107 protein-coding genes and 1 tRNA gene are annotated in these 108,235 nt (G+C 62.9%); 59 read left to right on the forward strand and 49 right to left on the reverse strand.

The window, feature by feature from the left end:
- Window positions 1–126: 126 nt before the first annotated feature.
- From V2I08_RS08665 to V2I08_RS08675, 3 genes are all read right to left on the reverse strand, one after another.
- Complete coding sequence (locus V2I08_RS08665; RefSeq protein WP_349634730.1) at window positions 127–1,935, reverse strand: DUF885 family protein; 1,809 nt, start codon at window positions 1,933–1,935, stop codon at window positions 127–129.
- A gap of 128 nt (window positions 1,936–2,063) precedes the next feature.
- On the reverse strand, window positions 2,064–2,921 hold the full coding sequence (gene yghU / locus V2I08_RS08670) for a glutathione-dependent disulfide-bond oxidoreductase (protein WP_349634731.1): 858 nt from the start codon (window positions 2,919–2,921) through the stop codon (window positions 2,064–2,066).
- 90 nt (window positions 2,922–3,011) lie between these two features.
- Window positions 3,012–3,446: a universal stress protein gene (locus V2I08_RS08675; protein WP_349634732.1), complete on the reverse strand. Its 435-nt coding sequence runs from the start codon at window positions 3,444–3,446 to the stop codon at window positions 3,012–3,014.
- A 386-nt stretch (window positions 3,447–3,832) separates the two neighbouring features.
- Here V2I08_RS08675 and groES point away from each other — a divergent pair, with 386 nt between their 5' ends.
- The 4 genes from groES to V2I08_RS08695 all read left to right on the forward strand — a co-directional run bounded on the left by groES (window position 3,833) and on the right by V2I08_RS08695 (window position 9,427).
- Window positions 3,833–4,120, forward strand: a complete 288-nt coding sequence (gene groES / locus V2I08_RS08680; protein WP_007704439.1) for a co-chaperone GroES — start codon at window positions 3,833–3,835, stop codon at window positions 4,118–4,120.
- An 80-nt stretch (window positions 4,121–4,200) separates the two neighbouring features.
- A complete protein-coding gene (gene groL / locus V2I08_RS08685) occupies window positions 4,201–5,850 on the forward strand; it encodes a chaperonin GroEL (RefSeq protein ID WP_037476035.1) in 1,650 nt (549 codons plus the stop codon).
- 204 nt (window positions 5,851–6,054) lie between these two features.
- Window positions 6,055–7,857 carry an SLC13 family permease gene (locus V2I08_RS08690; protein ID WP_349634811.1) on the forward strand — a complete coding sequence of 601 codons (1,803 nt, stop codon included), beginning with the start codon at window positions 6,055–6,057 and terminating at the stop codon, window positions 7,855–7,857.
- A 16-nt stretch (window positions 7,858–7,873) separates the two neighbouring features.
- Entirely contained in the window at window positions 7,874–9,427 is a 1,554-nt protein-coding gene (locus tag V2I08_RS08695) for a DUF389 domain-containing protein (protein WP_349634733.1), read from the forward strand.
- Window positions 9,428–9,431: 4 nt separating this feature from the next.
- On the opposite strand, the gene V2I08_RS08700 is transcribed toward V2I08_RS08695, so the two are convergent.
- The 10 genes from V2I08_RS08700 to purL all read right to left on the reverse strand — a co-directional run bounded on the left by V2I08_RS08700 (window position 9,432) and on the right by purL (window position 24,532).
- On the reverse strand, window positions 9,432–10,874 hold the full coding sequence (locus V2I08_RS08700; RefSeq protein ID WP_349634734.1) for a TolC family protein: 1,443 nt from the start codon (window positions 10,872–10,874) through the stop codon (window positions 9,432–9,434).
- The gene (locus tag V2I08_RS08705; protein WP_349634735.1) at window positions 10,864–11,928 is read right to left on the reverse strand and encodes an HlyD family efflux transporter periplasmic adaptor subunit; all 1,065 of its coding nucleotides are present in this window, start codon (window positions 11,926–11,928) and stop codon (window positions 10,864–10,866) included. Before V2I08_RS08705 ends, V2I08_RS08700 begins: the two co-directional genes overlap by 11 nt.
- Window positions 11,912–13,648 (reverse strand): ABC transporter ATP-binding protein, encoded by a 1,737-nt coding sequence (locus V2I08_RS08710; protein WP_349634736.1) that lies wholly within the window; start codon window positions 13,646–13,648, stop codon window positions 11,912–11,914. The genes V2I08_RS08705 and V2I08_RS08710 overlap by 17 nt, the downstream gene beginning before the upstream one ends.
- Before the next feature lie 269 nt (window positions 13,649–13,917).
- Entirely contained in the window at window positions 13,918–14,793 is an 876-nt protein-coding gene (locus V2I08_RS08715; protein WP_349634737.1) for a hydrogen peroxide-inducible genes activator, read from the reverse strand.
- 146 nt (window positions 14,794–14,939) lie between these two features.
- Window positions 14,940–16,355, reverse strand: a complete 1,416-nt coding sequence (locus V2I08_RS08720; RefSeq protein WP_349634738.1) for an efflux transporter outer membrane subunit — start codon at window positions 16,353–16,355, stop codon at window positions 14,940–14,942.
- A gap of 11 nt (window positions 16,356–16,366) precedes the next feature.
- Window positions 16,367–19,555 carry a multidrug efflux RND transporter permease subunit gene (locus tag V2I08_RS08725; RefSeq protein ID WP_349634739.1) on the reverse strand — a complete coding sequence of 1,063 codons (3,189 nt, stop codon included), beginning with the start codon at window positions 19,553–19,555 and terminating at the stop codon, window positions 16,367–16,369.
- Between the two features lie 24 nt (window positions 19,556–19,579).
- On the reverse strand, window positions 19,580–20,851 hold the full coding sequence (locus V2I08_RS08730) for an efflux RND transporter periplasmic adaptor subunit (RefSeq protein ID WP_349634740.1): 1,272 nt from the start codon (window positions 20,849–20,851) through the stop codon (window positions 19,580–19,582).
- The gene (locus tag V2I08_RS08735; RefSeq protein ID WP_349634741.1) at window positions 20,848–21,126 is read right to left on the reverse strand and encodes a hypothetical protein; all 279 of its coding nucleotides are present in this window, start codon (window positions 21,124–21,126) and stop codon (window positions 20,848–20,850) included. The genes V2I08_RS08730 and V2I08_RS08735 overlap by 4 nt, the downstream gene beginning before the upstream one ends.
- 483 nt (window positions 21,127–21,609) lie before the next feature.
- Window positions 21,610–22,218 (reverse strand): TetR/AcrR family transcriptional regulator, encoded by a 609-nt coding sequence (locus tag V2I08_RS08740; protein ID WP_349634742.1) that lies wholly within the window; start codon window positions 22,216–22,218, stop codon window positions 21,610–21,612.
- Between the two features lie 115 nt (window positions 22,219–22,333).
- Window positions 22,334–24,532, reverse strand: coding sequence for a phosphoribosylformylglycinamidine synthase subunit PurL (gene purL, locus V2I08_RS08745; protein ID WP_349634743.1), 2,199 nt, complete (start codon window positions 24,530–24,532; stop codon window positions 22,334–22,336).
- Window positions 24,533–24,769: 237 nt separating this feature from the next.
- On the opposite strand from purL, the gene V2I08_RS08750 reads away from it, so the two are divergent.
- Window positions 24,770–25,366 (forward strand): hypothetical protein, encoded by a 597-nt coding sequence (locus tag V2I08_RS08750; protein WP_349634744.1) that lies wholly within the window; start codon window positions 24,770–24,772, stop codon window positions 25,364–25,366.
- 24 nt (window positions 25,367–25,390) lie between these two features.
- On the opposite strand, the gene V2I08_RS08755 is transcribed toward V2I08_RS08750, so the two are convergent.
- Together V2I08_RS08755 and V2I08_RS08760 are read right to left on the reverse strand one after the other, a co-directional pair.
- Window positions 25,391–25,582, reverse strand: coding sequence for a hypothetical protein (locus V2I08_RS08755; RefSeq protein WP_349634745.1), 192 nt, complete (start codon window positions 25,580–25,582; stop codon window positions 25,391–25,393).
- 138 nt (window positions 25,583–25,720) lie between these two features.
- Window positions 25,721–26,104, reverse strand: coding sequence for a hypothetical protein (locus V2I08_RS08760; RefSeq protein ID WP_349634746.1), 384 nt, complete (start codon window positions 26,102–26,104; stop codon window positions 25,721–25,723).
- Between the two features lie 181 nt (window positions 26,105–26,285).
- On the opposite strand from V2I08_RS08760, the gene V2I08_RS08765 reads away from it, so the two are divergent.
- The 5 genes from V2I08_RS08765 to queA all read left to right on the forward strand — a co-directional run bounded on the left by V2I08_RS08765 (window position 26,286) and on the right by queA (window position 29,956).
- A complete protein-coding gene (locus V2I08_RS08765) occupies window positions 26,286–26,546 on the forward strand; it encodes an exodeoxyribonuclease VII small subunit (RefSeq protein WP_349634747.1) in 261 nt (86 codons plus the stop codon).
- 5 nt (window positions 26,547–26,551) lie between these two features.
- Window positions 26,552–27,460, forward strand: coding sequence for a farnesyl diphosphate synthase (locus V2I08_RS08770; RefSeq protein WP_349634748.1), 909 nt, complete (start codon window positions 26,552–26,554; stop codon window positions 27,458–27,460).
- 5 nt (window positions 27,461–27,465) lie between these two features.
- Window positions 27,466–27,978: a pantetheine-phosphate adenylyltransferase gene (gene coaD, locus V2I08_RS08775; RefSeq protein WP_349634749.1), complete on the forward strand. Its 513-nt coding sequence runs from the start codon at window positions 27,466–27,468 to the stop codon at window positions 27,976–27,978.
- Between the two features lie 92 nt (window positions 27,979–28,070).
- The gene (locus tag V2I08_RS08780; protein ID WP_349634750.1) at window positions 28,071–28,808 is read left to right on the forward strand and encodes a peptidylprolyl isomerase; all 738 of its coding nucleotides are present in this window, start codon (window positions 28,071–28,073) and stop codon (window positions 28,806–28,808) included.
- Window positions 28,809–28,927: 119 nt separating this feature from the next.
- Window positions 28,928–29,956 (forward strand): tRNA preQ1(34) S-adenosylmethionine ribosyltransferase-isomerase QueA, encoded by a 1,029-nt coding sequence (gene queA / locus V2I08_RS08785; RefSeq protein ID WP_349634751.1) that lies wholly within the window; start codon window positions 28,928–28,930, stop codon window positions 29,954–29,956.
- A 6-nt stretch (window positions 29,957–29,962) separates the two neighbouring features.
- On the opposite strand, the gene V2I08_RS08790 is transcribed toward queA, so the two are convergent.
- Window positions 29,963–30,298 carry a DMT family protein gene (locus tag V2I08_RS08790; protein ID WP_037476486.1) on the reverse strand — a complete coding sequence of 112 codons (336 nt, stop codon included), beginning with the start codon at window positions 30,296–30,298 and terminating at the stop codon, window positions 29,963–29,965.
- Window positions 30,299–30,415: 117 nt separating this feature from the next.
- Between V2I08_RS08790 and V2I08_RS08795 the strand changes: the two genes are divergently transcribed.
- From V2I08_RS08795 to V2I08_RS08805, 3 genes are all read left to right on the forward strand, one after another.
- A tRNA-Ala gene (locus V2I08_RS08795) sits at window positions 30,416–30,491 on the forward strand.
- A 65-nt stretch (window positions 30,492–30,556) separates the two neighbouring features.
- A complete protein-coding gene (locus V2I08_RS08800) occupies window positions 30,557–31,327 on the forward strand; it encodes an NUDIX domain-containing protein (RefSeq protein WP_349634752.1) in 771 nt (256 codons plus the stop codon).
- Window positions 31,328–31,330: 3 nt separating this feature from the next.
- Window positions 31,331–32,056 (forward strand): extensin family protein, encoded by a 726-nt coding sequence (locus V2I08_RS08805; RefSeq protein WP_349634753.1) that lies wholly within the window; start codon window positions 31,331–31,333, stop codon window positions 32,054–32,056.
- Window positions 32,057–32,069: 13 nt separating this feature from the next.
- On the opposite strand, the gene trpE is transcribed toward V2I08_RS08805, so the two are convergent.
- Together trpE and V2I08_RS08815 are read right to left on the reverse strand one after the other, a co-directional pair.
- Window positions 32,070–33,581 (reverse strand): anthranilate synthase component I, encoded by a 1,512-nt coding sequence (gene trpE / locus V2I08_RS08810; RefSeq protein WP_349634754.1) that lies wholly within the window; start codon window positions 33,579–33,581, stop codon window positions 32,070–32,072.
- 1 nt (window position 33,582) lies between these two features.
- Window positions 33,583–35,532 carry a SurA N-terminal domain-containing protein gene (locus V2I08_RS08815; RefSeq protein WP_349634755.1) on the reverse strand — a complete coding sequence of 650 codons (1,950 nt, stop codon included), beginning with the start codon at window positions 35,530–35,532 and terminating at the stop codon, window positions 33,583–33,585.
- A gap of 209 nt (window positions 35,533–35,741) precedes the next feature.
- Between V2I08_RS08815 and tpiA the strand changes: the two genes are divergently transcribed.
- The 3 genes from tpiA to V2I08_RS08830 all read left to right on the forward strand — a co-directional run bounded on the left by tpiA (window position 35,742) and on the right by V2I08_RS08830 (window position 38,959).
- The gene (gene tpiA / locus V2I08_RS08820; protein WP_349634756.1) at window positions 35,742–36,494 is read left to right on the forward strand and encodes a triose-phosphate isomerase; all 753 of its coding nucleotides are present in this window, start codon (window positions 35,742–35,744) and stop codon (window positions 36,492–36,494) included.
- 365 nt (window positions 36,495–36,859) lie between these two features.
- A complete protein-coding gene (gene secG / locus V2I08_RS08825; protein ID WP_349634757.1) occupies window positions 36,860–37,234 on the forward strand; it encodes a preprotein translocase subunit SecG in 375 nt (124 codons plus the stop codon).
- A gap of 90 nt (window positions 37,235–37,324) precedes the next feature.
- A complete protein-coding gene (locus V2I08_RS08830) occupies window positions 37,325–38,959 on the forward strand; it encodes a CTP synthase (RefSeq protein ID WP_349634758.1) in 1,635 nt (544 codons plus the stop codon).
- Window positions 38,960–39,010: 51 nt separating this feature from the next.
- Here V2I08_RS08830 and V2I08_RS08835 read toward each other — a convergent pair whose 3' ends face one another.
- Complete coding sequence (locus V2I08_RS08835; RefSeq protein WP_349634759.1) at window positions 39,011–40,147, reverse strand: PQQ-dependent sugar dehydrogenase; 1,137 nt, start codon at window positions 40,145–40,147, stop codon at window positions 39,011–39,013.
- Between the two features lie 189 nt (window positions 40,148–40,336).
- Here V2I08_RS08835 and rimP point away from each other — a divergent pair, with 189 nt between their 5' ends.
- From rimP to recN, 14 genes are all read left to right on the forward strand, one after another.
- The gene (rimP, locus tag V2I08_RS08840) at window positions 40,337–40,861 is read left to right on the forward strand and encodes a ribosome maturation protein RimP (RefSeq protein ID WP_349634760.1); all 525 of its coding nucleotides are present in this window, start codon (window positions 40,337–40,339) and stop codon (window positions 40,859–40,861) included.
- Window positions 40,862–40,874: 13 nt separating this feature from the next.
- Complete coding sequence (gene nusA, locus V2I08_RS08845) at window positions 40,875–42,446, forward strand: transcription termination factor NusA (RefSeq protein ID WP_349634761.1); 1,572 nt, start codon at window positions 40,875–40,877, stop codon at window positions 42,444–42,446.
- Between the two features lie 6 nt (window positions 42,447–42,452).
- Entirely contained in the window at window positions 42,453–42,692 is a 240-nt protein-coding gene (locus V2I08_RS08850) for a 4-oxalocrotonate tautomerase family protein (RefSeq protein WP_037473771.1), read from the forward strand.
- 63 nt (window positions 42,693–42,755) lie between these two features.
- Window positions 42,756–43,424, forward strand: a complete 669-nt coding sequence (locus V2I08_RS08855) for a DUF448 domain-containing protein (RefSeq protein WP_349634762.1) — start codon at window positions 42,756–42,758, stop codon at window positions 43,422–43,424.
- Window positions 43,425–43,482: 58 nt separating this feature from the next.
- Entirely contained in the window at window positions 43,483–46,089 is a 2,607-nt protein-coding gene (gene infB, locus V2I08_RS08860) for a translation initiation factor IF-2 (protein ID WP_349634763.1), read from the forward strand.
- 47 nt (window positions 46,090–46,136) lie between these two features.
- Entirely contained in the window at window positions 46,137–46,538 is a 402-nt protein-coding gene (gene rbfA / locus V2I08_RS08865) for a 30S ribosome-binding factor RbfA (protein WP_310222650.1), read from the forward strand.
- Between the two features lie 114 nt (window positions 46,539–46,652).
- Window positions 46,653–47,516: an alpha/beta hydrolase family protein gene (locus V2I08_RS08870; RefSeq protein ID WP_405053632.1), complete on the forward strand. Its 864-nt coding sequence runs from the start codon at window positions 46,653–46,655 to the stop codon at window positions 47,514–47,516.
- Between the two features lie 6 nt (window positions 47,517–47,522).
- Window positions 47,523–48,101 carry a thymidine kinase gene (locus V2I08_RS08875; protein ID WP_349634765.1) on the forward strand — a complete coding sequence of 193 codons (579 nt, stop codon included), beginning with the start codon at window positions 47,523–47,525 and terminating at the stop codon, window positions 48,099–48,101.
- 31 nt (window positions 48,102–48,132) lie between these two features.
- Complete coding sequence (truB, locus tag V2I08_RS08880; RefSeq protein ID WP_349634766.1) at window positions 48,133–49,170, forward strand: tRNA pseudouridine(55) synthase TruB; 1,038 nt, start codon at window positions 48,133–48,135, stop codon at window positions 49,168–49,170.
- Entirely contained in the window at window positions 49,171–49,440 is a 270-nt protein-coding gene (gene rpsO, locus V2I08_RS08885) for a 30S ribosomal protein S15 (protein ID WP_037473756.1), read from the forward strand.
- Window positions 49,441–49,692: 252 nt separating this feature from the next.
- Window positions 49,693–52,032: a polyribonucleotide nucleotidyltransferase gene (gene pnp, locus V2I08_RS08890; protein ID WP_349634767.1), complete on the forward strand. Its 2,340-nt coding sequence runs from the start codon at window positions 49,693–49,695 to the stop codon at window positions 52,030–52,032.
- Between the two features lie 144 nt (window positions 52,033–52,176).
- Entirely contained in the window at window positions 52,177–53,196 is a 1,020-nt protein-coding gene (locus tag V2I08_RS08895) for a histidine kinase dimerization/phosphoacceptor domain -containing protein (protein WP_349634768.1), read from the forward strand.
- A 56-nt stretch (window positions 53,197–53,252) separates the two neighbouring features.
- On the forward strand, window positions 53,253–54,041 hold the full coding sequence (locus tag V2I08_RS08900) for an outer membrane protein assembly factor BamD (RefSeq protein WP_349634769.1): 789 nt from the start codon (window positions 53,253–53,255) through the stop codon (window positions 54,039–54,041).
- A 146-nt stretch (window positions 54,042–54,187) separates the two neighbouring features.
- Window positions 54,188–55,852: a DNA repair protein RecN gene (gene recN / locus V2I08_RS08905; RefSeq protein WP_349634770.1), complete on the forward strand. Its 1,665-nt coding sequence runs from the start codon at window positions 54,188–54,190 to the stop codon at window positions 55,850–55,852.
- Window positions 55,853–55,859: 7 nt separating this feature from the next.
- Here recN and V2I08_RS08910 read toward each other — a convergent pair whose 3' ends face one another.
- The 3 genes from V2I08_RS08910 to V2I08_RS08920 form a co-directional block, all read right to left on the reverse strand.
- Entirely contained in the window at window positions 55,860–56,537 is a 678-nt protein-coding gene (locus tag V2I08_RS08910; protein WP_349634771.1) for an alpha/beta fold hydrolase, read from the reverse strand.
- Window positions 56,538–56,620: 83 nt separating this feature from the next.
- Window positions 56,621–58,939: an ATP-dependent Clp protease ATP-binding subunit ClpA gene (gene clpA / locus V2I08_RS08915; RefSeq protein ID WP_349634772.1), complete on the reverse strand. Its 2,319-nt coding sequence runs from the start codon at window positions 58,937–58,939 to the stop codon at window positions 56,621–56,623.
- 156 nt (window positions 58,940–59,095) lie between these two features.
- Window positions 59,096–59,293, reverse strand: a complete 198-nt coding sequence (locus tag V2I08_RS08920; RefSeq protein ID WP_310222638.1) for a DUF1192 domain-containing protein — start codon at window positions 59,291–59,293, stop codon at window positions 59,096–59,098.
- A gap of 102 nt (window positions 59,294–59,395) precedes the next feature.
- Here V2I08_RS08920 and V2I08_RS08925 point away from each other — a divergent pair, with 102 nt between their 5' ends.
- The 7 genes from V2I08_RS08925 to V2I08_RS08955 all read left to right on the forward strand — a co-directional run bounded on the left by V2I08_RS08925 (window position 59,396) and on the right by V2I08_RS08955 (window position 66,310).
- On the forward strand, window positions 59,396–60,400 hold the full coding sequence (locus tag V2I08_RS08925) for an NAD(P)H-quinone oxidoreductase (RefSeq protein WP_349634773.1): 1,005 nt from the start codon (window positions 59,396–59,398) through the stop codon (window positions 60,398–60,400).
- A 414-nt stretch (window positions 60,401–60,814) separates the two neighbouring features.
- The gene (locus tag V2I08_RS08930) at window positions 60,815–61,690 is read left to right on the forward strand and encodes a UDP-2,3-diacylglucosamine diphosphatase (RefSeq protein ID WP_349634774.1); all 876 of its coding nucleotides are present in this window, start codon (window positions 60,815–60,817) and stop codon (window positions 61,688–61,690) included.
- 13 nt (window positions 61,691–61,703) lie between these two features.
- Window positions 61,704–62,732 carry a glycosyltransferase family 1 protein gene (locus tag V2I08_RS08935; protein ID WP_349634775.1) on the forward strand — a complete coding sequence of 343 codons (1,029 nt, stop codon included), beginning with the start codon at window positions 61,704–61,706 and terminating at the stop codon, window positions 62,730–62,732.
- 115 nt (window positions 62,733–62,847) lie between these two features.
- Window positions 62,848–63,531, forward strand: a complete 684-nt coding sequence (locus V2I08_RS08940; RefSeq protein ID WP_069064843.1) for a DUF1013 domain-containing protein — start codon at window positions 62,848–62,850, stop codon at window positions 63,529–63,531.
- A gap of 138 nt (window positions 63,532–63,669) precedes the next feature.
- Window positions 63,670–65,370, forward strand: a complete 1,701-nt coding sequence (locus V2I08_RS08945; protein ID WP_349634776.1) for a long-chain fatty acid--CoA ligase — start codon at window positions 63,670–63,672, stop codon at window positions 65,368–65,370.
- A 42-nt stretch (window positions 65,371–65,412) separates the two neighbouring features.
- Window positions 65,413–65,946: a peptide-methionine (S)-S-oxide reductase MsrA gene (gene msrA / locus V2I08_RS08950; RefSeq protein ID WP_349634777.1), complete on the forward strand. Its 534-nt coding sequence runs from the start codon at window positions 65,413–65,415 to the stop codon at window positions 65,944–65,946.
- Between the two features lie 97 nt (window positions 65,947–66,043).
- Entirely contained in the window at window positions 66,044–66,310 is a 267-nt protein-coding gene (locus V2I08_RS08955; protein WP_349634778.1) for a hypothetical protein, read from the forward strand.
- Between the two features lie 222 nt (window positions 66,311–66,532).
- Here V2I08_RS08955 and V2I08_RS08960 read toward each other — a convergent pair whose 3' ends face one another.
- Window positions 66,533–67,489 carry an L-threonylcarbamoyladenylate synthase gene (locus tag V2I08_RS08960; protein WP_349634779.1) on the reverse strand — a complete coding sequence of 319 codons (957 nt, stop codon included), beginning with the start codon at window positions 67,487–67,489 and terminating at the stop codon, window positions 66,533–66,535.
- A 112-nt stretch (window positions 67,490–67,601) separates the two neighbouring features.
- Between V2I08_RS08960 and V2I08_RS08965 the strand changes: the two genes are divergently transcribed.
- Window positions 67,602–68,417: an ATP-binding protein gene (locus tag V2I08_RS08965; protein ID WP_349634780.1), complete on the forward strand. Its 816-nt coding sequence runs from the start codon at window positions 67,602–67,604 to the stop codon at window positions 68,415–68,417.
- A 193-nt stretch (window positions 68,418–68,610) separates the two neighbouring features.
- Here V2I08_RS08965 and V2I08_RS08970 read toward each other — a convergent pair whose 3' ends face one another.
- The gene (locus V2I08_RS08970; RefSeq protein ID WP_349634781.1) at window positions 68,611–69,936 is read right to left on the reverse strand and encodes a sorbosone dehydrogenase family protein; all 1,326 of its coding nucleotides are present in this window, start codon (window positions 69,934–69,936) and stop codon (window positions 68,611–68,613) included.
- Between the two features lie 51 nt (window positions 69,937–69,987).
- A complete protein-coding gene (locus tag V2I08_RS08975) occupies window positions 69,988–70,161 on the reverse strand; it encodes a hypothetical protein (protein WP_171899197.1) in 174 nt (57 codons plus the stop codon).
- Window positions 70,162–70,392: 231 nt separating this feature from the next.
- On the opposite strand from V2I08_RS08975, the gene V2I08_RS08980 reads away from it, so the two are divergent.
- Complete coding sequence (locus V2I08_RS08980; RefSeq protein WP_310223553.1) at window positions 70,393–70,602, forward strand: hypothetical protein; 210 nt, start codon at window positions 70,393–70,395, stop codon at window positions 70,600–70,602.
- Between the two features lie 9 nt (window positions 70,603–70,611).
- On the opposite strand, the gene argC is transcribed toward V2I08_RS08980, so the two are convergent.
- From argC to V2I08_RS09000, 4 genes are read right to left on the reverse strand one after another with little or no spacing between them, the layout of a single operon-like run.
- A complete protein-coding gene (argC, locus tag V2I08_RS08985; RefSeq protein ID WP_349634782.1) occupies window positions 70,612–71,556 on the reverse strand; it encodes an N-acetyl-gamma-glutamyl-phosphate reductase in 945 nt (314 codons plus the stop codon).
- Window positions 71,553–72,461 carry a C40 family peptidase gene (locus tag V2I08_RS08990; protein ID WP_349634783.1) on the reverse strand — a complete coding sequence of 303 codons (909 nt, stop codon included), beginning with the start codon at window positions 72,459–72,461 and terminating at the stop codon, window positions 71,553–71,555. The genes argC and V2I08_RS08990 overlap by 4 nt, the downstream gene beginning before the upstream one ends.
- A complete protein-coding gene (locus V2I08_RS08995; RefSeq protein WP_069064834.1) occupies window positions 72,421–72,828 on the reverse strand; it encodes a MarR family transcriptional regulator in 408 nt (135 codons plus the stop codon). The genes V2I08_RS08990 and V2I08_RS08995 overlap by 41 nt, the downstream gene beginning before the upstream one ends.
- A 59-nt stretch (window positions 72,829–72,887) precedes the next feature.
- Window positions 72,888–74,285 (reverse strand): leucyl aminopeptidase family protein, encoded by a 1,398-nt coding sequence (locus V2I08_RS09000; RefSeq protein WP_349634785.1) that lies wholly within the window; start codon window positions 74,283–74,285, stop codon window positions 72,888–72,890.
- Window positions 74,286–74,430: 145 nt separating this feature from the next.
- Here V2I08_RS09000 and V2I08_RS09005 point away from each other — a divergent pair, with 145 nt between their 5' ends.
- Window positions 74,431–74,631, forward strand: coding sequence for a hypothetical protein (locus tag V2I08_RS09005; RefSeq protein WP_069064833.1), 201 nt, complete (start codon window positions 74,431–74,433; stop codon window positions 74,629–74,631).
- Entirely contained in the window at window positions 74,631–75,458 is an 828-nt protein-coding gene (locus V2I08_RS09010) for a DUF4163 domain-containing protein (protein ID WP_349634786.1), read from the forward strand. Before V2I08_RS09005 ends, V2I08_RS09010 begins: the two co-directional genes overlap by 1 nt.
- 155 nt (window positions 75,459–75,613) lie before the next feature.
- Here the strand turns inward: V2I08_RS09010 and rimO are convergent, their stop codons facing one another.
- From rimO to serS, 5 genes are all read right to left on the reverse strand, one after another.
- Window positions 75,614–76,996, reverse strand: a complete 1,383-nt coding sequence (rimO, locus tag V2I08_RS09015) for a 30S ribosomal protein S12 methylthiotransferase RimO (RefSeq protein ID WP_349634787.1) — start codon at window positions 76,994–76,996, stop codon at window positions 75,614–75,616.
- Between the two features lie 46 nt (window positions 76,997–77,042).
- Entirely contained in the window at window positions 77,043–78,020 is a 978-nt protein-coding gene (locus V2I08_RS09020; RefSeq protein ID WP_405053633.1) for a potassium channel family protein, read from the reverse strand.
- 65 nt (window positions 78,021–78,085) lie between these two features.
- Window positions 78,086–79,117: a M23 family metallopeptidase gene (locus V2I08_RS09025; RefSeq protein WP_349634789.1), complete on the reverse strand. Its 1,032-nt coding sequence runs from the start codon at window positions 79,115–79,117 to the stop codon at window positions 78,086–78,088.
- A 59-nt stretch (window positions 79,118–79,176) separates the two neighbouring features.
- Window positions 79,177–79,941, reverse strand: a complete 765-nt coding sequence (surE, locus tag V2I08_RS09030) for a 5'/3'-nucleotidase SurE (protein ID WP_349634790.1) — start codon at window positions 79,939–79,941, stop codon at window positions 79,177–79,179.
- Window positions 79,942–80,035: 94 nt separating this feature from the next.
- On the reverse strand, window positions 80,036–81,439 hold the full coding sequence (gene serS, locus V2I08_RS09035) for a serine--tRNA ligase (RefSeq protein WP_349634791.1): 1,404 nt from the start codon (window positions 81,437–81,439) through the stop codon (window positions 80,036–80,038).
- A gap of 96 nt (window positions 81,440–81,535) precedes the next feature.
- Between serS and V2I08_RS09040 the strand changes: the two genes are divergently transcribed.
- The 6 genes from V2I08_RS09040 to V2I08_RS09065 all read left to right on the forward strand — a co-directional run bounded on the left by V2I08_RS09040 (window position 81,536) and on the right by V2I08_RS09065 (window position 84,381).
- Window positions 81,536–81,976, forward strand: a complete 441-nt coding sequence (locus V2I08_RS09040; protein ID WP_037479872.1) for a host attachment family protein — start codon at window positions 81,536–81,538, stop codon at window positions 81,974–81,976.
- A 101-nt stretch (window positions 81,977–82,077) separates the two neighbouring features.
- The gene (locus V2I08_RS09045) at window positions 82,078–82,356 is read left to right on the forward strand and encodes a hypothetical protein (protein ID WP_349634792.1); all 279 of its coding nucleotides are present in this window, start codon (window positions 82,078–82,080) and stop codon (window positions 82,354–82,356) included.
- 6 nt (window positions 82,357–82,362) lie between these two features.
- Window positions 82,363–82,929 carry a hypothetical protein gene (locus V2I08_RS09050; RefSeq protein WP_349634793.1) on the forward strand — a complete coding sequence of 189 codons (567 nt, stop codon included), beginning with the start codon at window positions 82,363–82,365 and terminating at the stop codon, window positions 82,927–82,929.
- Between the two features lie 21 nt (window positions 82,930–82,950).
- Window positions 82,951–83,361 carry a hypothetical protein gene (locus tag V2I08_RS09055; RefSeq protein ID WP_349634794.1) on the forward strand — a complete coding sequence of 137 codons (411 nt, stop codon included), beginning with the start codon at window positions 82,951–82,953 and terminating at the stop codon, window positions 83,359–83,361.
- 120 nt (window positions 83,362–83,481) lie between these two features.
- A complete protein-coding gene (dksA, locus tag V2I08_RS09060) occupies window positions 83,482–83,946 on the forward strand; it encodes an RNA polymerase-binding protein DksA (RefSeq protein ID WP_349634795.1) in 465 nt (154 codons plus the stop codon).
- Between the two features lie 66 nt (window positions 83,947–84,012).
- Window positions 84,013–84,381, forward strand: a complete 369-nt coding sequence (locus tag V2I08_RS09065) for a PilZ domain-containing protein (protein WP_349634812.1) — start codon at window positions 84,013–84,015, stop codon at window positions 84,379–84,381.
- A 162-nt stretch (window positions 84,382–84,543) separates the two neighbouring features.
- On the opposite strand, the gene V2I08_RS09070 is transcribed toward V2I08_RS09065, so the two are convergent.
- Complete coding sequence (locus tag V2I08_RS09070) at window positions 84,544–84,702, reverse strand: YdcH family protein (protein WP_069064823.1); 159 nt, start codon at window positions 84,700–84,702, stop codon at window positions 84,544–84,546.
- Between the two features lie 188 nt (window positions 84,703–84,890).
- On the opposite strand from V2I08_RS09070, the gene V2I08_RS09075 reads away from it, so the two are divergent.
- The 6 genes from V2I08_RS09075 (at window position 84,891) to V2I08_RS09100 (ending at window position 94,232) form a co-directional block, all read left to right on the forward strand.
- Complete coding sequence (locus tag V2I08_RS09075) at window positions 84,891–85,070, forward strand: YdcH family protein (protein WP_043151224.1); 180 nt, start codon at window positions 84,891–84,893, stop codon at window positions 85,068–85,070.
- A 110-nt stretch (window positions 85,071–85,180) separates the two neighbouring features.
- On the forward strand, window positions 85,181–85,660 hold the full coding sequence (locus V2I08_RS09080; protein ID WP_349634796.1) for a DUF1465 family protein: 480 nt from the start codon (window positions 85,181–85,183) through the stop codon (window positions 85,658–85,660).
- 182 nt (window positions 85,661–85,842) lie between these two features.
- Window positions 85,843–87,834 carry an autotransporter assembly complex family protein gene (locus V2I08_RS09085; RefSeq protein WP_405053634.1) on the forward strand — a complete coding sequence of 664 codons (1,992 nt, stop codon included), beginning with the start codon at window positions 85,843–85,845 and terminating at the stop codon, window positions 87,832–87,834.
- The gene (locus V2I08_RS09090; RefSeq protein ID WP_349634798.1) at window positions 87,834–92,012 is read left to right on the forward strand and encodes a translocation/assembly module TamB domain-containing protein; all 4,179 of its coding nucleotides are present in this window, start codon (window positions 87,834–87,836) and stop codon (window positions 92,010–92,012) included. The genes V2I08_RS09085 and V2I08_RS09090 overlap by 1 nt, the downstream gene beginning before the upstream one ends.
- Window positions 92,013–92,015: 3 nt before the next feature.
- Window positions 92,016–93,407, forward strand: a complete 1,392-nt coding sequence (locus V2I08_RS09095) for an L-serine ammonia-lyase (protein WP_349634799.1) — start codon at window positions 92,016–92,018, stop codon at window positions 93,405–93,407.
- A gap of 171 nt (window positions 93,408–93,578) precedes the next feature.
- The gene (locus V2I08_RS09100) at window positions 93,579–94,232 is read left to right on the forward strand and encodes an outer membrane beta-barrel protein (protein WP_349634800.1); all 654 of its coding nucleotides are present in this window, start codon (window positions 93,579–93,581) and stop codon (window positions 94,230–94,232) included.
- Between the two features lie 68 nt (window positions 94,233–94,300).
- On the opposite strand, the gene V2I08_RS09105 is transcribed toward V2I08_RS09100, so the two are convergent.
- Window positions 94,301–94,459, reverse strand: a complete 159-nt coding sequence (locus V2I08_RS09105; protein ID WP_171899195.1) for a hypothetical protein — start codon at window positions 94,457–94,459, stop codon at window positions 94,301–94,303.
- 184 nt (window positions 94,460–94,643) lie between these two features.
- Between V2I08_RS09105 and V2I08_RS09110 the strand changes: the two genes are divergently transcribed.
- Window positions 94,644–95,060: a thioesterase family protein gene (locus tag V2I08_RS09110; protein ID WP_349634801.1), complete on the forward strand. Its 417-nt coding sequence runs from the start codon at window positions 94,644–94,646 to the stop codon at window positions 95,058–95,060.
- Between the two features lie 4 nt (window positions 95,061–95,064).
- On the opposite strand, the gene V2I08_RS09115 is transcribed toward V2I08_RS09110, so the two are convergent.
- Genes V2I08_RS09115 through V2I08_RS09130 form a run of 4 tightly spaced genes read right to left on the reverse strand, consistent with a single transcriptional unit; the run spans window position 95,065 to window position 99,227 of the window.
- Entirely contained in the window at window positions 95,065–95,829 is a 765-nt protein-coding gene (locus V2I08_RS09115) for a TIGR02186 family protein (protein WP_349634802.1), read from the reverse strand.
- Window positions 95,829–96,743, reverse strand: coding sequence for a sulfite exporter TauE/SafE family protein (locus tag V2I08_RS09120; protein ID WP_349634803.1), 915 nt, complete (start codon window positions 96,741–96,743; stop codon window positions 95,829–95,831). Before V2I08_RS09120 ends, V2I08_RS09115 begins: the two co-directional genes overlap by 1 nt.
- Window positions 96,744–96,801: 58 nt before the next feature.
- Entirely contained in the window at window positions 96,802–97,842 is a 1,041-nt protein-coding gene (locus V2I08_RS09125; RefSeq protein WP_349634804.1) for a hypothetical protein, read from the reverse strand.
- Window positions 97,839–99,227, reverse strand: a complete 1,389-nt coding sequence (locus V2I08_RS09130; protein ID WP_349634805.1) for a glycosyl transferase family protein — start codon at window positions 99,225–99,227, stop codon at window positions 97,839–97,841. Before V2I08_RS09130 ends, V2I08_RS09125 begins: the two co-directional genes overlap by 4 nt.
- Window positions 99,228–99,537: 310 nt before the next feature.
- Between V2I08_RS09130 and V2I08_RS09135 the strand changes: the two genes are divergently transcribed.
- Window positions 99,538–99,717 carry a hypothetical protein gene (locus V2I08_RS09135; protein ID WP_310223607.1) on the forward strand — a complete coding sequence of 60 codons (180 nt, stop codon included), beginning with the start codon at window positions 99,538–99,540 and terminating at the stop codon, window positions 99,715–99,717.
- Window positions 99,718–99,720: 3 nt separating this feature from the next.
- Here the strand turns inward: V2I08_RS09135 and V2I08_RS09140 are convergent, their stop codons facing one another.
- Complete coding sequence (locus V2I08_RS09140) at window positions 99,721–100,119, reverse strand: low affinity iron permease family protein (protein WP_349634806.1); 399 nt, start codon at window positions 100,117–100,119, stop codon at window positions 99,721–99,723.
- A gap of 68 nt (window positions 100,120–100,187) precedes the next feature.
- Here V2I08_RS09140 and V2I08_RS09145 point away from each other — a divergent pair, with 68 nt between their 5' ends.
- The 4 genes from V2I08_RS09145 to V2I08_RS09160 all read left to right on the forward strand — a co-directional run bounded on the left by V2I08_RS09145 (window position 100,188) and on the right by V2I08_RS09160 (window position 103,625).
- Complete coding sequence (locus tag V2I08_RS09145; protein WP_349634813.1) at window positions 100,188–100,508, forward strand: hypothetical protein; 321 nt, start codon at window positions 100,188–100,190, stop codon at window positions 100,506–100,508.
- Between the two features lie 145 nt (window positions 100,509–100,653).
- A complete protein-coding gene (gene sucC, locus V2I08_RS09150; RefSeq protein ID WP_349634807.1) occupies window positions 100,654–101,853 on the forward strand; it encodes an ADP-forming succinate--CoA ligase subunit beta in 1,200 nt (399 codons plus the stop codon).
- A 96-nt stretch (window positions 101,854–101,949) separates the two neighbouring features.
- The gene (locus tag V2I08_RS09155) at window positions 101,950–102,699 is read left to right on the forward strand and encodes an electron transfer flavoprotein subunit beta/FixA family protein (RefSeq protein ID WP_043154170.1); all 750 of its coding nucleotides are present in this window, start codon (window positions 101,950–101,952) and stop codon (window positions 102,697–102,699) included.
- Complete coding sequence (locus V2I08_RS09160; RefSeq protein ID WP_349634808.1) at window positions 102,696–103,625, forward strand: FAD-binding protein; 930 nt, start codon at window positions 102,696–102,698, stop codon at window positions 103,623–103,625. The genes V2I08_RS09155 and V2I08_RS09160 overlap by 4 nt, the downstream gene beginning before the upstream one ends.
- A 57-nt stretch (window positions 103,626–103,682) precedes the next feature.
- Here V2I08_RS09160 and V2I08_RS09165 read toward each other — a convergent pair whose 3' ends face one another.
- From V2I08_RS09165 to V2I08_RS09200, 8 genes are all read right to left on the reverse strand, one after another.
- Window positions 103,683–104,039 carry a glycine zipper 2TM domain-containing protein gene (locus V2I08_RS09165; protein WP_310223617.1) on the reverse strand — a complete coding sequence of 119 codons (357 nt, stop codon included), beginning with the start codon at window positions 104,037–104,039 and terminating at the stop codon, window positions 103,683–103,685.
- A gap of 134 nt (window positions 104,040–104,173) precedes the next feature.
- Complete coding sequence (locus V2I08_RS09170) at window positions 104,174–104,383, reverse strand: hypothetical protein (RefSeq protein WP_037479446.1); 210 nt, start codon at window positions 104,381–104,383, stop codon at window positions 104,174–104,176.
- 75 nt (window positions 104,384–104,458) lie between these two features.
- Window positions 104,459–104,653, reverse strand: a complete 195-nt coding sequence (locus tag V2I08_RS09175) for a hypothetical protein (protein ID WP_069064935.1) — start codon at window positions 104,651–104,653, stop codon at window positions 104,459–104,461.
- A gap of 86 nt (window positions 104,654–104,739) precedes the next feature.
- Complete coding sequence (locus V2I08_RS09180; protein WP_037479442.1) at window positions 104,740–104,955, reverse strand: cold-shock protein; 216 nt, start codon at window positions 104,953–104,955, stop codon at window positions 104,740–104,742.
- Between the two features lie 191 nt (window positions 104,956–105,146).
- The gene (locus V2I08_RS09185) at window positions 105,147–106,175 is read right to left on the reverse strand and encodes a hypothetical protein (RefSeq protein WP_349634809.1); all 1,029 of its coding nucleotides are present in this window, start codon (window positions 106,173–106,175) and stop codon (window positions 105,147–105,149) included.
- A gap of 140 nt (window positions 106,176–106,315) precedes the next feature.
- On the reverse strand, window positions 106,316–106,591 hold the full coding sequence (locus V2I08_RS09190; RefSeq protein WP_349634810.1) for a type II toxin-antitoxin system RelE/ParE family toxin: 276 nt from the start codon (window positions 106,589–106,591) through the stop codon (window positions 106,316–106,318).
- Window positions 106,591–106,821, reverse strand: a complete 231-nt coding sequence (locus V2I08_RS09195; RefSeq protein WP_405053631.1) for a stability determinant — start codon at window positions 106,819–106,821, stop codon at window positions 106,591–106,593. Before V2I08_RS09195 ends, V2I08_RS09190 begins: the two co-directional genes overlap by 1 nt.
- A 75-nt stretch (window positions 106,822–106,896) precedes the next feature.
- A complete protein-coding gene (locus V2I08_RS09200; RefSeq protein ID WP_349634815.1) occupies window positions 106,897–108,051 on the reverse strand; it encodes an AAA family ATPase in 1,155 nt (384 codons plus the stop codon).
- Window positions 108,052–108,235 lie beyond the last annotated feature (184 nt).

Raw genomic sequence — 108,235 nt, forward strand, 5'->3', positions numbered from 1 at the left:
CCATTGTGATGCCAGTGGATTGCTTCGCTGCGCTCGCAATGACGAAGAGAAGGAATCTTAAGCTATCGCACTCTAGCTTAAATCCACTGCCATCCCCGCCGTCGCGGGGATGACGATAAAAACGGATTAGACACCGCCCATCTTCGCCCGTGCGGCGACGCGCTTCTCCAGCATCGACAGCGGCATCGCGCCTTCCTCAAGAATGGCGTGGAACTGCTTGATATCAAAGCGCTCGCCCATCGCCGCCTGCGCCGCCGCGCGCGCCTTGGTCCATACGCCATGGCCGACCTTATAGCTGGTCGCCTGTCCCGGCTGGGTGCAATAACGCTCCACCTCGCGCTGGCAGCGGGCAGGGGTAAAGCCCGTCTTTTCCACCATATAGGCGGTCGCCTGCTCGCGGCTCCACCGCTTGGCATGGATGCCCGTATCGACCACCAGTCGCGCCGCGCGGAACAGGAAGGATTGCAGATACCCCGCCCGGTCGAGCGGCGTGGCATAGCCCTTCAACTCGTCGGACAGTTGCTCGGCATAGAGCGCCCAGCCTTCGCTATAGGCGCTCATGAACGCCGTCTTGCGCAGCATCGGAATGTCGCCTGCGGTCTGTGCGGTCGAAATCTGCAGATGATGCCCCGGCACGCCCTCATGATAGTTGAGCGCAGGCAGCGTATATTTGGGCCAATCACCAATCGCCTTCAGGTTGATGAAGAAGATGGCAGGCCGCGACCCGTCGAGCGCCGCGCGATTATAATAGCCGTTCGATGCGCCATCCTGAATCTCGACCGGCACCGCGCGGATTTCCAGCGGCGTGTCGGGAATGGTGGCGAACGCCTGCGGCAATTTCGCCTGCATCAGCTTGGCTTCGGCGTTGAGCGCGGCGATCAGGTCGCTGCGGCCTTGCGCCGTATCGGGATAGAGCTGCGACGGCTCGGCATTGAGCGCGGCCAGCCGTTCGCCGATCGTGCCCTTGCTATAGCCTGCCGCTTTGAGAATCGTATCGAGTTGCCCGCTGATTTCCGCGACCTGCTCCACGCCCATCGCATGGATTTCGTCGGCGCTCATATCGGTCGTGGTCGCGCTCTTGAGCGCGGCGGCATAGATTTCGTCGCCGCGCGGCGCGCGCCATATGCCATCGCCCGCTACCGTGCCGCCCTTGAGCGCCTCGATCGCTGCGATCTGCTCATCGAGCGCGGGATAGATGGCCTTCTCGACAACGGCTGTCGCCTGCCCCTGCCAATCGCCCGCCACATTTTTGGCCGCAGCGCGCTTGACCAGCGATTCCACGATCGAACTGGCCGCGGCGGGCTGATCGCGCAGCTTGCGCATCTGCGCCAGCGTCAGGTCGAGCGACCAGCCGGGCGCAAGATAGCCGCGCGCCGCCTCGTCCCGCTGGACCGCCGTGTCAGTTCGCAGGTTGCGGGCGAAAGCATTGAGCCGGGCGATATAGGCATCCGCATCGGCTACATTGTTGATGGTATGCGCCGTATTCAGAAAATCCGGGGTGGAGAAGTAACTGCCGCCCTGCTGGAAGATGCGATAGGGGCGCACCGCGCTATTGAGGCCAAAGGTCGCAGGCGCGACCGTCTGCTGCCCCAACGAATAGAGAACCACCTCCAGATTGAGCCGCTGCGGGTCCGACAGGCTGGCCGACTGGAAGCCCTCCAGCTCCTTGATCGCCGCCTGCGTCATCGTCAGCCGCTTCATCATCGCCGACTTGCTATTGTCGTCCAACTGGCTCTTCGCCCCGGCGCGCGCGCCCTTGTCCAGGCCAAGGCTCGTGACCATGCCGGGCGACATATCGAGCTGCTTCTCGAAAATGGCGGCGAAGGCGGCCGATAGCCGCGCATCGTCATTGCCCGCCATCTGCGCCAGCGCGCGCGGGGCGGAGGCGGCGAGGGCAATGGCCCCGGCGGAGGAGAGAAAGAGGCGGCGATCCATGGCGATGACTCCCTTATGTCTTGCCCGCCTGTCTTACCCCGCTCCGCCGCCTCGTCCAGCCCCTTGTAACAATGTTGCGCGCGCGCAACATCTTCGGTCGTGCCGCGCGACGCCGCTCAGCCTTCGCTCTACAGCTTGTCCTGCGTCCGGGTCGCAAAGTCGCTCGCGTCGTGGCGTTCGTGCAATTGCTCTTCCAACGGGCCATTTGCCTTGTTGACCATCCGCCCGCGCTTCACCGCCGGGCGCGCGTCAATCTGCTGCGCCCAACGCACGACATGCTTATAGCTCGCAACGTCCAGAAATTCCGCCGCCTCATAGGCGCGGCCCAGCACCAACCCACCATACCAGGGCCAGATGGCGATGTCGGCGATGCTATACTCGTCGCCCGCCATATAGGCACTGTCCGCCAGATGCCGGTCCAGCACGTCCAACTGCCGCTTCACTTCCATCGTGTAGCGGTTGATCGGATATTCGTATTTTTCCGGCGCATAGGCATAGAAATGCCCAAAGCCGCCACCGAGCAGCGGCCCGGCCCCCATCTGCCAGAACAACCAGCTCAGCGCCGCGGTGCGTTTGGCCGGATCGGTCGGCAGGAAAGCACCGAATTTCTCGGCGAGGTACAGCAGGATCGCACCCGATTCGAATACCCGCTGCGGCGGCGACACGCTATGGTCCATCAGCGCGGGGATCTTGCTATTGGGATTGACCGCCACAAAGCCGCTCGAAAACTGGTCGCCATCGCCGATCTTGATCAGCCAGGCATCATAATCGGCATCCCTGAAACCCGCCTCCAGCAACTCTTCCAGAAGAATCGTCACCTTCTGCCCATTGGGCGTGGCGAGCGAATAGAGCTGGAGCTTATGCTGGCCCACCGGCAACGCCTTGTCGTGGGTCGCGCCAGCGATCGGCCGGTTGATATTGGCGAACGCCCCGCCATTGTCCTTGTCCCAGGTCCAGACGCGGGGCGGGGTATAGCTGTCGGTCATGCGGGGCTGGCTCCAGGATCGTGAAAGGATGGGCCGAACGTAAGTGGCGACCCCACCCCCTGCAACCGACAGCCGCCGGGCTTGTCGGGATTATTCCGCTGATGCCCGCACCACGAGAACGCTGACCGGGCTTTGATGCACGATCGCGCTGGCATTGGACCCCAGCAGTTTCGAGGAGAAAGACGGCTCATGCGACCCGATCACGATCAGCGTCGCGCCCGTCCGCTCGGCCGCGCTGATCACTTCGTCGCGCACCCGGCCGCGCCGCGTATCGAAATGGACCTGCCCCTCGGCAAGGCCACCCTCGGTCGCCCATTGCCGCATCAGCGCCAGCGCCTCGGCCTCTTCCTTGATGTCGAGATCGCGCCCTAAAAGCTCGGAATAGCGCGTGGGCATATGATAGCGGACATAGAGCATATGGACGGTCGTTTCGGGACCGCAAACAGCCGCCGCCGCATCGATCGCGGCGCGCGCGTGCAGGACATCGTTGATATCAACGGCAACGACAATCTTCGAATAGGCCATGGTGCATCCTCTTATTATGGTTCTTCTCGACCAACGGCCGGGCGAGGCAGGGGATGCAGCGTTCATGAAAAATTACGGTCGCGACATGAAACAGCCGACCATGGCAATAGTTAGTCCGTTCGCCGCATGCGCGTGGCGCTCAGGTCGCTGACAGCCATAACCAAGAAGCCGGTGCAAGGTTGCCCGCCCTCATCAAATTTTTCTGCAAAAGCGTCTTGACGGAAAAAAGCACCATTCCATATTCACGGCGCTAGCACTCTCCTTCAACGAGTGCTAACAGCGACGCAGTTCAAGGGGAGACGGACAAGGCGATTGCGGTTTTGCGGGGAAATCATCCCCGGATCGCGCGCCGGACCCATCCCAAATAGAAGGGAAAGGCAATCAACATGGCATTTCGTCCATTGCACGACCGTGTTCTCGTCCGCCGCATCGAAGCGGAAGCGAAGACCGCCGGTGGGATCATCATCCCCGACACCGCCAAGGAAAAGCCGCAGGAAGGCGAGATCGTCTCCGTCGGCACCGGCTCCAAGGCTGAAGATGGCAAGGTCACCCCGCTCGACGTCAAGGCTGGCGACCGCGTGCTGTTCGGCAAATGGTCGGGCACCGAGGTCAAGGTCGACGGCGAAGACCTGCTGATCATGAAGGAATCGGACATTCTGGGCGTCGTCGCCTGATTGTCGGTTCGCGATTTTCATGCCCAGCAACGGTGTGAACTTCGCCATTTTGCAATTTCTCGATAGAAGGTATTAAGACCATGGCAGCGAAAGACGTAAAGTTTTCCCGCGACGCTCGTGAGCGCATTCTGCGCGGTGTCGACATCCTGGCCGACGCGGTCAAGGTGACGTTGGGCCCCAAGGGCCGTAACGTCGTGATCGACAAGAGCTTCGGCGCCCCCCGTATCACCAAGGACGGCGTCAGCGTCGCCAAGGAAATCGAACTCAAGGACAAGTTCGAAAATATGGGCGCGCAGATGGTGCGCGAAGTCGCATCGAAGACCAACGACATTGCTGGCGACGGCACGACCACTGCGACCGTCCTGGCGCAGGCGATCGTCCGTGAAGGCATGAAGTCGGTTGCCGCCGGCATGAACCCGATGGACCTCAAGCGCGGCATTGACCTCGCGGTCATCAAGGTTGTCGAAGACCTCAAGGCCCGTTCCAAGCCCGTCGCCGGGACCAAGGAAATTGCCCAGGTCGGCATCATCTCGGCCAATGGCGACACCGTGGTTGGCGAAAAGATCGCCGAAGCCATGGAGCGCGTCGGCAAGGAAGGCGTGATCACGGTTGAAGAAGCCAAGGGTCTCGAATTCGAGCTGGACGTTGTCGAAGGCATGCAGTTCGACCGTGGCTATCTGTCGCCCTATTTCGTGACGAACCCGGAAAAGATGGCTGTAGAGCTGGCTGATCCGTACATTCTGATCCACGAAAAGAAGCTCAGCAACCTGCAGTCGATCCTGCCGATCCTTGAAGCGGTCGTTCAGTCGGGTCGTCCCCTGCTGATCATCGCCGAAGACATCGAAGGCGAAGCGCTGGCGACCCTGGTCGTCAACAAGCTGCGTGGCGGCCTCAAGGTCGCGGCCGTCAAGGCTCCTGGCTTTGGCGATCGTCGCAAGGCGATGCTGGAAGATATCGCTGTCCTGACCAAGGGCGAAGTGATTTCGGAAGACCTGGGCATCAAGCTTGAGAACGTCACGCTGGCGATGCTCGGCACCGCCAAGCGCGTCACCATCGACAAGGACAACACCGTCATCGTCGATGGCGCTGGCGACCATGACTCGATCAAGGGCCGTACCGAGCAGATCCGTCAGCAGATCGAGAACACCACCTCGGACTATGACAAGGAAAAGCTGCAGGAACGTCTGGCCAAGCTCGCTGGCGGCGTTGCCGTCATCAAGGTTGGCGGCGCTTCGGAAGTCGAAGTCAAGGAACGCAAGGACCGCGTCGACGACGCCCTGCACGCCACCCGTGCAGCCGTTGAAGAAGGCATCGTCCCCGGCGGCGGCACCGCACTCCTCTATGCCACCAAGGCTTTGGCCGGCATGAAGGGCGCGAACGACGACCAGACCCGTGGTATCGACATCATCCGCAAGGCGATCGAAGCGCCGCTGCGCCAGATCGCCCAGAATGCGGGCGTTGATGGTGCCGTGGTTGCCGGCAACCTGCTGCGCGAAAATGACGAAACCCGTGGCTTCAACGCTTCGACCGACGTCTACGAAAACCTCGTCGACGCTGGCGTCATTGATCCGACCAAGGTCGTTCGTGCGGCTCTGCAGGACGCAGCTTCGGTTGCTGGCCTGCTGATCACCACCGAAGCGGCGATCTCGGAAATGCCTGCTGACGACAAGTCGCCCATGGGCGGCATGCCCGGCGGCGGCATGGGCGGCATGGGTGGCATGGACTTCTAAGTCCATCCTTCTCAACGACAAAGAAGAGGCCGGTGGAGCGATCCACCGGCCTTTTTCTGTCGGCCACCTGCACCAAATTCATCCGGCGCTGGTTCCTTAATGACTTGAAGTCGTTATGCTGCCGACACAGGCATTTGGGTTAGATCGACAGGGGCATTATGAACGACCGGATGGTAAGGCTTTGATGCGCGGTTTCCTGTGCTGATGGAGGGAGGAACGCTCTTTGCCCGCTGGCCCGAAGCGGGGCCGGTGGCAGGCCTCATTCTGGTCGTACTGCTGTTCCTGGCCTTTGCGATGGAGCGGTTTCCGCCTGTCGTGATCGCCGTCATCGGGGCCATCCTCATGCTGGTGACCGGCATGTTGACCCCGGCTGACCTGCTGACGGTCTTCGCCAATCCCGCGCCCATCACGATCGCGGCCTTCTTCATTCTCTCCGGTGCCCTCATCCGCACTGGCGCGATCGAGGCCCTGGCCAGCCTGATGATCATGCGGGCCAAGGAACGGCCAAAGCGCACGGTGGCGGAATTGCTCGGCACCGCCATGCTGGCGCCCGCCTTCGTCAACAATACGCCCGTGGTGATGGTGCTGATCCCGCTGGTAAAGCGACTGGCGCGCACGGTCGGAATCGCGGCGACGCGCCTGCTCATTCCGCTCTCCTACCTTGCCATTCTCAGCGGCACTTTGACCCTGGTCGGCACGTCCACGAACCTGCTGGTCGATGGCGTCGCGCAGGAAAATGGGCAGGCGGCTTTCGGCATATTCGAAATTACCTCGGTCGGGCTGGTGGCGCTGCTCACTGGCGGCGCGACTCTGCTCATTCTAGGGCCTCTGCTGCTACCCAACCGGCCGGATAACGAACTCGACGTCGATAGCGATCGGCTCTACATTACCGAACTCTGCCCCAAGATAAAGGACGATGGTGCCCGACTGGGCGACATCAAGGCGTTGCGTCGTGGTTCCGTGCGCATATTGGGCATTGCCCGCGGGTCGCAGATACTGCGCAACATCAGCAATGACGATATCATCCTGCCATCTGACCGGGTCATTGTCGCAACGAGCGCGCATGAATTGGATGCGTTGGCCCGGTCGCATGACTTCGTCGTCGGTCTTCAGAATGTCGGCAGGCCGATCCGGCTGGCGGCGGACGAACGCGACAGTACGGTCGGGCTGATCGGTATTACCCTCGCCCCCACCCATCCCGCTATCGGCCGGAAATTGAGGGAAATTCCCTTTCTGTCCAACCTGGGCGTCCGCATATTGGGGCTTAGTCGTCCCCGCCATGTCGCCGGGCCGGACCTCCCCAATGTGCGACTGCGCGCAGGCGACAGCTTGTTGGTCGCCGCCGACGATCAGGCGGCCATCGCATTGCGGGAGAATATGAATTTCTTCGCGGAGGATACCAGCAGCGTCAGGCCCTATCGCCGTCGCCGCGCGCCGATCGCTGCACTGACACTGGCGATGGTCATTCTCGGCGCGGCCTTCAACATCATGCCGGTGTTCGCGCTGGCGCTGATCGGCGTTGCGATCGTGCTGGCGACCCGCTGCATGGACGCGGAGGAAGCCTGGTCGGCGATAGATGGCAATGTCATCGTGTTGATCTTCGCCATGCTTGCCATCGGCCTGGCCCTCGAAAAATCCGGCAGTGTGGCATTGATCGTCTCCACTCTGTCGCCATGGATGGCGGCGCTCCCGCCGCTGGCGTTGATCATCGCCATCTATGCCGCGACATCGGTGCTGACCGAAACCGTCACCAACAATGCCGTCGCCGTCATCATGACGCCGATCGCCATCGGCATAGCGGGGCAGAATGGCGTCGATCCACGACCACTTATCGTGGCCGTAATGTTCGCCGCATCAGCCAGTTTTGCCACGCCGATCGGGTATCAGACCAACACGATGGTTTATGCAGCGGCGGATTATCGGTTCAGTGATTTTGTGAAGATCGGCCTGCCCATGAACATCATCGTCGGCCTGGTGACCTGTTTTGCCATCTATTGGATGATGTGAAGGGACTATCCATAGCATGACCCCGCCTTCTGCTGATCATCCCTATCCCGCCCGCTGGGACCATATTCCCTTTTATCGCTGGTGGCGCAAATCCGTGGTCGGATCTGTCGATCAGGAAAAGGTCGTCGCCCGCATCGTGGAGGAAAGCGGCTGTACGCCACGCTATCTGTTCATGACGATGATGTCGGCGGGCATTGCGGTGCTGGGGCTGCTGCTGTCATCACCTGCCGTCGTGATCGGCGCGATGCTGATATCGCCGCTGATGAACCCGATTCTGGGCTTGGGCTTCAGTCTTGCGCTATTCGACTTTGCCGAACTGCGCCGCTCGCTCTCGGCGCTGGCGATCGGGGCAGCCGCCGCGCTGCTATTCACCGCCTTCATCGTCTTGGTGTCGCCGCTAAAAGCACCCACGGCCGAGATATTGGCGCGCACCCGGCCCAATCTGTTCGATCTGCTGGTTGCTCTCTTCGCCGCGCTGGCTGGCACCTTCGCCATCATTCGCGGGCGCGGCGAAACGATCGTGGGCGTCGCCATCGCTACGGCCTTGATGCCGCCGCTGGCCGTCGTCGGCTTTGGCCTTGCAACCTGGAATATGCCGATTCTGGGCGGCGCGCTCGCCCTGTTCGTCACCAACTTTGTGACCATCGCCTTGTCGGCGATGGTGATGGCGCGCTATTATGGTTTCGGCCATTATCTGTCGAGCCAGCAAAGCTGGACCCAGACCGTGCTGCTTACGCTAGTCTTCGTCGTGATGGCCGTGCCGCTGGCAATATCCTTGAGCCGGATCGCGGGCGAGGCGGTCGCCGTCAACCAAATCCGTTCCTTCCTGTCCGATCGCTATGGCGCAGAGTCGCGGATTACCCAGCTTGATGTGAATTTCGACCGGACACCGCTGACGGTACGCACCGTCGTCATCGCACCGCGATCCCGCGCGGAGAGCAACGCCATGCTTCAAACCGACCTTAGTGACCGGCTGGGCCGTCCCGTGGCGTTGCGGGTGGATCAGGTCCTGCTCGATCCGGGCGCAGGATCGGTCGAGGCGCAACGGGCGGAATTGCAGCAGGCTAATGAGGCGCTAGCCAATGATCGCGGCCGAGCGAACCGGGTTGCAGGGCTGGTCGCGCTGGCGGCCGGGGTCGCGCCAGATGCTGTGACGATCGACCGCGATCATCAGCGGGTGACGGCAACCGCCGCCGTCTTGCCGGGCGCTGACCTCACAACCTATGGCGCGTTGGAACAACGCGCTGCCCAGTCCGTGGAGGACTGGGAAGTGGCGATCATCCCTCCGCTTACGCCACTGCCGGTCATCGCCTTTGCCGACAATGTGGATGCTCTGGACGCGCAAGCGCAGCAGGCGGTGCTGCTGTCCGCCTGGGCGGCGAAACGCTGGAACAGTCCGCAACTGTCCGTGCCCGGCTTGCCCACCGAGGCTCTCGAACGGCCATCCTTGCCCCAGCGCCGGGCGCTAGCGATCGCCGCGCTGCTCAAGGAACAAGGCATCACCGCCATCGCCGCACCGGCGTCAGGTCAGACTTTCCGATTGCAGATAGCAGCGACGATGGGCCGCTGACCGTTCACAGCCCCAAGGCGTCGGTGTCGGCGCTGGCCGCAGCCAGGTCGGCATGGGCGATCAACTGGCGATAGGCGGCATCCAGCTTCCGCAACGCCGCATCGGCCGCCGACTCCTCGCGAATATTGACCAGAAAAAAATCGCTCGCGCCCATTTCGAACCGGCGGCGTTCGGCCTGTGCCATGTCCTGCGCCCGCGCTTGCTCGTCGCCCGCCAGCGTCAGCAACCGCTGCGTTGCATCGACCGCGACGCCGATCGTGTCGATTTCCGCGACAATCTGTTCCCGCAGGCCTTGGCCACGCAGCATCGCCGCCTCGATCTCCGCCTGGGTTTGCATTATGCGGCCCTGCGCTGCGCGACGCTGCAGCGGCAGGGTAAAGGTCAGCCCGATGCGCGTCTCGGTGCCCTCGCGCGACCGGCCGCCTTCGCCGATCGGCCCGATGTCGCGTGACGCTTCGGCGTTGAGGTCGAGGCGCGGCAACAGCGCATTCTGGTCCAGCGCGAGCCGGTCGCGCGCCACCTGCATCCGCACGTCGATGGTACGCAGGTCCGGTCGCATCGACAGCGCGGATTTGGGATCGATCGGCAGGGGGAGGGGGGCGGGCAAGTCCGATGGCAATTGCGCGGGCGAAGGGATGACCGGCCGCCCATCGGCGTCACGCCAATATAGCGAGAGTGTGTTGGCGGCACTGGCGAGCGCCTGTTCCGCCTCCACCACCAATGTCTGTCGACGCAGGATATTCTGCTGATTTTCCGTCAGAATGATGCGCGGGCGCAGTCCCAGCGTGACCTGTCGTTCCAGGCCCTTTTGCCGGTCCTGCGCCAAGTTCAGCAGGTTGCGGACAATCTCCAGCCGTTCTCCCGCAACCACCCATTGATTATAGGCATCGAGTGCCCGGCGCTGCACGCCAATGGCAATGAACAGACGATCGGCATCGGCCAGCGCAATGTCAGCTTCGGCCTGGGTGCGGTTAAATCGACGGTCGTCGATGGCGCGGTCCCGCAGCAGCGCCAGCACGACGCCCGCCTTTATCTCGCCAAACTGGTTGGTATAATTTTTGTCCTCATAAATGGGGAAGCGCCCATCGGATAGGCGATAGCCGCCATAGACATTGCCGCCCCATTGTTCGAGCGGGCGCGTCAGCTTCGTTTCCGCATAGCGATTGTCATAATAGCCGGTTAGCCGGGTGTCGGCTGCAGCGGAAAAAACCGTGTCGAATGCGCCTTCGGCCGACAGGCGCTTGCCTTCCGCGCCGCGCACCCGTGCAAGCGCTTCGAGCACCTGGGGGGCATGCTGCCTGGAAGAGGCCAGCACATCGGCCAGTTGCAACGGGCCGGATAGGGGCGCGACAGGTGCGCGCGTCGGCAAGGGGGCGATGTCCTGCGCGAGCGCAGGGCCGACCGTCGCCATGAGCGCGACAAGGATGAGCAGGCGCTTACTTGGCATCGGCATTGCTATCGGTCGGATTTGTCGCCGATGCGTCGGGGACATTGCCGGGTCGCTGGAATTGCAACGGGAAGTCGTTGAGTTGCCGCCACAGTTCAAAGCCGACGCTGACCGTATCCATCAATACCCAACCGCGTACCTTGGCACCCAGCCGGACATAGGGTTCCTGCGGCCATGGCGGGCGATCCGCAGCTGGTTCGACCAATATGCGGAACAGGCCATTGGCCGATGCCGATACGTCGATGGCGCGTACCTTGCCGTCGAACATGCCCTGCGCGACGGAGGGCCAGCCACTGAACTGGATGGCGGGCCAACCTTCAAATTCCAGCCTGACGCGCCGACCTGGATGGATCAGCGGAACGTCGCGGCCATCGACATACAACTCGACAACACGCTGCGATTCTTCCGGCGCAAAGGTCGCGACAATGTCGCCGGGGCGGACCATGGTCGCATTGTCGCCGCCCTGAATCCGCAGCACGCGACCATCGCGGGGCGCGCGGATCATCTGGACCGATTGGCGATTGAGGCTGACATCGACGCGCGTGCGCTCCGCCTTGGCCTGCGCGACCTTCGCGGCATAATCACTGACCTTGATCTGCGCCAGTTCATAGTCACGGCGTGGTGCCAGACCTTCGCGATACAATGTTTCCATGCGTGACACGTCGAGCTGCGCAACGCGCATGGCTTGCTGTGCTGCGACGATTTCGACATCGGCTTGCGCCCTTTCGGCGCGCAGGCGGTCGAGCAGATTGGGATCATTGTCGCTGATCCGCGCGATCGGATCGCCGCGCTTCACCAGGCTGCCGTCGGTGACATACCATTGTTCGATCCGGCCGGGGACGAGCGCGGTAATATTCTGCACCCGGTCGCGCGGATCGAGCGCAATGACGGCACCCGTGCCCGGTGCGGTCTGCACCCATGGCACGAAGATCATGAACAGGATGCAGCCAATAATGGTGGCCGTCAGCATCCAGGCTAGCACGCGGGTCAGCCGGGGCGGGCGAATGCTCGCCAGGGTCTTGAAATGCGAGAGGTGATTAGCGCGGAAGGGCATCGCCAGCCTCCTTGCCAGCACCAGCGCGCAGGGCATCCAGGCTTTCCCTGTCGGGCACCAGACGTTGCTCCTTGCGCCCCAGCCACAGCCAGCCATCCAAGGTGATGTCATGCGGTCGGCTGGAAAAATAGAGGATGGTCACGGGTTTGCCCTTCAACATTTCGAAGGCAGCCTGAAGATGTTCGACCGGCACCATGTCGTACAGCGCCGACAGGACCAGGATGCGCGGCTGGGCAAGCAGGGCGCTCGCCAGTTTCAACTGCATGATTTCGACCAGCGCCAGGGGCCAGCCGGTAGAAGACAGGCGCGTGTCCATGCCATCGGGCAACGCGGCAATTCGTGCGTCGAGCCCCACCACCTGCAGGACATCCATCATCGTCGCGGAATCATCCTCGGCGCGCGACAGGGACAGATAATCGCGTATCGAACTTTCCACGATGGTCGATCGGTTGAGAACGATAACGTCGCTGCGTAGCTGGTACATATCAAGCGAGGTGATATCCGTGCCGCCCAGCGTGATGATGCCACTTGTCGGCCTGATATGCCGTTTCAGAAGCGTAGCAAGCACGCGGTCCATATCCGGTTCGGCGGCACCCATCAGGCGACTGCCCCCAGGAATGACGATGTCGATCTCGGCTTCGTCCCGACCGATCGGCGCGCGGACGGAATGGAGCACAAGGGCGCCATGGGCTGGCCTGGACGCGCCCGGCTTGAGTTCGGGGACTTGCTCCTGTGGAATGGAGAGAAGCAGGGAAAGTTCTTCCGCCCCGGCGACCAGATCATAAAAGCTGTCGAGATAGGGGCCTAGCTGAGCCGCACCATAGAAGATGCTCGACAGGATAAGTTCGGCCGCGACCAACTGGCCGATCGACAATTGTCCCTGAATGACCAGCCAGCCACCAAGCGCCAGCAGGCCGGCGCTGGCGACGGCATAGAGGATCAGCAGCGAGATGCTCTGTGGAAAAGCATAACGGAAATGCGACCTGTGCGCCTCTACATAAGCGGCCGTTGCCTCCTCCGATCGGTCCATGGCGAAATGGAGATGGCGGCTCGATTTATAATAGCCGTTCGAACCGCCGACGCTTTCCAGCCAGTGCGCGGCTTCATATTTGCGATAGCTCAGTGCCACCGCCGTCCGCATCGCGCCCCGATACCATAAGCGCCAAATCAGCCAGACGACGAAGATGAAGCCGACGTTGAACGCCAGAAAGAAGGGGTGATAGAAAGCGGTCACAACAAAGCCCACGCTGGCTTGGAGGATGATGGAAAATCCTCCGATCAGCAGGGAAGGGATCGCTTTCTGGACGGTCATCAACTCGAAAAAACGGTTGAACAGGTCGCCGCGTCGTTCGTCCTGAAAGAAAGGGTTTTGCGCATAAACAGCGCGCAGAGTGATGTCCGCGACCAGCCGGGCGAAAAACCGGCGGCGGAACATTTCCATCAAATGCATGCGGAAGGCGCCCAGCAGCGCCGATATCAGCAACAACCCCATCAGGATTGCCGCCAGCGTAAAGAGCGGGGCGGGCAGCGCCGTGTTCGCAACCGAGTTAATCAGCATCTGCACGGAGATCGGGGTAGCCAGCGACAGAAGGCCGATCCCGATCCCATAAACAAGCGTAAGCCGGATGAACGCCTTGTCAGGCCCTATGATCGGCCCCGCCCAGGCAAAGAAGTCGCGCAATCGCACATCGACCGGAGCCGCCATATTCGAATGTCCCACCGCGTAACATTATTACCCAAAAAGCCGGATGACATTTAATGGCGCGTCTCGCAAGCATGGCGCAGCAAGCTATCCCTGGTAATCCACCATGGATGGCTTTGCTCCGCTCCTAGGGACGTCCGATTTTATGTTATCCTGCTCTGGCACCATTATTTGGCGTCACCAAATCATCATGCCAGATGCTTAAACGCGCAATAGCGGCCACTGCTCATTGGATCAAATCGCTAATGACGAAAATAACGATAGGAATATCCTATTGAAATATCGGTTCATGATCCAGCAACACTTATCACCATGTCCGCCAGTCTTTGGTAAATAGCGGCCCGCCCGGCACTGCGCCGCCACACCAGGCCAACTTCCCGCTCAATAATCTGTGATGCCATTGGCCGGATCGTGACATCATCATGATCGCGTATCTCTGAGCGTATATAGAGGGCAGGCAGCAACGCGATACCCATGCCCATACCGGCCATTTGCCGGACAGCGTCCAGACTGGTTCCCTCATAGTCGCGCAGCACCGGCGCACCGACCGCCTTGCCCAGCGCCTGTATCTGGTCGCTTAGCCGATAATGCGGCGACAATGTCAGCAGTCCCCTCCCGGCAAGCATCTCAGGCTGTACGCATCGCTGTCCGGCAAGCGGATCATCCTGCGCCATGACCAGCAGCAACGGCTCGCGAAACAACGACATGACGAAATATTGATCGCCAATCACGGGCAATTGGGTGAGCACCACATCGTGCAGGCCCGAAGCAAGGTCACGCAGCAGATCGTGCGGTAACCCCTCCCTTATGTGCAGGCGCAGTTCGGGATGGTCGCGATGCAGGCGCGCGACCACCTGCGGCAAAAGATAGGGGCCAAGCGTGGGAGAGGCACCGAGCCTGATGGTGCCGATCATGGCATCTCCGTCGGATCGGGCAAGATCGCTCAGCGCGCTCACGTCGGCCAATATGGCATGGGCGTGGCGGAGTATCTCCCGCCCCATGGGTGTCAGCATAGTAGCACCGGCTCCGCGCTCCACCAGCGACTGCCCCAATTGCGCTTCGAGCAACTGAATCTGCGCCGATAGAGAGGGCTGCGATACGCCCGCCCGTTCCGCCGCCCGTCGAAAATTGCCGGCGGCAGCCAACTCACTGAAATAGTGCAACTGGCGAAGGGTGATGGCCGGTATCGGAATCAGGCTGACTTTCTGGAGGCTGAGATACAGACGCTGAAATTAACGCCGTCATGGATATAATCCACACTCCTTTTTAATTAGCCGACCGTGTTCCTACCCCTGCGCCCTGCAAATGACTAGCTGCCGCCACCGTGCTGCCAGCCGCCACCCAATGCGCGGAACAGATCGACCTGCGCAAAGGCCACTGCGCGACTGGCAGAGGCGCTGTCGGCCTCTGCCGCTGCCAATGTGCGTTGCGCATCCAGCACAGTCAGGAAATCAATCTGGCCCTCCCGCTGGCGCGCAAGGCTGATGCGCGCGGCACGATCGGCGGCATCGCGGGCCGCTTGCAACGTATCGCGGCGTTCCATCGCATGGGCATAGATGGACAGGGCCGTTTCGGTCTCCTCCAGCGCGCGCAGCACCGTGCCGTCGAAGGTCGCCAGCGTCGCGGCGCTGTCGGCGCGGGCGGCGCCGATGCGGGCGCGGATCGCTTCCTGATTGGGGAAGGCCCAGTTGATGAGCGGCCCCAGCACCCAGCGGAGCGGACCGCCGCCCAATATGTCGCCGCCGCCGATCGCGGTCGTGCCGATCGCGCCGCCCAGCGAAATGCGCGGATAGAGGTCCGCCGTCGCCACGCCGATCCGTGCCGTGTCGGCAGCGAGGCGGCGTTCGGCGGCGCGGACATCGGGCCGCCGGGCGAGGAGCGCGCGCCCGTCGCCCACCGGGATAGGCCGCGTCAGGGTCGGCGTAGTGACGCTGGCGCGGATATCGGCGGGCAAGTCTTGCGGTGTGCGCCCCGTCAGCGTTGCGAGTCGGAACAGGGCGGCATCCCGGTCGGCGGCGAGGCTTGGCACCAGCGCCTTTTGCTGGTCGCGCAAGGCGGTCACGCGGATTACGTCGAGCCGATCCGATCGACCCGCATCGAAGCGCGCGCCGGTGATGCGGATCGATCGATCGAGCAGGTCGACGGTACGCTGCGCCACGGCCAGCCGCTCGGCCGAAGAGGTGGCGTCGACATAGGCGCGGACCGTATCGGCGACCACCGCCACGCGGACGGCATCGGTATCGGCCTCGGCCGCGCCGAGATCGCCGCGTGCCGCCTCGACAGAACGCTTCACCCGGCCGAACAGATCGACCTCATAGCCGACGCTGAACCCCGCATCGACGGTGCGATTCTCCCGATCGAGGCCGGGCAAGCTTTGCGCCGCTGCCGTGCGGCCATAGGTGACCGTGCCGTCGAGGCCAGTCGAGGGCAGCCGATCCGATCGCGCGCCGCGCAGGGTGGCGCGCGCCCGCTCCAGCCGCGCCACCGCGACGCGGATGTCGGTGTTGGCGCGCAGCGCGTCGCCCACCAGCCGGTCGAGCAGCGGGTCGTCATAGAGCCGCCACCAATCGCCCTGCGCCTCCGCCGCGCTGACGGCGGGGGTTGCCGTGCCGATGAAGGGCGCGGCGGCGGTGGGGGGCGTGACTGGCGGCCGATAGTCGGGGCCAGCGGCGCAGGCCGTGAGGGCAGTAGCTGCCAACAGGGCAGCGAACAGGGATTTGGTCATGGCGTGGGTTCCTATTCGGCCGGTTGCAGCGCGGGGGCCTGGCCGCTCCGCCCGCGACGGGTGAAGCGGTCGCCAAGCGCGCGGCAGACGACATAGAAAGTGGGGGTGAAGAGCAAACCGAAGGCCGTGACCCCGGCCATGCCGAAGAAGACCGCCGTGCCCAAGGCCTGGCGCAGCTCGGCACCGGCCCCTTGCGCGATCACCAAAGGCACCGCGCCCAGGATGAAGGCGAAGCTGGTCATCAGGATCGGCCGCAGCCGAGTGCGTGCGGCCTGCACCGCCGCCTCGACGGGCGAGAGGCCCTGCTGTTCCTCGGCCTGCTTGGCGAACTCGACCACCAGAATGGCGTTCTTGGCCGCCAGCGCGATCAGCACGACCAGGCCGATTTGGGTCAGGATATTATTGTCCATCCCCCGCAGGTTGACGCCCAGCATCGCGGCCAACAGGCACATCGGCACGATCAGGATGATCGCCAGCGGTAGCGTCAGGCTTTCATATTGCGCCGCAAGCACCAGGAAGACGAAGAAGACCGCCATCCCGAACACCAGGCCCGCCGTATTGCCCGCCGTCGCCTGCTGATAGGCGATGCCGGTCCATTCCTGCGCGTATCCAGCAGGCAGCGCCGTTTCACCCAGCTTTTCGATCGTGCTGAGCGACTGGCCGGACGAATAGCCCGGTGCCGTGTCGCCATCGACCTCCACCGCAGGCAGCAGATTATAGCGGACGACGCGATAGGGGCCAGTCTTGTCCTGGAAGGTCGACAGGGAACCGAGGGGCACCATCGCGCCCGAATTGGACCGGGTCTTGAGGTTGGCGATGTCCGCCGTCGATCCGCGAAACGCCTGATCCGCCTGTGCCGTGACGCGATAGGTGCGGCCCAGCAGGTTGAAGTCGTTGACGAAAGCCGAACCCAGATAGACCTGCATCGCTTCGAACACGCGCTCCGGTGGGACGCCCAGCAGGTCGGCCTTGCGCCGGTCCACATCGGCGAAGATGCGTGGGGTGGCGACGTCGAACAGGGTATAGACTTGGGCGAGGCCGGGGGTCGTATTGGCCTTGCCGATATAATCGGTGGCGACCTTGTTCAGCGCGTCATAGCCGCGCCCTTCGCGATCCTCGATCATCGTGCGATAGCCACCGGCTGACCCGATGCCCTGGATGACGGGTGGTGGCACGAGAATGATGCGCGCCTCGTCATAACCGTCGATGGCCTTGCCCGCCTGTTCCATAATCCCGGCATAGGTTGCCCCAACCGCCTTGCGTTCAGCAAAGCTGGTGAAGGGGAAGTAGATCGCCGCCGAATTGGGCGCGGCCGTCTGCGAAGGACCATGGAAGCCAGCGAACATCACCGCGCCACGCAGGCCCTTGATCGGCAGGATCTTCTCTGCGACCTCGCGCGTCACCTTGTCGGTGCGTTCGAGCGATGCGCCGGGCGGAAGCTGGACCACGGCCAGAAAATAGCCCTGATCCTGCGCTGGAATGAAGCCGCCGGGGGTGACCCAGAACAGCGCGATGGTTGCGGCGATCAGGCCCGCATAGGTGAGCAGCATCTTCTTGGGCCGGGCGACCAGGAAACGGGTAAGGCTGGCATAGCGATCGCTCATCCGTTCAAAGCCGCGATTGAAGGCATCGGCAGCCTTTTGCAGCCATCGCTTCCAGCGCGGGGCGTCCGCTGCTGGCGCGTCATGCCCATGTTTGGGCTTCAACAGCAAGGCGGCGGCGGCGGGAGAGAGGGTGAGCGAGAGCAGCAGCGAGATCACCGTCGCGGTCGAGATGGTGACGGCGAATTGCTGATAGAAAGCGCCCGAAATGCCGGTGATGAACAGCGTCGGCACGAACACCGCGCACAGCACCATAACGATCGCCACGAGTGCGCCCGCCACTTCGTCCATCGAGAAGCGCGCCGCCTCCAGCGGAGACATGCCTTCCTCGATATTGCGTTCGACATTTTCGACCACGACGATGGCGTCATCGACGACGATGCCGATCGCCAGCACCAGGCCGAAGAGCGAGAGATTGTTGAGCGAATAGCCGACCGCCGCCAGCATCGTCGCGGTGCCGATCAGCGAGACCGGGATGGCGATGATCGGGATGACCGCCGCGCGCCAGTTCTGGAGGAAGATGAGGATGACGAGGACGACCAGGATCACCGCCTCGAACAGCGTGTCATAGACAGCATCGATCGACTGGCTGATGAATTCGGTCGGGTTGTAGATGACGCTATATTCCAGCCCCTTGGGAAAGCGCTGGGACAGGCTGTCCATTTCCGCTTTCACCTTCTCTGCCGCGTCGAGCGCGTTGGAGCCGGGGCGCTGCATGACCGCGATGACGACCGTGGGCTTGCCGGACAGATAGGTGTTGATGCCATAATCCTGCGCGCCCAGTTCGACACGGGCGACGTCAGCGACGCGGACCTGATGGCCATCGGCGTCCGTGCGGATGACGATATTGGCAAATTGCTGGGGTTCGTTCAGGCGGCCCTGCATCTCGACGCCAAGCTGGAAGGCTTCACCGCTATCATAGGGCGGCTGGCCGATTGCCCCCGCCGACACCTGCACATTTTGCGCGCGCAGGGCGGCGACGATCTCGCCGGCCGTCAGGTTGAGCGCGGCGGCGCGACCGGGGTCGATCCACACCCGCATCGCATAGTCGCGTGCGCCGAACAGTTGCACGTCGCCCACGCCGTCGAGCCGCGCGAGGCGATCACGCACTTGCGTCAGAGCATAGTTGGAGAGGTAATTGCGGTCGAGCGACCCGTCGGGCGACTGGAGATTAACGACCATCAGGAAATCGGGCGATGTCTTGCGGGTCACGACGCCCAGGCGCTGTACCTCTTCGGGCAGGCGCGGGACGGCGACCGCGACGCGGTTCTGCACCAGCACCTGCGCGGCATCCAGGTCGGTGCCGATCTTGAAGGTGACGGTGATCGTCACTCTGCCATCGCCGGTCGACTGGCTGCTGACATAAAGCATGTCGTCGACGCCGTTGATTTCCTGTTCGATCGGCGCGGCGATGGTCTGGGCCACCGTCTCGGCCGATGCGCCGGGATATTGCGCGCTGACCGTCACGGTCGGCGGCACGATGTCGGGATATTGCGCGACGGGCAGCCCGATGAAGGCGAGCGCGCCGACCACCGTGATGATCACGGCGATCACGGCCGCAAAGATCGGCCGGTCGATGAAGAAGCGGGAGAAACGCATGGGCGTTATCCTTGGGAAATGGGTTTAGCGCGCAAAGGTCGCCTGGGCGGCGGCGGGTGCGGCGGCCGGATCGACGGGCGTCACCGGCGTCGGCTGCGGCTTGATGGGTGCGGCGCGCACCGCGACCTTGGTGCCGGGCATCGCCGCCTGGACATTGCCGACGATGACGCGGTCCTGCGGCGTCAGGCCGGACCGGATGATCCGCAGGCCATCCACGACGGGGCCGAGTTCGACCGGCTTGGCGGAGACGCTGTCGTCCTTGCCTACGACCAGCACCGTCTTGCGCGCCTGGTCGGACTGGATCGCGGCGTCGGGCACCAGCAAGGCGCGGGCCGTGCCACCGCTGGCGAGGCGCATATTGCCGAACAGGCCGGGGGCGAGGAACATGCCCGGATTGGCAAAGGTCGCGCGCACCCGGATCGTGCCCGAACGCGGGTCGAGGCCGTTGTCGGTGAAGTCCAGCTTGCCCTTCCACTTATAGTCGGTTTCATCCTGCAAGCGGACTTCGACGGCGGTTGCGCCCTCGCCATCCGCCCGGTCACGCTGCGCCTTAAGGAACAAAGCCTCGGACGCATCGAAGGTGAAATAGATCGGATCGAGCGCATTGATCGTGGTCAGCAATGTCGCGCTGGCGCCGTCGCCGCCTGCCACCAGATTGCCGATATCGATGCGGCGGTCGGACACGCGGCCGCCGATCGGGGCGCGGACCTGCGTAAATTCCATGTCGAGCGACCGCTGGCGCGCGCGCGCCTCGGCAGCGGCCAGCGCAGCCTTGGCGGATTGCAGCCGGGCGCGCAGGGCATCGACTTCGCTTGCGGAAATGGCTTCGTCGCCGGTCAGCCGCTGGACGCGGGCATAATCCGAACGGGCAAGCGCCAAGGTGCTGCGGGCGGCGACGACATTGGCTTGTGCTTCGGCCAGCGCGGCGCGGAACGGGCGTTGATCGATCGTGAAGAGCAATTGGCCCTTGCGCACAATGTCGCCGTCGCGGAAGTGCAGCGCGGTGACTGCGCCCGATACGCGCGGACGAATTTCGACCGTCTGGCTGGGGGCGAAGCGACCGACATATTCGTCCCACTGCGTCACTTCGCGCGCGAGCGGCGTGGAGATGCCGACGGTGGCGATCGGCGTGGCCGCGGCCTGCGCATTAGGCTGGTCCAGCCATTTCCAGGCGGCACCGGCGACGAGGACCAGCGCAATGGCAGCCATTGCACCGCCGCGCCGGGACAGGCCTCGACGCTTGGATGGCGGAACTGCATGAGCTGTGTCGGCATGGATGGGGGCAAGCATGTTCATGGGCGAACCTTTCGTCCACGGGCGCTGCGGCCCGCGCTGATGGTGGCGAGCAGCAGTTCGAGCTGGTCGGAAGTAAAACCCGCCTCTTTCGCGTCGGCAAGGGCGGACGGGGTGACGGCGTAGCCGCGATGCCACGCTTCGACCGACAGGCGGCGCAACGCTTCGAGCCGCTCATTGGCCAGGACCGGGCTTGGACTAGGGCCGAAAATAATGGCGCGCCACCGATCCCAGCGACCGGGGTGGCGCAAGGTGGAGAGCCGATCGGATTGGGCCATGGTCACCACTTGCCATTCCAAGGAGGTGAGCGCGGCAAATAGGCCCGCCGTGTCAATCGACGACGGACATGCGGATAGGGGCGCCCCAGCCAAAGGCTGGGCGAAATCTACGAAAGCCATTTTTTAGGTCCTCCCTGGACGGCTCTAGTGAAAAAAGAGCGCAACCAATCGTCCCGGCCGGGCACGCATTTGTCCGGCGGATACGTATGGGGGCAAAGCCCTGCATATCAGTGCAGCGCTGTGAAACAGGAATGTCGATGGGGGAATGCAGCGCCCTATTGGGCTACCGCACTATGACGGTCAGGGACCGCCTCTAATTATGGGACAGCGCATATTCACCTCTCTGAAGCCAGTCGGCTCAGTGGTTCATTTCATACTTATCGGTATATAATGAAATGTTGCGCTGCGTCAATCGGAATTACATACCGATTGGTAATTATTTATAGCCGGTGAACGAACCTTGCTCTCGCGATGCGGACCGCTTTAGCGGCCTGGCCACATAGCAAGGGTGGTTTGCACCAGCTTTTCGAGTGTGTCGCGCGATGCGCCGCCTGACGCCTGAACCGCCATGCCTTGCATTACCGTCGACAGATAACAGGCCAAGGCATCTGGCTCGATGCCATCGGGCAGATCGCCTTCTTCCTGTGCCTGACAGAACCGCGCCAGCAGTGCCGCATTGGAGGAGGCGCGCCGCTTCAACACTTCATCGCGGATGCAGTCGGCTTCCGTCACCCCTGCGATGGTGCTCATGACGCCCAGGCAACCCTGTGGTTCGCTATCGCTACATTGTATGGCGAGGGAGCCACGCAATAATCGTTCGGCCACGCCGCGCGCCGTCGGCGCTTCCAGCGCGGTCTTAACGTAGCACAGCTTCTCGGTTTCGTAGAGGTCGAGCGCCTGCCGGAACAGGGCTTCCTTATTGCCGAAACAAGCATAAAGGCTGGGTCGGGTGATCCCCATCGCCTCGGTCAATTCAGAGATCGATGCCCCTTCATAGCCGCGCCGCCAGAAGACCTGCAGCGCAGCGGCCAAAGCCTGCGCCGGGTCAAACTCGCGCGGGCGACCGCGAGAAGTGGTTGCAACTTGTTCCATACCGATCGGTATATAGTAGGACGATCCGCAAAGGTCCATAGCGGCAGGGAGTGATCTGGAAGCAGGCGCGCTCTTCCTCCTTATGTCGGAAGGCCAGCCTCGATATTCGATTCGGTTAAAGTTCGCTGTCCATCAGCTTGGGGAAGAAGCCTTCATGCGCGGCGCGCAGGTCGGTGAGTGACACGTTGATGCCAACGTCGCGCGTTTCCTCGATGCCGTGGCCGCCAACAGACCCGATGCGAACAGCGCCCGGAACATCGGCGTCCGACCGTGTGGTTACGACATAGCGCGCCTGATCTTCACCAAAAGCGGATGCAGTCGACTCGATCGGGTCGATGATAGCGCCGATTTTGCCCGCCAACGCCATTTCCGCGATCGTGACCAACAGGCCGCCGTCGGACACATCATGAACCGCGTTAGCGGTGCCGGATGCGACGAGGGCGCGGATGGTGTCGGCATTGGCGCGCTCAGCAGCCAAGTCGACCTTGGGCGCTTCGCCCGCTTCCAGACCGGCGATTTCGCGCAGCCAGATCGACTGGCCGAGATGCGTGCCTTCTCCGCCGATCAGCCAGATGGCGTCGCCTTCATTCTTGAACGCCACCGTCGCCATGACATCCACATCGGCCAGCAAGCCAATCCCGCCAATCGCAGGCGTCGGCAAAATGGCGCTGCCGCCACCCGTCGCCTTGCTTTCGTTATAGAGCGACACATTGCCGCTCACGATCGGGAAGTCGAGAGCGCGGCAGGCGTCGCCCATGCCGTCGAGGCAACCCGTCAGCTGCGCCATGATTTCGGGGCGCTGGGGGTTGGCGAAGTTCAGGCAGTTGGTCACCGCCAGCGGTGTCGCGCCGACCGCGGACAGGTTGCGATAGCATTCGGCGATGGCCTGCTTGCCGCCTTCATAGGGGTCTGCATAGCAGTAGCGCGGGGTGCAATCGGTGCTGATCGCGATGCCCTTGTTGGAGCCATGGACGCGCACGACGGCTGCGTCGCCACCGGGGCGCTGGACGGTGTCGGCACCGACCATATGGTCATATTGTTCCCAGATCCAGCGGCGGCTGGCGATGTCGGGGCTGCCCATCAGTTTGAGCAGGTCCGCGCCGATGTCGGTGGATTCGGGAATATCGCCGAGCGGCTTCACGCCCGACCAGGCCTTGTAATCCGCGATCGGCATCGACGGGCGATCATAGAGCGGCGCATCATCCGCCAGCGGGGCCAGCGGAATGTCGCACACGGTTTCGCCATGATGGACCAGCACCATGCGGCCGCTGTCGGTGACTTCGCCGATGATCGCGAAGTCCAGTTCCCATTTGTGGAAGATCGCTTCGGCAAAGGCTTCGCGGCCCGGCTTCAACACCATCAACATGCGCTCCTGCGATTCGGAGAGCATCATTTCATAGGCGGTCATGCCGGTTTCGCGCTGCGGCACGGCATCCATGTTGAGCAGGAGGCCGACGCCGCCCTTCGACGCCATTTCGACGCTGGAGGAGGTTAGGCCCGCCGCACCCATATCCTGAATCGCGACGATCGCGTCCGATGCCATGAGTTCAAGACAGGCTTCGATCAGCAGCTTTTCGGTGAAGGGATCGCCGACCTGCACGGTGGGGCGCTTGGCATCGGCATCGTCGCCGAAATCGGCGCTGGCCATGGTTGCGCCATGGATGCCGTCGCGGCCGGTCTTGGAGCCGACATAGACGATGCTATTGCCCACGCCGGATGCGGCGCTGTAAAAAATCTTGTCGGTGTCGGCGATGCCCACGGTCATGGCGTTGACCAGGATATTGCCGTCATAAGCGGGGTGGAAATTCACCTCGCCGCCGACAGTCGGCACGCCTACGCAATTGCCATAGCCGCCAATGCCGCGCACCACGCCGCTGATGAGGTGGCGCATCTTGGGATGATCGGGCCGCCCGAAACGCAGCGCATTCATGTTGGCGATCGGCCGCGCGCCCATGGTGAACACGTCGCGCAAAATGCCGCCAACCCCGGTTGCCGCGCCCTGATAGGGTTCGATATAGCTGGGGTGGTTGTGGCTCTCCATCTTGAAGATCGCCGCCTGCCCATCGCCAATGTCCACGACGCCGGCATTTTCGCCGGGACCGCAAATCACCTGCGGGCCGGTGGTCGGCAGCTTCATCAGGTGGATCTTGGAGGATTTATACGAGCAATGCTCCGACCACATGACCGAGAAGATGCCGAGTTCCGTCAGGTTCGGCTCGCGGCCGATCGCCTTCAATACGCGGTCATATTCTTCCGGGCTGAGGCCATGTTCGGCGACGATTTCCGGGGTGATCTGGGTGGCGGTGCTGGACATGCCGCGCCTTTAGCGGGGGCGTGGGCGGAGAGCAATGGCGGCGTGCATGCTTTGGTGACATGCGTCGATCGGGCGGGAGAAACGGGATAAGAGGTGGGCGCGCCTCTCCCGCGCTTGCCTGCTGCCATTGCGCGCAGAGGGGCTGCGAAATAGGGGGGCGTGTCGGCTTTGTCTGGTTGGTGAGAAATGGTGGAGAGCGGTCATTGCGTGCCGCCGATATTTGTCTAAGTTGTCCGCATGTTTGGCAACGCTCACTTTGATCGCCTGCGGCAAACTTTCGCTGATCAGTTTTCGGTCGGTGAACAGGGATTATTCTATCGTAAGTATCAGAGGGGTGCGCCAATTCGCGTGAGCCACTCGGAAAGAGACGAGTTTGTAGCGGCTTTCAACAAGCGCATTCGCTACGCCACGTGGTCCATCTTTCCTGCCTCCGTTGGCCTGATACTGCTTCTAGTCTGGCGAACCCCGGATGCCGATAGCGCCATCGCGCAGATTGCGATGTGGGGCGGGATAGCAGCTATCTTGCTGTCTTTCATGGCGATGTATTACTGGGCTTGGAATGCTCCATCACGCGAGTTAGAGCGCCGAACGCCAGAAGGCCCAGCATTGACCAGGGAGGGGGCGCGTGCGCTTGCCTTCTCCAAAATCACCTATGGTCAACTTCTGATAGCGGCACTCATGGGCGCAGGGCTAATTTGGAAGAAGTCGACGGAGATAGATGTCTTTCATGGATGGGGAGTAGCCTGGCTCGCGTTTGGGGTTGGGCTGGTGGTCCTTGCTGGCGTTCAGGCGATCCGAAAGTGGTGCTTCAATCAGAAACGAGCGCCAGAGTAAACGTCCGCTCTGGGGCGTTAGCCGTCACGATCCGGCGACGGGCAGATCGATCTTCACTGCGTGGGTTTTGATCGACGTCAGCAGAAACACCGCTGCGCTCAGCAGACCCACGATCCCCCACATATACCCGCGCGTGCGCAGGTCGATCACAGCCTTAGCTATGCAATAGATGGCTGCAGCAAGCGCCGCGAAGTTCCACAGTGTGAAGCTCCACATATGGGGGAAGATATATATATAACCAGAACGGCAGGCAATGCCCGAAAATGAGGCGAAACCCGCCAATGCGCGGACAAGAAAAAGGCCGGACCGTTAGGGGCGGTCCGGCCTGGGAATGGATGGAAGGATCAGGCCGCCTTAAACGTGGCAGGCCTGTGCGCTCTTGCCAGGGACGGTGATGGTGACCTTGTCGCCCGCACCGTCGATGGTGTAACCGCCCTCGGCGGTGAAGGGCTGACCGGCTTCGGCTGCCTTCAGCGTGGTGGCTGCGCCGCCCTTTTCGGTGCGCAGCAGCGCGGTCTTGTCGTCGCTCATATAATCGACGAACAGCAAGCTGTTGTCCTTGCAGCGGAACTGCTTGTTGGCCTTGACCGACGGCGGCAGCTCGACGGGTGCGGCATTGGCGAGCTCGGCAGCCATCGGGTCACGCGGACCGCCCACGACTTCGGGTTCGTCATTCTGGTTGCAGGCGGAAAGCAAGCCAAGGCTCGCGGCGGCGATAAGGGGGATATAAGATTTCATAGCGATCCTTTTATGTGCGCGTGCAGCATAATGCGTCAACGCAAATCTGCGTCTTTCCCGCCATGCCCCTGATATGACGTCATGACGCTTTCATGACAGGGGTGGGGCCAAAAGATCGGGCGAGTGCCCGATTGTATGCTGCGGGCTTGACCGGGCGGGCGGTGGCGGTCAATGCAAGGGCATGGCCACCGACAGCAGCACGCAAGCCCCGGACCCCAACCAGCTTTCCTTCGAGGATGCGCTACGCGCCCTTGAAACCATTGTGCGCAGGCTCGAAAGCGGCGATGTGCCGCTTGACGAGTCGATCTCGCTCTATGCGCAGGGGGAAGCGTTGCGCAAACGCTGTGCCGACCGGCTGCAGGCCGCCGAGGCGCGGATCGCCAAGCTGACGGTCGACGCCAATGGCGCAGTTACCGGCGCGCAGCCGTTCGGCGCGGACTGAGCGGCATGGGGGGGGATGTTTCGTCGTCGGCGTTGCTGACCAGCCGTTCGCGTGATGTTGCGGCGCGGATCGATCATGGCTTCGACCTGCTCTTGCCCGTGCCCGACGATGCGCGCGCGCGCCTCTATGAAGCGATGCGCCACGCCGCGATCGGCGGCGGCAAGCGGCTGCGGCCCCTGCTGGTCGAAGCGACCTGCGACCTGTTCAACATCGCGCGCGAATCGGCGCTGCGGGTCGGCCTGGCGGTCGAGTGCATCCATGTCTATTCGCTGATCCATGACGATCTGCCCGCGATGGACGATGACGACATGCGCCGGGGCAAGCCCACCGTCCACAAGGCCTTCGACGAAGCCAGCGCGATATTGGCCGGCGATTGCCTGCACGATGTCGCCTTCGAAGTCCTGGCCGACGAGCAGACTCATGCCGACCCGTTCGTGCGGATCGACCTGGTCAGGGCGCTTGCGCTGGCGAGCGGCCCGGCGGGCATGGCGGGCGGGCAGATGATGGACCTGGAGGCGGAAAAATCGCGCTTCGACCTCGCCACCGTCACCCGGCTGCAAAATCTCAAGACCGGCGCCTTGATCGCCTTCTGCGTCGAGGCGGCCGCGATCATGGCGCGCATCCCGGTTGAGGCGCGCACCAGCCTGCATGGCTATGCCCGCGACATTGGCCTCGCTTTCCAGATTGCCGACGATCTGCTGGATGTCGAAGGCGACGCGGACTTGGCGGGCAAGGCGCTGGGCAAGGATGCCGCGGCGGGCAAGGAAACCTTCGTATCGCTGTTGGGTGTCGATCGCGCACGGGCGCAGGCGCATATGCTGGTCGATCAGGCCAAGGCGCATCTGCACGGCTATGGCGCGGAGGCCGACCTGTTGCGCGCCATCGCCGACTATATCATCGAAAGGGATCGCTAAGCCCCATGAGCAAGCAGCGTATCGGCGTCTATCCCGGCACCTTCGATCCCATCACCCTGGGCCATATGGACATCATCCGGCGCGGCGCGAAGCTGGTCGACAAGCTGGTGATCGGGGTCACGACCAATATCGCCAAGTCGCCCATGTTCTCCGACGAAGAGCGGTTGGACATGGTGCGGCGCGAATGTGCGGGCATCGACGCTGACATTGTCGTCATCGGCTTCAATTCGCTGCTGATGGACTTTGCCGAATCGCAGGGGGCGAGCGTCATCGTGCGCGGGCTGCGCGCCGTCGCCGACTTCGAATATGAATATCAAATGGCGGGCATGAACCAGCAGATCAATGCGCGCGTCGAGACCGTTTTCCTGATGGCGGACGTCTGCCTGCAACCGATCGCCTCGCGGCTGGTCAAGGAAATCGCCCTCTATGGCGGGCCGATCCATAAATTCGTCAGTCCCGCCGTGCGCGACGACGTTGTGGCGCGAGTGGAAAAGATGGGCCGCAAAGGCAACGCATAACGCTGCTCAGCCTGCGTTCAGTTGCCAATCGCGATCAGCGCGCTATCAGGGCGGCTTGGCCCTACGCCCATAAGATCAAGGAAGTCTGCTTCATGCGTTTCACCTGCGCGCTCAAGACCATGGCGATCGGTGTCGCCCTTGCCACGTCCGGCTTTGCCTACGCTCAAGGTGGAGGCGGCGGTGCGGATCAGGTCAAGCGCGCCGAAGCGGCCGCACGGGCGCAGAGCAACGCCAAGTCGCTGGAAACCGACCTGACGCCGAAGCTGCCGCCTGCAACCATACCGGCTGATCCAGAAAATATCTGGGATCTGGACCTGTCGACCGGCGGCCGTGTTCGTATCCAGTTGCGTCCCGACATTGCGCCTGGCCATGTCGAGCGGATCAAGGAACTGACGCGGCAGGGTTTCTATAACGGCCTGAAATTCCACCGCGTCATCCCCGGCTTCATGGCGCAGGGTGGAGACCCCAAGGGCGACGGCACCGGCGGATCGCAGCTCCCCGACCTCAAGGCCGAGTTCAACCCGATGCCTCATCTGCGCGGCACCGTGTCGATGGCGCGCGCGCAGAGCGAGGACAGCGCCAACAGCCAGTTCTTCATCGTTCTGCTGCCCCGGATGCAGCTCGACAAGAAATATACCGTCTTCGGCCGGGTGATCGAGGGCATGCAATATGTCGATGCCATTGCCCAGGGCGAGCCGCCTGCCAATCCCAGCGTGATCTGGCAGGCTTCGATTGAAAGCGATGGCAAGCCGCCGGTAAGGATGCCGATGCCCGGCATGGCCGCACCCGCCGCACCGTCGATCCTGCCTTCGCCAGCGCCCGGACAATAATCGACCGCTCCCCGTTCGCTTCGAGCGAAGTCGAGAAGCCGCTGGCGCAGGGGCGAGCCTGTCTCGACTGCGCTCGACACGAACGGTTGCTGGCCTGATCAAACGAAACAGATAGACCGATGCGCGTAGACCTGTTCGACTTCGACCTCCCGCCGGAAAATATCGCGCTGCGCCCCGCCAGCCCGCGCGATGCCGCGCGGCTGTTGCTGGTGCCGGGGGCAGGGGACTTTGCCGACCTCACGGTACGCGACCTGCCGGGCTTGCTGCGCGCGGGCGACGTCCTGGTATTCAACGACACGCGCGTCATTCCCGCCCAGTTGGAAGGCACGCGCGGCGAAGCGCGGATCGGCGCAACGCTGCACAAGCGCCTGGGTCTACGCCAATGGCAGGCCTTCCTGCGCAATGCGAAGCGGGTGCGCGATGGCGACCGGATCGACTTTGGCGCAGGCGTCACCGCGATCGCCGGGCCGCGCGACGAAGATGGCGGCGTGACGCTGGACTTCGAGGGCACCGAGCCAGTGGAAGTGCTGCTGGAACGGGCCGGTCGTATGCCCTTGCCCCCCTATATCGCCAGCAAGCGCCCGACCGACGAACGCGACGTCAGCGATTATCAGACCATGTTCGCGCGTGAGGATGGCGCGGTCGCTGCCCCCACCGCCGCGCTGCATTTCACGCCGGACCTGATGGCGGCGCTGGCCAAGGCCGGGGTGCTGACGGAAACGCTGACCCTCCATGTCGGCGCGGGCACCTTCCTGCCGGTCAAGGCCGACGACACCGACGACCACCGCATGCACGCCGAATGGGGTCGGATCGAACCCGCCACCGCCGACCGGCTGAACGCCGCGCGCGCGGCGGGCGGTCGCCTGATCGCGGTCGGCACGACGTCCCTACGGCTGCTGGAAAGCGCGGCGAGCGAAGATGGCATCATCCACCCCTTCGCCGACGAAACCCGCATCTTTATAACCCCCGGCTACCGCTTCCGCGCCATCGACGGGCTGATGACCAATTTCCATCTGCCCAAATCGACCCTCTTCATGCTGGTCAGCGCCCTGATAGGACGCGACCGGATGCAAGCTGCCTACGCCCACGCGATCGGCCACGGCTACCGTTTCTACAGCTATGGCGACAGTTCACTTCTGCTTCCCTGACTGGACTCACTTCCCCACGAACAGAAACCCCACCGCGCCCATGATGCAGGCGAAGGCGGCGAGGTGGCGCCAGTGGAGGGGTTCGCCCAGCACTGTGACCATGAAGCCGCCGAAGATGACCAGCGCGATCGCTTCCTGCGCGACCTTGAGCTGCCCCGCGCTCCAGCCATGGGCATAGCCGATCCGGTTGGCGGGAACGGCAAAGCAATATTCGACCAGCGCGATGCCCCAACTGATCAGGATGACCAGCAGGATCGGCTTTTCCATGCCGCCCTTGAGGTGCCAATACCAGGCGATGGTCATGAAGACATTGGAGATGATCAGCAGGGCGATGGTCGGCATAGGGGCCTCTTTTGGAACGGGGGAACGCTTTGGCACCGCGCATGGTGGCCGCGCAAGCAATCGTGCAAAAAGACCGTTGCAAGCGCCAAATCCCTCGCCTATAGGCAGCGCTCCTTTGGGGCCTTAGCTCAGCTGGGAGAGCGCGTCGTTCGCAATGACGAGGTCAGCGGTTCGATCCCGCTAGGCTCCACCAACCCCTCCCTTTGGGGTTGCTTGAAGGACTTTACCGCCAGCGCCTCGTGCGCCTAAGGCGGTCTCATGACAGAATTGGAACAGCGCAGCCGCCCGGCTGCAACGGTCGTGATCGTGCGCGACCGGGCCGATGGGCCGCCGGATATATTGATGATGGAACGGGCCAGCACCATGGTCTTTGCCGCCGGCGCGCTGGTCTTTCCCGGCGGCGCGGTCGATGCGGAGGATCATGATCTGGCCGCGCGGATCGATCACGGACTGGAGCAGGACGAGGCGGCCGCGCGCATCGCCGCGATTCGCGAGACGATCGAGGAAGCGGGGTTGGGGGTTGGCTTGCATGGCGTGGTGGACGCGGCAACCGTGCTGCGTCTGCGCGACGGGCTGCAGGATGGCGTGCCCTTGCGCACTCTGCTCGACCGACATGACCTAAGCGTCGCGTTCGATGCGCTGACGCCCTTTGCCCGCTGGCATCCCGCGCCCTTCGATCAGGCAACGCGGATCTTCGACACGCGCTTCTACATCGCTCGCGCGCCGGACGGACAGATGGCCACCGTCGATACGACCGAAAATGTAAAGCTGTTCTGGAGCGGCGCGGCGGCCACGCTGGCGCAATGCGATGCGGGGGAGGGGAAGCTGATCTACCCGACCCGGCGCAATCTGGAGCGGCTGGCCCTGTGCGCCAACCATGCCGACCTCGTTGCCCATGCGCGTGCCTATCCGGTCGAAACGGTGCGGCCCTGGCCGGAGGAGCGGGATGGCGAACGGCATTTATGCATCCCCGATCATCTGGGATATCCGGTCACGTCGGAACCTATGGCGCAGGTCAGGCGTGCTTGAGGCATGCGCAAACTTCATGTGACCCTCCGCCGCCTCGTCCTGCTTGCCGTCCTGCTGTCTCTTCTGTTGCTCGGCTATGCCGTCGTGCGGCAGCGGCCGCAGGACATGCCCTGGACCGACCTCGACCTCAGCCAGCCGATCGGCATGTTCACCGGGCGCAAACTGACCGCGCTGACCGGCGATGCCGCGCAATGCCGTGCGCTGCTCGACCGGGCAGGCGTCGATTATGTCGCGGTGCAGCCGGGTGGGGCGGACCAGTGCGCCTATTCCGATGCGGTGCGGCTGCGCGCGGAGAAAGACGCGATCGCGCTGGCCCCGGCGTCGGTCGCGCCGTCCTGCCCGGTCGTCGCCGCGCTCAAACTATGGGAGTGGCAGGTCGTCCAGCCCGCCGCCCAGCGCATCTATGGCCAGCCGGTGCGGTCCATGCGCCATCTGGGCAGCTATAGCTGTCGCCGCATGTATGGCCGCAGCGCAGGTGATTATAGCGAACATGCGACCGCCGACGCGCTCGACGTGGCCGGCTTCACCCTGGCCGACGGCCGCAGCATCAGCGTGCTGCGCGACTGGAAGGGTGAGGGCGAGGATGCGCAATTCCTGCGCGCCGTGCGCGACGGGGCGTGCGACCTGTTCGCGACCGTCCTGTCACCCGATTATAATGCCGCCCATCGCGACCATTTCCATCTCGATCAGGCCGAACGCGGCGCGACCGGCTGGCGGGCGTGTCGATAGGCCTTAGCCCCGTCTACTGCCCAAACCCCGCATCCCGCGCCAACGCCACGGCTTCGCGCGCCGCCGCCAGCAAGGCACCGCTCTTGGCCTCGCATTCGCGCTGTTCATAGTCGGGGTTCGAATCCGCGACGATGCCCGCGCCCGCCTGCACATGCATGACGCCATCCTTCAGGACGGCGGTACGCAGGACGATGCAACTGTCCATATTGCCGTCCGGCCCGAAATAGCCGACGCCGCCCGCATAAGCGCCGCGCGTTTCGGGTTCCAGTTCGGCGATGATTTCGCAGGCGCGCACCTTGGGCGCACCGGACACGGTGCCCGCCGGAAAGCCCGCGAACAGGGCGTCGAGCGCGTCCTTCTCTGGCGACAGGCGGCCGACCACGTTGGACACGATATGCATGACATGGCTGTAAAATTCGACGGTGTAGCTGTCGGTCACGGTCACGCTGCCAGCGGTCGCCACCCGGCCGACATCGTTGCGCCCAAGGTCGAGCAGCATCAGATGTTCGGCCCGCTCCTTAGGATCGGCGAGCAAGCTTTCGCGGTTGGCGGCATCCTCCACGGCATTCTTGCCGCGCGGGCGAGTGCCTGCGATCGGCCGGATCGTGACTTCGCCATCGCGCGCGCGGACCAGGATTTCGGGGCTTGACCCGATCAGCGCGAAGCCGGGCAGGTCGAGATAATAGAGGAAGGGCGAGGGATTGATCCGTCGCAGCGCGCGGTAGAGAGCGATCGGCGGCAGGGTGAAGGGGCTGGTGAAGCGCTGTGCCAGCACCACCTGAAAAATATCGCCCGCCACGATATACTCCTTCGCGCGATCGACCATGGCGGCATAGCGGCCCGGCTCCAGCACCGGGGTCACGGCGATGTCGGCAATGTCGGCCTGGGCGGGGGCGGCCGGGATCGGCGCAGCCAGCCGCGCGGCTGTCGCCTCGATCCGCTCCAGCGCCTGTTCGATCGCCCGATCCGGGTCGGCAAAACTGCCCTTCCACACCGGCGCGACCAGATAGAGCTGGTCGGCCAAGCGATCGAAGATCAGGATGATGGTCGGCCGCACGAACAGCATGTCGGGCAAGTCGATGGGATTGGGGGCAGGGCGGGGCAGTTTCTCGACCAGGCCCACCGTCTCATAGCCGAAATAGCCAACCAGGCAGGCGAGCGCGGCGGGCAATGCCGGGTCCATCTCCGCCCGGCATTCGGCGACCAGATCGCGCAACGCATCCAGCGCACCCGCCTCCAGCGGCGCAAAGGCGTCGCGGTCGGTCGCCCAGTGACGGTTGATCGCGGCGCTTTGCCCATGGGCGCGAAACACCAGGTCGGGGGCGAGGCCGATCAGGCTGTAGCGGCCACGCACCGCGCCACCCTCGACCGATTCGAGCAGATAGTCGCCCCGATCGGCCTCGAACAATTTGAGCGCGGCGGAGATCGGCGTGTCGGTGTCGGCAATCTGCCGCCGCCACACCAGCGCAGACTCGCCTCGTGCCAAGGCTGCGCGCGCGGCCATATCACCCTTCGCCAATGCCATTTTACAGGTCGCCGCTGTTGGAGGCGGCCAGCGCCTTGCGCACGCCTTCGACCGCCTTGGGGTTCCGGGTGGTGCCCAGGCGCTTTTCTACTGCACGCTGGAATTGTTGGCCATATTCCTCGCCGATCGCGTCGCCCAGTTGGTCTCGCATTTGCGCCAGAAGTTCGGGCTGATCCTTGGCGTCACCGCGTTCGATGGCGTTGAGCTGGACCACGAAATAGCCTCGATCCTGGCCGATCGGCAGCGTTTTTACCGTATTTTCCGCCATGGAGAAAAGGATGGCGACTTCAGCGGGCGGACGTTGTTCACCACGCATGATGTCGGCGCGTTTGCCACCCAACATTTGCGGCGCGGGCAGCTTGACGCCGGCCTGCGCGATGGCGTCGGTCAGTTTAGTGCCCTTGGCCACCTTGGCGCGGATCTGTTCGGCCAACGCCTTGGCCTTATCGTTGCCTGCGTTCAGCTTATATTGCGCCTGCACGATCGGCTTGACCTTGGCCAGCGGCGGCGGCGCGGCGGCGACGATCTCGCCCGACGCGATCAGTGCATAGCGCTTGTCGGGGGTGATCGGCACCATCTGCGCATCATCATCCGCGCTCATCGCGAAAGCGGGTGCCAGCAGCGGCTGCACATCGGGGGACACGACATAGGCCTGATCCTCGACCTGCTTGCCGGTGGCGAGCAGCAACGGGCTGGTTTCGAGCTTGAGGCCATTATCCTTGACCACTTCCTCGAACGTCCCGCCATCAGCGATCTGATCTTCCAGCTTGCCGGTAAAGTCGGCCAGCAATTGCTTTTCCTTCTGCGTGCGCAGGGTCGCGACGATCTCTTCACGCACCGACGCCAGCGCGCGGGCAGGAATGTCCTTAACCGCCGTGACGCGCAGCAACAGCCAGCCGAGCGGCCCGCGTACTGGGCCAACCAGATCACCCTGCTTGGCGGCAAAGGCGGCATCGGCCGCAGCCTTGCCCGCCGTTGTGGTCAGTGCGGCCGGGGTCTGGTCGGCCAGCGTCGCCACCGCCAGGCCAGCGCCCTGCGCAGCGGTGGACAGCGACGCGCCGCCCTTCACCTTGTCGGCAATCGCCTTGGCCGCAGCTTCGGTCGGCAGCACCAGTTGCTCGATCGTCCGGCTCTGCTTGGCGGCATAGGCGGCCTTGTTCTGATTATAAGCAGCGGTGATTTCCGCATCGCTTGGCTGCGAGGCCTGTGCGAAACGCTCGGCATCGACCACGGCATAGCGGATGCGCCGCTGTTCGGGGATGGTGAAGCGATCGGCGTTACGCTTGTAAAAATCGGCCAGTTGCGCGTCGGTCGGGTCTTTATCGTCCAAGAAAGCCACCGCCGGGATCGCCGCAACCGTGCCCTGCCGCGCTTCCAGCAGCAGCGAAGCGTAGGGCAGGACCAGGCTGTCGGTCGGCTTCACGCCCATGCCGATCGGGGTCAGCAATTGGCGCTGCAGGATTTCGCGGCTGATATCGTCGCGCAGATCCTTTTCCGTCAGCCGCTCCCGCGCCAGCAGGTTGCGGAAATTCTCCTGGCTGAAATTGCCCGCTGCATCCTGGAACGCCGGGATTTGCGCGATCTGCGCATCGACCAGCCGCTTGGAGATATGCATGCCCTGATCGTCGGCAAAGGCGCGCAGCGCGAGCGAGGCGACCAGCTGGTCATAGACCTGCGCCGCGCCGCCCTGCGTGAAGAAATCGTTGATCTGAAGACCGGGGTCGGACCGGCGCGCATTGTCGAACACCCGCTGGACCCGCTCCTGCAATTCGGTTTCGGTCAGCTTGTAGCCCTTGGCTTTGGCTGCCGTGCCGCCCCCGCCAAAGCTGGTCCCGAACTGGCCGCTCGACAGGTCGCCCAAGATGAAGGCTGCGGCGATCGTGCCCAGGAATAACAGCGCGAACACTGCCCCGAACCGGGATTTGATGAGGCGGCGAAAGACAGAAAGCATGAAAATATCCGAACTGCGGCGGGATGGCGGCCCGCTTTAAGGGCGGATGCGCGCGGCGGCAAGGCTTGCACTGGACAAATGCGCGAGCGCCGTTCATCGCCTCTGACCAGTTCATGGTTCTTCCGATGGAGACGCGACGCCACAGCAGACTGGCGCGCGGCGGAAGGGGCAGGACGACGTGCAGCAATAAAGAATAAGGGGAACAGACGATGGGCAGGCGCAAGCTGGTTGTCGGCAACTGGAAAATGAACGGGATGCAGGCCGCGCTGGAGGAGGTCGCCACCATTGGCGCGTTCGCGACGCACCATCCCGCGGTGGAGGTCGGGCTTTGCCTGCCTGCCACGCTCATTGCGGCGGCGAACGCGCGCAAGGGCGGCGCCTTCATCGGCGCGCAGGATTGCCACATGCAGGCAAGCGGCGCACATACCGGATGCCTGTCAGCGGCGATGCTGGCCGAAGCCGGGGCTAGCTGGACCATCGTCGGCCATAGCGAACGGCGGCAGGACCAGGGCGAAACCGATAGCGACGTGGCGGCCAAGGCTTTGGCGGCCAAGGCCGCGGGCCTGGGCGTCATCCTGTGCGTCGGCGAAAGCCTGGACGTGCGCGACGCGGGCAACGCCGAAGCGGTGGTGTCGGCGCAACTGCTCGCTTCCTTGCCCGATGGCGCGGCGGCGGACTGGCTCGCCATCGCCTATGAACCCATCTGGGCGATCGGCACCGGCCGCATCCCGACGATGGAGGCCGTAGCGACGATGCACGCCGCCTTGCGCGCTGCGCTGGCGAGCCGGATTGGCGATGACGCGCAGGACATGCGCATATTGTACGGCGGGTCGATGAACGGCGACAATGCCGCCGAACTGATGGCCATCGCCGATGTCGATGGCGGCCTGGTCGGCGGCGCCAGCCTGACCGCCGAAAAATTCGCGCCGATCATCACGGCGGCGGATGGGGTGGTGGGTTAGCACATCACAATCCTCCCCTGGAAGGGGAGGGGGGCCACGAAGTGGTGGAGGGGTGTCGCCCTATCGAGAGCGTGACACCCCTCCGTCTGGCCTGCGGCCAGCCACCTCCCCTGCCAGGGGAGTATCTGTGATCGTCGCGACCGCTGACGGGTTGGCGGTTCATTCTAAAACTTTCCACCGTTCGGGCTGAGCCTGTCGAAGCCCTGTTCTTCTTTTTCAGAGTGCAAGAAAGCCCTTCGACAGGCTCAGGGCGAACGGATTTAGAATGATCCCTTGCAACGCGAACGCGCGCAATGGTTGCCCCCGCGTCGCTTCGTCGCTATGTGCCCGGCAACGCCCTCCTTACCCGGACAGAAACCCGTCGCATGTTCACTTTTCTTCTCGTCGTGCAGGCCATCGTGGCCGCCCTGCTGGTCACCGTCATCCTGATGCAGAAGTCGGAAGGCGGCGGGCTGGGCGTGGGCGGTAGCCCGGCTGGCTTCATGTCGGCGCGCGGCGCGGCGGATTTCCTCACCCGGTCCACCTCCATCCTGGCGACGGTCTTCGTGCTGTTGTCGATCGCCATGGCGGTGATCGCGGCGGTGCGCCATGCCCCGACCGACATCGACACCTCGCTGGTGCGACAGGCGCCGACGAGCCAGGGCGCGCCCGCGACCGGCACCGTCGATCCGCTGGCCGGTGCTGCCGATTCGGTCGGCAATGGTGCGGCGGCCAACGGCGCGGTTCCCCTCGCCAACTAAACCGTTCATCGACATCGCTGATCTTTTTTAAGCGCGCGTGGATTCGCGCGCTTGCCCTTTGTTGTTCCGAAAGGCTAACCCTTCTCTCCCATGGCGCGGTATATATTCATCACCGGCGGCGTGGTCTCCTCGCTCGGAAAAGGCCTCATGGCCGCATCCCTTGCAGCCTTGCTGCAAGCGAGGGGCTATCGCGTTCGCATTCGGAAATTCGACCCCTATCTCAACGTCGATCCGGGGACCATGTCCCCCTATCAGCATGGCGAAGTCTATGTGACCGACGATGGCGCGGAAACCGACCTCGACCTTGGCCATTATGAACGCTTTACCGGCGTTTCCGCGCGCCAGTCGGACAATGTCACACAAGGCCGCGTCTATCAGACGATCATCCAGCGCGAACGGCGCGGCGATTATCTGGGCGCAACTGTACAGGTCATTCCGCACGTCACGGACGAGATCAAGGCGTTCGCTTTGGCTGACACCGACGGCCTTGATTTCGTGCTGTGCGAAATCGGCGGCACCGTGGGCGACATCGAATCGCTGCCCTTCATGGAGGCGATTCGCCAACTGCATAATGATCTGGATCGTGGCCAGTCGATCTTCGTCCATGTGACGCTGGTGCCGTACATCGCGGCGGCCGGCGAATTGAAGACCAAGCCGACCCAACATAGCGTCCGCGAACTGACGTCGCTCGGCATCCAGCCGGACATTTTGCTCTGCCGCTGCGAACATCCCTTGCCCGAAAGCGAGCGCAAGAAGATCGCGCTGTTCTGCAACGTACGCCCCGAAGCGGTCATCCCCGCGCTCGACGCCTCCAGCATTTATGCCGTGCCCCAGCAATATCATGCCGAAGGGCTGGACGCCGAAGTCCTGCGCGCCTTTGGTATAGACGATGCACCCGCGCCCTCGATGGAGCGGTGGGACGACATCATGGACCGGCAGCAGAACCCGGAAGGCGAAGTGACGATCGGTGTGGTCGGCAAATATGTCGGCCTGCTCGACGCCTATAAATCGCTGCACGAAGCGCTGCACCATGGCGGCCTCGCCAATCGGGTGAAGGTCAACATCAAGTGGATCGACGCTGAGCTGTTCGAGGAAGCGGATTCGGACATCACCGCCCGGCTGGAACCGATGCACGGCATCCTGGTCCCCGGCGGCTTCGGCGTGCGCGGATCGGAAGGCAAGATCGCTTCGGTCCAGTTCGCGCGGGAACGCGGCGTGCCCTTCTTCGGCATCTGCCTTGGCATGCAGATGGCCTGTATCGAAGGCGCGCGGAACACCGCAGGTATCGAACAGGCCTCGACCACTGAATTTGGCGAAACCAGCGAGCCGGTCGTCGGCCTCATCACCGAATGGATGAGCACCGAGGGCTTGCAGAAGCGCACCGCCGAAACCGACCTGGGCGGCACGATGCGGCTCGGCGCATACCCTGCCAAACTGACCGGCAACAGCGTCGTTGCGGGCGTCTATGGCACGACCGAAATCAGCGAGCGGCACCGCCATCGCTATGAAGTCAACGCCGGTTACCGCGAGCCGCTGGAAAAGGGCGGTCTGCTCTTCTCCGGCATGTCGCCTGACGGTACGCTGCCCGAAATCGTCGAGCGGCCCGACCATCCCTGGTTCGTCGGCGTCCAGTTCCACCCGGAGCTGAAATCCAAACCCTTCGACCCGCATCCCCTGTTCGCCAGCTTCATCGAAGCGGCGGTCAAGCAGAGCCGGTTGGTCTGAACCATCCGCCATTACGGGCGCAGTCAAGCTGTGCCCGTAATGGCAGGCTTGTCACCTGGCAGGGGTCAGCTTCAATAAGCGACCTTGCGAGCCATCGCGACCATCCTCCAGCACCCACAATGCGCCATCCGGCCCTTGTTCGACTTCGCGAATCCGTGCGCCCATGTCCCATTGATCCGCCTTCGATGCCGTCTCGCCGTCCAGCTTGACCCGGATCAGTGCCTTGCTCGACAGGCCACCGATGAACAGGGAGCCTTTCCAATCCGGGAACATATCGCCTGAATAATGGATCAGCCCGGCTGGTGAGATCGCCGGGTTCCAACTGACCTTGGGCACCTCAAAGCCATCGCCCGCTGCATGATCGGGAATGTTGCGACCATCATAATGGTCGCCGTTCGACACTTCGGGCCAACCATAGTTGAGGCCGGGCTGTATCAGATTGACTTCGTCGCCACCCTTCGGCCCCATTTCCTGCTCCCACAAACGCCCTTTCTCATCAAAGGCGATGCCGAGCAAGTTGCGATGGCCATAGGACCAGATCGCTGGATGAAAGCCCTTGGCCGCCAGCGGATTGCCTGCGGCCGGGGTGCCGTCGGGATTGAGGCGCAGCACTTTGCCCAGGGTCGATTTGGGATCTTGGGCCGGATCGAATTTCTGCCGCTCGCCATTGGTGAAGAACAGATATTTGCCGTCGGGCGAAAAGGCGATGCGGCCCGAATAATGGCCATTGCCCTCGACATAGGGGCTGGCGCGGAAAATCACCTGCACATCGGTCAGGCTGGTCGTCCCGTCGCTCGCCTGCGCAAACGCACCCTTGGCCAGCGCGACGCCCTTGCCGCCGTCACGGCTTTCGGAAAAGCTGAAATAGACCATTTTGTCCTGTGCGAAGCCGGGCGACAGAACGACGTCCATCAATCCGCCTTGCCCGGCGCTGTCGACGGTCGGGATGCCGACGATCGGGATCTTAGTGCCGTTCTTGGGATCGAACAACAGCATCTCGCCAGCCTTTTCCGTCACCAGCGCGCGCCCGTCGGGCAGGAAGGTCATGGCCCAAGGCGAATCGAAATCGGCGATCGTGGCGGTGGCAAAGGGCTTGTCGGCAGGCGCGGCGGCATTCTGGCCCGTGGCGTTTTCGGCCGAACAGGCCATGAGGATGAGGGGCAGGGCGGTCATGGCTATACGGCGCATCGCGATCTCCGGTTATGAGCGTTCACAGGTGGGTCTTGAGCGATAGAATGAGTGGCGACGATTAATGTTGCAGATTTAATGGTGTCCGCCTATATCGGCATTGCTTCCTTACATCGTCAAACATGTCAGGGTCGCAGGCAACCAGCCTGCGGCGGCGAAAGCGCGCATATATCTGGATTTGGAGATTGCATGGCGGACATCGCCGCACTGACAGCTTTGATCGAACCTGAGGCGAAGGCTTTGGGTTTTGACCTTGTGCGGATCAAGCTGTTCGGATCGGGCGATGATCGCACGCTCCAGATCATGGCCGAACGGCCCGAAACCAAGCAGTTGGTGATCGAGGATTGCGCCGCTTTGTCGCGCCGCCTGTCCGATTTGCTGGATGAGGTCGATCCGATCGAGGAGGCCTATCGTCTCGAAGTCAGTTCGCCCGGCATCGACCGTCCGCTCACCCGCCTGCACGACTTCGTCGAATGGGGCGGGTTCGAAGCGCGGATCACCGTGACCGAGGCGATCGAGGGGCGCAAGACCTTCAAGGGCATCCTCGGCGGGGTCGAGGGCGAGGATATCCAGTTTCGCGATACCAAGGTTGGCGATGTCGTCATCCCCTTCGGCCTGATCGATGGTGCCAAGCTGGTGCTGACCGACGCGCTGATTTCTGCTACCATGCCGCTTTCCTCCGATGGGGCGGATGAATTTGAAACCGAAGAATAAGGGTTCATAAGTCATGGCCAACGCCATTTCCGCCAACCGGGCAGAACTGATCGCCATCGCCAATTCGGTGGCGTCGGAAAAGATGATCGACAAGGCCATCGTCATCGAGGCGATGGAAGATGCGATCCAGCGCGCCGCGCGCGCCCGCTATGGCGCTGAAAACGACATCCGTGCCAAGCTGGACCCGGAAACCGGCGACCTGCGCTTGTGGCGCGTGGTCGAGGTGGTCGACACGGTCGAGGATTATTTCAAGCAGGTCGACCTGAAGGCCGCGCAGAAGCTCAAGGCGGACTCGGTCGTCGGCGACTTCATCGTCGATCCGCTGCCCGCCATTGACCTGGGTCGCATCGATGCCCAGTCGGCCAAGCAGGTGATCTTCCAGAAGGTCCGCGATGCCGAACGTGAGCGCCAGCATGAAGAGTTCAAGGACCGCGTGGGTGAAATCATCACCGGCGTCGTCAAGTCGGTCGAATTCGGCCATGTCGTCGTCAATCTCGGCCGGGCCGAAGGCGTCATCCGCCGCGACCAGCAGATCCCGCGCGAAGTCGTCCGCGTCGGTGACCGCATTCGCTCGGTCGTGCTGAACGTCCGCCGCGAAAATCGCGGGCCGCAGATTTTCCTGTCCCGCGCCCATCCCGAATTCATGAAGAAGCTGTTCGCGCAGGAAGTCCCCGAAATCTACGACGGCGTGATCACCATCATGGCCGCCGCCCGCGATCCGGGCAGCCGCGCCAAGATCGGCGTCATCAGCCGCGACAGCAGCATCGATCCGGTCGGCGCCTGCGTCGGCATGAAGGGCAGCCGCGTGCAGGCCGTCGTGCAGGAAATGCAGGGCGAAAAGATCGACATCATCCCCTGGTCGGAAGATACCGCGACCTTCGTCGTCAACGCGCTCCAGCCTGCCCAGGTCAGCCGCGTCGTCATCGATGAGGAAGAAGAGCGGATCGAAGTGGTCGTCCCCGACGATCAGCTCAGCCTCGCCATCGGCCGTCGCGGCCAGAATGTCCGCCTCGCCAGCCAATTGACCGGCAAGGCGATCGACATCATGACCGAAGCTGACGCGAGCGAAAAGCGCCAGAAGGAATTCGTGTCGCGCTCCGAACTGTTCCAGAACGAACTGGATGTGGACGAGACGCTGTCGCAGCTGCTGGTCGCCGAAGGTTTCGGCGAGCTGGAAGAAGTCGCTTATGTCAGCATCGAGGAACTGGCCGGGATCGAAGGTTTCGACGAAGACCTCGCCGCCGAACTGCAGAACCGCGCGCAGGAAGCGCTCGATCGTCGTGAAGCCGCTGCGCGCGAAGAGCGTCAGGCGCTGGGCGTCGAAGATGCGCTGGCCGACATGCCGCACCTCACCGAAGCCATGCTGGTGACGCTGGGCAAGGCGGGAATCAAGACGCTCGACGATCTGGCCGATCTCGCCACCGACGAGCTGGTGCAGAAGAAGCGCGTTGACCAACGTCGCCGCAAGAGCGAAACGACCGAGGACAAGGGCGGCATCCTGGCCGCTTACGGCCTGTCGGACGAGCAGGGCAATGAGATCATCATGGCCGCCCGTGCGCATTGGTTTGAAGACGAGGAAGCCTGAGCCAAGATGCCCTTTGTCGATATCCGTCTGGCCGGCACGGCAACGCGCGCGCAGAAAGCCGCGATCGTTGCCGACGTCACCCAGTCGCTCGTTGAGCGGCTGGGAAAGCCTGCGGCTGCCGTGCAGGTGGTGATTTCGGAAATTTCGACCGAGAATTATGGCGCGGCGGGGCAGCTTCTGGCTGACCGCGCGCCGGTTGTCGCTTTATCAAGGGAGGACGCCAATGTTGCGGACACTCCCCGATGAGCGTTTAGGCCTATCCAATAGCGTTGGGGTTGCCAGTTCATCCGTTTTGGCGGAGGGGCAGGCATGACCGAACGCAAATGCATACTGACCGGCGACCGCGCCGACCCCGACCATCTCATCCGCCTGGCCATCGGCCCGGAGGATCAGTTGCTCCCCGACCTGCGCGCCAAGGCGCCGGGACGTGGTGCCTGGATCGGGGTGTCGCGCGCTGAATTGGAAGTGGCGCTGGCCAAGGGCAAGTTGCGCGGCGCCATCGCCCGCGCTTTCAAGACCGGCGAACTGGCGATCCCCGACGATCTGGCGGCGCAAATTGAAACCGGGCTGCGCCGCGCGCTGCTCGACCGGCTGGGGCTGGAATCGCGCGCCTCGATGCTGCTGACCGGATCGGAAAAGATTGACGTCGCCTGCCGCAAGGGCCAGGTGCGGTTACTGCTCCACGCAATGGATGCGGCGCCTGACGGCAACCGCAAATTGGACCAGGCGCTGCGCGTCGGACAGGAAGCGGAAGGCACGGATCTTGCGGGCATCGTCTTGCCTGTGGACCGCAACGCCCTATCTATGGCAATGGGGCGCGACAATGTCGTCCATATCGCAGTGACCGACTCGCGTGCGGCGTCGCGTCTGCGTGCGGCCATCGGCCGATTGGAAAGCTATCTGGGTTGCGCTGCTGAGGCGCCTGTGCATGGGGAGCCACGCTCCACCGATGCGCCGGGCGTCCAGGCAAACGTATAAATAAGGCGTCGGCGGGCCTATCCGGCCGAAGCGGAAGTGAAGGGTTAAGTTCGATCGTATGAGTGACAGCAAGGAAGACAAGCCGGTTCTGGGCCGCAAGCCACTGGGCATCAAGCGGACCGTGGAATCCGGCCAGGTGCAGCAGCAGTTCAGCCATGGCCGCAAGAATACGGTCGTGGTGGAAGTGAAGCGGCGCCGCGTCCTGGGCAAGCCGGGCGAAAGCACCGGCGGTGCGCCCGCTGCCACGCCGCAGGCCGATCCAGCGCCGACGGCCGCCGCTGCGCCCGCCGCGCCGCGTCCGGCTGCGCCGCCTCCGCCGCGCCAGCAACAGCCGGTGCGTACCGCGCCGCCGCAGAGCCTGATGTCGCGTCAGGAATTGCAGGCCAAGCTGCTGCGTGAGGCCGAAGAAGCCCGCATGAACGCGCAGGAAGAGGCGCGCCGTCGTGAAGACGCCGCTCGCCTCGCCGCGATCGAAGCGGAAAAGCGCCGGGCCGAAGAAAATCGCCAGGCCGCCGAAACCGCCGCGTCCGCGCCAGCGGTCGAGGAAGCGCCTGCGCCCGAACCAGCGCCGGTTGCTGAAACGCCTGCCGCGCCGCAGGAAGTGGCCGCTCAGCCCGCCGAAACGCCGGTCGAGGCTGACGCTGGTGCCGCTGACGCTGCTGCGTCCACCACGGCCGCCCCGCCGCCGCCGCGCCGCTTCACCCCGGTTACCCCGGTCAAGCGTCCCGAACCAACCAAGCCGGAACGGGCGAAGAAGGGCGAGGATAATCGTCGCCAGGCTGGCAAGCTGACCGTCACCAAGGCTTTGGCCGATGACGACAGCGCGCGCGCCCGCAGTCTTGCGGCGCTCAAGCGTGCCCGTGAAAAGGAACGCCGTGCCCATTACGCCGGTGGCTCCAAGACGCGCGAGAAACAGTCGCGCGACGTGGTCGTGCCCGAAGTCATCACCGTGCAGGAACTGGCCAACCGTATGGCCGAAAAGGGCGCGGACCTGGTCAAGTCGCTGTTCAAGATGGGGCAGGCGGTCACGCTCAACCAGTCGATCGATCAGGATACCGCCGAATTGCTGGTCGAGGAATTCGGCCACCGCATCCAGCGCGTGTCGGACGCCGACATTGAAATCGGGATCGAGGGTGAGGCAGACGCGGTCGAAACGCTCAAGACCCGTGCGCCCGTGGTCACGATCATGGGCCATGTCGACCATGGCAAGACGTCGCTGCTCGACGCTCTGCGCGGCACCAGTGTCGTGTCGGGTGAAAGCGGTGGCATCACCCAGCATATCGGTGCCTATCAGGTGACTACGAAGAAGGGCGATGTCATCACTTTCCTCGACACGCCGGGCCATGAGGCTTTCTCCGAAATGCGTGCCCGCGGCGCGAACGTCACCGATATCGTCATCCTGGTGGTGGCGGCCGACGACGGGCTGATGCCGCAGACGATCGAAGCGATCAACCATACCAAGGCGGCCGGCGTGCCGATGATCGTGGCGATCAACAAGGTCGATAAGCCCGACGCGAACCCACAAAAGGTGCGTGAGCGCCTGCTGAGCGAGGAGATCGTGGTCGAGGATATGGGCGGCGACGTTCAGGACGTGGAGGTTTCGGCGCTCAAGAAGACCGGCCTTGATGAACTGATCGAAAAGATCCTGCTCCAGGCCGAACTGATGGAGTTGACCGCCAACCCCGATCGCGCGGCCGAAGGCAATGTGATCGAGGCGCAACTCGACCGGGGCCGTGGTGCGGTCGCGACCGTGCTGGTGCGCAAGGGCACGCTCAAGGTCGGTGACACCTTCGTCATCGGCGCGGAAAGCGGCAAGGTGCGCGCGCTGATCAACGACAAGGGCCAGCAGGTCAAATCGGCCGGACCATCGACCCCGGTCGAGATATTGGGCCTGTCGGGCGTGCCGATGGCAGGCGACCAGATGACGGTCGTGGAGAATGAGGCGCGTGCCCGTGAGGTCGCCGCCTATCGCCAGGAACAGATTACGCGCAAGCGGACGGCATCGGTGCCGACCAACTTCGAAAATATGTTCTCGGCGCTCAGCACCAAGGTCATCGAATATCCGGTGGTCATCCGCGGCGATGTGCAGGGATCGGTCGAAGCGATCGTCAGTGCGCTGAACCGCATTTCGACGGACGAGATCAAGGTGCGTATCCTCAGTTCCGGCGTCGGCGCGATCACCGAAAGCGATGTCACCCTGGCTTCCGCCAGCCGTGCGCCGCTGATCGGCTTCAACGTCCGTCCCAATGCCAAGGCGCGTCCGCTGGCGATCCGCGAGAAAATCTCGCTGCGCTATTATGACGTGATCTACGACCTGCTCGAAGAAGTGCGCAACGAAATGGCGGGCCAGCTCGCACCCGAACGCATCGAAACGATCGTCGGTCGCGCCGAAGTCCTGCAGGTCTTCCCGGCCGGCAAGAAGGACAAGGCGGCAGGCCTGCTCGTCATGGAAGGCATCATCCGCAAGGGGCTCAATGCGCGCCTCACCCGCGACGACGTCATCGTGTCGAAAACGGTCATCCACTCGCTGCGGCGCTTCAAGGACGATGTGTCCGAAGTCCGCGCGGGCATGGAATGTGGTGCGGTGTTGCAAGACACCAACGACATCAAGGCCGGCGACACGCTCGAACTGTTCGAGGTCGAGGAACGTGTCCGCACGTTGTGATAGGAAAGACGTGGCCCTGGTTTCGGCCGGGGCCATGAGGATGATTTATGTCCAGTCAAACTGAAGGCCCCTCCGTCCGCCTGCTTCGCGTGGGTGAACAGGTGCGCCACATTCTGTCAGAGATATTGCAACGTGGCGACGTGCATGACGACGTGCTTGCCAAGCATGTCGTCAGCGTCACGGAGGTTCGCATGTCTCCCGACCTTCGCCATGCGACTGTCTTCATCAAGCCACTGCTCGGCAAGGAAGAGGAGGCGGTGCTTAAGGCTTTGCGTACCAACACCGCTTATTTTCAGCGGGAAGTCGCCTCGCGCACGCGGCTTAAATATGCTGCCAAGATCAAGTTCCTGGCTGACGACAGTTTCGACGAAGGTAGTCACATCGACAAGTTGCTGCGCGCGCCCAAGGTGGCACAGGATCTGGTCAAGGATGACGCGGACGAGGATTGATTGCCCGCCTGACTTCGACAGGAACGGTCAGCCCCCCTTGGAAGCGTTTCTGCATCAATGCTGATTGGATAGGGGGCAAGAATGGGCAAGTGGCAATATTTGGTGTCGGGGTTGATGCTGATTGCATCGCCAGTTAGCGCCAAAGAATCGGCTATTCACCCTGCCGTCACCAGCGATCCCGCGCCGGATGCGGGACATCCCGCGGGAATGAGCGCCTTCGTCATCCCGTCGGGCGACGGCGCGATGAATGCGGTCCTCTACACTGCTGCGGGCGGAGGGCTGCATCCGACCTTGCTGCTCCTGCACGGCTTCCCCGGCAACGAGCAAAATCTGGACCTGGCCCAGGCGGCGCGCCGTGCCGGGTGGCATGTGCTGACGCTCCATTATCGCGGGTCATGGGGTAGCCCCGGCAATTTCTCCTTTGGCGGCGCATCCGATGACGCCTTCGCGGCGCTCCAATTTCTGCAACAGCCCGCCACCGTGGCGAAATATCGCATCGACACCAGCGCGATCGTGGTGGCCGGGCACAGTATGGGCGGCTTCATGGCCGCCGATGTCGCCGCCGCCGAACCGCGCGTGGCTGGCCTGTTCCTGATCGACCCATGGGACCCCGCGCAGACGGTCGCCTCGCTCGCTACCCCGGAAGGGGCGGCGGCGTGGCAGGCGGAGGTGGCCAGCGACCTGCCGCCGCTCCAAGGTGCGACCTATGACGGGCTGACCGGCGAAATCCGTGATCGCGGCGACAAGTTCGATCTTGGCCGCCGGATGGCCGCTTATGGCCGCCGCCCGCTCAGCATCATCGGCGCGGAAAAGGGCATCGGCGACCAGGCGCGCAAGGCCGCCGCCGACGCGCAGGGGGCCAATCCGCAGGCACGGCTGACCGTCTGGCCGACCGACCATAGTTTTTCCGACAGCCGGATCGCGCTCGCCGATGCGCTGGTGCGCTTCCTGTCGCGCGTCGCCCCGACCATCCGGTAAGCGACCATGGCGAAGCTTTATTTCTACTATAGCTCGATGAATGCGGGCAAATCGACGACGCTGCTGCAATCGGACTTCAACTATCGCGAACGCGGCATGGAAACGATGCTGTGGACCGCCGCGGTGGACGATCGCTATGGCCGGGGGCGGATCGTGTCGCGGATCGGGCTGGAGGCGCAGGCCCATCTGTTCGAGGCGGATACCGACATCTTCGCCGCCATCGCGGCGCGTCATCATGACACGCACCTGTCCTGCGTGCTGGTGGACGAAGCGCAATTTCTAAGCCGCGCGCAGGTCTGGGCGCTGGGTCGGGTGTGCGACGAACTGGGCGTGCCGGTGCTGTGCTATGGCCTGCGCACCGACTTCCAGGGTGAATTGTTCGACGGCAGCGCGCAATTGCTGGGGCTGGCCGACAGTCTGAGCGAGATCAAGACAGTGTGCGATTGCGGGCGCAAGGCGACCATGAACCTGCGCGTGGATGGGGAGGGGCGGCCGATCCGGCGCGGCGAACAGACGCAAATTGGCGGCAATGATCGCTATGTCGCCCTGTGCCGCCGTCACTTCATGGCGCAGATGCGGGGCTGACAGCGCACGCGCTGCCCTATAGGGGCGCACAATGCACGGCTGGATCATTCTCGACAAACCTTTGGGGCTAGGCTCGACGCAGGCCGTCGCAGCGGTCAAGCGCGCCCTGCGCGACAGTGGCGCTGGCAAATGCAAGGTCGGCCATGGCGGCACACTCGATCCGCTCGCGACCGGCGTCCTGCCGATCGCGATCGGCGAAGCGACCAAGCTCGCCGGGCGGATGCTCGACAGCGACAAGATTTATGATTTCACGATTAAGTTCGGCGAGCAGACCGACACGCTCGACCTTGAGGGCAAGGTGATTGCGACCAGCGACGGCCGGCCGACATGGGCGCAGGTGGAGGCGGTGCTGCCGCGCTTCACCGGCCCGATCGAACAGGTGCCGCCCGCCTATAGCGCCATCCTGATCGACGGCCAGCGTGCTTATGATCTCGCCCGCAAGGGGGAAGAGGTCGAGATGAAGCTGCGGTCGGTTGTTGTGCATGGGCTGCATATATCCTCGCCCCGGCGGGGAGAGGATAGCGCAGCTTGCCCGCATAGCGGGCTAGCGCAGCTTGGAGAGGGGGAGGGCGCGCCAACCCCCTCTCCAATTCCGGCTAGGCAGCAAGCTGCCAAGCCTTCATATCCTCTCCCCGATGGGGAGAGGGTTTCCGAAATCACCCTCCGCGCCCATGTCTCCAAGGGCACCTATATCCGCAGCCTCGCCCGCGACATCGCGCTGGCGCTCGGCACGGTCGGCCATGTCACCATGCTCCGCCGCATCAAGGCCGGCCCGTTCACCCTCGAATCCGCAATTTCGCTGGACAAATTGCGTCATGCTGCTACCGAGCGCGGCATCGGTGGGCTTATGCTGCCGCTGACGGCGGGGCTGGACGACATCCCGGCTCTCCCCGTCTCTCCCGATCAAGCCCTTATGCTCCGCCAGGGGAAGGTATTGACCGGGATCGCCGCCACCACCGGCCTGTATCTGGCGACGCAAGGGGACATCCCCGTCGCGCTGGTGCGGTCGGATGATCAGGAGATCATCGTGGTGCGCGGTTTCAACCTGATGTCGAGGGAAGACGATTAGATGACGATTACTGCCGAGCGCAAGGAAGCGCTGATCAAGGAATATGCCCGCGCTGAGGGTGACACGGGTTCGCCAGAGGTTCAGGTTTCGATCCTGACCGAGCGGATCACTAACCTCACCGAGCATTTCAAGGGTCACCACAAGGATAATCACAGCCGTCGTGGTCTGCTGATGATGGTCAACAAGCGTCGTTCGCTGCTGGACTATCTCAAGAAGAAGGATCAGGCGCGTTACACCGACCTGATCGGCAAGCTGGGCCTGCGTAAGTAAGCCTGTTAAAAGGGACGGCCCCATTCGGGGCCGTTTCTGATTCCGGGGCAAGTCGCAATTCGGCGCTTTGTCCCGCTAATGCCACCTCCGTTCGCCCTGAGCTTGTCGAAGGGCTGTACTTTCTCAAGAGGAAAGGACGGGGCTTCGACAGGCTCAGCCCGAACGGGTTGAGGGGGCAACTATGGAGCCTTCACCGGCTCCACCAAAGGCCCCGCCCGGCAATAGGGCCGATGCGGGCGAAGGAAAAAATCTATGTTTGACGTCAAGAAAGTATCGATCGAGCTGGCCGGCAAGACGCTGACCCTCGAAACCGGCCGCATCGCGCGCCAGGCTGACGCCGCCGTGCTGGCGACCTATGGCGAAACCGTGGTGCTGTGCGCCGTGACCGCCGCCAAGAGCGTGAAGGAAGGCCAGGACTTTTTCCCGCTGACCGTTCACTATCAGGAAAAATATTCCGCCGCCGGCCGCATCCCCGGTGGCTTCTTCAAGCGTGAGCGCGGTGCGACCGAAAAGGAAACGCTGGTTTCCCGCCTGATCGACCGTCCGCTCCGCCCGCTGTTCCCCGAAGGCTTCTACAACGAAATCAACGTCATCGCTCAGGTGCTGTCGTTCGATGGCGAAAGCGAGCCGGACATGGTGGCGATGATCGCCGCGTCGGCTGCCCTGACCCTGTCGGGCGTGCCCTTCATGGGGCCGATCGGCGCCGCGCGCGTCGGTTACAAGGATGGCGAATATCAGCTCAACCCGTCGCTGGACGAAGTGAAGACCGGCGAACTCGACCTGGTCGTTGCCGCCACCTACGACGCCGTCATGATGGTCGAATCCGAAGCGAAAGAGCTGTCGGAAGAGGTCATGCTGGGCGCCGTCCTGTTCGCGCATGACGCCAGCAAGAAGATCGTCGATGCCATCATCAGCCTCGCTGAAAAGGCTGCCAAAGATCCCTGGGACATGGCCAAGAGCGATGATCTGGGCGACCTGAAGGCGAAGCTCAAGAAGCTGATCGGCAAGGACATCGCCGCCGCCTACAAGCTGACCGACAAGTCGGCGCGCTCGAACGCGCTGAACGAAGCCCGCGCCAAGGCGAAGGCGCAGTTGGCCGCCGACGGCCTCGATGCTCAGACCGTGATGGCCGGCATCAAGCTGACCAAGAAGCTGGAAGCGGAAATCGTGCGCGGCGCGATCCTCAAGGACGGCAAGCGCATCGACGGTCGCACCACCACGCAGATCCGCCCGATCGAAGCAATGGTCGGCTTCCTGCCCCGCACCCATGGTTCGGCCCTGTTCACGCGCGGCGAAACCCAGTCGATCTGCACCACGACGCTGGGCACCAAGGACGCCGAGCAGATGATCGACGGCCTGACCGGCCTGCATTATGAAAACTTCATGCTGCACTATAACTTCCCGCCCTATTCGGTCGGTGAAGTCGGTCGCTTCGGCGCGCCGGGTCGTCGCGAAGTGGGTCATGGCAAGCTCGCATGGCGTGCGCTGCACCCCGTGCTGCCGAGCAAGGACGAGTTTCCCTACACGATCCGTGTTCTGTCCGACATCACCGAATCGAACGGTTCCTCTTCGATGGCGACCGTCTGCGGCGGTTCGCTCTCGATGATGGACGCCGGTGTGCCCCTCAAGCGCCCCGTCTCCGGCATCGCCATGGGCCTGATCCTGGAAGGCAAGAATTTTGCCGTCCTGTCCGATATCCTGGGTGACGAAGATCATCTGGGCGACATGGACTTCAAGGTTGCCGGTACGTCGCAAGGCATCACCACGATGCAGATGGACATCAAGATTGCGGGCATCACCCGCGAAATCTTCGAAGCCGCTCTGCATCAGGCCAAGGAAGGCCGCGCGCACATCCTGGGCGAAATGGCCAAGGCGCTCGACAGCACACGCAGCGAATTGTCGGCCCATGCCCCGCGCATCGAGACGCTGCAGATCGACAAGTCGAAGATCCGCGAAGTCATCGGCACCGGCGGCAAGGTCATCCGTGAGATCGTCGCGGAAACCGGCGCGAAGGTCGACATCGACGACGAAGGCCTGATCAAGATCAGCTCGTCCGACCCGGCGCAGATCGAGGCCGCGCGCAAGTGGATCCTCGGCATCACGCAGGAAGCGGAAGTCGGCAAGATCTACGACGGCAAGGTCGTCAACATCGTCGACTTCGGTGCCTTCGTGAACTTCATGGGTGGCAAGGACGGTCTCGTCCACGTCTCCGAAATGAAGAATGAGCGCGTCGAAAAGCCGACCGACGTCGTGTCGGAAGGCCAGGAAGTGAAGGTCAAGGTTCTCGAAATCGATCCGCGTGGCAAGGTTCGCCTGTCGATGCGCGTCGTCGATCAGGAAACCGGCGAAGAGCTGGAGGATACCCGTCCTGCCCGTGAAGCGCGCGAACCCCGCGCCGGTGGCGACCGTGGTGAAGGCCGTGGCGATCGTGGCCGTGGCCCGCGCCGTGACGGCGGCGGTGGCCGTGGTGGGGAACGTAGCGAAGGTCGTGGCGATCGTGGCCCACGCCGCGACCGTGGCCCGCGCGACGACAATAATGGCAAGGATGATGGCTCGAACGCTGGCCTGCCCGATTTTCTGACGCAGGACTGATTGGCCACTCGGCCAAGCTACGGTAGAGAAAGGTGCCCGGACCAACCGGGCACCTTTTTTCATAAGTGCTTTGTCTTACTAATTTCGATCAATGCGCCTGCATGAAGTTCTGCTAGTGTAACGACATGAGTATCGGAAAATGGCATGCAGCGTAGCAACGCGCGCTTCGTAGAGCGGCTGCCGCTCGTACTCGATCATCCCGCCTATGCTTATGGATTGACGCTGTTTTTTTTCGCGGCCGCGATGCTGCTGCGTTTCGCCGCGGAGCCATTTTTGCCTGACGGCTACCCCTTCGTCACATTCTTTCCGGCCGTCATCCTTGCGTCGTTCCTGTTCGGCGTGCGGCCAGGCATTTTCGCTGCGATCCTTTGCGCGGCCGCATCCTGGTATTTCTTCATCGCCCCCCGCAACAGTTTCGTCCTGAATCCGGGCGTGGCGACAGCCATGATCTTTTACGTCGGCGTCGTGACGGTGGATATCCTTCTCATTCACTTCATGCAGCGCGCCAATTTCAATCTCGCGATCGAACGGGAGCGTAGCGCTGCGCTGGCCGACAATCGCGAACTGCTATTCCATGAATTACAGCACCGTGTGTCCAACAATTTACAGGTCGTCGCGGCAATGCTCGCGCTTCAGCGGCGGCACGTCGATCATGATGTTGCGCGTCGTGCGCTGGATGATGCATCGGCGCGCTTGGCGCTCATCGGCCGGATTAGCCGCGCCCTTTATGACCCATCAGGCGCGGGGCAGGGGGTGCGGGCCTTCCTCAAGACATTGACCGCGGACATAGTGGAAGCGAGCGGTCGTACAGATATCGTGGCCAGCGTGGATGCGCCGGAGGAATTGCGGCTGGACCCTGGTATCAATGTCCCTTTGGCTTTGGTGGTCGCGGAAGCAGTGAGCAATGCCATCGAGCATGGCCTGCCTGATCGGCCCGGACAGATTGCGATTATGCTTGGTTACCGCGAGGATGGGTTGTGTCTGCGGGTTTCGGATGATGGCGATGGAGTGTCATCTGATTTCTCGTTGGAACAGAGTAATTCCCTAGGGCTGCGTATCGCCAATACGTTGGCGGCGCAGATGGGGGGGCGGTTCACTCTGGCACCCGGCGCAAATGGTGGTGCGATGGCACAGCTTATTTTGCCGCATAGGGCAGCCTGCTGATCTTGAAGCAATTCTGCCGCTTGGCGGCGGCGATCCGCTCGGCTATGACCCGCATCATGCTGACGAAAACACTGACGCGCATCGGCGCGGCCACCACCCCGGTCCTGCTCGCTGCCGTTCTGCTTACGGGCTGCTCGACATCGAAAAACAAGGCTGACACGCAATATGTCGCCCGCGACGTGTCGACGCTGTATAATAGCGGCAAGGAGCGGCTCGATCGCGGCCAGTATAAGCTCGCCGCCGCGCTGTTCGACGAGGTTGAGCGGCAGCACCCCTATTCGCCCTGGGCGCGCCGGGCGCAGCTCATGTCGGCGTTCAGCTATTATATGAACACCGATTATGCCGAATCCGTCTCCGCGGCGCAGCGTTTCCTGGCGATCCACACCGGCAACAAGGACGCGCCCTACGCTTATTATCTGATCGCGCTCTGCTATTATGAGCAGATCGCCGACGTCACCCGCGACCAGAAGATCACGCAGCAGGCGCTGGCGGCGCTCGGCGAACTGATCCGTCGTTATCCCGACACCCGCTATGCCGCCGATGCGCGGTTGAAGGTCGATCTGGTGAACGACCATCTGGCGGGCAAGGAAATGGAAGTCGGCCGCTTCTATCAGCGCCGTGGCCAGTGGATCGCCGCCACGCTGCGCTTCCGCACCGTCGTCGACAAATATCAGACCACGACGCACACGCCCGAAGCGCTGGAGCGTCTGGTCGAATGCTATCTCTCGCTCGGCGTCCCCGCCGAAGCGCAAAAGGCCGCCGCCGTATTGGGTGCCAACTATCCCGGCTCCAAATGGTATGAACGCTCCTACAAGCTGATGCGGCAACATGGCGGCAAGGCATAAGATTTCTTGTTCCCCTCCCGCCTGCGGGAGGGGCTAGGGGTGGGCTGCGAGCGTAGCGAGCATCCGGCCCCGGCGTTGCTATACGCCGCTGCGCGACGCGCCCACCCCCAACCCCTCCCGCAAGCGGGAGGGGAGAGTCTTCCGATTTGCTAACCGCCCTGTCTATCCGCAATGTCGTGCTGATCGAAGCGCTGGACCTGGAGTTCGGCGCGGGCCTGTCCGTGCTGACGGGCGAAACCGGCGCGGGCAAGTCCATCCTGCTCGATTCGCTGGGGCTGACGCTGGGCGCGCGGGCCGATAGCGGCCTTGTCCGCAATGGCGAGGCGCAAGCCAGCGTCATCGCGACCTTCGATCCGCCCACCGGCGACCATCGCGCCTCTGCGCTGCTGGCCGACAATGGCGTGGAGATGGAGCCGGGCGAACCGCTCATCATCCGCCGCATGGTCAAGGCCGACGGCGGCAGCCGCGCCTTCGTCAACGACCAGCCCTGCTCGGCCGCGTTGCTCCGCGAACTGGGCGGGTCGCTGGTCGAAATTCACGGCCAGCATGACGATCGCGGCCTGCTCAACGCGCGCGGCCACCGCGCCTTGCTCGACGCCTATGGCCGCTGCGATACCGGCGCGGTCGGCACGGCGCATGGCGCGTGGCGCAAGGCCGCTGCCGCGCTCGCCGAAGCCCGTGCCACGGTCGAAACTGCCGCGCGCGACCGCGACTATCTCGCCCATGCGGTCGAGGAGTTGCTCAGCTTCGCGCCCGAACCCGGCGAGGAAGCAACGCTCGCCGAGGAACGCGCGACGATGCAGAAGGGCGCGCGCCTGACCGACGATCTCACCACCATCAGCGAGTGCCTGACCGGCTCCGACGGCGGCCTCGCGCAATTGCGCCAAGCCGTCCGGCGGTTGGACCGGATCGCGGGCGAGGAACCCTTGTTGACCGCCGTGCTCGAAGCGCTCGACCGCGCGGTGGTGGAAGCGGGCGAGGCCGAGGATCGGCTGGCCGAAGCCGCCGAGGCATTGAGCTTCGATCCGGCCCGGCTCGACAGCATCGAAACCCGCCTGTTCGACCTGCGTGGCCTCGCCCGCAAGCATCAGGTGCAGCCTGATGACCTCGCCGCCCTGTGCGACGAGATGGCGGCAAAGCTGGCTGCGATCGAGGGCGGCGAAGAACATATCGCGGCGCTCGAAACGGAAGTCGCGACCAAGGCGGCCGTCTATCGCGCTGCGGCGCAGGCGCTGTCGGGCGAACGCCAGTTGGCCGCCGGTCGCCTAGACGCGGCGGTGGCGGGCGAGCTTGCGCCCTTGAAACTCGACGCCGCCCGCTTCCGCACCGTGGTCGCGCCACTGGACGAGGGGCAATGGACTGGGCAGGGCATGGACCGGGTGGAGTTCGAGATTTCGACCAACCCCGGCGCGCCCTTCGCCCCGCTGACCAAGATCGCCTCTGGCGGCGAACTGTCCCGCTTCATCCTCGCGCTCAAGGTCGCGCTGGCGGAGCAGGGCGGGGCGGACACGCTGATCTTCGACGAGATCGACCGGGGCGTCGGCGGCGCGGTGGCATCGGCTATCGGCGAACGGCTGGCGCGCCTGGCGCAAAGCAACCAGATTTTAGTCGTCACCCACAGCCCGCAGGTCGCCGCGCGCGGCGCGGGCCATCTGCTGATCGCCAAATCCAGCGACGGCACCGTCACCCGCACCGGCGTCCACGCGCTGGACGACCAGGAACGCCGCGAAGAAATCGCCCGCATGCTTTCCGGCGCGGAAATCACCGCCGAAGCCCGCGCCCAGGCGGATAGGCTGCTCGAAACGCTATAGGAGCAGATTAAGGCCGCGCGCCCCGATGGAAATGGCCGTCGCGCAGGAAATGCGCGACCTGATCAACCACCGGACGGGTGTAGATCATCGCCGTATGCGCAACGGGCAAGATCAAGTGATCAGCCTGTCCGGCCAGATGGGTGGCGGCGACGCTGACCTTGCCATCATTCGCCGCGCGGAACACAAGGCCGGGAAGCCAGGCCTGCATCGGCCTGTCGCCGGCAATGATGCCCAAGGGATAATCGACGGTGCCAAAGGCCTGCCGGACGGTAGCCTGCCGCCGGGTGCGCAATGCATCACCAGCGCGATACAGGATGGGACCATGAAGGCGCAACCGATAGAGGAGATCGGCGATCTCGCTGCCGCCACTGGGTGTCCCTAACATCACGACGCGACCGAGATTGGGCGGACGATGGCGCGCGAGATAAGCGCGCAGAACAAGGCCGCCCATCGAGTGGCCGACGCAATGGACCGGGCCAGCTTGCGCCTTGGCAAAAGGCGCGATCCGCGCATGGATATGCTCAACGATGCGATCGATCGGCCAACGCCACGAGGGATAGCCGATATTGCACACAGCAAAACCTGCTCGACGGAGACGATGGGCGAGCAACGCAGTCTGGACCGGATGGCCGCCAAAGCCGTGCAGCAATATGATCGCTTCAGGCGATGACGTGGACTGGGCCATGCTGTCGTTCCATATTGGCGCGAACAATCTAAGAAAAAGGCGACCCTCGCAGGCCGCCCTTTCCGTCGTACGTCTAAGCGCCGTTACTTCGTGCCTTCGGCCGCCTTGGCCCTGCCGCCCTTCTTGCCCTTTTTGGGGGCCGCCGGGGTGATCTCGAAGGCGAGCGCCTCATCCTTCATATGGACATGCACTTCGCCGCCATGGACCAGCTTGCCGAACAGCAGTTCCTCGGCCAGCGGCTGCTTGACCTTTTCCTGCATCAGGCGACCCATCGGGCGCGCACCATAGAGCTTGTCATAGCCCTTCTTGGTGAGCCAGGCCTTGGCCTCTTCGTCCAGTGTGATGTGGACGTCGCGGTCGGCCAGTTGCAGTTCGAGTTGCAGCACGAACTTGTCGATGACGCGGGCGACGACTTCGGGCGGCAGATAGCCAAAGGGCACGATCGCATCGAGGCGGTTGCGGAATTCCGGCGTGAAGAGCTTCTTCACCGCATCCTCCTGCACATCCTCGCGCGTCAGTTCGCCAAAGCCGATGCTTTCCTTCGCCATGTCCGACGCACCGGCATTGGTGGTCATGATGAGTATGGTGTTGCGGAAATCGACGGTCTTGCCGTGATGGTCGGTCAGGCGGCCATTATCCATCACCTGCAACAAGATGTTGAACAGGTCGGGATGCGCCTTTTCGATTTCATCGAGCAGCAGGACGCTATGCGGTTGCTGATCCACGGCATCGGTCAGCAGGCCACCCTGGTCATAGCCGACATAGCCCGGAGGCGCACCGATCAGGCGGCTGACCGAATGGCGTTCCATATATTCCGACATGTCGAACCGCTGGAGCGGGATGCCGAGCAACGTCGCGAGTTGCCGCGCCACTTCCGTCTTGCCGACGCCGGTGGGGCCGGAAAAGAGATAGTTGCCGATCGGCTTGTCGGGATCGCGCAGGCCCGCCCGCGACAGCTTGATCGCCGATGACAGCGTCTCGATCGCCTTGTCCTGGCCGAACACCACGCGCTTGAGGTCCGTCGTCAGCGATTCCAGCACGCTCTTGTCGTCGGACGACACGGTCTTGGGCGGGATGCGCGCCATGGTCGCGATGACCTGCTCGATCTCCTTGGGCGTGATTACCTTCTTGCGCTTGGACGGCACCACCAGCATCTGCATCGCGCCGACTTCGTCGATCACGTCGATCGCCTTGTCCGGCAACTTGCGGTCGTTGATGTAGCGCGCCGACAATTCCACCGCCGCCTTGATCGCGTCGGGGGTATATTTGACGTGATGATGATCCTCGAACGCGGAGCGCAGCCCTGCGAGAATCTTGATCGTGTCCTCGATCGTCGGTTCGTTGACGTCGATCTTCTGGAAGCGCCGGAGCAGCGCCCGGTCCTTCTCGAAATGGTTACGGAATTCCTTGTAGGTGGTCGATCCGATGCAACGGATCGTCCCGCCCGACAGCGCGGGCTTGAGCAAGTTCGATGCGTCCATCGCCCCGCCGCTGGTCGCGCCAGCGCCGATGACGGTGTGGATCTCATCAATGAACAGCACCGCATGGGGCAGCTTTTCCAGTTCGGTGACGACTGCCTTCAACCGCTCCTCGAAATCGCCGCGATAGCGGGTGCCCGCCAGCAGCGCGCCCATGTCGAGCGAATAGATGATCGCTTCCTTCAACACGTCGGGCACTTCGCCCTCGACGATCTTGCGCGCCAGCCCTTCGGCGATGGCGGTCTTGCCGACGCCGGGATCGCCGACATACAGCGGATTGTTCTTAGAGCGGCGGCACAGGATCTGGATCGTCCGGTCTACCTCCGACGCGCGGCCGATCAGCGGATCGACCTTGCCGCGCTCCGCTTTCTCATTGAGGTTGACGGTGAACTGATCGAGGGCGCTGTCCTTCTTTCCCTTGCCGTCCTGCACCTTCTTTTCCTCCTCGGCTGCCCCCTTGGTCTCCTGACGCTCGGGCGCGGGCGTGCCCTTGCCGACGCCATGGCTGATGAAGCTCACGGCATCGAGGCGGCTCATATCCTGCTGCTGCAGGAAATAGACGGCATAGCTTTCGCGTTCGGAAAAGAGCGCGACGAGGACATTGGCGCCCGTCACTTCATCCTTGCCGGAGGATTGCACATGGAGGATGGCGCGTTGGACCACGCGCTGGAAGCCGCTGGTGGGGGAGGGGTCGCTTGCCCCTTCGACCTTCAGGCTGTCGAGTTCGGTGTCGAGATATTGGGTGACCGCGTCGCCCAGTTCGCCGACTTCCACGCCGCACGCCTGCATCACCTTTGACGCATGTTCGTCATCAATCAGTGCCAGGAGGAGATGCTCCAGCGTGGCATATTCATGTTTGCGCTCCGATGCGTGGGTCAACGCATTGTGCAGCGTGGTTTCCAGAGCGGGCGCGAATGAAGGCATATCTGTTCTACTCCTGACCCCGATAAAGGGTGATGGTGAACCCTATGTCGGCATTGCTCGACGGTGGATCAAGGCGCAGTGCCCGTTCACCGGAATTGCCAGACTGCCCGTGCCCTAATATGCCCTTAAACGGGGCGCTTGGGGCTTGACGTGGGGTCATCGATTAAATAGCGCCTCGGCACTTGCCTTATGGTTAACAGCGCTTTGCATTTTTGCTCTGGTGCGTGCGATTTCCGCTTCCAGAGCGGATATGCGGGCTTCCAGCTCAATCACGGACAGGGGGGCTAGATCCTGTTGGATAAGCCGGGTCAGAAGATCGTCGCCCTTGCGGGGGAGGTCGTCATCCATGTCCATGGTTGCCAATGTTGACCCTGTTGCTCACGGTGTCAATATGGACGGATGCTGGATGAGGCAATTTTGATGCATCGCAGCATCTGGGGTTTTTAGGGGGAATCTATGGCGGACGTTGAGGCCTTGCCCAAGGAGATGATGGCGATAGGTATCGCCGCGCCCGGTGGTCCCGACGCGCTGGTGCCGATGCGCCGCCCTTTGCCCGTTCCCGGCGATGACGAAGTGCTGATCCGGGTCGCCGCCGCCGGCGTCAACCGGCCCGATGTGCTGCAGCGACAGGGGAAATATCCGCCACCGCCCGGCGCTTCGGACATTCCGGGGCTGGAAGTCTCCGGCACGATCGTCGCGGCCGGACGCAGTTCGGATATGCTGGTCGGGCAACGGGTTTGCGCCTTGCTGGCGGGCGGGGGCTATGCCGAATATGCGGTGGCGCCTGCGGGCCAATGCCTGCCGGTCCCGGCGGACTATGATATGGTCGAGGCAGCGGCGCTGCCCGAAACCCTCTTCACCGTGTGGACCAACCTGTTCGAGCGCGCCTATGCCGTCGGCGGCGACACCGTGCTGGTCCATGGCGGCACCAGCGGGATCGGCACGATGGCGATTCGCCTGTGCAACCTGTTCGACGTCAAGGTCATCGTGACCTGCGGGTCGGACGAGAAATGCGCGCAGGCGAAGGGCTGGGGCGCGGACGAAGCGATCAACTACCGCACCCAGGATTATGTCGCGGAGGTCCAGCGCCTCACCGGCGGGCAGGGGGTGCAGGCCGTGCTGGACATGGTCGGCGGCGACTATGTGCCGCGCAACCTCGAATGCCTGGCCGAAGACGGACGGCATGTGTCGATCGCGGTGCTGGGCGGTGCGAAGGCCAGCATCTTCATCCCGACCATCATGCAAAAGCGCCTGACCCTCACCGGCTCGACCCTGCGCGCGCGATCGGTCGGCTTCAAAAGCCTGGTCGCCGACGAACTGGTCCGCAACGTCTGGCCCTTCGTCGACGAAGGCAAGCTCCGCCCGGCGATGGACCAACGCTTCGCCCTGGCGGATGCGGCGAAGGCCCATGCGCGAATGGACGCGGGCGAGCATTTCGGGAAGATCGTGCTCGTGGTTTGAGGGGGATGAATTGAATGAGGCCGAAAGCGGTCCATCCCCACCCGCCGTCATCCTGACGAAAGTCAGGATCCATTGGCTCTCCGCTTGTGCTTCGGCACGACAGTAGAGCGAATAGATCCTGAAACAAGTTCAGGATGACGAATAGGGCGAGCGTAAAGCAAAGGCTCATCCCTCGTCATCCCCGCGAAGGCGGGGATCCATCTCCCACCATTTCCCACAGAACAGAGGTTGGGAGATGGGTTCCCGCCTTCGCGGGAATGACGGCGTAAAATGAATGTGCAGCAATCATTCAACCGCATCGACCAAGCCCAAGCCCCCGAAAACCGTAGCATTTCCGTCATATTCGGTGCGGACTTGTAACAATGGCGCGCTAAGGACTCGGTCCCAAGGATAGACGTCTTTGGGGATCGTATCATGAACGCCATTACGCGCTTGCCCTTCCTGGGTGAGATGGAACAGGGCATCGACGACCCGTTTCACATCCCGGAGCGCGACGGGCAGCGCCGCCGCTATCGCACCATCTGGATATCCGACATTCACCTCGGCACGCGCGGCTGTAACGCCAAGATGCTGATAGATTTCCTCGACAGCGTTGACAGCGATACCATCTACCTTGTCGGCGACATCATCGATGGCTGGCGGTTGAAGCGGCGCTTCTACTGGCCCCAGACGCATAATGACGTGGTGTGGCGGCTGATGAAGCGCGCCAAGCGCGGCACGCGGGTTGTCTATATTCCCGGCAATCATGACGAAATGTTCCGGCAGTTCACCGGCATGAGCTTTGGCGGCGTCGAAATCCGTCGCAAGGCGATTCACATAACCGCGGACGGGCGCAAGCTGCTGGTGCTGCATGGCGACGAGTTCGACACGATCATGCTCGCGCATCGCTGGCTCGCCTTCGTCGGCGACGCGGCCTACACGACGCTGATGCGCCTCAATGTCGTGGTCAACGCGGTGCGGCAGAGCATGGGGCTGCCCTACTGGTCGCTCAGCAAGATGGCCAAGCATAAGGTCAAAAATGCCGTGTCCTTCATTTCCCGTTTCGAGGAAGTGGTGGCGCATGAAGCCGGAACGCGCGGCGTCGACGGGGTGGTGTGCGGCCATATCCACAATGCCGAAATGCGCGAAATCGACGGCATCGACTATTATAATGATGGCGACTGGGTGGAAGGCTGCACCGCGCTGGTCGAACATGATGACGGACAGATGCAGGTGTTGCACTGGGCCGACGAGATCGCCGCCCGCACCGCCGACCAACCCGCCAAACCATCGGCGCGGATGGCGGCATAAGGGGGCAGGGGACATGCGGATAGCGATCGTCACCGATGCCTGGACGCCGCAGGTCAATGGCGTCGTCCGCACGCTGCAGACAATCCAGGTCGAACTGGAACATATGGGGCATGAGATCATGGTGATCTCGCCCGATCTCTACGGGTCCATTCCCTGTCCGACCTATCCCGAAATCCGCCTGGCCCTCGTGCGCCCCGCCGTCGTAGGCCAGGCGATCGCCGCCTTCCGCCCCGATGCGGTCCATCTCGCGACCGAAGGGCCGCTATGCGTCGCGGCGCGGCGCTGGTGCCTGCGCAGCGCTGTGCCGTTCACCACCGCCTATCACACCCATTTCCCCGATTATGTCGCCCAGCGCACCGGGCTGCCGGCGGCCTGGTTCTGGCGCTATATCCGCTGGTTCCACGGCCCGGCGCAGGCGGTGCTGGTCTCGACCAAGTCGGTGCGCGATCAGTTGCGCGCGCATGGCGTTGCCAATGTGCGCCCCTGGGGTCGGGGCGTGGACCTGACCGCCTTTACGCCCGACGCGGTGCCGCCCGCCCTCTTCGCGGACCTGCCCCGCCCGATCCAGCTCTATGTCGGCCGGGTCGCGGTGGAAAAGAATATCGAGGCCTTTCTCGCGACCGAGCATCCCGGCTCCAAGGTCATCGTCGGCGACGGCCCGACCCGCGCGGCGCTGGAGCGCGCCTATCCGCAGGCGCGCTTCCTGGGCGCGTTGTTCGGCGCGGACCTCGCCGGGGCCTATGCCGGCGCTGACGTCTTCGTCTTTCCCAGCCGCACCGACACGTTCGGCCTGGTGATGATCGAGGCGCTGGCCTGCGGCACGCCGGTTGCGGGCTATCCCGTCACCGGGCCGATCGACATCGTCACGCCCGAAACCGGCGCGCTGTCCGACGATCTGGGCACCGCCATTGCGCAGGCTCTGTCCTGCGACCGCGCGACCTGCGCCGCCTATGGCCGCAGTTTCAGTTGGGAGCGCAGCGCACGGGAGTTCCTGTCGGGCCTGCATGCTATCGACCCATTGTTGATCGACAGCGCCGCCTGACGCTTTTCCTTGCCGAACGGGGCGGGATGGACTATCTGCCAACGGTCGCGGCCGCCCTGCTTGGGCGGCCCTTATCGTTTTTACGTGCCGGAGAAGCCCCGTGTCCCAGCCTCTTATGCCCCACGCGACCGCCAGTTGGCTGATCGACAATAGCGCTCTGAGCTTCGACCAGATCGCCGAATTTTGCGGGCTGCACATCCTGGAAGTGCAGGCGATCGCCGATGACACCGCCAGCATCAAATATACCGGCCGCGATCCCGTCCGCGCCCATGAAATCACGATGGACGAAATCCACAAGGGCGAACAGAATCCCGATTATCGCCTCAAGATGCTCAAGGGACCAGAGCCGGTTCGCCGGACCAAGGGGCCACGCTACACCCCGGTCAGCAAGCGGCAGGACAAGCCCGATGGCATCGCCTGGATCTTGCGCAACCACCCCGAAATTTCGGACGGCGCGATCGGCAAGCTGATCGGCACCACCCGCACAACCATCGCCGCGATCCGCGACCGCACCCATTGGAACATCTCCAACATCACGCCCAAGGATCCGGTGACGCTGGGCCTCTGCTCGCAGCGTGAACTCGACGCGCTGGTGGCCAAGGCGGCGAAGAAGCTCGGCATCGAAGCGCCGACCGATTCGCGCCTGGATGGCGACCGCGAAGCGCTGATCGAAGAGCTGCGCCGCGAACGGAAGGACGCGTTGCAGCGCGCCGAAGACGCGCTCAAGAGCGAGACGGACCTGATTTCGAGCGTCGCCACGATCATCGATCCGTTCAGCAACAACAAGGGCGAGGTGTGATGCCGTAGCGTCACGCGGCGACCTCAGCAGGTCGTTGCAATGCAGCATTTTTTTAGGGCCGCGCCGGGCTTTCGGCGCGGCCCTTTTTGCTGTGCTTGACGCTTGCGTAAAGCGGGCGATGGCCATACACTTTGGGCCATGGAGAATATAGAAAAGCTCTGGAGAGAGAATTACCGCCACCCCGCTTTGTGGGACCAGACCTTCCCGCCATTATCGATGGGGGACATGGTCACCGACAGCGCGCTGGCTCATCCCGATGCCATCATGATTGATTTCATGGGGCGAAAATTCACCTATGCGGAGGTGTTCGGCCAGATCAAGCGCATCGCCTGCGGCCTGCAGGCGATGGGGGTGAAGAAGGGTGATCGGGTCGGCCTCTATCTGCCCAACACCCCCCATTATGTCGCGGCTTATTATGGCGCGCTGATGGCCGGTGCCATCGTCGTCAATTTCTCGCCGCTCTACACCGCCGCTGAACTCGAACATCAGGTCGAAGATAGCGGGACTAAGATCCTCTTCACTTTGTCGGCCAAGGCGCTGCTGCCGACCGCGCTCAAGGTGCTGGACCATAGCAGCCTGGAAAAGCTGGTGGTCGGTTCGGTCGCCGAGATGCTCTCGCCGGTCAAATCGCTGCTGTTCCGCTGGTTCAAGGCAGCGGAGACGGCCGCGCTGCCGCACGATCCGCGCGTGCTGCGCTATGACAAGCTGATCGCCAATCCGGGTGCTTGCGTCGTCGCGGACATCAACCCAGAACAGGACATCGCCCTGCTGCAATATACCGGCGGCACCACCGGCACGCCCAAGGGCGCAATGTTGACGCACCAGAATCTGACCGCCAATGCGCGGCAGGCGCAGGTCATCGACCCCCATGCCAACGAACCCGATCGTATCATCGCGGTGCTGCCCTTTTTCCATGTCTTCGCCAATACCTGCACATTGAACCGTACAGTGCTGAATGGCGGCGAGATGGTGATGCTGCCGCGCTTCGATGCGGCGCAGGTGCTGGCTGCCGTACAAAGGGTCAAGGCGACTTCGCTCCCCGGCGTGCCGACCATGTTCCAGGCGCTGCTCGATCATCCCGCGATCCGCAACATCGACTTTTCCTCGCTGCGCGCCTGTATTTCGGGCGGCGCGCCGCTGCCGCTGGAAGTGCGGCAACGCTTCGAGGAAGCGACCGGGGCCAAGCTGATCGAAGGCTATGGCCTCACCGAAACCAGCCCTATCGTCTGCACCAACCCCTATGAGGGGCTGAACAAGACCGGCACGGTCGGACAGCCGGTGCCGGGCACGCGCGTCAAGATCGTCGATCGCGAAGACCCGACCAAGCCGCCGCCGCCGGGCGAGCCGGGCGAATTGCTCTTCGCCGGACCGCAAGTGATGAAAGGCTATTGGAACCGCCCCGATGCCGACGCCGAAGTGTTCATGGGCGACTTCATCCGCACCGGCGATGTCGGCGAGATCGACGAGGATGGCTATGTCCGCATCGTTGACCGGTTGAAGGACATGATCTCCGTCGGCGGGTTCAAGGTCTTCCCCAGCCAGGTGGAATCGGTCCTCTATCACCACCCCGCCGTCAAGGAGGCTCTGGTGATCGGCGTGCCCGACCATTATCGCGGCGAACAGCCCAAGGCTTTCGTGACCCTCAATGACGGGTTCGAGATCGACGACGAAGCGCTCAAGGCCTGGCTCAACCCGCAACTGGGCAAGCATGAACGGGTCAAGGCGGTCGAAGTACGGCTGACCCTGCCCAAGACGCTGGTGGGCAAATTGTCGCGCAAGGAACTGGTCGCCGAAGAACGGGCGAAGGCCGCTGAACTGGTGACTGGAAGCGGTGCCTGACCCTTCCTATCTATGCCACCGAACATGGATAGGAATGACGATATGACGCAGGAAATCGCAACGCTGGCCGGTGGATGCTTCTGGTGTACCGAGGCGGTGTACCAGAATTTGAAGGGCGTCAGCAGCGTCGAAAGCGGCTATATCGGCGGCGCGCGCCTGAACCCGACCTATGAACAGGTCTGTTCGGGAACAACCGGCCATGCCGAAGCGATCCGCATCACCTTCGACCCGGCGGTCATCAGTTATGCCGACCTGCTCGACATCTTCTTTGCGACGCATAATCCGACGACGCTGAATCGGCAGGGCAATGATGTCGGGACCCAATATCGCTCCGCCATCTTCCCCCATTCGCCGGAACAGGCGGAACAGGCGCGCGCCGCCATCGACCGCGCGCAGGGCGATCAGACCGACCCGATCGTTACCACGATCGAGGATGACGCGCCCTGGTATCCGGCCGAGGATTATCACCAGAAATATTGGGAGCGGGTCGGCGAGAGCAATCCCTATTGCGTGGCCGTGATCCCGCCCAAGCTCGCGAAGCTGCGCAAGGGCTTTGCCGAGCGTATCGAGGCCTGATCACCCCAGGACGGCGCATCACCCTTTGCGCCTTACTAGGCTTGCGGCTACTGTCGGTTACGCCATGTTGGCGGTGAGCCAATTCGGGGGCTGTAAGATGACAAAGCTATTATGGATCGCCGCACCGTTGATGCTGGTCATACTGCCCGGCTGCGTGGCCAAGACCGCGCTGGATGTGGTGACTCTGCCGGTACGCGCGGGCGCGCAGGCGGCAGACTGGGCCACGACCAGCCAGGACGAATCCGACCGCAATTACGGCCGCAAGATGCGCGAGCAGGAAGCGCGCGAGGGCAAGGCCCGCAAGAAGGCGGACAAGGAACGGCGCAAACAATGCCGCGAGGCCGGCTACGATAATTGCGGCTGAAAGCTGGTTTTTTCAACACCGTTCGTCCTGAGTAGCCCCTTCGACTGCCTGCCAAGGCAGGCGCTCAGGACAGGCATTGAGCGAAGTCGGAGTCGCAGACGACCGAAGGGCAAATGGCGTACCGAAGGACTGATGCTTCGATACGGGGATTCGACAAGCTCAGCCCCTACTCAGCACGAACGGGGTTGATTCAATCTAAGATTATTATCCTATGTTTTAAGCTCACGCCGCCGCGCGTTTCAACCTGTCGTTGATCGCCGCGCCGATCCCCTCTATCGGGATGGGCGCAACCGCGATCTTCACCGCAGCACTGGCGTCCGCGATGTGCAGCGCCGCGAACAGGCTGGCGGCGGCCTCCCGCATATTGGCGTCGGGGCTGAGATTGATGTGGCAGGGCATCAGGCCAAAGCCGATCAGATATTCATCCGTCTCCGCCCGCAATGCATTCAACCGCACCGGCTTGGACGGCGCATAATGGCTCTCCAACTGGCCGGGTGCCTCGATCTTGTGCGCGCCAGTGCCGATGACAACGGGAAGCCCGCTTGCCTCCTCCAGCATCGCCGCCGTCACCGGGCCAGGGCGCAGCAGACGCACCTGGTCGGCATCCGGCGCGGCGATGGTCGATTCCACGCCTTCGCTGGTCGGCCCTTCGTCCAATATCATCCGCACCTTGCCGTTCAGGCTGGCCAGCACATGCTCGGCGCGCGTCGGGCTGATCGACCCGCTGCGATTGGCCGACGGCGCGGCGAGCGGCCGCCCGCTCTCGCGGATCAGCGCGCGCATCGCGGGATGCGCGGGCAGGCGCAGCGCGACGGTCGGCAGGCCCGCCATCACCAGCGGCGACAGCCCGCTATCCGCCCGCACTGGCAGTACCAGGGTCAGCGGCCCCGGCCAGAAACGATCGGCAAGGCGCATGGCGACCGGCGAAAAATCCGCCAGCCGCTCGGCCATCGCCCGGTCGGAGACATGAACGATCAGCGGATTGAAGCTAGGCCGACCCTTGGCGCTGTAGATCGCGGCAACGGCATGACTGTCGGTGGCATCGGCGGCCAGGCCATAGACCGTCTCGGTGGGGACCGCCACGGGTTCCCCCGCACGAATCAATAGCGCTGCCTCACGCAGCGCCTCGGCACCATAGCGGCAGGATCGAGTGGAATAGGCTGGATTGGCGATGGTCACGGTCCCCGCGATATAGACCTCAGTAAACCCAAGTAAAAGTCCATTGCGACAGGGGAATGACATATGCAGGCCTGCGCTTGCCGAAACGATTATCGCCGGTTAAGCCCAGCGCATGAATGATGCCCTCCTGATCCGCATCGCCGACGCGCTCGACCGGCTCGCCCCGCCGCCATCCGCTTGCGCCGATCTCGCCGCATCGCCCGCCTATATGTGGGACGGCCACGCTATCCAGGCGGTGGATGCCTTCACGCCGGTCGATTACGATCTGCTCACCGGAATCGACGCGCAAAAGAGTGCACTGCTCGAAAACAGTCGCCGCTTGGCCGCTGGCCATGCCGCGCATGACGTGCTGCTGTGGGGGGCACGAGGCACGGGCAAGTCGGCCGTGGTAGCGTCGGTGGTGGGCCATTTGCAAAAGGAAGGGCAGAACATCGCCCTGCTGCAATGCGCGACCGATGCGCTGGCCAGCCTGCCTGCGCTGTTCGCGCTCCTGCGCGGCACCGACCGGCCGTTCATCCTGTTCCTCGATGACCTCGGCTTCGACGAGGGCGTGGGCGACGCCCGGACCTTGCGCTCGCTGCTACAGGGCGGCACGGCGGCGCGCCCGCCGCATGTCCGCCTCTATGTCACCTCCAACCGCCGCCACATCGTCCCCCGCCACCTGTCGGAGCAGGACGACCCGATCAACCCGCGCGACGTGGTGGACGACCGGATGGCGCTGTCCGACCGCTTCGGCCTCAGCCTCGGCTTCCACGCGCTCGACCAGGACGCCTATGTGGCGATCGTGCGCGGCTATGCGGCCAAGCTGGGCGTCGCGTTCGACCCACTGGAAGCGATCCAATGGTCGACCCAGCGCGGCAGCCGGTCAGGCCGCGTCGCCTGGCAATATGTGGTCGAATTGGCGGGGCGGCACGGCCTGACAGTCTAACGACAAAACTATCCTCCCCTGGCAGGGGAGGTGGCTGGCCGCAGGCCAGACGGAGGGGTGTCGCCCTCACGATAGCATGACACCCCTCCGTCATCGCTACGCGCTGACACCTCCCCTGCCAGGGGAGGATGCGGAATCGTGCAGGGCGGTCCATCTTAGCGACTGCTGGGGGTCGCGGGCTGACCGTCTAGCGCTACTGCGCCTTTGTCACCCGCCACACCACGCCGCCGACATCGTCGCTGACCAGCAGCGCGCCCTTGGCGTCGGCGGTTACGTCGACCGGACGGCCACGAGCATTGCCATCGGCATCCAGAAATCCGGTCAGCACATCGACCGGCTTGGCCTTGCCCGCCTCGCCATCGGCAAAGCCCACGAACACGACTTTGTATCCCGCAGCCGGCTTGCGGTTCCAACTGCCATGCAGGCCGACAAACGCGCCGTCGCTATAGGGTGCGCCCAGCGTTACCTTGTCGGCGAAACTCAGCCCCAGCGGCGCGACATGATTGCCCAGCGCATAATCGGGACGCTTGGTATATTCGCGGAGTTGCGGCCGCTGCGGCTGGACCCGGCGATCCTCATAACCGCCCCAATAATTCCACGGCCAGCCATAAAAACCGCCAAATTCCACCCGCGTCAGATAATCGGGGACCAGATCGGCACCCAGCATGTCGCGTTCATTGACCACGCCCCACAGCGCGCCGCTGGTGGGTTCGAACGCAAGGCCGACCGGATTGCGCAGACCCGACGCGAAGATGCGATAGCTGCCATCCTTGGGATTGACCTCAAGCACCGATGCGCGGTTGGTCTCGGTCTCCATCCCGTTTTCGCCGATATTGCTGTTGGACCCGACACCGACATAGAGCAGCCCGTCAGGGCCAGCCGTCAGGCTGCGGGTCCAGTGCATATTGGGGGCCTGGGTCGGCAGGTTCAGGATCTTGCGGCCCGCCACGCTGATCTTCAGGTCGCCCGGCTTATAGGGAAACGCCATCAGCGCATCGCTGTTCGCAACGTAAAGCATGTCGCCGACAAGCGCCATGCCATAGGGCGAATTCAGCCCGGTCAGGAACGCCGTCTTGGTTTCAGCCCGGCCATCGCCATCGGCGTCGCGCAGTAAAGTGATGCGGTTGGCAGACGGGTCGCCCGCGCCAGCCTTCGCCATCAGATAATTCATGACCCGCTGAACGATGCCGTCTTTGGGGCGGGGTGGGCTGTTGGTTTCCGCCACCAATATGTCGCCATTGGGTAGCTGCAACATGGAACGCGGATGCGCCAGGCCATCGGCGAAGCGCGTCACCGCCAGTCCAGCGGCCGGAACAGGTTGCTCACTGCCTGCCCATGGTTTCACCTTGGCGATGTTGATTGTCGGGATCGTTTCGCTGCGCGGTGTCGTGAAAACCGGCTCGCGCCCCATATCCGCGCCGGGCGGCAATTTGGCTTTGTCTCCCTGCGCCAGATACAGGAACGCGCCGCCGGCTACGACGATGGCGATGAGGGGGAGGGCGATGACATGCTTGTTCATGCCTTCCCATCTATGTCGCCGTGCCGCGCCGGGCAAGGCGGACGAGCGGGCTTATTTGCCGCGTTCGCGCAGCCATAGCAGCAGGGCAATGAGGATGCCGAGCGCCAGGCCCGACAGCAGGCCGATGCTGGGCTGTCCCATCAATCCGCCGGTGATCGCGCCGCCGAGGATCAGGAAAGCGATGATGGCGCCCGCGCCGGTGGGGTCTTTCTTGCGCTTCGTCATGCCCCGCCCTTGCCACGGCGCGGCGGCCAATGCCAGCGGCTTTGCGCGGCGATCCCGCCGGGACCGTTTCGGGACAGGCTGTGCCAGAGTGGTGCAGCCTGTCCCGCTATGGGACTTGGCTAACGGATCGTTCACGCTGCTAACCCGCCCTCCATGCCAAAGCGGGGAAATGGCACGCCAATTGAAGCATTTGCCCGAACAGCCTATCGCTATAATCGTCGGGGGATCATCATGCAGCTACCATATCTTTCGGATCGAAAGAGCTATGACGATGCGACCGAGCTGATGGCGATATTCGGTGCCGATGCGGGCTATGAAGCCGCCGCGCGTGCCGATCGTAGCCTCGACCTTGGCAATCACATCCATTTTTGCCATTGGCGTCAGATTGAGCGGCTGATCATCCTGTTGGCGGATGACCAGCCGGTCGGCACTATTCACTGACCAACGGCGTCAGAGGCGCAGGCCCGCTATTTCGGGCAGGCCTGCCAATATGTTGAGATTCTGCACTGCCGCACCGGCTGCGCCCTTGCCCAGATTATCGAGCGCCGCCACCAGGCGCGCCTGACCACTTGTCGCATTGCCGAACACGAACAGCGCCAGCCGGTCGGTCGCGCCGACATGTTCCAGTTCGACCTGTCCCATCGCCGTGCTCTCGCTCAAGGGCGCAACGCTGACCAGCGGCGACCCGGCATAGGCGTCCGCCAAAGCGGCATGCACGTCCTCCAGCGACGGCGCACCGGGCATGGCGCGCAGTTGCAGCGGCACTTCCACCACCATGCCGCGATAGCCATTGGCGACGGCCGGTGCGAACAGCGGGGGATGGACCAGCCCCGAATAGCGGGTCATTTCGGGCACATGTTTGTGCCCCAGGCCAAGGCCATAGGCGCGGAACGCGGTCGGCGCGCCGTCCGCGCCCTCATATTCGGCGATCATCGCCTTGCCGCCGCCCGAATAGCCCGATGCGCCCGACACGGTGACCGGCCAGTCGGCAGGCACCAGCCCTGCGAGCGTCAGCGGCCGGACCAGCGCCAGAAAGCCGGTCGGCCAGCAGCCCGGATTAGCCACAAAGCGCGAGGCAGCCAGCTTCTCACGATGACCCGGCTCCAGTTCGGGAAAGCCGTAAGTCCACCCGTCCGCCACGCGATGCGCCGTCGATGCGTCGATCACCCGCGTATGATCATTGTCGATCAGCGCAACGGCTTCGCGCGCAGCATCGTCGGGCAGGCACAGGATGACGATGTCGGCGGCGTTCAGCGCATCGCGCCGCGCCGCCGCATCCTTGCGGTCCTTCTCATCCAGCGTGATCAGCGACAATTCGGGGCGTCCCGCCAGCCGGTCGCCGATTTCGATGCCGGTCGTGCCGACGCCGCCGTCGATAAAGATTGCATGGCTCACGCGCCGATCCTCCGCCGTGCGATAATGGGTTGGGCATGGTCGTCGGCCAAACGCGCGACGACATCGGCCAGCGGTTCCTTGACCACCGCCATCCAATGCGCATTGGCGTGCAACAGCGTCTTGCCATCGGTCATGATGCCGACATGGCCCGGAAAGAAAACCAGGTCGCCCCGCCGCAACGCCGCGTCGCTTTCGATCGGCAGGCCGATGCCCTCGCATTGCAGGTCGGTGTCGCGTGGCACGGCGATGCCGCATTGGCCAAGCGCCGCCTGCACCAGCCCCGAACAGTCGATCCCGCGATGGCCGCGCCCGCCCCAGACATAGGGCTGGCCGAGATAGGCTTCGGCGATCGCGACCCAATCACTGTCCGCTTCGCTGATCGCTTTGGCATGGCGAACATGCACATAGCCTTCGGCGCAACTGATGAACGCGCCTTCGACTTCGCCGGTAAACTGTGCGCCCATCGGCCAATAGTCCAACACCTGCGCCTTGATATCGGGCTTGCGAAACAGCGGCGCGGTCTGCGCAGTGATGCGATGTGTCACCGTTTCGGCGACGTCCAGCGCCTCGCGCCGGATATAACCGACATAGCCGTCATGGCCGCAAAAGCCCCAGGCCCAGTCGGTCATCACGTCGAGCGCATGGAATGTCTCGCCGCGCAACAATTCGGTCACGGCTTCGGCGCTGGGGGAGGGGGCCGACAGGATCGGCGTGCCCGGCATCACGCAGGTAAAGGGCACCGCGCGCGCATAATGGGCCGAGAATAAAATGCCCGCCAGCGCCAGGTCGGCCAGGTCGCCGCGCGCGGCGTGGATACGGCGGTCAAGCGCGACCGAACGGCCATCCAGCTTGAACCGGCTTCTTTCAGGCGGTGCGTTCCGCTTTGCTGTTGTCGTGCCTATCATCGCGCGCGGTTCCTGCGATGAAATGATGAAAGGCGTCAAGGAATTCCGCCCCTTTGGGGGTCCGGGTGATGAAAATATTGCGCCGGTCGGCCACATCGCGCTCGCGGCGGAGATAGCCGAGCGCCGATAATTTGTTCAGCGCGCGGGTGATGACGGGCTTGGACACATGCAGCGCTTCGGCAAGGCCACGCACCGTATGCGGCCCCGCGCCGATATAGACCGTCATCATCAATGCCATCTGACGGTTGGTGAGGTCGGGTTTCCCCGACCGGACATAATCCACCAGCGTCCGCATCCATTGGCGAAGCGGCTGAACTCCGGGGCGTTCAATGGCGGCAACCTGATCTTGTGCTGTGTGGACGTTCATGCGGGCTTAACGCACGATGCCCAATCGGGTTGCGTAACGGTCCTGCGGAATGTGACGCTTTACTTAGCGGGCTGGTAACGCTGCTGTAACAGCTTGAACGCGGCGCGCAGCCCCAGCGCCTCGCCGCCTTTGGGACGCCCCGGCTTGGACGATGGCCTCCAGGCGAAGGTGTCGAGATGCAGCCAGGGCGTTTCTTCAGGCACGAAGCGCTGCAGGAACAAAGCGGCGGTGATCGCCCCGGCAAAGCCACCTTCGCCCGCATTGTTGATATCGGCGATGTCGGACTTCAACATGTCGGCATAGCCCTCCCACAAAGGGAGCCGCCAGGTCGGATCATCCACATCGGTCCCCGCCTGCGCCATGTCGGCGGCCAGCCGGTCGTCATTAGCGAACAGCGCGGGCAGGTCCGGCCCGACCGCGACTCGCGCCGCGCCGGTCAGCGTCGCGAAATCGACGATCAATTCGGGCTTGTCCTCCGCCGCGCGGGCCAGCGCGTCGCCCAGCACCAGCCGCCCTTCCGCATCGGTATTGCCGATCTCGACGGTCAGCCCCTTGCGGCTGCGCAATATGTCGCCGGGCCGGAAAGCATTGCCGCTGATCGCATTTTCCGCCGCCGGGATCAGCAGGTGCAACCGCACCGGCAGCCGCGCCGCCATGATGAGCTGTGCCAGCGCCAGCGCATGCGCCGCCCCGCCCATATCCTTCTTCATCAGGCGCATGCCCGACGAGGGTTTGATGTCCAGGCCACCGCTATCGAAGCTGATGCCCTTGCCGACGATGGCGATGCGCGGCGCAGCCGGATCGCCCCAGTTGAGTTCAATAAGGCGTGGCGCGAAGTGCCGGTCGGCGGCCCGCCCGACGGCGTGGATCATGGGATAGCCATGCGCCAGCGCGTCGCCGCGCGTCACCACGACCGTCGCGCCAAAGGGCTTGGCGACCGCTTCCGTCGCCGCTTCCAGTTCGGCCGGGCCCATATCGGCGGCGGGTGTGTTCACCAGATCCCGCACCATCGCGACCGCTCGCGCCAGCTCGACCGCAGCGTCGATCCGCGCGACGTCGCCGGTCAGCAATTGGCGCGGCCCCACCACATTGTCCTCGCGGCAATAACGGTCGAACCGATGCTGCCCCAGCATCCATCCCAGCATCGCCGCACCGGGCGACCCTTCGGCCAGGCGATAACGCCCTTCGGGCAGCGTCTCGGCGAGGCGCGCCAGGCACCAGGGGCCAAGCGCCCCCTTGTCCGCCACCCCGGCCACGACCATCCAGTCGCCCTCCCGCTCACCCGGCAGGATCGCCGTCTCCTGCGGCTTGGCCCGGAATTTCTGCGCCGCCAGCAGCACGCGACTCTGTTCCGGGCGGCTCGCCAGCCAAGCGTCCAGCGCCTTGGCCTCCACCAGATGGATCGGATGGGCGGGCTGCCCCGTGTCGGCTTTGATGCAGTCGGCAAAATCGGTCATGGCAGGCATGTAAGGGAAAGGCGCAAGCCAAGGGAAGGCGTAATTTATTCGTCGCCCCAACCGCACGGTCGGCCCTTTCTTCCTTTGCACTATCGCGCGCGCGCGCCTAGTTTCGAAGGCATAACCACAGCCAAGGAGAGTGACGATGCTTCATGCAGACGACCGCGGCCTACAGGCCCTTCGCGCGCGCGCCTACACGCTCGCGGAAACAGGACATTTCGAAAATATCCGCGCCGTCGAACAGGCGCTGATCGCCGAGGGCTGGCCTAATGCCGCCCAGGCGCTGGACAGCGAATATGCACGCAAGGCGGTCGGCGAACGCTGCCGCATGGCGCAGGCGCATTGATGCGGCGGGCGCACGCACCAAGCGGCCTGATCGCGGTGCTGCTGGTTGCAGCCTGCGCCCCGTCGTCCGACGCTCCCGTCGGCAATGCTGCCGAGAATGAAGCGGCCGCCCGCTATGCCGATCGCATGGCGGGCACGCCCCCGCCCGCGCCGCCGTCCAAGCCCTTTGCGGTCAAGGAAACGGCGGGCGGCCTGGAATTCGCTTATGCCTATCCGGCGGAAGCCGCCGCTGTTCCTGCGCTCGTGGATAAATTCGAGCGCGACATGGCCGCGACCAAGGCCGACGCGCTGAAAATGGCGAAGGAAGACAGCGCGGCCGCAAAAGAGTCCGGCTACCCCTTCCGCCCGCACAGCCTGGAAACACAATGGAGCGTCGCAGCCGACACGCCCCGCTTCCTGGCGCTCCAGTCGCAAACCTATGTCTATACCGGCGGTGCGCATGGCATGACCGGCTATGACGCCGTGTTGTGGGACAAGGCGCGCAAGCAGGAGAGCAGCGTCAAGGCTCTGATGACCTCGGCCGCCGCCTTCTCCACCGCCATCCGCGACCGCTTCTGCGCCATACTCGACCAGCAACGCGCCGAAAAACGCGGCGCCCCCGTCGTGCGCGGCGATGATGACTTCACCCAATGCATCGACCCGATGGAACAGGTGCTGGTGCCAACATCGAAGGACGGCAAACAGATCGACGGCCTGACCGTGGTGGTCGGTCCCTATAGCGCCGGTCCCTATGCCGAGGGCAGCTATGAAGTCGCTTTGCCGGTGGACGCAGCGATGCGCGACGCGATCAAACCGGACTATCGCGATGCCTTCGTGGCGGTAGACTAGGCTATCTTCCTTCCCAATCCTCCCCTGGCAGGGGAGGTGTCAGCGCGTAGCGATGACGGAGGGGTGTCACGCTATCGTGAGGGTGACACCCCTCCGGCTGGCCTGCGGCCATCCACCTCCCCCGCCGGGGGAGGATTGGCATGGTTGGCCAAACCCTAAACCGGCACGCCATAAAGATCATGCTCATCGGCATCCTCGATCAGCACGTCGAAAACATCGCCCGCCTTTCGCCCTTCGCCGACATCGCGCAAAAATACATTGCCGTCGATTTCCGGCGCATCGGCCTGTGACCGGGCAGTCGCGCCGATGCTGCCATCCTCCTCGTCCGTCTCGCCCACTTCATCGACGATCACCGGCAGCACGCGCCCGACCTTGGCCGCCAGCTTGGCGGCGCTGATCGCGGCGGTCTTTTCCATGATCCGCTGATAGCGTTCTTCCTTGACCGCCTCCGGCACCGCGCCGGGCAGGGCGTTGGCCGCAGCCCCTTCGACCGGCTCGAAGCGGAAAGCACCCACGCGGTCGAGTTGCGCCTCGTCCAGCCAGTCGAGCAGATATTGAAAATCGGCTTCCGTCTCGCCGGGAAAGCCGACGACGAAGCTCGACCGGATCGTGATGTCGGGGCAGATGGCGCGCCATTTATGAATGCGGTCCAGCACCTTGGCTTCATTGGCCGGGCGCTTCATCGCCTTCAGCACCGACGGCGATGCGTGCTGGAACGGAATGTCGAGATAAGGCGTCAGAAGCCCCTCGGCCATCAAAGGAATGACCTGATCGACATGCGGATAGGGGTAGACATAGTGCAGCCGGACCCAGGGGGCTTTACCGTCCGCGTCCCGCAATTGTCCCAGCTCGCGCGCCATGTCGGTCATGTGCGCGCGCACCTCGCGGCCTTTCCACTGGCGCGGCTCATGCCGGGTGTCGACGCCATAGGCCGACGTGTCCTGGCTGATGACCAGCAATTCCTTGGTTCCCGCCGACACCAGCTTTTCCGCCTCACGCAGCACCGCGTCGATCCGCCGCGACACCAGATCGCCCCGGATCGAGGGGATGATGCAGAAGGAACAGCGATGGTTGCAGCCCTCCGAAATCTTGAGATAGCTGTAATGGCGCGGCGTCAGTTTGAGGCCACCTTCGGGCACCAGGTCGACAAAGGCGTTGGGGATCGGCGGCGATGCATCATGCACCGCATTGACCACCTGCTCATATTGATGCGCCCCGGTGACGGCCAGCACCTGCGGGAATTTCGCGCGGATCAGATCCGCCTCGTCGCCCATGCAGCCGGTGACGATGACGCGGCCATTCTCGGCCATCGCCTCGCCGATCGCCTCCAGCGATTCTTCCTTCGCCGAATCGAGAAAGCCGCAGGTGTTGACCAGCACGACGTCGGCCCCGGCATAATCCGCAGACATCTGGTAGCCGTCGGAGCGTAGCTTGGTGAGGATGCGTTCGGAGTCGACCAGGTTTTTCGGACAGCCGAGCGAAACCATGCCGATCTTCGGCGCGTCAGGAAATTTGGTTGCCATGATGGTCGCGCACATAGGGATTTGTGCGCCAAATGTCACGCGCGGCGGTCATGCCGCTGGTTTAGGCGATGCGTGGGCCATTGCCCTCGGCAATTTCTATGATGACGTCGCCGCTCTGAAGGCTCTTGGCCTCCGGCTCCCAAAAGCCGATCGGCCGGTTGTTGCGATAGATGCGCACGCCAAGGCCGGTGGCAATCGCCGCCAGCGGCTTGCCGATCTCCTCTGGCAGTATCGCGCGCTCGTTCAGCTTCACCCGCCCGCCCGACGCGGCCAGGTCCGCCATATAATCGGCGATATGCTGTCCGCTGGTGCTGCCCGCGAGCAGCAGCCCGGCAAAGCTAACCGGATTGATCACGGTTGTCGCGCCGGCCTGACGCGCGGGCAACTCATTATCCTCGTTACGCACCACGATGCTGATCGGCAGGCGCGGGGCCAGGTGCCGCGCGGTCAGCGTGATCAGGATGGAGGTATCGTCGCGCCCGGCCGACACGATCATGCTGCGCGCCCGGTGGATCGCCACATCCTTCAATGTCCGGTCACGGGTCGAATCGCCGCACAGGACGTTGCAGCCGCGCGACTCGGCCAACTCCAGCGCTTTTTCGCTGCCATCGATCACCACGATCTCGCGCGGGTCGGTGCCGCGCGCCAACAGCTCATGCACTGCTTCCTGTCCGCTGGTGCCGAAACCCGTGACGATGATATGATTGTGCAGATCGGCCTGAATACGCGCCATACGCCACCTATGAAGGATGTTGCGGAGAAAAAGACTATAGGCCGTGCCAAGAAAGATCAGCCAGACGAACAGTCGGATCGGCGTGACGAACAGCGCTTCGAACAGGCGCGCTTCCGGCGTGACCGGCACGATATCGCCATAGCCCACCGTGGTCACGGTGACCGTTGTGAAATAGAGCACATCGATGAAGCTGATGTGATCGTCGAGATTATCCTTGAGCCCGTCCCGCCCGACCCAGTGCAACAGAAGCACCAGCGCGATCAGCCCGAATACGAGCCCCACGCGCCAACTCAGGTCCACCCACATCGGCATGGACGATCGGCGCCGCAGGAAACCGGCCGTGCTGTTCGTTGAAAATGGCTTGTCTATCCTCATGGCGTCGGCAACTGGGTAATGGGGTTCACCGGCACCCGGTCCTTGCGCAGTTCGAAATGCAGCTTGGGCTGGCTGGCATAGCCGGTGTCGCCGGTCAGGCCGATCACCTGGCCCCGCGTCACCTTCTGCCCGCGCACCACATCGACGCGGCTGGCATGCCCATAGGCGCTGACCCAGCCGCTACCATGGTTGATCAGCACCAGCCCGCCGAACACTGCCACCTTGTCCCCGGCATAGGCGACCACGCCATCGGCGCTGGCCTTGATCGGGGTGCCATCGGCCACGCCGATGTCGATGCCGTTATTCTTTGCGCCACTCGCGCCGGGGCCGAAGCGTGAAATGATGGTGCCTTTGACCGGCCAGGCGAATTGCCCGGTCAGTTGTTGGGGCGCAGTGATCGGTACATTGCTTGGTAGCGGGCGGGGCGCGGCCGATGCCACCGCCACTGGCGCATTCTCGGCAGCGGCAGGTTGGCCGCCGGTCAGGACATCGTCAATATCGATGCGGAATGCGGCGGCGCGTTTTTCAAGATCGGGGGCGCGTGTTGGCGTGTTGCCGGGAAGCAGCAGCCTTTGCCCCCGCCGCAACATATAGGGCTCCTCCAACCCATTGATCGCGACGATCTGGCTCCAGGGTACACCATAGGCTGCCGCGATCGCGATTCCTGTCTCCCCCTCCGCCACCAGATGATAACGGCCGCCAGGAATGGACAAAGCCTGCCCCGCGCGCAGGGCGAAGGGCGGGGTCAGCCCATTGACCCGCGCGATCATTTCCGACCCCGCGCCGGTGCGGTTGCCGATGCCGCGCAACGTATCGCCGGGCTGCACCACATAGCGCGATGCCGCAACCGTCTGCGCATTGGCGACCACCTGCTGCGCGGTCCATACTGGTTCGGGTTCGACCAGTTCCACCGTGGAGGCATCGGCGTCCAACCGCGGCGGCGGCGTGTCGCCACCCGTGCGGGTGCTTTCGGTCGGGATGCAGCCGCTCAGCAGCAAGAGGACAAAAGATAAGCGTGCGCGAGACATCGCCGCCTGTCTATCGCATTGCCGCCGACTTGCCATCCCCCTGTTCCGGCCTCGTCCGGTCAGGCGGAAAAGGCAGCCGCCGTCACCGCCATGGCGCTGTCCTGCGTCAGGTCATAATGCAGCGGCGTGACCGTGATATAGCCCTCCGCAATCGCGGCCAGGTCGCTGCCTTCGGGCACCGCGTCGCTGCTGCCCAACGAGAACCAGTAATAGCGATAGCCGCGCGGGTCGGTGCCCTCGACGATCTTCGTGCGATCGACATCGTGAAAGCCCTGCCGCACCACGCGAATGCCCTTGACCGCGTCGGGGTCGATCGCGGGGAAATTGACGTTGAACAACATGCGCGGGGTCACGGGCAGCGCGATCAGCGGGCGCAGCACCTTTTCGCCCCAGGCTTCCGCCGCGGCGAAGGGCACATTGTCGCCCATCCCCGATCGGGCATAGACCTGGCTCAGCGCGATGGATCTTATGCCCGAAATCGTCCCCTCCATCGCGGCGGCGACGGTGCCCGAATAGGTCACATCCTCGGCCAGATTGGCCCCGCGATTAACCCCGGACAGGATGAGGTCGGGCTTGGCATCCTTCATCAAATGCCCGACCGCCATCATCACCGCATCGGTCGGGGTGCCAGTGACGCTATAATGTTTCTCGCCATGTTTGCGGATGCGCAGCGGCCGTGTCAGCGTCAGGCTATGCCCGGCCCCCGACTGCTCCTCGCTCGGCGCGACGATCCATATATCGTCAGACAATGTCCGCGCGATCGCCTCCAACACCTTGAGGCCGGGCGCATGGACGCCATCATCATTGGTTAAAAGGATACGCATAGCCAAAAAAACTCCGTTCGCCCTGAGCCTGTCGAAGGGCATTCCTTCTTGAAAAAAAGAACGGGGCTTCGACAGGCTCAGCCCGAACGGAGTCTTACTTCGGCTCCAACTTCGTCACCCCACCCATATAAGGCACCAACACCTCCGGCACGATCACGCTGCCATCGGCCTGTTGATAATTTTCCAGCACCGCGACCAGCGTCCGCCCGACCGCCAGCCCCGATCCGTTCAGCGTATGCAGGAAGCGCGTCTGCTTCTCCCCCTCCGGCCTGTAGCGCGCGTTCATCCGCCGCGCCTGGAAGTCGCCGCAGTTGGAGACGGAGCTGATCTCGCGATAGGTGTCCTGGCTCGGCAACCAGACTTCCAGATCCCACGTCTTGCGCGCGCCAAAGCCCATGTCGCCAGTGCAGAGCAGAATCTTGCGATAGGGCAGGGCGAGCGCCTGCAATATCCCCTCGGCCGCCGCGCACATGCGCTCATGCTCGGCTTGCGACTCGTCGGGCGCGCAGATGGTGACCAGTTCGACCTTCTCGAACTGATGCTGGCGAATAAACCCGCGCGTATCGCGCCCGGCCGACCCGGCTTCGGACCGGAAACAGGGGGTCAGCGCGGTCAGCCGCATCGGCAACTCAGCCAGTGGTACGATCTGATCGGCGACCAGATTGGTGAGCGAGACTTCGGCGGTGGGGATCAGCCACAAACGATCCGGTTTCAGTTTAAGATCTGTGAATGCTTGCTCGGCAAGTTCAGACAGAAGTTGATCACTCGAGTTTTTGTAAACGGCCGTTTCTCGCAGCCAACCGACCAGTTCAGATATTATAGCTGAGCGGCGGCTAGTTTCAAAAAGGTCCGGGGCGAACTTGGGCAATTGCCCGGTGCCAAACAGCGCCTCGTCGCGCACCAGCAAGGGCGGGTTGGTTTCTTCATAGCCATTCATGCCGGTCTGCGTGTCGAGCATAAACTGCGCCAGCGCCCGATGCAGCCGCGCCATTGGCCCGCGCAGCGCGGTGAAGCGCGCACCCGACAGCTTCGCGCCACCCTCAAAATCCAGCCCCAGCGCCGGACCGAAATCGGCATGGTCTTGCGGTGCGAACTCGAACGCGCGCGGCGTGCCCCAGCGGCTCACCTCGACATTGGCGTCCTCATCCGCCCCCTCCGGCACATCGTCGGCGGGCAGGTTGGGGATCGCGGCCAGCATCGCGGTCAGCGCATCGCCCAACTCGCGCTCCTGCGCTTCCAGCGCCGGCGTGCCATCCTTGAGCGCCGCCACTTCGGCTTTCAGCGCTTCGGCCTTGTCCCTGTCGCCAGCCGCCATGGCCTGGCCGATCAGTTTGCTCGCCTCGTTGCGACGGGCCTGGCCGACCTGCAGCTGCGTCTTGATCGCCCGGCTTTGTTCGTCGAGCGCCAATATGTCGGCGGACAGGGGCGCCAGCCCGCGCCGGGCAAGGCCAGCGTCGAAAGCGGCGGGATTTTCGCGGATGAAACGGATGTCATGCATGGGCCAGTCCTATGCCGCCCTGCGACCGGCCACGCAACCCTGCGCGCTGTCATCCGTTACACGCCTATCCCCTGAAAAAGAGAGAAGGAAAAGGCGATGCAAATAGATCCAGGCGCACTTGTGCTGGTAGCCGATGGCCGCAAGATGTTGTTTTTCCGTAACAAGGGCGATGCCGCCATTCCGAACCTGGAAACGGAACAGGTCGAAAAGCAGGACAATCCGGCCGATCGCGATCAGGGCACCGACACGCCCGGCCGCGCCTTCAACTCGGTGGGTGGTCATCGCAGCGCCATGTCGGAAACCAATTTCCACGATCTGGAGGAAGACCGCTTCGCCGCGCAGGCCGCCGACATCCTCAAGCATCGCGCCTTTGCCAACGACTATGAAAAGCTGATCATCGTCGCACCGCCCGGCACGCTGGGCGAAATGCGCAAACATTATCACAAGGAAGTGCAGGACCGCTTGGCCGGCGAGATCGCCAAGGATCTGGTCAACCATCCGATCGCCGACATCGAAAAGATCATCGCGGACAATTGATCCGGCGCTGACGGCACACATACGAAAAGGGCGGCCTCCGATACCGGAAGCCGCCCTTTTTTCGTGACCTGTGTCGAAAGCGTCAGGCCGCGGCCTGCGCCTTGCGATCGGCAAAGCGACGACGCGCTACCAGCGCCACGGCGGCCGCGCCGAACAGCAGTACCATCGGCGGGGCGGGGACATCGGTGCCACCCGTGCTGCTCGAACCACCGCTGGACGAGGAACTGCTCGACGACGCGCTGCTCGATGAGGTCGAGGATGACGTGCTGCCGGTGCTGCCAAAGCTGGACGAGCCACCCGACGACGAGGATGAACTGCCCGACGAGGAGCTGCTCGAAGACCCGCTGCTGCCACTGCTGCTGCCCGTCGAACCGGGATGATCCGGCTTGTCGGGCTTGCCGCCGCTCGATCCACCCGAACTGCTGGAGGAGGAGCTGGACGAAGAGGACGACGAGCTGGAACTGGACGAGGACGAACTGCTGCTGACGCCCGACGATGTCGAGACGTTGCCGCTCGACGTGGACACATTGCCGCTGGACGTCGACACGCCGCCAGTGGAGGTCGAAACGCCCCCGGTCGATGTGGACACACCGCCAGTGGAGGTCGATACGCCGCCGGTAGACGTGGACACGCCGCCGGTCGTCGAACTGGTCGAACTGCTGATGCCGCCGGTCGAGCTGCTGGTCGAGGAGATCACGACCGAACCCCCGCCGCTGCCGCCACCGCCGCCACCGAAGAAGCCGCCCATGAAGCCGCCGCCGCCAAATCCGCCGCCGCCCATGACGATCGGCACGGCACCGCCGCCGCCCGACATCATCGGCATTTCCGCCGGTGCCATGGGCATGGGGGCGGGCAGGGGGATGGGGGCCTGCTGGCTGGTAACTGTCACCGTCTGGGGCGCGCACGCCACGGTCGTCTTGACAACCTTGCGCTGGACAGTCTTTGCTGCGTAGCGCTTTTTCGGCGCAGCCTTCGTGCTCTTCGAACTGTGGACTACGGCCGGACGCGCGCTCTCAGCCACATGGACGGCACCGCCGCCAATGATCGCGCCACCACAGGTGCAAGCGCATAATTTAGCCAATGCCATTCGTACCGACATAGGTTCCACTCTTCTTTTATGTTACCGTGCCAACGCATTCACCGGCAAATCCAGAGAACAGGCTGACGGGTATTCCCTATCTGCAACAACGCAAAATAAAGCGTTAACTGCAACGGCGTTAACCCTTATTAGCAGTCTCAAGTCGAGCGGTAATGCATTCTTTTTGCGAAGTGAAATGGTTAACGTCCCACTATGGAACGTCGATCACAGAGATTATGAAGAATGGCGCGTGGACGGGACCGGCGCAAAGAGGTGCCTGGCAAGTGTTGAAAAATCCTTCCCATAGCGCGCATATCCAGAGAATGGCCGCTTGTGTCGCTGGCAGGCGGTGGCTATTAGCCCCCTCGATACAGAGTCACCGGCAATCGGTTGTTCAACGCCGGGGCCATTCGAGTCGGAGAGCCACATGGCATCGGTCCTAAATTCCGATAAAGACGGCGAAAAGCCGCCAAAATCGAATGTAACGCTTCCCGCCGACTATCGTCCTGGTGCTGACGAAGAGTTTATGAATCCCCTGCAATTGGAATATTTCCGGCAGCGGCTCTGGGCTTGGAAGAAGCAGATTCTAACCGAATCCGAAGGGACGCTTGCCGTCCTTCAGAATGAGCCGCTCCGTGAGCCTGACCTCAACGATCGCGCATCGAGCGAGACCGACTGGTCGATCGAATTGCGCACCCGCGATCGTCAGCGCAAGTTGATTTCCAAGATCGACGCGGCGCTCCGGCGGATCGACGATGGCGAATATGGCTATTGCGAAGTAACAGGCGAGCCGATTTCGCTCGGCCGATTGGAAGCGCGACCGATCGCAACGATGACGGTCGAGGCCCAGGAACGGCATGAGCGCCATGAAAAGATATCCCGCGACGATTAACGGTTTTTCCATCCCTCGCGCATAGACCATCAGCATTCTACTGACATTTTACGCGCAGGTTGGATGATGAACGACGAACGGAATATTGCTGATCGGGGGCCGGCGCGCACTGCTCCGCGCGACAGCCTGTTCCTTCTCACCAGCTTTTTCACGCCAGAAGGCGCACCCCTTGGCAAGGCTCGCGTACGCAACCTGTCCGCCACTGGCCTGATGGCTGATTGCGAACGTGCCGTGCCCCAGGGCGCTAAAATCGAATTTGATCTGCGTGGCGTTGGCAAAGTATGCGGCGTTGTGGCGTGGTCCCGCGATGACAAGATCGGCATAGCCTTTGACACCCCGATCGATCCGCAACTGGCACGCAAACCTGTGTCCAGCGGTGCAGCCCAACAGCAGATGCCTGACTATCTGCGCACCAACCCGCTGCTGCGCCGTTGACGTCCCCGCGCCCCACGGCGCGCCTCCCAATCGCATAAAATGGCCCCGATCATCCTCAAGGATGCGGGGCGTTTTGCTTCATGAGGTCTGTGGCCTGGGGTGAGGTCGGATCGGCAGTCGGACGCTGCCGGATCCTGCCCTCCTCCCTGGCGAAGATGCGGCTTAATGCTTGGCCGACATCTCCTCCTTCAGCCGCAATTTCTGCTTTTTGAGCGAAGCCACCAACGTGGCGTCGGGCATGGGCCGACTCGTTTCGGCCTTGATTCGGGCATCAAGGCCGGCATGCTTTGCCGAAAGAGCGGAAATATGGCTGTTCTCCATGACATTCTCCTTACGAGGGGTGATGGACGTAGAAGTAAATCATGATTCGCCTGCCTTGTCTCGCGTCGATTCGGGCTTTGCGATGGTCGCGCGAAAATTTGCGATGGCCCGCATCGCGTTGCCCCGCTATCAGTCCACCATCTGCCACCTAATGGATGCAAGGGAGCGCCGTGAGCCGGGAAGACATCATGCGCCGACTGGAACTGTTGCGGGTGGAGCATCGCGATCTCGACACGGCCATCGCCGCGCTGGTCGATAGCGGCGGTGGCGACCAGATGCAGATCGCCAGGCTGAAAAAGCGCAAGCTGCGGCTGCGCGACGAAATCGCCCAACTGGAAGATGAACTCGTGCCCGATATCATCGCCTGACATGGCAAATCTGGTTAGCGCTGCGCTAACCGATCATAAATGGGACAGGATGCCGATCCTGATGCAAGGTCGGGCCTGACAAGGTTGCAGATTCATGTCAGTGATCGCCAATGCCCAGCACAATTTCTCTTGATCGCGGTCTGCATCGTGGCCTCGTGGACGGGCTCTATCTTGAGGCCATGCTGATGGCTGACGAGGCTCGATCCTATTTTGATGGCGGCGACGTACGGGGAGAGGGTATGGATGACCCGCTCCGCCGCGTAGCCTTTGCCTGCGAATCGCTCAAGGTCACTACCCGGTTGATGCACATTATTGCCTGGCTACTTAGCCAGCGTGCCTGGCAACGCGGTGAGATAGGCGATACTGATCTGTGCGATGATAAATATCGGCTGGGTCGGGCCAGTGAAAGCGATCCCCTGTTGATCGCCAGCTTCCCGTTTGCCGCTCGTGCGCTGATTGAGGCAAGCCATGATCTTTATGACCGGGTAGCACGATTGCAGGATCGGCTAGATCGCATGGCAGGCTCTTTAGCCATGCCGGAAAACAATCCTGCGCGTGCCTTGCTCGATCGCCTTCATACGGCATTTTGATGCGGTGTGCCTGGAGTTAGGCGTCGCTCGCGCCAAATCGCGACGAAACCCTGATTCATTGACGTTATGCCACTGGCGCTGGGGCCAGCATTTGGTCTAGACCCGCAAACATGACCCATGGTTTGCGGACCCGATGCCGCTTTACTGGCCGCCCGCAAGCCGCCCGGCTCCTTCTTGCGCCACTGCTGCTCGCCGCCCCGTGCGTCGCGGGGGCACAGGATGCGTCGCCCCCAGTCATCCCTAATGGCACCATGTCCGACGTCGATACCCAACTCGATGCTATGCCCGATATCGGCCTTGACTGGCCGGACCTTGGCCAAGCCGATACGGTCGTGCCGCTGCCCGCCGATCCCGCCGACGTGCAAACCGCCGCGCCGGACATGCCCGCCACCATCGTTCCCCCTAATGCCGAACCGGACGAAGCGGTCGCAGCCTTTGCCGAAATCGGCGAGGAGCGTCGCTATACTGTGACGCTGAACGGCATCGACGCGATCAGCGATACGCAGTTCAAGCTGCGCTTCGATGAATTGTCGGTCCTGCGCCAGGGCGAGAATAAAGCCGCCAACCTCGCCCAGATTAATCGTCGTATCAAGGAAGATAGTGATCTTCTCGACCGGCTGCTGCGTGCAAAAGGCTATTATGCCGCGCGTATTCGGGGTGCGGTATCCGCGCCGCCTGCGGGGAGCGACCGCCTCACGGTGCGCTTCACGATCATACCGGGGACGCAATATCCGCTCGCTTCTGTGGATGTCGCGGGCCTGGCCGAAACCGGCTCACGCGAACCCGCACTGCGGGCCGCCTTCTCTCCGAAAGTTGGCGACCCGGTGGACGCGGACCAAATCCTTGAGGGCCGCGACGCACTTGCCACGGCTCTATTGGAAAGCGGCTACCCCTTCGCCAAGGTGGACGAACCCGAAGTGCGGATCGACCATGAGGAACGGCAAGGCGACCTCGACCTCATCGTCACGCCCGGCGGCTACCGCACGTTCGGCGCGATCCGCCTGAGCAACGCGGAACTATTCAGTGCGCGCCACGTCCAGAACATTGCCCGCTTCGATCCGGGCGATCCTTATATGGCCTCTGATGTGGAAGATCTGCGTCGCGCGATCGTCGCAACGGGTCTCGTTTCCTCTGTGTCGCTCATGCCTCAGGATGCGGGCGATGGCAAACATGTCGACCTGGCGATCGACCTCCGCCCCGCACCGCTGCGCACGATCGCCGGGGAACTGGGCTATGGCACGGGCGAGGGCTATCGCGCCGAAGTCAGTTGGCAGCATCGCAATTTCTTCCCGCCCGAAGGGGCCGTCACGGTGCGCGGGGTCGTCGGCACGCAGGAACAGACCGCCTCCTTCACCTATCGCCGCAATAATTTCCGCCGCCGTGACAATGTGCTGACCGGCCTGCTATCGGTCAGCAATATCAGGCGCGATGCCTATGATGCGCGCACCATCACCCTGTCCGGCGCGCTGGAGCGAACGACCAATATCCTGTTCCAAAAGGACTGGGTGTGGCGCGTCGGCGCGGAATTGATCGCGTCGGACGAAGCCGATGCCTTTTCCGGCGGCGCCCGCCGCACCTTCCTCATCGGCGCGGTGCCGCTCAGCCTCACCTATGACGGCAGCGACGACCTGCTCGACCCGGCCAAGGGGTTCCGTCTCGGCGGCCGGATCAGCCCCGAACTCTCCTTTCAGAACGAAACGTTCGGCTATGCCAAGGTGCAGCTCGACGGCAGCCTCTATCAGCCGATGGGCGAAAAGCTGGTGGTCGCCGCGCGTGCCCGCTTCGGCAGCATCCTTGGCTCGACCGTCGAGCAGATCGCGCCATCGCGCCGTTTCTACGCAGGCGGCGGTGCCTCGGTGCGCGGCTATGGCTATCAGGCGATCGGCCCGCGCTTTGGCGAGGATGACAACCCCGTCGGCGGCAAGAGCCTCGCCGAATTTTCGCTGGAGGCGCGGGTGCGCTTCGGCAATTTCGGCGTCGTGCCCTTCATCGACGCAGGTAATATTTCTACGAGCTTCCTGCCGCGCTTCCGCGACCTGCGCATCGGCACCGGCCTTGGCCTGCGCTATTACAGCAATTTCGGCCCGATCCGCGTCGATGTCGGTACGCCCATCAATCCGCAATCGGGTGATCCCAAGATCGCCGTCTATGTCTCGCTCGGTCAGGCCTTCTGATGACGGACGAAGCCCCCACCACTGCCGCGCCAGTCCGCCACCGCGCCTGGGACGGGCGCTGGCAACGTTGGGTCGCGGGCCTGCTCGCGGCGCTGCTGCTGATCGTGGCGGGATCGCTCGCCTGGCTCGATACGGGGTCGGGGCATCGCTTCCTCGTGTCGCGCATCGCGACCATCAAGTCCCAGTCAGGCCTGCAGATAAGCGTCGGTCGGATTGACGGCAGCATCTATCGCAAGGCGGTCCTGCATGACCTGGTGCTGTCCGACCCCAAGGGCCGCTTTTTCGATGCGGCCAGGGTCGAACTGGAATGGTGGCCCTTTGCCTGGCTCTCCAACCGGCTGGATATCGACCGGCTGGTGATCCCGCGCGCGACCTTGCACAAATTGCCCAAGCTCAATCCGACCCAGCGGCAGGGACCGATCCTGCCCGGCTTCGACATTCGCCTGATGCAATTTTCGGTCGGGCAACTGGCGATCGCGCCCGGCATCACGGGCCGCGCCCAGATCGCGACCATCGCGGGCGACGCCGATATTCGCGGCGGCCGCGCGATCATCGATCTGGCCGCGCGCACGCTCGATGGCCGCGACGCGCTCAACATCGCGCTCGACAGCCGCCCCGACGATGATCGCTTCCGCCTCGACGTCACCGTCAACGCGCCCAAGGGCGGCGTGCTGGCGACGATGGCGGGGCTCAAACAGGATGGCAATCTGCGCATCGGTGGCAAGGGCAGCTGGACCCAGTGGGACGGCCGCCTGTCCGCCACGCTCGATGCCGCGCCCGCCGCCGACTTCGTTCTTGCCGCGCGCAGCGGCGCCTATTCGGCGCGTGGCACGGTCGAGGGGTCGGCCATCGCCGGGGGCAGCCTGATCCAGCGTCTGTCCTCGCCCCGCCTGACCGTGCGTGCCAACGGCACCTTGGTCGACCGGGTGATCGACGGCACCGCCTCGCTGCGGTCGGCCGCGATCGACCTCAGCGCTGACGGCGCGATCGACCTGCGCAACAATGCGCTCGATAATATGCGGCTCGACCTCACACTCGCCCGCCCCGAAGCCTTGCTCAAGACGATGCGCGGGCGCGATGTCGTCGCCAAGATCCGCCTCGATGGCCCGCTGTCGCAGCTTGGCTATGAATATCTCCTCACCGCGCGCGAACTGACGTTCGACAAGGCCCGCATCAGCGACGTTCGCGCCGAGGGCAGGGGCCGCACGGCCGGCTCCGGCCCGACCTTGATCCCGCTGCGCCTGCGCGCGCGCCGCCTGGACGGGCAGGGCGATCTGGTCGAAGGCATCGTGCGCAATTTCGCGCTCGACGGCGTGCTGCAACTCAACGGGCAACAGATCGTCAGCAATCCCATGGACCTGCGCTCCGACAAGCTGCGCGGCAAGCTGACCGTCCTCGCTGATCTCAAGACCGGCCGTTATGATATGGGCCTGGATGGCCAGATCGTCGGCCTCGCGATCCGCGGCTTCGGGGTGGTCGACGTCACCTCCAAATTGCGCGCCATGCCGCGCGCCGACGGTGGCTTTGGCCTCAGTGGCAGCGCGGCGGCGCGGGTGCGGCGGCTCGACAATGATTTCCTGCGCACATTGGGCGGCGGCCTCCCCACGGCGCGCAGCGACCTGACGCTCCGCCCGGATGGCACGCTGGCGCTTACCAACATGCGCCTCGCCGCGCCGCTGCTGACGCTGGCGGGCAATGGCATACGCTTTCGCGACGGCACGCTGCATCTGGAGGGGAGCGGACAGCACGACCAATATGGCCCGCTCACCCTGACGCTCGACGGCAATATCGAACGGCCGACGATCGACCTGATGCTCGCCCGGCCGATGGATGCGCTCGGCCTCCGCGATGTCCACGCCCATCTCATCCCCGACGCCAATGGCTATAGCTACACGGCGGAGGGCGGATCGACGCTCGGTCCCTTCACCGGGCGCGGCGTCATCCTGCTGCCTCAGGGCGGGCAGGCGGTGGTCCGCGTCGCCAATCTCGCCGTGTCGGGCGTTACCGCCAGCGGCGACATCCGCCCGGTCACCGGCGGCCTCGATGGCCAATTGGCGGTCAGCGGTCCAGTCACCGGCTATGTCGGCTTCAAGCCCGTTGGCGACATCCAGCAGGTCCAGCTCAAACTGACCGCCAATGATGCGAGTTTCGAAGGGCCGACGATCATCACCGTGCGGCGCGGCACGCTCGACGCGACGATCCTGCTCGATCCGTCGGGTACCACGCTCAAGGCGACGGCGCAGGCGCGCGGGCTGCGCGTCGGTGGCGCGCTGGTCGGCCGTTTCGCCGCCAATGCCGATCTGGTCGATGGGCGTGGCACGATCCGCGGCAGCCTGTCGGGCCAGCGCGGCCGCCTGTTCGAGTTACAGGGGGAGGCGCAGGTCGATGCCGACCGCATCCGCGTCACCGCTGGCGGCACCATCGACAAGCGCCCGATCCGGCTGACACGCGCGGCATTGCTGACCCGCACCGACGATGGCTGGTGCCTGTCGCCCGCGACGATCAGCTATGCGGGCGGATCGTTGCAGCTTTCAGGCGAACTGGGCGCAAACGCCAACCATATCGAAGCGCGCATGGACAAGCTGCCGCTCGGCCTGCTCGACATCGCCTATGACAATCTGGGTCTGGGCGGCATCGCCACCGGCTCGCTCAGCTATGCGCAGCCGCGCGGCGGCCTGCCCACGGGCACGGCGGAACTGCGCCTGCGCGGCCTGTCGCGCTCCGGCCTGTCGCTCAGCTCACGCCCGGTCGATGTCGGCGTCAATGCCGCTCTGGGCGCGGATCGCCTCGCCACCCGTATGGTGTTCGTCGCCGATGGCAAGACGATCGGCCGGGGCCAGGCGCTGCTCACCCCGCTGGGCCGGACCGGCAATCTGGTCGAACGGCTGAACGCCGCACCCCTGTTCGCGCAGCTACGCTATAGCGGCGCGGCCGATACGCTGTGGCGGCTGACCGGGGTGGAGATTGTCGACATGGGCGGCCCGGTCAATGTCTCCGCCGACATGCGCGGCACGCTCGGCGATCCCCGCATCACCGGCACGTTCGCCACCGACAACAGCACGATCAACAGCCCGGTCACCGGCATGCGGCTGGCCAAGGTCAAGGCGCGCGGCCGCTTCTCCGGCGCGCAGCTCGTCATTTCCAGCTTCGCCGCCGCCTCGCAAAATGGCGGATCGGTCACCGGCACCGGCCGCTTCACCTTCAACGGCATAGCGGGCGTCGGCATGGACCTGGCGATGCAGGCGGATAATGCCGCACTGCTGGAACGCGACGATATCGCCGCGACCGTCACCGGCCCCATCACCCTGCGATCCGATGGCACGGGTGGGACGATCGGCGGCGATGTCATCCTCAACAAGAGCCGCTTCACGCTGGGCCGCGCCGCCGCCGTCGCCGCCATCCCCGAATTGCGCGTCGTTGAAATCAACCGGCGCGGCGAGGAAATCGAAACGGTCCGCACCACCGTTCCCTGGGCGCTGGCGATCAAGGCGCGCGCGCGCAACCGCCTGACCGTCACGGGCCTTGGCCTCGACAGCGAATGGCGCGCGGACCTCGACTTGGGCGGCACCGTCACCAACCCGGCCATCGCCGGGCGCGCCGAGCTGGTGCGCGGCAATTATGAATTTGCCGGCCGCCGCTTCGAACTGCGCGAAGGCCGCATCCAGTTCGATGGCAAGACGCCGACCAACCCGACGCTGGACATTGACGCCGTTGCCGATGTCAGCGACCTGACCGCCACCATCCATGTCGGCGGCACCGGCCTCAAACCCGACATCACCTTCAACAGCGTCCCCGCTTTGCCGCAGGACGAACTGCTTTCGCGCATCCTGTTTGGCACATCGATCACCAACCTGTCCGCGCCCGAAGCGCTGCAACTCGCCTCGGCGGTCGGCTCGCTGCAGGGCGGTGGTGGGCTTGATCCGATCAACGCGGTGCGCAAGGCGGCGGGGCTGGACCGCTTGCGGATCATTGCCGCCGATCCGACCCAAGGGCAGGGGACGTCGATCGCCGCGGGCAAATATCTCACCCGCAAAACCTATGTCGAACTCATCACCGACGGGCAGGGCTATTCCGCCACCCGCATCGAATATCAGGTCACCCGCTGGCTCTCGCTGCTCGGCGCCATCTCGACGCTCGGTCGCCAGAGCGCCAACGTCCGCGTGTCGCGGGATTATTAAGCCATGACCAAGTCCCGCATCGACGCTGCCGCTGCGATCAGCGTCATGGACCTGTTCACCATCGGCATCGGCCCGTCCAGTTCGCATACGGTCGGCCCAATGCGCGCCGCACGCCTGTTCATGGACCAACTCCCCGCGCAGCCGGTACGGGTGTCGTGCGATCTCTACGGCTCGCTCGCGCTGACCGGGCGCGGCCATGCCACCGACACCGCCATCCTGCTCGGCCTGTCGGGCTATAGCCCCGAAGCGCTCGACCCGGACGCCATCCCTGCCATCCTCGCCGCGATCCGCACTGATGGCCGCATCCGCGCGGGCAGCGCCCATGCCCAATGGATCGCGTTCGAAGAAGCACGCGACCTCCTCTTCCACATGGGCGAATTTCTCGAAGCGCATAGCAATGGCATGCGCTTCACCGCCTGGCTCGACGGGCACAGCGAACCGCTGGTGCGCGACTATTATTCGATCGGCGGCGGCGCGGTGCTGCCCGGCGAGCGCGTCGCCGAGGACGCACCGCTCGGCCATAATGTCGTCCAGCCCTATCCCTTCTCATCGGGCGCGGAGATGTTGGCGCAGGGCGAGGCGACCGGCCTTTCCATCGCCACCCTCGTCCTGCGCAACGAAGGCGCGTGGCGCACCCAGGCGGAAACCGACGCCTTCCTCGACAGCGTCATCGACGCGATGAGCGCTTCGATCGACCGGGGACTGCAACAGGAGGGGCTACTCCCCGGCGGCCTCAAGGTCCGCCGCCGCGCCCGCGCCATCCATCAGCGGCTGCGCCTGCAACAGGACGCGCTTGGCCCCGCGCAGATTTTCGAGTGGGTCAGCCTGTTCGCGCTGGCGGTGAATGAGGAAAATGCCGCCGGTGGTCGCGTCGTCACCGCGCCGACCAATGGCGCGGCGGGCGTCATCCCCGCCGTGCTGCATTATTATCGGCGCTTCGTCCCCGGCGCGGATCGCGATGGCGAGCGTCGCTTCCTGCTCACCGCTGCCGCCATCGGCTTCCTCTACAAGAAGCGCGCCTCCATCTCCGCCGCCGAAATGGGGTGCCAGGGCGAAGTCGGCGTCGCCTGCTCCATGGCCGCCGCTGGCCTCGCCGCCGTGCTGGGCGGCACCAACGGCCAGGTCGAAAATGCCGCCGAGATCGGCATGGAACATAATCTCGGCCTCACCTGCGATCCGATCGGCGGCCTTGTCCAGATTCCCTGCATCGAACGCAACACCATGGGCGCGGTCAAGGCGATCAACGCCGCCTATCTCGCGCTGCAAGGCGACGGCCATCATATCGTCAGCCTCGACGCCGTCATCGAAACGATGCGCCAGACCGGCGAGGATATGGCCAGCCGCTACAAGGAAACATCGCTTGGCGGCTTGGCCGTCAACGTCGTGGAGTGTTGATACGGTTCCCTTCCGTTCGTCGCTTTGCACCGTCAAATCTGCGATGAAACGACAGCAATTGTGTCATATCTGCAACATAAGTCCTTGTTTATCTTAGGTTCATGAAACCTACGGCTCCGCCCGGCTTTCAGCGTCTCTCCCCTGCAGGGGGATGACAATGGAGTTTAGAATATGCGTAAGTTGATGGTCGCAACCCTTCTCGGCAGCGCCGCAGTCGCCGCCCCCGCCATGGCACAGGATGTCGGCCCGACCTTTACCGGTCCCCGCGTCGAAGCGATCCTGGGCTATGATCATGTCGGTGCCGGCAGCGATGTCGACAATAATAATGGCCGCGATGACCAGTCGATCGACGGCCTGCTTTACGGCATCGGTGCCGGGTATGACGTCAATCTGGGCAGCGCCGTCGTCGGCGTGGAAGGCGAATGGACCGGCTCCACCGCCAAGTCCGATCGCTTCGACCCGACCGACCAGTTCGGTTTCGGCCGCGTCAGCCAGGGCCGTGACCTCTATGTCGGCGCGCGCGCCGGTATCCTCGCCAACCCCTCGACGCTCGTCTACGTTAAGGGCGGCTACACCAACAGCAAGCTCAACGTGCTGGCCGGCAACACCAACGAAACCACCGACACCGCGTTCAAGCTGGACGGCTGGCGCATCGGTGGCGGCGTGGAACGCGCGATCAACACCAACACCTTCGCCAAGGTGGAATATCGCTATTCCAAATATAGCGACGCCAATATCGAGTTCGCCAATGGCGCGACCACCGAAGATTTCGGCATCGACACCGACCGTCATCAGGTCGTCGCCAGCGTCGGCTGGCGCTTCTAAAGTTCGCTAGACGGGGGAGGGGCCGGTTCACAAGACCGGCCCCTTTCACCGTTCTACGACACTACCGCTCAGCCCTTCTGCACCGTGTCCAGAAACCGCTTGTAGATGGTGATGACCTGATCCTCGATCGGCTTTGTCGGATCGGGCTTCTTCACCCCGGACCGGATCGCCCACGCCTGGGTCAATTGCGCGGCCACCTGGGCCGCCGTGTCGCTCGTGATCGCCATGATGATTCTCTCCATCATTTCGGTCCCGTCAGGATGAAGAATAGCCCGCCCAAGTCAACGCCATTTGCTGCAATGCAGCATAAGCCGGTGAAGCAGGGGGACAATTTCTTAGGGCCGCGCAGCAGCACCGCCCCAAGGTGCATCCCCCTAGCGCGACGGGCGCAAGGATGATATTGACATTGATGTGAGTAACGCGATTCCCCATCAATATCCGATAGGCATCGATGCCGCCGACATCGACTTCATGGGTCATGTCAACAATGCCAGCTACCTCAAATGGGTGCAGGAGGCGGTGCTGGACCATTGGCGCGCGCTGGCCCCGTCGGAGGCTGTCGCCGGGCATCTATGGGTCGCGCTCAAACATGAAATCACCTATCGGAAACCCACCTTCCTCGACGACGACGTGATCGCCACCGTGTTGCTGGAAAAGGTGCAGGGCGCGCGCGCCTTCTACGAAACCATCATCCGTCGCGGCGAAGAAGTGCTGGCCGAAGTCAAATCCAGTTGGTGCTGTGTCGATGCCTCTACTTTGCGCCCAGCGCGCCTTGCTCGTGAGGTGATTGACCATTTTTTTGCGCCGGAAGAAAAATCTGCGCAATAAGTCTCTATAGGCGGCGCGCGATCGCGCCAGCGGCCCAACCCATCCCGACCGCCAGAGCGATGGCGACCAAGCCATAAAGGAACGACCAATTCTCCGCCGCGCTGGCCATGAACTGTTCGAACCCTGATTTACGAACCGTGATATCGCGCACTGCCGCAGCGACCACGCGGCCATCCTGCACGAGAAAGGTTTCGGCGGTATAATTGCCCACGATCACGCGCGCGGATAGCGGCAAGCGAGCACGATATAATACGCCGTCGCTGATCTCGACCGCGCCTGGACGTTCGACGAACAGGCCAGCGCGGTCGCGTAAGTCGACCAGCCCCGTCTGAAAGCGGTCCAGTTCGGCGCTATCGTTGAGCGATGAGGGCGAGAGTTGCAACTTGTCGACGCCCAGTTCGTAGATCGCCGCCGTGCGTTCATCGACGATCTTGTCGATCGGGCGGGAGGAGGCCATGGCGTAGAAAGTGGGGGCGGATTCGAAGCGGGCGCTGTCGGCATTTACCCACATGCCAGCGATCTGCTGCTTTTCACGCATCAGGATCGATTGGTCCGGTCCTTTGAGGACCACCACGATGTCTGCGGGCTTTTCCGGCCTTACGCCGCCGGGATAGACAATCGCACCGAACAGCAGCAGGTTCGCGCCGGTGAAGCTATATTGGATGATGACTTCGCGCTGGGATACGTCGGGCACCAATTGTGGCTCGTCTGCGGCACCCAACATCATTGCGGCGGGGAGCAGCAAAGCGAGGATATGACGGGTCCGCATTAGCGCACCTCGATCGTGAAAATCTCGTCCGGCCGCCACACCAGCCCTAGCGTCATGCGGGCCGCCACCAGCAGTACGATCGCGGCGAGCAGGACGCGGAGATACTCCGGCCGCATCGTCATCGACAGCCGCGTACCGACCTGTGCGCCCGTCACGCTGCCGATCAGGAGCAGCATGGCCAGCACCAAATCGACCGCCTTGGTCGTCATGGCGTGCATCATCGTCGTGGCCATGGTCACGAACAATATCTGGAACAGCGATGTGCCGACTACCGACTGGGTGGTCATACCGAGCAGATAGAGCATGGCAGGGACCAAGATGAAGCCGCCGCCGACGCCTAGCAACATCGTTAAAATGCCGGTCGCCATGCCAAGCAGCAGCGGTGCGAGCGGCGATATATACAGGCCCGATCCATAGAAGCGCCAGCGCATTGGCAGCGCGGCCACCAGCGGATGGTGTCGCCGCTTGCGTGCAGGCGCGCGCTTGCCGGTCTTTAACGCGATTAGCGCCTGGATCGACTCCTTGGCCATCAACAGGCCAATGCCACCCAGCATCAATACGTAGAGGAGGCCGATCACCGTATCGATCTGTCCCAGATATTGGAGCAAACGAAAGATGAGTACGCCCAAACCCGCGCCGACTACGCCGCCTGCAATCAAGACGCCGCCCATGCGGAAATCCACGGTGCCGCGCGCAATATGCGTGACTACCCCTGAAACCGATGCACCAGTTACCTGTGAAGCAGCAGAAGCAGCGGCGACCGTGGGCGGGATGCCATAGAAAATCAGCAACGGGGTCGTCAGAAAGCCGCCACCTACGCCGAACATGCCGGATAACAAGCCGACAATTCCGCCCAGGCCGATGATGACCAGTGCGTTGACCGACAAATTGGCGATGGGCAGGTAAAGATCCATGGCCTTTGAGGGGTAGAACTAAAGGACGGAGATATAAAGCCGTTGTGGTGTTCCGCCGTCAAAAATCCGCGCCGAGCGTGAGGGCGAGGCCGGATGCGGGGGCGGCGCGTCCTCCAATCCGTTCTCGCCATTCGATCGAAAGTCGCGCGTTCATTGGCCTCAACGGCAGCCGGATCTGCACTTCAGGCCCAATATCGAGCCGATCCGCGCTTGGCTGCGCACCGCCTGATAAGGCCCCACCTAGCCGCAATGCCGTGTTCGGAACAGGCGCAAGCAATGATAATTTTCCGTCGATAAAAGCGTCACGCTGGTGAAAGCCAACAATGCCCGCTTGCGCATAGGCTTCGGCTTGCAACCCTAATGCGACGGGTGTCGGACCAAAGCCGCCGACGGCCATTACTGCCATGGCGTTGCGCCCACCCGTATCAATTGCGATCCGCCGCTCGATAGCGAAATTGACAGGCAGGGCGCGCAGCGGCTGAATAGCTAGGCCCACGGCGACTTCCGGGGCGGCCGGGCTATCAAGCGCGCTACTCATGCGGGCATAGGCTGTCGCACGGTGGGCGGCGACAGGGTTCAGAACATAATCCAGTCGAGCGCCGATCTGCGAGCCGCCCAAGCGTCCGGTTCTCGCGATATCGGCCCGCCGCATACCGCCGTCTCGCCAAAGCATCCAGCTACTGCCACGCCAATGATCCGATGATGGCGGGGATTCGACCGGCTGCCCAAGAGATTGAGGAGGGGGATAAGGAGAGACAATGTCGAGCGACTGATTAGCAGTGGTGGGCGGTCGTTTAATCGGCATCGCGTCGACGGCTGATTGACCTGTCTTGTCTATGGGCGGAAGGTTTATGGCTGTAAAAGGATCAGTTTTGCGAAAGCGGCTTATCGTCTCACGGTGAGATTCTTGAGTTGCCTTGGCCAACGCAATGGGGATGGTCTGGCGCGGCGCAATGGCTGCGGTTGCGGTGAGGCCGTCAATTAGCGGCAACGGGCTGAGGGGGGATGGACCGGGCTGTGCGGCAATACGTAGAGTAATCCAAGCGATCATCAACAGCGCCATAAAGCGCAAAGGTTGACCGCTTTTGTTGCTGGTCACGGATCAGCGCTCAAATCAGGGAAGTGATGCTGGGTCTTGTCCCAGGTCAGCGGCGTACCCAGCAATGATCGTGCATAGAGCGAGATGGCACGCTGGGTCGCCATGATGGCGATAAAGTTGGCAAGAAAAGTGCGCGGGATGGCACCCAGACCATAGCGCCAGCCATAGGCATGGCTGACAAACACAACACGCATGAGGATGCGCCATACCATCAGGAAGAAATTGACCCGAAGCAATGCATCAACCACTGGCGAGGGCGCGCGATGATAGTCTGGTTGGAACTGGGCGGCGATCCACAATATCGGCCAGAGCAGGCAGGCAGCATAGGCTGCGCACAGCACCAGGGCAGCGATCGCTGCCCGCCGATCCCGCACACGCATCCATAGTTCCGCGGTGCCGCCGCGCCAGCCCATGCGGTCCCATCCCGCCAGCGAAATGCCGACGATCCAGCGCGCCTTCTGCTTGACCGCTGCTTCGATCGTGTCGGGGAAATATTCGCGGGTTGCGATCAGATTGCCGTTCGCATCGCGAATGCGCACAAATACGCCATGACCGCCGCCATCGCGTATGCGCAAACCCGCTTCATAATCTTCCGTCAGTGACGAGGGGTCGAACGGCCCATGCGCAGGATTGTCGGCCAAAGCAGCCAGCGCATCGCGTTCGAAGGCGCAGGCGACCCCGGCCGATGGGACTGACGCGCCCAGCGCTTCGCGCACGGTCAGATATTTCCCATGGCTTTCCGCAAATTCATCGCAATAATGGTTGGCAATGGCACGAGAGAACCAGGAACCCTCGCCGGGCAAGGGCAGGACGGGCAACTGGACCAATTGAAATCGGTCGATCATGAAGTTGAACAGGCGAATTTCATCGGCGTGGACGACATCTTCGGCATCATGAAGAACGACGGCTTTGTAGCGGCGTCCAATCTGCGCTTCATCTGCCAACATCGCACGCCACAGTACGTTGAGACAGTCTGCCTTCGTGCTGGGGCCAGGCAATGGATTGATGCCCACCATCACGCGCGGGTCGCCTTCGGCAACCATGGCAATGGCATTGATCGTATCGGGATCATTGGGATAGGTGCCGACGAATATCCGATAGTCCGCCTCACCCCAACATCTCAGGGCATGAGTCAGCATCGGACCGATCACGTCGGCCTCTTTCCAGGCAGGGATAAAGATAGCGATCCTGCCGGGCTTTGATGACGCGGGCAGTGTTGCTGTCGTCATCCGGGGATAACGGGCGTAGATGACGAGATCGCGCCACATCCGGCGCGACAGGAACAAGAGGTCGATGAGAAAGTCGTCAATCCCGCCTATGGCGAGGCCGACGACGGCAAATAGCAGGATTTCATGATGCAGGGTCGCAAGGAAAGCGACCGCCATGTCCCCCAAGTTTCCGCCCTTCCCCTGCCAGCGGGAAGCAGGATGACATTGACACAATGGGATGCCAACCCTTTTTACTGTGCGTATCCGGTATGTTATCCCTTACCATCATGGCTGGCTCGCAATCGCGCATGTTTGGTTCATGGATGAATGGGCCAAGTCGCCTGTCAATTGCGTCGAATGGCGTGTCGATACTCTACCGCTTACTTCGCGATGATCGCCGGTCGTGATATAAGCTGAGTCGCTGCTTGTGCCTATTCCTTGCCAGCGCAGCCAATCGACCAGTCTCATGCAAAGAGAGGAGGGCGACATGACTAGGGAGACGGATATCAATTATTTGCTGCACCGGCAGCAAATGTCCCTGATCCGGGCGCAAAGCTGCCCGTCGCATCAGGCGCGTATCGCTTATGAAAATCTGGCGCGCGGCTATATCGACCGGGTGGATGCCTATCGACGGCATAATGAAAGCATGACCGGCCGGGCACATTGAGGCTTATCGTCGTTTGAGCAGCCGCTCGATAACCAGATGATAGTCTTCATCGTCCCGGCACTCCTGTTCCAGGACCGCCTTGATACGATGAAGTTCGGTTTCGGTCAGATGTTCGATGCCGATGAAGTCATTACGTGCATTGTCCACGGCACGGATCAGTTCGTCCAGCTTAGCCTGTATGGCTGATCCGTCGCGATTTTGCGCATTCTGGATCAGAAACACCATCAAGAATGTAATGATCGTCGTGCCGGTGTTGATGACCAGTTGCCACGTATCGGAATAGCCGAACAGGGGGCCAGTCGTCAGCCATATGAGGATCGTGGCGCTGGCCAGAATGAAGGCCAGCGGCTGGCCGGTCCATCCGGCGACGCGATGGGAAAGCCGGGTGAATAACCTGTCCATGTGCCTATGCTCCCCTATGGCGTGCAATGACCGTTGCGCCGATCACCGCCTGTTGCCATCAGGGGCGGATGACCGCCATCTTCTTTCGTCCTATCACCGTCGCCCTGTGTCTTCTGCTACCCGCCTGCGCCAGCCTTTCGCCCGAATCACGGCTGCGTGCCGGATTGGTCGAAGCCGGTTTGGCACCCAAGCTGGCGGGATGCATGGCCGAAGAGATGGCAGAGAGGCTCAGCTTAACGCAGTTGCGCCGACTGCAATCGCTGGCATCGGTCCGCAAGTCGCACATCGGGACGCTTGGCGTTGACCAATGGCTGCATAAAGTGCGCGCGCTCGGCGATGCGGAGATATTTTTGGTGACCAGCAAAGCGGCTGTGCGCTGCTCTTTGTAGCACCGATTTCGCAATAATTCGGCCGAGAGCTTCGCAAAGGTTTTGCAATTTTGCAAAGTCGTTTTGCGAAATCACTCTGGCCATCAAAACAGGCCTGTGCTTTATCCGTCGCATCACGGTTCGACGGAAAAGGACGGCACGCCCCATGAATATTCATGAATATCAAGCCAAGGAATTGCTCGCGAAATATGGCGCGCCGATCGCGGCTGGCTATCCCGCTTTCTCCGTCGAAGAAGCCGTCGAAGCCGCCAAGAAGCTGCCCGGACCACTCTATGTCGTGAAGTCGCAGATCCACGCCGGTGGCCGTGGCAAGGGAAAGTTCAAGGAACTTAGCGCGGAAGCAAAGGGTGGCGTGCGCCTTGCTTTCAACCTGGATGAGGTGAAAGCTCACGCTACCGATATGCTGGGCAACACGCTGGTGACGATCCAAACCGGCGACGCTGGCAAGCAGGTTAACCGTCTCTACATCACCGATGGCGCGGACATCGACAAGGAATTCTACCTCGCCCTGTTGGTCGATCGGGGCAGCAGCGAAGTCGCGTTCGTCGTGTCGACCGAAGGCGGCATGGACATTGAGGAAGTCGCCCATTCGACGCCGGAAAAGATCCATAGCTTCTCGGTCGATCCCGCTACCGGCTTCATGCCGCATCATGGCCGTTCGATCGCTGCTGCGCTGGGCCTGACCGGCGATCTCGCCAAGCAGGCGTCCAAGGTCGCCTCGTCGCTCTATGCCGCGTTCCTGGACACCGACGCCGAGCAGATCGAAGTCAATCCGCTGGCGCTGACCAAGCAGGGCAATCTTCTGGTGCTCGACGCAAAGGTCGGTTTTGACGGTAACGCCATGTTCCGTCACAAGGATATCGCGGAACTGCGCGACCTGACCGAGGAAGATGCGGCCGAAGTCGAAGCTTCCAAATATGACCTCGCTTACATCAAGCTGGACGGCAATATCGGCTGCATGGTCAACGGCGCGGGCTTGGCCATGGCGACGATGGACATCATCAAGCTGAACGGCGAATTCCCCGCCAACTTCCTGGACGTAGGCGGCGGCGCAACGACCGAGAAGGTGACGGCGGCGTTCAAGATCATCCTGCAGGACCCGGCGGTCAAGGGCATCCTGGTCAACATCTTCGGCGGCATCATGAAGTGCGACATCATCGCCGATGGTATCGTTGCAGCGGCCAAGGAAGTGAACCTCTCGGTTCCGCTGGTGGTTCGCCTGGAAGGCACCAACGTCCAGCAGGGCAAGGATATTCTCGCGGCTTCGGGCCTGGCGATCGTCCCCGCGGACGACCTGGGCGATGCGGCACGCAAGATCGTGGCGGAAGTGAGGAAGGCAGCCTGAGGCCGCTTTCAACCTGAACTGACACCATTTGGGTGCGGGTAGTCCGGTAACGGGCTGCCCGCGCCCGTGTTGGCGTTTATAATGGAGGATGTTGAAATGAAGATCCTTGTGCCCGTGAAGCGGGTCATTGATTATAATGTGAAGCCGCGCGTGAAGGCGGACGGTACGGGTGTCGATCTGGCGAACGTCAAGATGAGCATGAACCCGTTTGACGAGATCGCGGTCGAGGAAGCCATCCGCCTGAAGGAAAAGGGCGTGGCGACCGAAGTCGTCACTGTGTCCATCGGCGTTGCCAAGGCCCAGGAAACCTTGCGCACGTCACTCGCCATGGGCGCGGACCGCGCGATCCTGATCCAGACCGATGAAGAGGTCGAGCCGCTGGCGGTGGCGAAGCTGCTCGCCAAGGTGCAGGAAGAGGAAGGCGCTGGCCTGATCATTCTGGGCAAGCAGGCGATTGACGACGACAGCAACCAGACCGGCCAGATGCTGGCGGCGCTGCTGAACCTGCCCCAAGGCACGTTCGCGTCGAAGGTCGAGGTCGAAGGCGACAGCGTGTCGGTGACGCGCGAAGTCGATGGCGGGCTGGAGACGGTGAAGCTGTCGACGCCTGCGATCATCACCACCGACCTGCGCCTCAACGAGCCGCGCTACGCCTCGCTGCCCAACATCATGAAGGCCAAGTCCAAACCGCTCGCGCAGAAAACGCCCGCCGATTATGGCGTGGACATCGGCGCACGGCTGGAGACGCTCAAGGTCGTCGAACCGCCCAAGCGCACCGCTGGCGTCAAGGTCGCCGATGTCGATGAACTGGTTGCCAAGCTCAAGGCCATGGGAGTTGCCGCATGAAGACGCTTGTATGGGTTGAACATGAGGGCGGTGCGGTCAAGGACGCGACGCTCTCCGCTATCACCGCCGCTGCGAAGCTCGGCGAAGTGCATCTGCTGATTGCTGGCGAAGGCGTCGATGGCGTTGCCGCTGCCGCGGCGCAGATTGCGGGCGTGGGCAAGGTGCATGTCGCTGACAATGCAGCTTATGGTCATGCGCTTGCCGAGAATATCGCGCCGCTGGTTGTCGAACTGATGGGGCATCATGACGCCTTCATCGCGCCCGCCACCAGCAACGGCAAGAATATCGCGCCGCGCGTCGCGGCTCTGCTCGACGTCATGCAGATCAGCGATATCCTGTCGGTCGAGAGCGAAGACACATTCACGCGGCCCATCTATGCGGGCAATGCGATTGCCACGGTCAAGAGCAAGGATGCCAAGAAGGTCATCACCGTTCGCGGTACGGCGTTCGAGAAGGCGGCTCGCGAAGGTGGTTCGGGCACGGTGGAAGCTGTGGCTTCGACCGGAGACAAGGGGCTGTCCTCCTTTGTAGGTGCCGAGATCGCCAAGTTGGAGCGGCCCGAACTGACCAGCGCCAAGATCATCGTGTCGGGTGGCCGGGCGCTCAAGGACGGGCCGACGTTCGAGGAGGTCATCTATCCGCTGGCCGACAAGCTAGGCGCTGCGGTCGGTGCGAGCCGGGCGGCGGTCGATGCGGGCTATGTGCCTAACGACTATCAGGTCGGACAGACCGGCAAGATCGTCGCGCCGGAAGTCTATGTCGCCGTGGGCATTTCCGGGGCGATCCAGCATTTGGCTGGGATGAAGGACAGCAAGACCATCATCGCCATCAACAAGGATGAGGATGCGCCGATCTTCCAGGTGGCGGACATCGGCCTGGTGGGTGATCTGTTCAAGATTGTGCCGGAGCTTACCAGCAAGCTGTAATCCAGCGTCACGCAGTAGGAAAGGGCGCGGGGTGAAAATCCCGCGCCCTTTTTTGCGTCATTCGCAGTTGACGTCATTCCTGTCGATGGCTCGACCGGCCAGAGCGCCGGCGCCGCCGCCGAGGATGGTGCCAAGCGTCTTGGAGCCGCCGGGGGCGATGACGTTGCCGAGGACGCCGCCAGCCAGGGCACCGACGATGGTGCCGGTGGTGCCGTCGTCGCGCTTGCAATAATAGCGGCCGTCGCGGTCGCGGTAGATCTGGTCATTGTCGCGCAGCACGCGGCGTTGACCGCGGGGCGGGCCGCGACGGTCGCTGGGACGGTCGTAGCCGTAGCCGCCGCCACGATTGTCAGTGGCGCAGGCTGCCAAGGGCAGCATGCTGAGGATCGCGGCAGCGAGAATGGGTTTGCGCATGGGGTGGCTCCTTCTTTGGGATGGCCGGGCAGTCGAAGATGCCGTCCGTCCGAGCCGCTAGAGGGAGCGGCGGCTCAGGACGGACGGCGACCGGCGGCGAACGGGGGGTGAGCGGCCGCCGGTATCCGAAGAAATCAGTTGAAGTTGGTCGCCGATGCCACCGAAGGGCTGGTCATGGCAGGCGTCGTCGGGCGCAGCGTCGTGTCGCTCTTGTCGGCCAGTTCCGCCTTGGCTTCGCCATAGCGGGCGACGATGTCGTCCTTGAACTGGGTCAGCTTGCCGTCGTCATACAGCTTCTTGCCGACATAACCGGCGATGGCGCCGAAAATCAGGGTGCGGATCATGATATACTCCTTGGGGATGGGGTTCGCCAGTCATAACCGGCGGCGGCCCCAGGAGTTCCGCAGCGATGTGGATTGTCAGGCGGCGTCGAGCGCTTCCGGCGCGGTCTTGTCGCGGCGGGCGCGGCCCGCGTCGGTCAGATCCTGGCGGCCGGCCATGGCGAGCCATGCGGCTTCAGCACGCAGGCAGCGGTCGCGGACATTATTGAGGGTGGCGGCGTCGGCGTCGGTGCGCGCCTTGGCAGCGAGCGTGCGGTAATCAGGAGCGGCCATGCTGTATATCCTCTTGAAAAAGGGAAAATGGAAAGGGCGCGGGGCTTTTTTGCAAAGCGCCGCGCCCGTTCCGAAGGCCGTCTATATTACTCGGCGTGCGAGATATTCACCGCAGCCATCTTGCCGCGCTTGTCCTGCTCCAGGTCATAGGACACGCGGTCCTTTTCACGCAGGGTAGCCAGGCCAGCACGCTCGACGGCGCTGATGTGAACGAAGGCGTCCGCGCCGCCATTGTCGGGGGCGATGAAGCCATAGCCCTTGTCGGCGTTGAAGAACTTGACGACGCCAGTGATGCTGCTCATAAAATATTCCTTCTTTCTGGGCGGCGCACCCCGTGTGGATACGCCGGGTTGCTAAGGGGCAGGGAAAGAAGGAAGTAAGGTGCCGCAAAGCGCCAAAAACCGTCGATTTGCGACTGTAGCCTCCCCTATGTAGGGCAAGGCGCAGCAAATAGCAAATGCCATGCGCGCGGCCGACCCGATGCCGCGCCCGTTCAGCCCGATGCGGCGGCGCGGGCGGTGCCGAAATAGGCGTCGCGGGCGCGGGCGGCGGCTTCCTCATAGGGGCGGCGATCGGCGGCGATGCGGGCGGTGACGGCGTCCTCTTCTTCCGGCGTCAGGTCACGCTCATAGGCGTCGATCTCATAGACGCTGTCGCTTTCCTCGCCGTCGAAGCCGGCTGGAGGGGGATAATCGGTGCGCCATTGTTCGAGAAATTCGTCCCACCAGATGCCGCGCAAGTGGGTGACGGCCTCTTCGGGCGGCAGGGTGGTGAGGTCCAGCTCCGGTTCGCGGGGCGGATCGGGCGGAAGTTCACAGCGTTCCTGGAAGGCGGAGAAGGGCGGATAAGCGGCCTTGGCGGTGCCGGTCATCAGCGTCATGCGCGCGGCGACGAAGAGCGCGGCGGAGGCACCGGGCGACAGGGCGGTGGCGGCGGTTTCGACCGCTTCGGGCGTGGCGGGGCTGGTGCCATCGAGCATGCGGGCATCGTCCATGTCGCGCGCCATCGTTTCGGCGCCGGGGCGGGGCAGGCCGAGCTGGTCAGCCTCCGCCTGCGCTTCGTCGGCCGGGCAGAGCATGTCGAGATAGGCGGCAAAATCCTGCGCGACGACGCGGGCGAGCGCGGCGTCGCTGCCCGGTGTCGGGCAGTCGGCCATGCGATCGAGCCGGGCGAGCATCGACATGGCGAGGCGATTGTCGTGGCGGTGGCGGGTGACTTCGAAATTCTCCTCATCCTTGCGGATGGTTTCGGTCTGGCCGACGATGGCGCGGGCCATCAGATCATCGGCGAGCCGCGCGCGGGCAATGAGGATCGCCGCGTCCCAACCCAGGCGAAAGGCCGCGCCGTCCTGACGAATGCGCAGATTATAGGCCGAGCGTGCCGTGATGCGGACGGCTTCGCAGGCGAGGCGGATGACGCCGGTGGCCGCGAGGGTTTCGAGAAAGCGCCGCTGCCGCGCGGGGCTCCAGCCATCGGCGCGGGTTTCGGGCGACGGGGTGAGGGTGGGGAAGTGGTACGACATGAGTGCGCGCGCCTCCGGCTATGGGGTTTGCGGCAAGGGTAGGCAGAAAGGGGGGATGTAGGAAAGAACAAAATGGGAACAAAATGGTGTTTGTTCTGTGGTCGGAACTGGACCCCGGCCTGCGTCGGGGAACGGGAAGTTTAGGGATATTGCTGGCGGGTGTGATGGACGGCCAGCACCTCTATGGCGTTCGTTCTGACGCGATAGACGAGAACATAGTTGGGATGGACGACCGCTTCCCGCGTGCCAGGGACGCGACCGGGCCGGTACATATAGGGATGATCGGGCAAGCGATCGGCCGTCTGGCGTATGATAGCGCCAATTCGCTCGGCGGCGGTTGGATTGTGCGCTTCAATATAGTCGATGATATTTTCGAGTTTTCGCAGCGCGCCGGGCTGCCAGATGACCGGCAGCATTAAGCGATCTTACGGCTGTCGCTGCTTTTGCGCCGATCGATGATTGCCTGCATCCGGGCCATCGCTTCATCATGAGGGATACCGGGTTCGTTTGACGCCATCGCGGCTTCTACCTCCGCACGGAACCATGCGTCATAGGCCGCCGCTTCCTCGGTCGTGGCGAATTCGGACTCGATGGGGTTGAGTTTGGTCATACGTAAACGATAACTGACATCGAGTTCATACTCCATACCGCACAAATCCACCATGAAATAAAATTCAGGGGACGAATAATTTATATAACATGATAAATTTATCGTCAATATTCAGCTAAATGCTTTTGAAATAACATTAAATAACTTTTTAAATTCCACTAAATCTTTATCATAAAATACATTTTTTTCAAACTCATCAAAAAAATGCTTTTTTATTTGTGACCGAGCAGCATTTCTTGCTTTTACATCCTGCGAAGAAATAGCCGTGACCAATTCATGCTTATCAGAATATACTTTCTGTTTAATTGAATTCGGAATAAGTCCTTCTATGCAGTCGTTACCCGCAGAATTCAGCCCTATGGCACAATAATCAGAACCATCTGACAGACCAAGTCGTTTAAGAGCACTTTCTACGTCAGTCCGCGCATCTAGATCAAACGTGATAAAAACCTTACCAAACTTATTAATCATGAACTGTAATATGGATGTATTCTTTAGAGAATCTTTTCCCCCGTAAGGAACTATATCTACATTATCAGGAATAGAATATATCGACTTATACTTTTTTCGAAAAAGCTCAAAGTAATTTTTGTCTATTTCTCCCTCCACTAATATAACTTTACTTGAATGCGCAGCAAACACGGGCTCCCAACTTTTAAATTCGCTTGGAACTATTCCTAAATTTTCAGCAAACGGAAGCATCCAATCGCCGCCAGAAGTATCTTTTAAAGTCGTTTCACGAGGCAAATTTCGAAAAATTTTTCTTTCTAAGAGATAATTTGCTGAAGGATCATTTTGATTAAGCATATAAGGGCTATGCGTGGTAGCAATTATCTGAATTTCTAATTCTTCAGCTAAGCCGTTTAAAACCTGACCAAATTCAGCTTGAGCAGAGGGATGCAAAAAGCTTTCTGGTTCTTCCACTAAAAAAACAGGTGTTGATCTATCTTCAACAGTTACCGACGACCTCATCCGTACTGCTTCTAATACGGATATAAGTATTCTCGTTCTATTTTGCGTTCCAGATCCCCAATCATTCAACGGAACATCAACGCTTTTATCCGTGAGTTTGATTTCTAACGGAAATTTTGAAGATCGTCCGCTCTCAATAGAACTCAACTCAACCTGATATTTTTCGTTCAATTTCCCCAGAAGTTTATCAAGCTCATCTTTATGCTGCTTAGCAGCCTTCTTTACACGGGTTTGGAGACCTTTTTCCGCTTCCGATATCTTCTTTCTATCTTCCGCAGAAAAGAATGTTTCCATCACTTCTGTATGCCCGCCTGCCAGATAGTATATACTGCGTGCTGGATTAGTGGAGTTATGAACGACTAAATTAGAAGCAGATCTAAATTTTTTGAGGATTTCACTAGCCCGGCTTATTCATCAGGGGGTGCCTGAAGGGTTGGCAGGAGTAGCGTAAGGTTCTGTTCTGAAGTAGGAAATTGGT

This window comes from Sphingobium sp. MK2, from assembly GCF_040170545.1.
Classification (GTDB): Bacteria; Pseudomonadota; Alphaproteobacteria; order Sphingomonadales; family Sphingomonadaceae; genus Sphingobium.

Coding starts and splice junctions, on each gene's coding strand:
- V2I08_RS09080 (WP_349634796.1), top strand. CDS start 85,181: ATGCCCAGCACAATTTCTCTTGATCGCGGTCTGCATCGTGGCCTCGTG.
- V2I08_RS09100 (WP_349634800.1), top strand. CDS start 93,579: ATGCGTAAGTTGATGGTCGCAACCCTTCTCGGCAGCGCCGCAGTCGCC.
- V2I08_RS08740 (WP_349634742.1), bottom strand. CDS start 22,218: ATGGAACAAGTTGCAACCACTTCTCGCGGTCGCCCGCGCGAGTTTGAC.
- V2I08_RS09185 (WP_349634809.1), bottom strand. CDS start 106,175: ATGTCGTACCACTTCCCCACCCTCACCCCGTCGCCCGAAACCCGCGCC.
- V2I08_RS09195 (WP_405053631.1), bottom strand. CDS start 106,821: ATGGAGTATGAACTCGATGTCAGTTATCGTTTACGTATGACCAAACTC.
- V2I08_RS08690 (WP_349634811.1), top strand. CDS start 6,055: ATGGAGGGAGGAACGCTCTTTGCCCGCTGGCCCGAAGCGGGGCCGGTG.
- V2I08_RS08945 (WP_349634776.1), top strand. CDS start 63,670: ATGGAGAATATAGAAAAGCTCTGGAGAGAGAATTACCGCCACCCCGCT.
- groL (WP_037476035.1), top strand. CDS start 4,201: ATGGCAGCGAAAGACGTAAAGTTTTCCCGCGACGCTCGTGAGCGCATT.
- secG (WP_349634757.1), top strand. CDS start 36,860: ATGTTCACTTTTCTTCTCGTCGTGCAGGCCATCGTGGCCGCCCTGCTG.
- V2I08_RS08805 (WP_349634753.1), top strand. CDS start 31,331: ATGCGCAAACTTCATGTGACCCTCCGCCGCCTCGTCCTGCTTGCCGTC.
- V2I08_RS09025 (WP_349634789.1), bottom strand. CDS start 79,117: ATGTCTCGCGCACGCTTATCTTTTGTCCTCTTGCTGCTGAGCGGCTGC.
- V2I08_RS09075 (WP_043151224.1), top strand. CDS start 84,891: ATGCGCCGACTGGAACTGTTGCGGGTGGAGCATCGCGATCTCGACACG.
- rimO (WP_349634787.1), bottom strand. CDS start 76,996: ATGTGCGCGACCATCATGGCAACCAAATTTCCTGACGCGCCGAAGATC.
- V2I08_RS09190 (WP_349634810.1), bottom strand. CDS start 106,591: ATGCTGCCGGTCATCTGGCAGCCCGGCGCGCTGCGAAAACTCGAAAAT.
- V2I08_RS08695 (WP_349634733.1), top strand. CDS start 7,874: ATGACCCCGCCTTCTGCTGATCATCCCTATCCCGCCCGCTGGGACCAT.
- V2I08_RS08700 (WP_349634734.1), bottom strand. CDS start 10,874: ATGCCAAGTAAGCGCCTGCTCATCCTTGTCGCGCTCATGGCGACGGTC.
- V2I08_RS09005 (WP_069064833.1), top strand. CDS start 74,431: ATGCTTCATGCAGACGACCGCGGCCTACAGGCCCTTCGCGCGCGCGCC.
- V2I08_RS08770 (WP_349634748.1), top strand. CDS start 26,552: ATGGGGGGGGATGTTTCGTCGTCGGCGTTGCTGACCAGCCGTTCGCGT.
- groES (WP_007704439.1), top strand. CDS start 3,833: ATGGCATTTCGTCCATTGCACGACCGTGTTCTCGTCCGCCGCATCGAA.
- V2I08_RS08990 (WP_349634783.1), bottom strand. CDS start 72,461: ATGATAGGCACGACAACAGCAAAGCGGAACGCACCGCCTGAAAGAAGC.
- V2I08_RS09130 (WP_349634805.1), bottom strand. CDS start 99,227: ATGGCGGTCGCTTTCCTTGCGACCCTGCATCATGAAATCCTGCTATTT.
- V2I08_RS09070 (WP_069064823.1), bottom strand. CDS start 84,702: ATGGAGAACAGCCATATTTCCGCTCTTTCGGCAAAGCATGCCGGCCTT.
- V2I08_RS09160 (WP_349634808.1), top strand. CDS start 102,696: ATGAAGACGCTTGTATGGGTTGAACATGAGGGCGGTGCGGTCAAGGAC.
- V2I08_RS09155 (WP_043154170.1), top strand. CDS start 101,950: ATGAAGATCCTTGTGCCCGTGAAGCGGGTCATTGATTATAATGTGAAG.
- nusA (WP_349634761.1), top strand. CDS start 40,875: ATGGCCAACGCCATTTCCGCCAACCGGGCAGAACTGATCGCCATCGCC.
- queA (WP_349634751.1), top strand. CDS start 28,928: ATGCGCGTAGACCTGTTCGACTTCGACCTCCCGCCGGAAAATATCGCG.
- V2I08_RS08735 (WP_349634741.1), bottom strand. CDS start 21,126: ATGGCCCAATCCGATCGGCTCTCCACCTTGCGCCACCCCGGTCGCTGG.
- V2I08_RS09135 (WP_310223607.1), top strand. CDS start 99,538: ATGACTAGGGAGACGGATATCAATTATTTGCTGCACCGGCAGCAAATG.
- tpiA (WP_349634756.1), top strand. CDS start 35,742: ATGGGCAGGCGCAAGCTGGTTGTCGGCAACTGGAAAATGAACGGGATG.
- rimP (WP_349634760.1), top strand. CDS start 40,337: ATGGCGGACATCGCCGCACTGACAGCTTTGATCGAACCTGAGGCGAAG.
- sucC (WP_349634807.1), top strand. CDS start 100,654: ATGAATATTCATGAATATCAAGCCAAGGAATTGCTCGCGAAATATGGC.
- surE (WP_349634790.1), bottom strand. CDS start 79,941: ATGCGTATCCTTTTAACCAATGATGATGGCGTCCATGCGCCCGGCCTC.
- V2I08_RS09040 (WP_037479872.1), top strand. CDS start 81,536: ATGCAAATAGATCCAGGCGCACTTGTGCTGGTAGCCGATGGCCGCAAG.
- V2I08_RS09000 (WP_349634785.1), bottom strand. CDS start 74,285: ATGACCGATTTTGCCGACTGCATCAAAGCCGACACGGGGCAGCCCGCC.
- V2I08_RS08830 (WP_349634758.1), top strand. CDS start 37,325: ATGGCGCGGTATATATTCATCACCGGCGGCGTGGTCTCCTCGCTCGGA.
- V2I08_RS09200 (WP_349634815.1), bottom strand. CDS start 108,051: ATGGAAACATTCTTTTCTGCGGAAGATAGAAAGAAGATATCGGAAGCG.
- V2I08_RS08930 (WP_349634774.1), top strand. CDS start 60,815: ATGAACGCCATTACGCGCTTGCCCTTCCTGGGTGAGATGGAACAGGGC.
- serS (WP_349634791.1), bottom strand. CDS start 81,439: ATGCATGACATCCGTTTCATCCGCGAAAATCCCGCCGCTTTCGACGCT.
- V2I08_RS09105 (WP_171899195.1), bottom strand. CDS start 94,459: ATGGCGATCACGAGCGACACGGCGGCCCAGGTGGCCGCGCAATTGACC.
- V2I08_RS08900 (WP_349634769.1), top strand. CDS start 53,253: ATGCTGACGAAAACACTGACGCGCATCGGCGCGGCCACCACCCCGGTC.
- V2I08_RS09170 (WP_037479446.1), bottom strand. CDS start 104,383: ATGATCCGCACCCTGATTTTCGGCGCCATCGCCGGTTATGTCGGCAAG.
- V2I08_RS09095 (WP_349634799.1), top strand. CDS start 92,016: ATGACCAAGTCCCGCATCGACGCTGCCGCTGCGATCAGCGTCATGGAC.
- V2I08_RS08935 (WP_349634775.1), top strand. CDS start 61,704: ATGCGGATAGCGATCGTCACCGATGCCTGGACGCCGCAGGTCAATGGC.
- V2I08_RS09115 (WP_349634802.1), bottom strand. CDS start 95,829: ATGCGGACCCGTCATATCCTCGCTTTGCTGCTCCCCGCCGCAATGATG.
- V2I08_RS08970 (WP_349634781.1), bottom strand. CDS start 69,936: ATGAACAAGCATGTCATCGCCCTCCCCCTCATCGCCATCGTCGTAGCC.
- V2I08_RS08780 (WP_349634750.1), top strand. CDS start 28,071: ATGCGTTTCACCTGCGCGCTCAAGACCATGGCGATCGGTGTCGCCCTT.
- V2I08_RS08800 (WP_349634752.1), top strand. CDS start 30,557: ATGACAGAATTGGAACAGCGCAGCCGCCCGGCTGCAACGGTCGTGATC.
- V2I08_RS09145 (WP_349634813.1), top strand. CDS start 100,188: ATGACCGCCATCTTCTTTCGTCCTATCACCGTCGCCCTGTGTCTTCTG.
- V2I08_RS08720 (WP_349634738.1), bottom strand. CDS start 16,355: ATGACCAAATCCCTGTTCGCTGCCCTGTTGGCAGCTACTGCCCTCACG.
- trpE (WP_349634754.1), bottom strand. CDS start 33,581: ATGGCATTGGCGAAGGGTGATATGGCCGCGCGCGCAGCCTTGGCACGA.
- V2I08_RS08750 (WP_349634744.1), top strand. CDS start 24,770: ATGTTTGGCAACGCTCACTTTGATCGCCTGCGGCAAACTTTCGCTGAT.
- dksA (WP_349634795.1), top strand. CDS start 83,482: ATGGCATCGGTCCTAAATTCCGATAAAGACGGCGAAAAGCCGCCAAAA.
- V2I08_RS08790 (WP_037476486.1), bottom strand. CDS start 30,298: ATGCCGACCATCGCCCTGCTGATCATCTCCAATGTCTTCATGACCATC.
- V2I08_RS08835 (WP_349634759.1), bottom strand. CDS start 40,147: ATGCGCCGTATAGCCATGACCGCCCTGCCCCTCATCCTCATGGCCTGT.
- V2I08_RS09120 (WP_349634803.1), bottom strand. CDS start 96,743: ATGGATCTTTACCTGCCCATCGCCAATTTGTCGGTCAACGCACTGGTC.
- V2I08_RS08995 (WP_069064834.1), bottom strand. CDS start 72,828: ATGAACGTCCACACAGCACAAGATCAGGTTGCCGCCATTGAACGCCCC.
- V2I08_RS08910 (WP_349634771.1), bottom strand. CDS start 56,537: ATGGCCCAGTCCACGTCATCGCCTGAAGCGATCATATTGCTGCACGGC.
- purL (WP_349634743.1), bottom strand. CDS start 24,532: ATGTCCAGCACCGCCACCCAGATCACCCCGGAAATCGTCGCCGAACAT.
- V2I08_RS08665 (WP_349634730.1), bottom strand. CDS start 1,935: ATGGATCGCCGCCTCTTTCTCTCCTCCGCCGGGGCCATTGCCCTCGCC.
- rbfA (WP_310222650.1), top strand. CDS start 46,137: ATGTCCAGTCAAACTGAAGGCCCCTCCGTCCGCCTGCTTCGCGTGGGT.
- V2I08_RS08675 (WP_349634732.1), bottom strand. CDS start 3,446: ATGGCCTATTCGAAGATTGTCGTTGCCGTTGATATCAACGATGTCCTG.
- V2I08_RS08855 (WP_349634762.1), top strand. CDS start 42,756: ATGACCGAACGCAAATGCATACTGACCGGCGACCGCGCCGACCCCGAC.
- V2I08_RS09165 (WP_310223617.1), bottom strand. CDS start 104,039: ATGCGCAAACCCATTCTCGCTGCCGCGATCCTCAGCATGCTGCCCTTG.
- yghU (WP_349634731.1), bottom strand. CDS start 2,921: ATGACCGACAGCTATACCCCGCCCCGCGTCTGGACCTGGGACAAGGAC.
- V2I08_RS08980 (WP_310223553.1), top strand. CDS start 70,393: ATGCAGCTACCATATCTTTCGGATCGAAAGAGCTATGACGATGCGACC.
- V2I08_RS08755 (WP_349634745.1), bottom strand. CDS start 25,582: ATGTGGAGCTTCACACTGTGGAACTTCGCGGCGCTTGCTGCAGCCATC.
- V2I08_RS08725 (WP_349634739.1), bottom strand. CDS start 19,555: ATGCGTTTCTCCCGCTTCTTCATCGACCGGCCGATCTTTGCGGCCGTG.
- truB (WP_349634766.1), top strand. CDS start 48,133: ATGCACGGCTGGATCATTCTCGACAAACCTTTGGGGCTAGGCTCGACG.
- V2I08_RS08955 (WP_349634778.1), top strand. CDS start 66,044: ATGACAAAGCTATTATGGATCGCCGCACCGTTGATGCTGGTCATACTG.
- clpA (WP_349634772.1), bottom strand. CDS start 58,939: ATGCCTTCATTCGCGCCCGCTCTGGAAACCACGCTGCACAATGCGTTG.
- V2I08_RS08920 (WP_310222638.1), bottom strand. CDS start 59,293: ATGGACATGGATGACGACCTCCCCCGCAAGGGCGACGATCTTCTGACC.
- V2I08_RS08730 (WP_349634740.1), bottom strand. CDS start 20,851: ATGAACATGCTTGCCCCCATCCATGCCGACACAGCTCATGCAGTTCCG.
- V2I08_RS08815 (WP_349634755.1), bottom strand. CDS start 35,532: ATGCTTTCTGTCTTTCGCCGCCTCATCAAATCCCGGTTCGGGGCAGTG.
- V2I08_RS08875 (WP_349634765.1), top strand. CDS start 47,523: ATGGCGAAGCTTTATTTCTACTATAGCTCGATGAATGCGGGCAAATCG.
- V2I08_RS09175 (WP_069064935.1), bottom strand. CDS start 104,653: ATGGCCGCTCCTGATTACCGCACGCTCGCTGCCAAGGCGCGCACCGAC.
- coaD (WP_349634749.1), top strand. CDS start 27,466: ATGAGCAAGCAGCGTATCGGCGTCTATCCCGGCACCTTCGATCCCATC.
- pnp (WP_349634767.1), top strand. CDS start 49,693: ATGTTTGACGTCAAGAAAGTATCGATCGAGCTGGCCGGCAAGACGCTG.
- V2I08_RS08925 (WP_349634773.1), top strand. CDS start 59,396: ATGGCGGACGTTGAGGCCTTGCCCAAGGAGATGATGGCGATAGGTATC.
- V2I08_RS09020 (WP_405053633.1), bottom strand. CDS start 78,020: ATGTGGGTGGACCTGAGTTGGCGCGTGGGGCTCGTATTCGGGCTGATC.
- V2I08_RS09140 (WP_349634806.1), bottom strand. CDS start 100,119: ATGGACAGGTTATTCACCCGGCTTTCCCATCGCGTCGCCGGATGGACC.
- V2I08_RS09180 (WP_037479442.1), bottom strand. CDS start 104,955: ATGAGCAGCATCACTGGCGTCGTCAAGTTCTTCAACGCCGACAAGGGC.
- V2I08_RS08705 (WP_349634735.1), bottom strand. CDS start 11,928: ATGCCCTTCCGCGCTAATCACCTCTCGCATTTCAAGACCCTGGCGAGC.
- V2I08_RS08975 (WP_171899197.1), bottom strand. CDS start 70,161: ATGACGAAGCGCAAGAAAGACCCCACCGGCGCGGGCGCCATCATCGCT.
- V2I08_RS08940 (WP_069064843.1), top strand. CDS start 62,848: ATGCCCCACGCGACCGCCAGTTGGCTGATCGACAATAGCGCTCTGAGC.
- V2I08_RS08895 (WP_349634768.1), top strand. CDS start 52,177: ATGCAGCGTAGCAACGCGCGCTTCGTAGAGCGGCTGCCGCTCGTACTC.
- V2I08_RS09010 (WP_349634786.1), top strand. CDS start 74,631: ATGCGGCGGGCGCACGCACCAAGCGGCCTGATCGCGGTGCTGCTGGTT.
- V2I08_RS08850 (WP_037473771.1), top strand. CDS start 42,453: ATGCCCTTTGTCGATATCCGTCTGGCCGGCACGGCAACGCGCGCGCAG.
- V2I08_RS08760 (WP_349634746.1), bottom strand. CDS start 26,104: ATGAAATCTTATATCCCCCTTATCGCCGCCGCGAGCCTTGGCTTGCTT.
- V2I08_RS08870 (WP_405053632.1), top strand. CDS start 46,653: ATGCTGATTGCATCGCCAGTTAGCGCCAAAGAATCGGCTATTCACCCT.
- V2I08_RS08965 (WP_349634780.1), top strand. CDS start 67,602: ATGAATGATGCCCTCCTGATCCGCATCGCCGACGCGCTCGACCGGCTC.
- infB (WP_349634763.1), top strand. CDS start 43,483: ATGAGTGACAGCAAGGAAGACAAGCCGGTTCTGGGCCGCAAGCCACTG.
- V2I08_RS09090 (WP_349634798.1), top strand. CDS start 87,834: ATGACGGACGAAGCCCCCACCACTGCCGCGCCAGTCCGCCACCGCGCC.
- V2I08_RS09065 (WP_349634812.1), top strand. CDS start 84,013: ATGAACGACGAACGGAATATTGCTGATCGGGGGCCGGCGCGCACTGCT.
- msrA (WP_349634777.1), top strand. CDS start 65,413: ATGACGCAGGAAATCGCAACGCTGGCCGGTGGATGCTTCTGGTGTACC.
- rpsO (WP_037473756.1), top strand. CDS start 49,171: ATGACGATTACTGCCGAGCGCAAGGAAGCGCTGATCAAGGAATATGCC.
- V2I08_RS08765 (WP_349634747.1), top strand. CDS start 26,286: ATGGCCACCGACAGCAGCACGCAAGCCCCGGACCCCAACCAGCTTTCC.